The sequence below is a fragment of the Actinophytocola sp. genome, assembly GCF_036402745.1.
Lineage (GTDB): Bacteria > Actinomycetota > Actinomycetes > Mycobacteriales > Pseudonocardiaceae > Actinophytocola.
Genome location: NZ_DASWSJ010000043.1, coordinates 1 through 99,254, shown reverse-complemented (window position 1 = coordinate 99,254; position 99,254 = coordinate 1). Strand labels below are relative to the sequence as shown.

95 protein-coding genes and 3 pseudogenes are annotated in these 99,254 nt (G+C 71.7%); 51 read left to right on the top strand and 47 right to left on the bottom strand.

Going from position 1 to position 99,254, the window contains the following annotated elements; all coding sequences use genetic code 11:
• Positions 1-140 precede the first annotated feature (140 nt).
• On the bottom strand, positions 141-695 hold the full coding sequence (locus tag VGD70_RS04850) for a GNAT family N-acetyltransferase (protein WP_331078521.1): 555 nt from the start codon (positions 693-695) through the stop codon (positions 141-143).
• Between the two features lie 41 nt (positions 696-736).
• Positions 737-1,006, bottom strand: a complete 270-nt coding sequence (locus VGD70_RS04845) for a hypothetical protein (RefSeq protein ID WP_331078519.1) — start codon at positions 1,004-1,006, stop codon at positions 737-739.
• Positions 1,007-1,485: 479 nt separating this feature from the next.
• On the opposite strand from VGD70_RS04845, the gene VGD70_RS04840 reads away from it, so the two are divergent.
• The 3 genes from VGD70_RS04840 (at position 1,486) to VGD70_RS04830 (ending at position 3,595) form a co-directional block, all read left to right on the top strand.
• A complete protein-coding gene (locus VGD70_RS04840; RefSeq protein WP_331078517.1) occupies positions 1,486-1,689 on the top strand; it encodes a DUF397 domain-containing protein in 204 nt (67 codons plus the stop codon).
• 123 nt (positions 1,690-1,812) lie between these two features.
• Positions 1,813-2,661 carry a helix-turn-helix transcriptional regulator gene (locus VGD70_RS04835; RefSeq protein WP_331078515.1) on the top strand — a complete coding sequence of 283 codons (849 nt, stop codon included), beginning with the start codon at positions 1,813-1,815 and terminating at the stop codon, positions 2,659-2,661.
• Between the two features lie 64 nt (positions 2,662-2,725).
• Complete coding sequence (locus VGD70_RS04830) at positions 2,726-3,595, top strand: SAM-dependent methyltransferase (protein ID WP_331078513.1); 870 nt, start codon at positions 2,726-2,728, stop codon at positions 3,593-3,595.
• A 59-nt stretch (positions 3,596-3,654) separates the two neighbouring features.
• Here VGD70_RS04830 and VGD70_RS04825 read toward each other — a convergent pair whose 3' ends face one another.
• On the bottom strand, positions 3,655-6,378 hold the full coding sequence (locus VGD70_RS04825) for a glycosyl hydrolase family 95 catalytic domain-containing protein (protein WP_331078511.1): 2,724 nt from the start codon (positions 6,376-6,378) through the stop codon (positions 3,655-3,657).
• Between the two features lie 166 nt (positions 6,379-6,544).
• Between VGD70_RS04825 and VGD70_RS04820 the strand changes: the two genes are divergently transcribed.
• A complete protein-coding gene (locus tag VGD70_RS04820) occupies positions 6,545-7,075 on the top strand; it encodes a flavin reductase family protein (RefSeq protein WP_331078509.1) in 531 nt (176 codons plus the stop codon).
• 139 nt (positions 7,076-7,214) lie between these two features.
• Positions 7,215-7,718, top strand: a complete 504-nt coding sequence (locus VGD70_RS04815) for a GNAT family N-acetyltransferase (protein ID WP_331078507.1) — start codon at positions 7,215-7,217, stop codon at positions 7,716-7,718.
• On the opposite strand, the gene VGD70_RS04810 is transcribed toward VGD70_RS04815, so the two are convergent.
• Together VGD70_RS04810 and VGD70_RS04805 are read right to left on the bottom strand one after the other, a co-directional pair.
• Entirely contained in the window at positions 7,653-8,873 is a 1,221-nt protein-coding gene (locus VGD70_RS04810; RefSeq protein ID WP_331078505.1) for a hypothetical protein, read from the bottom strand. The genes VGD70_RS04815 and VGD70_RS04810 overlap by 66 nt on opposite strands.
• A complete protein-coding gene (locus tag VGD70_RS04805) occupies positions 8,870-9,943 on the bottom strand; it encodes a helix-turn-helix transcriptional regulator (RefSeq protein ID WP_331078503.1) in 1,074 nt (357 codons plus the stop codon). The genes VGD70_RS04810 and VGD70_RS04805 overlap by 4 nt, the downstream gene beginning before the upstream one ends.
• Positions 9,944-10,410: 467 nt before the next feature.
• Here VGD70_RS04805 and VGD70_RS04800 point away from each other — a divergent pair, with 467 nt between their 5' ends.
• The gene (locus tag VGD70_RS04800) at positions 10,411-11,169 is read left to right on the top strand and encodes a hypothetical protein (RefSeq protein WP_331078501.1); all 759 of its coding nucleotides are present in this window, start codon (positions 10,411-10,413) and stop codon (positions 11,167-11,169) included.
• Between the two features lie 248 nt (positions 11,170-11,417).
• Here VGD70_RS04800 and VGD70_RS04795 read toward each other — a convergent pair whose 3' ends face one another.
• The 13 genes from VGD70_RS04795 to VGD70_RS04735 form a co-directional block, all read right to left on the bottom strand.
• Positions 11,418-12,653, bottom strand: coding sequence for a cytochrome P450 (locus tag VGD70_RS04795; protein WP_331078499.1), 1,236 nt, complete (start codon positions 12,651-12,653; stop codon positions 11,418-11,420).
• A 26-nt stretch (positions 12,654-12,679) separates the two neighbouring features.
• A complete protein-coding gene (locus VGD70_RS04790) occupies positions 12,680-13,891 on the bottom strand; it encodes a cytochrome P450 (protein ID WP_331078497.1) in 1,212 nt (403 codons plus the stop codon).
• Positions 13,892-13,923: 32 nt separating this feature from the next.
• Entirely contained in the window at positions 13,924-14,541 is a 618-nt protein-coding gene (locus tag VGD70_RS04785; protein ID WP_331078495.1) for an ATP/GTP-binding protein, read from the bottom strand.
• Positions 14,522-14,878, bottom strand: coding sequence for a DUF742 domain-containing protein (locus tag VGD70_RS04780; RefSeq protein ID WP_331078493.1), 357 nt, complete (start codon positions 14,876-14,878; stop codon positions 14,522-14,524). Before VGD70_RS04780 ends, VGD70_RS04785 begins: the two co-directional genes overlap by 20 nt.
• Before the next feature lie 5 nt (positions 14,879-14,883).
• Positions 14,884-15,279 carry a roadblock/LC7 domain-containing protein gene (locus VGD70_RS04775; protein ID WP_331078491.1) on the bottom strand — a complete coding sequence of 132 codons (396 nt, stop codon included), beginning with the start codon at positions 15,277-15,279 and terminating at the stop codon, positions 14,884-14,886.
• On the bottom strand, positions 15,276-16,913 hold the full coding sequence (locus VGD70_RS04770; protein ID WP_331078489.1) for an ATP-binding protein: 1,638 nt from the start codon (positions 16,911-16,913) through the stop codon (positions 15,276-15,278). The genes VGD70_RS04775 and VGD70_RS04770 overlap by 4 nt, the downstream gene beginning before the upstream one ends.
• Before the next feature lie 382 nt (positions 16,914-17,295).
• Positions 17,296-18,156 (bottom strand): DNA-formamidopyrimidine glycosylase family protein, encoded by an 861-nt coding sequence (locus VGD70_RS04765; protein WP_331078487.1) that lies wholly within the window; start codon positions 18,154-18,156, stop codon positions 17,296-17,298.
• Positions 18,157-18,481: 325 nt separating this feature from the next.
• Entirely contained in the window at positions 18,482-19,756 is a 1,275-nt protein-coding gene (locus VGD70_RS04760) for a pyroglutamyl peptidase (RefSeq protein ID WP_331078485.1), read from the bottom strand.
• A gap of 78 nt (positions 19,757-19,834) precedes the next feature.
• A complete protein-coding gene (locus VGD70_RS04755) occupies positions 19,835-20,626 on the bottom strand; it encodes a pentapeptide repeat-containing protein (RefSeq protein WP_331078483.1) in 792 nt (263 codons plus the stop codon).
• 37 nt (positions 20,627-20,663) lie between these two features.
• The gene (locus VGD70_RS04750) at positions 20,664-21,641 is read right to left on the bottom strand and encodes a hypothetical protein (RefSeq protein WP_331078481.1); all 978 of its coding nucleotides are present in this window, start codon (positions 21,639-21,641) and stop codon (positions 20,664-20,666) included.
• On the bottom strand, positions 21,631-22,143 hold the full coding sequence (locus VGD70_RS04745) for a SigE family RNA polymerase sigma factor (RefSeq protein ID WP_331078479.1): 513 nt from the start codon (positions 22,141-22,143) through the stop codon (positions 21,631-21,633). Before VGD70_RS04745 ends, VGD70_RS04750 begins: the two co-directional genes overlap by 11 nt.
• 199 nt (positions 22,144-22,342) lie before the next feature.
• Positions 22,343-24,094 (bottom strand): glycoside hydrolase family 18 protein, encoded by a 1,752-nt coding sequence (locus VGD70_RS04740; protein WP_331078477.1) that lies wholly within the window; start codon positions 24,092-24,094, stop codon positions 22,343-22,345.
• Complete coding sequence (locus VGD70_RS04735; RefSeq protein ID WP_331078475.1) at positions 24,091-25,659, bottom strand: chitinase; 1,569 nt, start codon at positions 25,657-25,659, stop codon at positions 24,091-24,093. Before VGD70_RS04735 ends, VGD70_RS04740 begins: the two co-directional genes overlap by 4 nt.
• A gap of 209 nt (positions 25,660-25,868) precedes the next feature.
• Between VGD70_RS04735 and VGD70_RS04730 the strand changes: the two genes are divergently transcribed.
• Together VGD70_RS04730 and VGD70_RS04725 are read left to right on the top strand one after the other, a co-directional pair.
• Entirely contained in the window at positions 25,869-26,954 is a 1,086-nt protein-coding gene (locus tag VGD70_RS04730; protein WP_331078473.1) for an LLM class flavin-dependent oxidoreductase, read from the top strand.
• A complete protein-coding gene (locus VGD70_RS04725) occupies positions 26,954-27,562 on the top strand; it encodes an FMN reductase (RefSeq protein WP_331078471.1) in 609 nt (202 codons plus the stop codon). Before VGD70_RS04730 ends, VGD70_RS04725 begins: the two co-directional genes overlap by 1 nt.
• A gap of 61 nt (positions 27,563-27,623) precedes the next feature.
• On the opposite strand, the gene VGD70_RS04720 is transcribed toward VGD70_RS04725, so the two are convergent.
• From VGD70_RS04720 to VGD70_RS04705, 4 genes are all read right to left on the bottom strand, one after another.
• Positions 27,624-29,669, bottom strand: a complete 2,046-nt coding sequence (locus tag VGD70_RS04720) for an N-acetylmuramoyl-L-alanine amidase (RefSeq protein ID WP_331078470.1) — start codon at positions 29,667-29,669, stop codon at positions 27,624-27,626.
• 11 nt (positions 29,670-29,680) lie between these two features.
• Positions 29,681-31,180, bottom strand: a complete 1,500-nt coding sequence (locus VGD70_RS04715) for a VCBS repeat-containing protein (RefSeq protein ID WP_331078468.1) — start codon at positions 31,178-31,180, stop codon at positions 29,681-29,683.
• 80 nt (positions 31,181-31,260) lie between these two features.
• Positions 31,261-34,524 carry a DUF2961 domain-containing protein gene (locus tag VGD70_RS04710; protein WP_331078467.1) on the bottom strand — a complete coding sequence of 1,088 codons (3,264 nt, stop codon included), beginning with the start codon at positions 34,522-34,524 and terminating at the stop codon, positions 31,261-31,263.
• 235 nt (positions 34,525-34,759) lie between these two features.
• Entirely contained in the window at positions 34,760-35,167 is a 408-nt protein-coding gene (locus tag VGD70_RS04705; protein ID WP_331078465.1) for a helix-turn-helix domain-containing protein, read from the bottom strand.
• 194 nt (positions 35,168-35,361) lie between these two features.
• Here VGD70_RS04705 and VGD70_RS04700 point away from each other — a divergent pair, with 194 nt between their 5' ends.
• The 4 genes and pseudogenes from VGD70_RS04700 (at position 35,362) to VGD70_RS04685 (ending at position 38,962) form a co-directional block, all read left to right on the top strand.
• Positions 35,362-36,681 carry an MFS transporter gene (locus VGD70_RS04700; RefSeq protein ID WP_331078463.1) on the top strand — a complete coding sequence of 440 codons (1,320 nt, stop codon included), beginning with the start codon at positions 35,362-35,364 and terminating at the stop codon, positions 36,679-36,681.
• Entirely contained in the window at positions 36,678-37,436 is a 759-nt protein-coding gene (locus VGD70_RS04695; protein WP_331078461.1) for a 5-oxoprolinase subunit PxpA, read from the top strand. The genes VGD70_RS04700 and VGD70_RS04695 overlap by 4 nt, the downstream gene beginning before the upstream one ends.
• A pseudogene (locus VGD70_RS04690) lies at positions 37,340-37,990 on the top strand (5-oxoprolinase subunit B family protein); the annotation flags it as partial. The gene VGD70_RS04695 and the pseudogene VGD70_RS04690, both read left to right, overlap by 97 nt.
• Positions 37,991-38,041: 51 nt before the next feature.
• A complete protein-coding gene (locus VGD70_RS04685; RefSeq protein WP_331078523.1) occupies positions 38,042-38,962 on the top strand; it encodes a biotin-dependent carboxyltransferase family protein in 921 nt (306 codons plus the stop codon).
• On the opposite strand, the gene VGD70_RS04680 is transcribed toward VGD70_RS04685, so the two are convergent.
• Entirely contained in the window at positions 38,941-39,624 is a 684-nt protein-coding gene (locus VGD70_RS04680; RefSeq protein ID WP_331078459.1) for a GntR family transcriptional regulator, read from the bottom strand. The genes VGD70_RS04685 and VGD70_RS04680 overlap by 22 nt on opposite strands.
• A gap of 289 nt (positions 39,625-39,913) precedes the next feature.
• Here VGD70_RS04680 and VGD70_RS04675 point away from each other — a divergent pair, with 289 nt between their 5' ends.
• The 10 genes from VGD70_RS04675 (at position 39,914) to VGD70_RS04630 (ending at position 46,215) form a co-directional block, all read left to right on the top strand.
• Positions 39,914-40,639, top strand: a complete 726-nt coding sequence (locus VGD70_RS04675; protein ID WP_331078457.1) for a GntR family transcriptional regulator — start codon at positions 39,914-39,916, stop codon at positions 40,637-40,639.
• Between the two features lie 71 nt (positions 40,640-40,710).
• Entirely contained in the window at positions 40,711-41,064 is a 354-nt protein-coding gene (locus tag VGD70_RS04670; protein WP_331078455.1) for a BlaI/MecI/CopY family transcriptional regulator, read from the top strand.
• 85 nt (positions 41,065-41,149) lie between these two features.
• Entirely contained in the window at positions 41,150-42,016 is an 867-nt protein-coding gene (locus VGD70_RS04665) for a M56 family metallopeptidase (RefSeq protein WP_331078453.1), read from the top strand.
• Positions 42,017-42,057: 41 nt separating this feature from the next.
• The gene (locus VGD70_RS04660) at positions 42,058-42,438 is read left to right on the top strand and encodes a hypothetical protein (protein ID WP_331078451.1); all 381 of its coding nucleotides are present in this window, start codon (positions 42,058-42,060) and stop codon (positions 42,436-42,438) included.
• Positions 42,431-42,838, top strand: a complete 408-nt coding sequence (locus VGD70_RS04655; RefSeq protein WP_331078450.1) for a hypothetical protein — start codon at positions 42,431-42,433, stop codon at positions 42,836-42,838. Before VGD70_RS04660 ends, VGD70_RS04655 begins: the two co-directional genes overlap by 8 nt.
• Positions 42,838-43,788, top strand: a complete 951-nt coding sequence (gene ccsB / locus VGD70_RS04650) for a c-type cytochrome biogenesis protein CcsB (protein WP_331078448.1) — start codon at positions 42,838-42,840, stop codon at positions 43,786-43,788. Before VGD70_RS04655 ends, ccsB begins: the two co-directional genes overlap by 1 nt.
• A gap of 17 nt (positions 43,789-43,805) precedes the next feature.
• Positions 43,806-44,396 carry a DUF402 domain-containing protein gene (locus tag VGD70_RS04645; RefSeq protein WP_331078446.1) on the top strand — a complete coding sequence of 197 codons (591 nt, stop codon included), beginning with the start codon at positions 43,806-43,808 and terminating at the stop codon, positions 44,394-44,396.
• Between the two features lie 80 nt (positions 44,397-44,476).
• The gene (locus tag VGD70_RS04640) at positions 44,477-44,863 is read left to right on the top strand and encodes a DUF4180 domain-containing protein (RefSeq protein WP_331078444.1); all 387 of its coding nucleotides are present in this window, start codon (positions 44,477-44,479) and stop codon (positions 44,861-44,863) included.
• Between the two features lie 20 nt (positions 44,864-44,883).
• Positions 44,884-45,213, top strand: a complete 330-nt coding sequence (locus VGD70_RS04635; protein WP_331078442.1) for a GNAT family N-acetyltransferase — start codon at positions 44,884-44,886, stop codon at positions 45,211-45,213.
• Between the two features lie 36 nt (positions 45,214-45,249).
• Entirely contained in the window at positions 45,250-46,215 is a 966-nt protein-coding gene (locus tag VGD70_RS04630; RefSeq protein ID WP_331078440.1) for a pirin family protein, read from the top strand.
• 37 nt (positions 46,216-46,252) lie between these two features.
• Here the strand turns inward: VGD70_RS04630 and VGD70_RS04625 are convergent, their stop codons facing one another.
• Genes VGD70_RS04625 through VGD70_RS04590 form a run of 8 tightly spaced genes read right to left on the bottom strand, consistent with a single transcriptional unit; the run spans position 46,253 to position 55,461 of the window.
• Positions 46,253-47,212, bottom strand: a complete 960-nt coding sequence (locus VGD70_RS04625; RefSeq protein WP_331078438.1) for a D-2-hydroxyacid dehydrogenase family protein — start codon at positions 47,210-47,212, stop codon at positions 46,253-46,255.
• Positions 47,209-47,814 carry a helix-turn-helix domain-containing protein gene (locus tag VGD70_RS04620; protein WP_331078436.1) on the bottom strand — a complete coding sequence of 202 codons (606 nt, stop codon included), beginning with the start codon at positions 47,812-47,814 and terminating at the stop codon, positions 47,209-47,211. Before VGD70_RS04620 ends, VGD70_RS04625 begins: the two co-directional genes overlap by 4 nt.
• Before the next feature lie 50 nt (positions 47,815-47,864).
• A complete protein-coding gene (locus VGD70_RS04615; RefSeq protein ID WP_331078434.1) occupies positions 47,865-48,626 on the bottom strand; it encodes an enoyl-CoA hydratase/isomerase family protein in 762 nt (253 codons plus the stop codon).
• Positions 48,619-50,379 (bottom strand): acyclic terpene utilization AtuA family protein, encoded by a 1,761-nt coding sequence (locus tag VGD70_RS04610; RefSeq protein WP_331078432.1) that lies wholly within the window; start codon positions 50,377-50,379, stop codon positions 48,619-48,621. The genes VGD70_RS04615 and VGD70_RS04610 overlap by 8 nt, the downstream gene beginning before the upstream one ends.
• Positions 50,376-51,155 carry a TIGR03084 family metal-binding protein gene (locus VGD70_RS04605; RefSeq protein WP_331078430.1) on the bottom strand — a complete coding sequence of 260 codons (780 nt, stop codon included), beginning with the start codon at positions 51,153-51,155 and terminating at the stop codon, positions 50,376-50,378. The genes VGD70_RS04610 and VGD70_RS04605 overlap by 4 nt, the downstream gene beginning before the upstream one ends.
• Entirely contained in the window at positions 51,155-51,913 is a 759-nt protein-coding gene (locus VGD70_RS04600) for an enoyl-CoA hydratase/isomerase family protein (RefSeq protein ID WP_331078428.1), read from the bottom strand. Before VGD70_RS04600 ends, VGD70_RS04605 begins: the two co-directional genes overlap by 1 nt.
• Positions 51,910-53,856: a biotin carboxylase N-terminal domain-containing protein gene (locus tag VGD70_RS04595; RefSeq protein WP_331078426.1), complete on the bottom strand. Its 1,947-nt coding sequence runs from the start codon at positions 53,854-53,856 to the stop codon at positions 51,910-51,912. The genes VGD70_RS04600 and VGD70_RS04595 overlap by 4 nt, the downstream gene beginning before the upstream one ends.
• Positions 53,857-53,862: 6 nt before the next feature.
• Positions 53,863-55,461 carry an acyl-CoA carboxylase subunit beta gene (locus VGD70_RS04590; protein ID WP_331078424.1) on the bottom strand — a complete coding sequence of 533 codons (1,599 nt, stop codon included), beginning with the start codon at positions 55,459-55,461 and terminating at the stop codon, positions 53,863-53,865.
• A 156-nt stretch (positions 55,462-55,617) separates the two neighbouring features.
• On the opposite strand from VGD70_RS04590, the gene VGD70_RS04585 reads away from it, so the two are divergent.
• From VGD70_RS04585 to VGD70_RS04565, 5 genes are all read left to right on the top strand, one after another.
• A complete protein-coding gene (locus tag VGD70_RS04585) occupies positions 55,618-57,723 on the top strand; it encodes a hydantoinase/oxoprolinase family protein (protein WP_331078422.1) in 2,106 nt (701 codons plus the stop codon).
• 145 nt (positions 57,724-57,868) lie between these two features.
• Positions 57,869-60,064 (top strand): hydantoinase B/oxoprolinase family protein, encoded by a 2,196-nt coding sequence (locus VGD70_RS04580; RefSeq protein WP_331078420.1) that lies wholly within the window; start codon positions 57,869-57,871, stop codon positions 60,062-60,064.
• 11 nt (positions 60,065-60,075) lie between these two features.
• On the top strand, positions 60,076-61,065 hold the full coding sequence (locus tag VGD70_RS04575; RefSeq protein WP_331078417.1) for an LLM class flavin-dependent oxidoreductase: 990 nt from the start codon (positions 60,076-60,078) through the stop codon (positions 61,063-61,065).
• A complete protein-coding gene (locus VGD70_RS04570) occupies positions 61,062-62,657 on the top strand; it encodes a class I adenylate-forming enzyme family protein (RefSeq protein WP_331078415.1) in 1,596 nt (531 codons plus the stop codon). Before VGD70_RS04575 ends, VGD70_RS04570 begins: the two co-directional genes overlap by 4 nt.
• Positions 62,658-63,620, top strand: coding sequence for an NADPH:quinone oxidoreductase family protein (locus VGD70_RS04565; protein ID WP_331078413.1), 963 nt, complete (start codon positions 62,658-62,660; stop codon positions 63,618-63,620).
• Here VGD70_RS04565 and VGD70_RS04560 read toward each other — a convergent pair.
• Positions 63,575-64,411, bottom strand: a complete 837-nt coding sequence (locus VGD70_RS04560) for an FAS1-like dehydratase domain-containing protein (RefSeq protein WP_331078411.1) — start codon at positions 64,409-64,411, stop codon at positions 63,575-63,577. The two genes, VGD70_RS04565 and VGD70_RS04560, sit on opposite strands and share 46 nt — an antisense overlap.
• A gap of 45 nt (positions 64,412-64,456) precedes the next feature.
• On the opposite strand from VGD70_RS04560, the gene VGD70_RS04555 reads away from it, so the two are divergent.
• The 3 genes from VGD70_RS04555 to VGD70_RS04545 are packed head-to-tail and all read left to right on the top strand — an operon-like array spanning position 64,457 to position 66,758.
• Positions 64,457-64,816: a hypothetical protein gene (locus VGD70_RS04555; protein WP_331078410.1), complete on the top strand. Its 360-nt coding sequence runs from the start codon at positions 64,457-64,459 to the stop codon at positions 64,814-64,816.
• A complete protein-coding gene (locus tag VGD70_RS04550; protein ID WP_331078408.1) occupies positions 64,813-65,769 on the top strand; it encodes a DUF7065 domain-containing protein in 957 nt (318 codons plus the stop codon). The genes VGD70_RS04555 and VGD70_RS04550 overlap by 4 nt, the downstream gene beginning before the upstream one ends.
• Positions 65,766-66,758: a phosphotransferase family protein gene (locus VGD70_RS04545; protein WP_331078407.1), complete on the top strand. Its 993-nt coding sequence runs from the start codon at positions 65,766-65,768 to the stop codon at positions 66,756-66,758. Before VGD70_RS04550 ends, VGD70_RS04545 begins: the two co-directional genes overlap by 4 nt.
• On the opposite strand, the gene VGD70_RS04540 is transcribed toward VGD70_RS04545, so the two are convergent.
• A complete protein-coding gene (locus VGD70_RS04540) occupies positions 66,745-67,308 on the bottom strand; it encodes a TetR/AcrR family transcriptional regulator (RefSeq protein WP_331078405.1) in 564 nt (187 codons plus the stop codon). The two genes, VGD70_RS04545 and VGD70_RS04540, sit on opposite strands and share 14 nt — an antisense overlap.
• 324 nt (positions 67,309-67,632) lie before the next feature.
• Here VGD70_RS04540 and VGD70_RS04535 point away from each other — a divergent pair, with 324 nt between their 5' ends.
• The 3 genes from VGD70_RS04535 to VGD70_RS04525 all read left to right on the top strand — a co-directional run bounded on the left by VGD70_RS04535 (position 67,633) and on the right by VGD70_RS04525 (position 69,641).
• On the top strand, positions 67,633-68,823 hold the full coding sequence (locus tag VGD70_RS04535) for a cytochrome P450 (protein ID WP_331078403.1): 1,191 nt from the start codon (positions 67,633-67,635) through the stop codon (positions 68,821-68,823).
• A 5-nt stretch (positions 68,824-68,828) separates the two neighbouring features.
• Positions 68,829-69,044, top strand: a complete 216-nt coding sequence (locus VGD70_RS04530; RefSeq protein ID WP_331078401.1) for a ferredoxin — start codon at positions 68,829-68,831, stop codon at positions 69,042-69,044.
• A gap of 90 nt (positions 69,045-69,134) precedes the next feature.
• The gene (locus tag VGD70_RS04525) at positions 69,135-69,641 is read left to right on the top strand and encodes a general stress protein (RefSeq protein ID WP_331078399.1); all 507 of its coding nucleotides are present in this window, start codon (positions 69,135-69,137) and stop codon (positions 69,639-69,641) included.
• A gap of 69 nt (positions 69,642-69,710) precedes the next feature.
• Here the strand turns inward: VGD70_RS04525 and VGD70_RS04520 are convergent, their stop codons facing one another.
• The 6 genes from VGD70_RS04520 to VGD70_RS04495 all read right to left on the bottom strand — a co-directional run bounded on the left by VGD70_RS04520 (position 69,711) and on the right by VGD70_RS04495 (position 76,462).
• Entirely contained in the window at positions 69,711-70,859 is a 1,149-nt protein-coding gene (locus VGD70_RS04520) for a vWA domain-containing protein (protein ID WP_331078397.1), read from the bottom strand.
• A gap of 144 nt (positions 70,860-71,003) precedes the next feature.
• Positions 71,004-71,882: a MoxR family ATPase gene (locus VGD70_RS04515; RefSeq protein ID WP_331078395.1), complete on the bottom strand. Its 879-nt coding sequence runs from the start codon at positions 71,880-71,882 to the stop codon at positions 71,004-71,006.
• Positions 71,879-72,763, bottom strand: coding sequence for an XdhC family protein (locus tag VGD70_RS04510; RefSeq protein WP_331078393.1), 885 nt, complete (start codon positions 72,761-72,763; stop codon positions 71,879-71,881). The genes VGD70_RS04515 and VGD70_RS04510 overlap by 4 nt, the downstream gene beginning before the upstream one ends.
• 11 nt (positions 72,764-72,774) lie before the next feature.
• Entirely contained in the window at positions 72,775-75,138 is a 2,364-nt protein-coding gene (locus VGD70_RS04505; protein ID WP_331078391.1) for an aerobic carbon-monoxide dehydrogenase large subunit, read from the bottom strand.
• A complete protein-coding gene (locus VGD70_RS04500; protein WP_331078389.1) occupies positions 75,135-75,602 on the bottom strand; it encodes a (2Fe-2S)-binding protein in 468 nt (155 codons plus the stop codon). The genes VGD70_RS04505 and VGD70_RS04500 overlap by 4 nt, the downstream gene beginning before the upstream one ends.
• A complete protein-coding gene (locus tag VGD70_RS04495; protein ID WP_331078387.1) occupies positions 75,602-76,462 on the bottom strand; it encodes a xanthine dehydrogenase family protein subunit M in 861 nt (286 codons plus the stop codon). Before VGD70_RS04495 ends, VGD70_RS04500 begins: the two co-directional genes overlap by 1 nt.
• A 94-nt stretch (positions 76,463-76,556) precedes the next feature.
• Here VGD70_RS04495 and VGD70_RS04490 point away from each other — a divergent pair, with 94 nt between their 5' ends.
• The 12 genes from VGD70_RS04490 to VGD70_RS04435 all read left to right on the top strand — a co-directional run bounded on the left by VGD70_RS04490 (position 76,557) and on the right by VGD70_RS04435 (position 84,115).
• Positions 76,557-77,525, top strand: a complete 969-nt coding sequence (locus VGD70_RS04490) for a LysR family transcriptional regulator (protein WP_331078385.1) — start codon at positions 76,557-76,559, stop codon at positions 77,523-77,525.
• Positions 77,526-77,601: 76 nt separating this feature from the next.
• Entirely contained in the window at positions 77,602-77,832 is a 231-nt protein-coding gene (locus VGD70_RS04485; RefSeq protein WP_331078383.1) for a hypothetical protein, read from the top strand.
• A gap of 10 nt (positions 77,833-77,842) precedes the next feature.
• Positions 77,843-78,709: a xanthine dehydrogenase family protein subunit M gene (locus tag VGD70_RS04480; protein WP_331078382.1), complete on the top strand. Its 867-nt coding sequence runs from the start codon at positions 77,843-77,845 to the stop codon at positions 78,707-78,709.
• A gap of 9 nt (positions 78,710-78,718) precedes the next feature.
• Positions 78,719-79,201 carry a (2Fe-2S)-binding protein gene (locus VGD70_RS04475; protein WP_331078380.1) on the top strand — a complete coding sequence of 161 codons (483 nt, stop codon included), beginning with the start codon at positions 78,719-78,721 and terminating at the stop codon, positions 79,199-79,201.
• A 12-nt stretch (positions 79,202-79,213) separates the two neighbouring features.
• Positions 79,214-81,595 (top strand): aerobic carbon-monoxide dehydrogenase large subunit, encoded by a 2,382-nt coding sequence (locus VGD70_RS04470; RefSeq protein ID WP_331078378.1) that lies wholly within the window; start codon positions 79,214-79,216, stop codon positions 81,593-81,595.
• 57 nt (positions 81,596-81,652) lie between these two features.
• Positions 81,653-82,249: an SRPBCC family protein gene (locus tag VGD70_RS04465; protein WP_331078376.1), complete on the top strand. Its 597-nt coding sequence runs from the start codon at positions 81,653-81,655 to the stop codon at positions 82,247-82,249.
• 6 nt (positions 82,250-82,255) lie between these two features.
• Positions 82,256-82,513 (top strand): hypothetical protein, encoded by a 258-nt coding sequence (locus tag VGD70_RS04460; protein WP_331078374.1) that lies wholly within the window; start codon positions 82,256-82,258, stop codon positions 82,511-82,513.
• Positions 82,513-82,740, top strand: coding sequence for a hypothetical protein (locus VGD70_RS04455; RefSeq protein ID WP_331078372.1), 228 nt, complete (start codon positions 82,513-82,515; stop codon positions 82,738-82,740). Before VGD70_RS04460 ends, VGD70_RS04455 begins: the two co-directional genes overlap by 1 nt.
• Positions 82,741-82,754: 14 nt before the next feature.
• Entirely contained in the window at positions 82,755-83,018 is a 264-nt protein-coding gene (locus VGD70_RS04450) for a hypothetical protein (RefSeq protein ID WP_331078370.1), read from the top strand.
• Position 83,019: 1 nt separating this feature from the next.
• Complete coding sequence (locus VGD70_RS04445; protein WP_331078368.1) at positions 83,020-83,331, top strand: hypothetical protein; 312 nt, start codon at positions 83,020-83,022, stop codon at positions 83,329-83,331.
• Positions 83,328-83,687, top strand: a complete 360-nt coding sequence (locus VGD70_RS04440; RefSeq protein WP_331078367.1) for a hypothetical protein — start codon at positions 83,328-83,330, stop codon at positions 83,685-83,687. Before VGD70_RS04445 ends, VGD70_RS04440 begins: the two co-directional genes overlap by 4 nt.
• A complete protein-coding gene (locus VGD70_RS04435; RefSeq protein ID WP_331078365.1) occupies positions 83,684-84,115 on the top strand; it encodes a hypothetical protein in 432 nt (143 codons plus the stop codon). The genes VGD70_RS04440 and VGD70_RS04435 overlap by 4 nt, the downstream gene beginning before the upstream one ends.
• A gap of 164 nt (positions 84,116-84,279) precedes the next feature.
• Here VGD70_RS04435 and VGD70_RS04430 read toward each other — a convergent pair whose 3' ends face one another.
• The 4 genes from VGD70_RS04430 to VGD70_RS04415 are packed head-to-tail and all read right to left on the bottom strand — an operon-like array spanning position 84,280 to position 86,799.
• Positions 84,280-84,564: a hypothetical protein gene (locus VGD70_RS04430; RefSeq protein WP_331078363.1), complete on the bottom strand. Its 285-nt coding sequence runs from the start codon at positions 84,562-84,564 to the stop codon at positions 84,280-84,282.
• A gap of 12 nt (positions 84,565-84,576) precedes the next feature.
• A complete protein-coding gene (locus VGD70_RS04425) occupies positions 84,577-85,683 on the bottom strand; it encodes a vWA domain-containing protein (protein WP_331078362.1) in 1,107 nt (368 codons plus the stop codon).
• On the bottom strand, positions 85,676-86,548 hold the full coding sequence (locus VGD70_RS04420) for a MoxR family ATPase (RefSeq protein ID WP_331078361.1): 873 nt from the start codon (positions 86,546-86,548) through the stop codon (positions 85,676-85,678). Before VGD70_RS04420 ends, VGD70_RS04425 begins: the two co-directional genes overlap by 8 nt.
• Positions 86,545-86,799 carry a hypothetical protein gene (locus tag VGD70_RS04415; protein WP_331078359.1) on the bottom strand — a complete coding sequence of 85 codons (255 nt, stop codon included), beginning with the start codon at positions 86,797-86,799 and terminating at the stop codon, positions 86,545-86,547. The genes VGD70_RS04420 and VGD70_RS04415 overlap by 4 nt, the downstream gene beginning before the upstream one ends.
• 199 nt (positions 86,800-86,998) lie before the next feature.
• Here VGD70_RS04415 and VGD70_RS04410 point away from each other — a divergent pair, with 199 nt between their 5' ends.
• The 6 genes and pseudogenes from VGD70_RS04410 to VGD70_RS04385 all read left to right on the top strand — a co-directional run bounded on the left by VGD70_RS04410 (position 86,999) and on the right by VGD70_RS04385 (position 94,232).
• On the top strand, positions 86,999-88,261 hold the full coding sequence (locus VGD70_RS04410) for an RICIN domain-containing protein (protein ID WP_414637891.1): 1,263 nt from the start codon (positions 86,999-87,001) through the stop codon (positions 88,259-88,261).
• Between the two features lie 95 nt (positions 88,262-88,356).
• Positions 88,357-89,811, top strand: a pseudogene (locus tag VGD70_RS04405) (glycoside hydrolase family 30 protein); the annotation flags it as partial.
• A 30-nt stretch (positions 89,812-89,841) separates the two neighbouring features.
• A pseudogene (locus tag VGD70_RS04400) lies at positions 89,842-90,249 on the top strand (ricin-type beta-trefoil lectin domain protein); the annotation flags it as partial.
• Positions 90,250-90,260: 11 nt separating this feature from the next.
• Positions 90,261-91,628, top strand: a complete 1,368-nt coding sequence (locus tag VGD70_RS04395) for a ricin-type beta-trefoil lectin domain protein (RefSeq protein WP_331078355.1) — start codon at positions 90,261-90,263, stop codon at positions 91,626-91,628.
• Between the two features lie 75 nt (positions 91,629-91,703).
• Positions 91,704-92,963 carry an enolase C-terminal domain-like protein gene (locus tag VGD70_RS04390; protein ID WP_331078353.1) on the top strand — a complete coding sequence of 420 codons (1,260 nt, stop codon included), beginning with the start codon at positions 91,704-91,706 and terminating at the stop codon, positions 92,961-92,963.
• A gap of 30 nt (positions 92,964-92,993) precedes the next feature.
• Positions 92,994-94,232 (top strand): AfsR/SARP family transcriptional regulator, encoded by a 1,239-nt coding sequence (locus VGD70_RS04385; protein ID WP_331078351.1) that lies wholly within the window; start codon positions 92,994-92,996, stop codon positions 94,230-94,232.
• Here VGD70_RS04385 and VGD70_RS04380 read toward each other — a convergent pair whose 3' ends face one another.
• The 4 genes from VGD70_RS04380 to VGD70_RS04365 all read right to left on the bottom strand — a co-directional run bounded on the left by VGD70_RS04380 (position 94,233) and on the right by VGD70_RS04365 (position 99,076).
• Positions 94,233-94,880: an SEFIR domain-containing protein gene (locus VGD70_RS04380; RefSeq protein ID WP_331078349.1), complete on the bottom strand. Its 648-nt coding sequence runs from the start codon at positions 94,878-94,880 to the stop codon at positions 94,233-94,235.
• Between the two features lie 25 nt (positions 94,881-94,905).
• Positions 94,906-95,319, bottom strand: coding sequence for a VOC family protein (locus VGD70_RS04375; protein ID WP_331078347.1), 414 nt, complete (start codon positions 95,317-95,319; stop codon positions 94,906-94,908).
• A 62-nt stretch (positions 95,320-95,381) separates the two neighbouring features.
• Positions 95,382-98,213 (bottom strand): glycoside hydrolase family 2 TIM barrel-domain containing protein, encoded by a 2,832-nt coding sequence (locus VGD70_RS04370; protein ID WP_331078345.1) that lies wholly within the window; start codon positions 98,211-98,213, stop codon positions 95,382-95,384.
• On the bottom strand, positions 98,210-99,076 hold the full coding sequence (locus VGD70_RS04365) for an NAD(P)-dependent oxidoreductase (RefSeq protein ID WP_331078343.1): 867 nt from the start codon (positions 99,074-99,076) through the stop codon (positions 98,210-98,212). Before VGD70_RS04365 ends, VGD70_RS04370 begins: the two co-directional genes overlap by 4 nt.
• Between the last annotated feature and the right edge of the window lie 178 nt (positions 99,077-99,254).

The window sequence follows — 99,254 nt, the reverse complement described above, 5'->3', positions numbered from 1 at the left end:
CCGTGGCTCAACCCGGGAGAAACGCCCCGCGACCCGCGCGAACAGCTCATCCAAGCCAGCGATCCAGGCAACCAAATCCTCATCAGTCAACACAAGATCGACAACCTACACGGCCAAGATCACGAAGTGCTGCTGGAGTACTAATGCGCCCCCGGCCAGGGGCCGGGCGGAACCGGCGGCAGGTCGACGGTCGCGTGTTCGGTTCGGTATCGGCGTAGGCCTCGGGCCTCGTAGTTCGCGAGGGCCGTCGGGCCGTCCATCGAGCAGGTGTGGACCCAGACCCGGCGCGTCGGGGGCAAGGTGGGCCAGCGTTGCGCCAACGCCCAGGCCCGGCGGATTCCTTCGGTCAGCAGGTGCCCGCCGAGGCCCTTGCCCACGAACTCCGGCAGCAGGCCGAAGTACGCGATCTCGACCTCCCCGGCACCGGAGCCGTCCAGCTCCACGTAGCCGGCGGGGGTGCCGCGGACCGTCGCCAGCCAGGTCTCGACGCCGGGGCGGTCCAGCCACTCCTGCCACTGCCGGTACGACCAGGCCAGCCGGTCGAGCCAGTACCAGTCACCACCGACGGCCGTGTACAGGTAGCGGCTCAGCGCCGGGCTCACCACCTCCGCCCGGGTCACCGGGACCGCGACGGCAGTTGCCGGGCGCAGGGCGGAGGGGTCGGTCTGCTCGAGGTACCAGGTCGTGACGTCCACCCCTCGATGATGCATGAGCCGGCCGGTCCGAAGTGGACCCATCAGGTGGCCGGTGGACGGCGCCGGCGCCGGTGGGCCCGAAGCCCGAGCGCGATGAGCAACAACTGCCCGGCCACCCCGAGCGCGGCGGCGACCGCGGCCGTGCCGGTCACCAGCACCAACACCAGCACCGCCATCCGCAGCGTGATCGGCCACGACTGGAGTGCCCGCTCCAGCAGGTCGAACCACGACTCGGCACCGGCCCGGTGCCGGCCCGACCGGCACCGGTCGGCGCAGTCGTCGGTGTGTGCCGGGGTCGGGAGGTGGACCACCAGGACCGTCCTTTCCACCCGGCCATCCGCGGGTGGATTAATCGACGGTTGGGGTTCTATACTGGACATGGTTGATACTCCTAGGATCCCAATTCTCGGGTAGCAGCCGATGCGGCTCCCTGAACCACCAGGGAGCCGCACTTTTTTTCGGTTGTCCGCTGACGCCACCCCCAGGCCGGCGTCGGCCTCGAACGGTTCCATAGTGCCCGACCCCGTGATCAACCACTCACCCCTTTCGGCACGAGCGCCGAGCGGCGCGAAATTCACGGCGAATGGTCTCAAGTGGAACAGGAGCACTGATCAGCCGCGCTGGCGGCGCACAAATCCGATTAATCGCAATCGAGACAACAGGCGGCCGGCATCTATCGGCTGCGGAAAACCGGTGGCAGTCTGCAACAATGTCATCACACGGGGTTGCCTCCCGATTAATCTCGGGGCAAGATTAATCGCGTTCATGACCAACACGATGGGGAGCGCCCATGAACGCGACCACGCGACGACCAACATTTTCCGACGACGGCTGGGTACGGTCCAGCCGGTGCGGACCGTCCGGCAACAACTGCGTCGAACTCAACGGGAACCACGGCGTCGTCGGCGTGCGGGACTCGAAGTCGGCCGGCGCCGGAATCTTGATCTTCGACCGCCGGGAATGGGCCGCCTTCCTCGCCCACACGGGCCACTGAGCTGATCAAGAAAGCACCGGATTAATCCGGAGTTTTGTGTGGTGACCGAGCGTCGCCTACTCTCGGGGAACACGGTCGTTCCTCCGAGTGATAGGTGGAGATCGAGTGGCGAAAAAAGCCACTATGCGTCTGTTCCAACTGGGGCGCGAGCTACGGAAGGCTCGGGTGGGCGCCGGCCTCACCCAGCACGACGTGGCGCGGGCCCTGGGCTGCGGGCAGGGCAAGATCCAGAAGATCGAGGACTCCACCACCGAGTCGGTCGCGACCGGCGACCTCGCCGCGATGCTCGACCTTTACCAGGTCACGGCCGAGGACAGAGCCCGGCTGACCGCGCTGGCGGCCGAGCGCAGGCGCCGCCGCCCCGACGCCGGGCCGAAGCAGCCGGCCGACTTCGAGCGCCTCATCGAGGCCGAGGCCGACGCCGTCGAGATCCTGGCGTGGCACCACGAGCGCATTCCGGGACCGCTGCAGTCCGAGCACTACATGCTCAAGCAGTTCGCGCTCGAGGGAGAGGAGAACGTGGTCCCACTGCTGCGCCGGCGACTTTCCCGCGCGATGGTGTTCACCGTCGAGGACCCGCCCCGCTATCGGGTCGTGCTGAGCGAGTCGTCACTGCACCGCATGCCGGGTGGCCGGGCGCCGGCAGTCGTGGTGGACCAGGCGGAGCACCTTTTACGGCTCAGCGACACCTACGACCGGCTGACCCTGCAGATACTGACTTTCGAGGCCGACATCGCGTTCGTCGAAACCGACTTCACGGTCCTGCACTTCGCCGGGAAACAGGATGACTTCGCCTACCAGGAAAACCTGATCAATACCAGCGCGTCCACCGCCCAGAAGGTCGTGGCGAAATGCCGGGACAACTGGCACAAGCTCCACCGGGCCGCCCTCGACCCGGACGACAGCAAGAAGTTCCTCGAACAGCTCATCGCGGATACCCGGGCCACCTGGACATGGTCGGACAACGAGTAGCGGTTTCTTTGCCCGGCCCGAACCGGATAGCATCGGAGCCAACCGTGGGAAGGACTTGATTTCCGTGCCTGAGCCGAAGTCGGAGCCGGTTCCACCCAAAGGCGTCGATCTCACCCGGCCCAGCGTCGCCAGGGTTTACGACTTCTATCTCGGCGGCACCGCGAACTGGGCGATCGACCGTGAGTTCGGCGAACGCGTCATCGAGAAGTTCCCGCTGGTCAGGAACATCGCGCTGGCCAACCGGCTGTTCCTGAACAGGGTCGTCCGGCATCTGACCAGACGCGGGGTCCGCCAGTTCCTCGATATCGGCGCCGGCGTGCCCACCGCGGGGAGCACCCACCAGGTGGCCGACGAGGTCGCCCCCGACACCCGGGTGGTCTACGTCGACAACGAGCCCGTCGCGGTGGCCCACGGCGAGCTGCTCCTGGACAAGGAGGGCGACCCCGCCCGGCACGCGGTGATCCACGCCGACCTGCGCGACCCGGACGGCCTGTGGCGGGACGCGGTCGCCACCGGGATCCTCGACCCGGACGAACCCGTGGCCCTGCTGCTCATCGCGGTGCTGCACGTGTTCCAGCCCGGCCCGGACGGCACCGACATGAGCCAGCAGGCCCTCGCCCGCTACCGCGAGCTGCTCCCACCCGGCTCCTATCTCGCGATCTCGCATGTCACCGAGGAGGACATCCCCCCGGAGCCCAGGGCGGGCCTCGCGGGCCTCAAGCGCATGTACGACACCTCCAGCAGCAGCAAGGCGATCTGGCGGACCAAGGCCGAGATCGGCGGGATGTTCGGCGACTTCGCCCTGATCGACCCCGGCATGGTCTGGACGCCGCAGTGGCACCCGGAGGAGACCGGGCCGAACGCCAGACCCATCACCTTCGACACACCCAGCCACGCCGTCATCTGGGCCGGCGTAGGGCGCAAGGCGACGTAGGAAAGCCACGTAGCGGCGCCGGGCCGGTGGACGCTCCGCCCCACCGGCCCGGCGGTCCGTTACGGGGTGATCCGGAAGGCGTCGATCATGCCGTTCGAGGTGCTGCGGTTGACGACGCGGATCGTGTGCTGCCCGCGCGGTAGGCCGCCGCGTTGCCAGACCACCTGCTGCACCTGGCGGGCGCCACTCACCCGGAGGTCCACCGTGGCCTGGAACGCGTTGTCCAGGTAGACGTCCACCGTCCCCATGTCGCTGAAGCGTTCGGACAGGTAGTCGATCCCGGTGCCGGTGAACGTGTACGACGCGGCCGCGTTGACCACCGTGCTGTGGTGGGTGTCGTCGTTGTAGTCGCCGTAGCCGCGACTGGTGGTCAGGTACCAGTTGCTGTCGTAGGTGGCCGCCGTGTCGTTGACCATCGGGTTGGCCGTCGACGCGATGCCCAGCGTGGACGCGGTGCCGCTCAACGACTTCGCGCCCTGGTTCTGGGTGCCGGTGAGCCGGGCCGGCGTGTAGTTGGTCAGCGGCTTGGCGGTCCGCTCGACCACGTAGACGGTGTTGGCCGCGGTGGCGAACTCGAACTCGGCGCTGGAGGTGGTCAGCAGGATCGCGTTGTCCGACGCGCGGCGCACCCGCACCTGCTGGGTGCCCCACGGGTTCACGACCCGCGCCGTGGCCCCCCACTGGCTGCGCAGCCCGACGTACTTGGTCTCGCCGGCCTCGCGCTCGGAGCTCACCAGGAACCCGTTCTTGGCCAGCAGGGTGAACTTGCCGACGAACGACGAGTCACCCGGCGCCGCGGGGAACACGCGGATCTTGTCGTCGTAGGACTGCAGCAGCGCCTCGTTCATCGCCGACAGGTGCACGCCGTGGTACTCGAACACGCCGTTCGTGTTGTTGGTGAACCCGTTCGGATAGTTCTGGTACTGGCGCAGCATGGTCTTCATGCCCTGGAACGTCTGGTCTCCCAGCCCCAGCCGGGCGGCCTGGATCGCGTCGTTGGCCCACACGTTGCCGTACGGGAACGGCCGGCGGTTCCACGTGTTCACCGCGGTCTGGTAGTCCGGGTAGCCGATGCCGGTGATGTTGTAGGGCCAGATCAGCTCGGCCGCCACGTTCTCGTTGTTGCGGGTCTGCGAGATCGGCGGCTGGTGCGGCACGTACGCGCTGTTCTCCGTCGGGTACGGCACCAGGTTGTTGAGGATGTTCTGCCACTGCGGGCGCAGGTCGGCGTCGACGCCGAGTTGCTGGGAGACCTGGATCGCGACCGGGAAGATGCTGCGCACCGCGGCGAGGTCGGTGATCGCGTTGCGCACGTTCCAGTAGGTCTCGTGCGAGTTGGAGCTGGCCATGTAGAACTTGCCGGCGCCGTCGACGGACAGCATGCGGGAGTAGAACTTCGCGGTCTCCCGGATGTACGGGTACGCGGTGTCACGCAGGTAGGTGCCGTCATTGGTGTAGCGGTACTGCAGGTACATGTTGTACGCGGCCTCGTAGCCGGTCGACAGGATGTTCTTGGTGTAGTCGCTGCCGACCGTGCCGCGCGCGTTGCCGTCCCAGCCCATCGTCTCCGGCACCCACAGGCCGTCGACGCCGTACCGCGTCTGGGTGTATGCCTTGAGCGCGTTGTAGTTCCGGCTGTACAGGCGGTTGAAGTTGTTCATCAGGTCGACGTGGTTGGATGCCAGGAACGAGTTGTAGACGTCGCGCTGGTTCCAGTACCAGTAGGCGTTGCTCCACTTCGTCGCGTCGCCCGTCGAGCGGAACACGCCGTTGATGAAGTGGTACGGGTAGTTGCCGTAGCCGCCGGCGGCGATCAGGTACGTGCTGAGGTAGTAGACGTTCTCCAGGTAGTCGGCGTCCCCGGACAGGCCCGAGTACTGCACGAACGACCTGCCCCAGAACGAGTGCCACCAGTTGCGGTAGTTGTTCAGCGTGGTGCTGTAGCCGGTGCCCTTCACCGCGTTGAGCGCGTTCCTGGCCTGGTTGACCGAGTTGTTGCCCGGCGCGTTGAGCCGCGTGGCGGCGGTGAACCAGATCGTGTAGCTCGACGTCGGGGTGATCGAGAGCCGCACCCGGCTGCCGTTCACCACCGACGCGGAGTAGTTCGCGCCCTCGACGGTGGCGGCGAGCGTGTAGCCGAAGTTCTGCGGGTCGGCCTGGCCGCGGCTCAGGCCCGCGCCGCCGGCGTCGGCGTAGGTGGACACCGTGCGCCACGTGTCGAGGTTGGGCACGTCGCCGCTGTTGGCGAGGTTCGCGACGTCCCAGAGCGACAGCTCGAGGGTGACGGCGGAGACGCCGCCGCGGGTGTCGTCGACGTGGATGCCCATCACCTCGGAGTTGGGCGAGCCCATCACGGTGACGGTCCGGTTCGAGTCGTACTTCGTCGTCAGCGTGCCGTCGTAGAGGGACAGGCGTTGCTGGTAGGTGCTGTAGCCGGAGTCCATCGCCGGCGTGGTGGCGAGGTTGGCCAGGCCCGCGCCGAACGCGGTCTGCTGTGAAACGTCCACACCGGACACTTGCATCGTGAGACCGTTGGCCTGCCAGGCCATCGCGCCGGTCCGGCCGTTGCCGACGGTGAGCCCGTAGGCCGGGTTGGTGTTGGGCCGGTTGTAGACGATGTCGTGTTTGGACAGATAGCCGGCGTAGTCGACGTCGAGGGCGCCGCTGGAGGTGTTGAACGCGGCGTCGGTCGGGGACGCGGCGGCGGGTGGGGCGGCGGGCAGGCCCGCCAGCGGGGTCGCGAGGACGGCAAGGGCAACGATGACCTTGGACACGGTGCGCACGACTCGGTCCTCTCCGGAGAAAAGCAGCAGGGGCGGAGATGTCACGACCAGTGAACATCCGAGGTATGTGTGTAGTCAAGACCGAAAGTCAGCTTCTTGCACGATCATGCAAGGCTGGAGATCGGATGTCTGGTTCACCCGCACCAGGCTGGGTACCTCCCGCGGCATGGCCACCTCCTCTGCCGCCGACAGGGCCGACGACACTGCCGACGACTCCGTCGCCGCGCGGTTCGACGCGCTTGTCGGCGGGCTCGACTACCCGATGTTCATCGTCACGGCCACCGACGGCGAGCGCCGGGCCGGGTGCCTCGTCGGCTTCGCCACACAGTGCGGCATCGACCCGCCGCGGTTCATGGTGTGGCTGTCGAAGAACAACCACACCCACGACGTCGCCCGGCGCGCCGGCCTGCTGGCCGTGCACGTGCCGACCTCGGCCGACCGGGCGCTGGCCGAGCTGTTCGGCTCGCGGACCGGTCACGAGGTCGACAAGTTCGCCCTGTGCGACTGGCACCCGGGCGCCGGCGGCGTACCGGTCCTCGCCGACTGTCCACAGTGGTTCGTCGGGCGGGTGCTGAGCCGGCACGACACCGGCGACCACGAGGGCTTCCTGCTCGACGTGGTCGACGCCGGCGAGGCGACCGGCGGCCAACTGTCCTTTCAGGATGTGAAGGACCTCGAGCCAGGTCACGAGGCCTGACTGTCGCGAGACAGACCAGGCAAAGTCAATTTTTTTCATGTACAAGTTGTATTCTTGCGAAATTCTGCACGACTGAGCTGGCCGCCTGCCCTCGGTCACGTTTACCGTTTTGCAGGCTGCACGACGGACTTTCGGTACTGTGGGGCACAAGCTCATGGGTGACCTGCAAATACGAGAGGCCCGCTCGACGGACCTGCCGGCGCTGACCCAGGCCATGGGCCAGCAGCCGTTCTTCGCCGACCGCCTGTCGCGCCAACAGCACGGCCTCGGCCGGCTGCTGACGGCATGGCAGGACAACCTGCCGGTCGGCGTCGTCTACCTCTGGTTGGAGCCCGCGGAGGAACCGGAGATCCGCGAGCACCTGCCGGACACCCCGCTGCTCACCCACCTCGAGACCCACGCCGAACACCGCGCCCAGGGCATCGGCACCCGCCTCATCAAGGCCGCCGAGCGGTGGCTGTACGCCAAGGGCTACGACCGGGTGGCCCTCGCCGTGGAGGTCACCAACGTCCGCGCGGCCCGCTTGTACGCCCGCCTCGGCTACCGCGAGTGGCCGCACTCGACGGTGGTCTGCCTGTCACTCACCGACGGCAATGGGCAGCGCAAGGTCGAGATCTGCCACATCATGGTCAAGCCGCTGTGACACGAAGGTGGTCATCGAACCCAGGCCGAGCGCGGAGATCATCGTCCTGGGACTGCGGTCCTCGCGCCCCTTCGCATGGGTGCTGAACAGCATGTCCGAGTGGATCCGCCAGGTCAGCCGGTCGGCCTGCCACGCGTCGAGGTACCGCACGCACAGCTCGGGCGTGATGAGCTGGCACCGGCCACGAGCGGCCTTGACCGAGGCGAGCATCCGCTTCTGCGCCGCGTCCGGGCTCATCGCCTTCACCATCGTGATGACCTTGGAGATGAACGAGATCCGCCGGTCCAGGGCCTGCCGCCAGTAGGCGGCGTCGGCGTCCTTGATCTGCTTCTTGTTGTCGAACAACCAGAACAGCCCCTCGGCCAGGCAGTCACCCAGCTCCTCGAGCCGGGCCCGCATCTCGTCGGCGAAGGGGTCGTACGGCCTCTGGAGCGCGGTCCCGGCGGTCGAGGTGGGCCGCAGGTCCTTCTCCCCGAGCAGGAAGAACCAGTCCTCGTTGTAGATGTTCGGGAAGAACGAGGTCAGCGAGCTGGCGCCGACCGCGAGCGCGCCCCCGCCGACGAACGTCTCCTGCGCGCCGCCCGCCTCCCGGTAGGCGTGGCAGACGACCGAGTTGTCCGGGTACCCGCCGATCGCGAGTCCGACCCCGGCGTAGGTGTCTGTCAGGCCGGCGGCGTCGGCGAGGTCCTTCGGCTCGGACACGATGATGTCGTCGTCCAGGAAGACGATCCGCTCCCAGCCGACCAGCCGGGCGAGGAGGAGGCCGAGGTTGCGCTTGAGGCTGGTGTCGGTCCACCGCTCGAACCGGCCGCCCCGGATCACCTTGTCGGCCTGGAACTCGGGCATCAGCCCGTCGGGCAGCTTGCGCACGTCGATCGCGACGAGGTCGACGTTGCGCCGCCGCGCCAGCGCGGCGATGGCTTCGGTCGAGGACCACTTGCTGCACAGCACGACGAGGGTGGACCGCAGGTCCTCGGCCAGCTTGATCGCGGGCTCGAGCGCGGTCCCGTAGCGCACGGTGGGCACGATGATCGCGTCGACCGGCCTGGGCCGGATCTCGTGCTCCAGCGGTTTGTGCAGCAGCCCCTGGTGCGAGCCGTGGTGGTCGGCCGAAACCGTTGCGGGAGAACGGTCAGCGGGGGCGGTATCGCTCATTTGGTCACCGGCCACTCATGTAGTTTGTACCTGGGTTTCGTCCAGTCCGGAGTGAGCACTCGTCCGGCGACGATCTGGATGCGGCTGATGATGCTGAACTCGTTCATGCCCGCGAACTGGTCACGCAGGTACTTCCCGTTGCGGTCCCGGAACCTCGCGTCGGTCAGCGCGCGGACCAGGCCGTAGGTGCCCCGGCCGAACATGCCGTTGCAGATGGTGACGGTTCGCTTGTCGTTGAACGGGTTCGGGGCCCGGTAGAAGAGCGCGACGTCCTCGAGCAGCACCACGCCGCCGTCGACCCTCCGCAACTTGGGCGCGAACAGCTGGGCCTTGGCGCCCTCGCCGACCTCGAAGCCACCCGGGTCGTCGGCATCCGGCCGGCCCAGCTGGCGCACCGGCAGCTCGACGCGTTCGAGCAGGTCCTTGGTCACGAAGTTCCAGTCGACGCCACCGAGCAGAACCAGGTGGCTGGTGTAGTCGTCGGGCTCGAGCTCGGCCGGGGTGCGGACGTAGACGTTGCTGTTCGGGTTCGCCGCGCGGAGGTGTCCGTGGAGCTCGAGCAGCGCGTCCAGGTCCGCGTACTTGTACAGGTCGACGAAGTCCGGGTCGTCGGGATCGGCGTTGGGCAGCTTGACCTTCAGCCGTTCCGGGAGCTCGGAGCCGACGATCGTGATGTCCTGGTCCGGCGTGAAGTGCCACGGGCTCTCCGCGAACGGCGTGGAGGTGGCGGTGGGCGCCTCGGTGGGGGCGTTGTTCCGGAGGCCGACCAGCTCGCGGAGCAGTTCACCGCGGCGGGTGCGCTCGTCGGCGGTCAGCTCGGTGTAGCTGAGCATCCGGTACGGGGTCTCCGCCACCGAGCGCTCGGTAGCGAAGAACGTAGCGTAGGCCTCCAGCCGTTTGCGGGGCGGCTTCGCCTGGTTGGTGGCGCTTTCCCACGACGAGATCGAGGGCACGCTCGCGCCCAGCGCCTCCGCCAGCTCGGCCTGCGTGATGTGCCTACCCGGCCAGCCGCCACCTTCGCGCAGGTCACGGAGCCGCTGCGCCAGTGCCAGCCCTTCAGGTGAGTTCACGACATCCACGTCCTTCAGCAGAACTTCAGTCTCGATGCCGAAAGGCTGAAGTATACAGATACCAAATACCAGGTGACCATCGAGCATTGCTTGACACGCATGCGACATCCCAGGTTCAGCGAGGGTCGAGCGGAACTGTACTCACCCTCCGTACACTCCCGTCGACCGCTTGCCTAGTCGCCACGCCAGCACCTATTCTTGAAGTTGTCGGTAGTTTGGTTCAGCTTAACTGAAGTTTTCTGAAGTTTGAAGAGCAGCTGACCAAACAGTGTCCGCACCTTCCGCCCACAAGGCGGAGGCTCGAGGTAGGAGCTGTGATGAAGTCCTTGTCGCACGATCTCCGACTAGCCGACTCGTCCCGGTGTGAGCGTTACCGCTTCGCCGCGACGGTCGCCCTCACATGAGCAGCCGGCGGGGTCGTCATGAGAGCCCTGTCGCCAGTGCCACTGCAGCGCACCATGATCGCAGTGGACATCGAAGGTTCCACAACTAGGAACAACTACGACACCGCGATCCTCCGCAACGATCTCTACGACATCTTCGAGGCCGCGCTGGAGGCGTGCGGGATCACCAAGGACCTGCGGGACCAGCCCACCGATCGCGGGGACGGGCTCATCGCCTTCATCCACCCCGTCGACCAGGCGCCGAAGACGCTCGTGGTGAGCACGTTCATCCCGGCGCTGCACAGGTTGCTCGGCAAGCACGCGGCCGACCACCCGAAGCGCGAGTTCCGCCTCCGCGTCGCGATCCACGCGGGGGACGCGCACTTCGACCCGCGCGGGGCGTTCGGTGAGGACGTCAACATCACCGCCCGGCTGGTCGACGCGCCGGAGCTCAAGGAGGCACTCCGGCAGACCTGCGAACCGCTCGTTCTCGTGGTGTCCGACCACATCCACCGCTCGGTGGTCCGGCAGGGCTACGACGGGATCGACGAGGAGACGTTCAAGCCGCTGGTGCAGCTCGACGTGGGCGGCCAGCCCTACCGCGGCTGGGTCCAGCTGTCGACCGAGGCGCAGGCGATCAGCCGGACGATCCCGTTGATCGACCGCGCCTACAGCCGGGCCCGCTCCGCGAGCCGCTCGGCGAGCCTGGCCGCCGGCCGCGCCCAGGTGGCCCGCCTGCGTCGGCGGACCAGCATCACGAGCAAGGTCATCGAGGACCTGACGAAGAAGGACGACCCGGACGACGACTCGACGGAACCGACCCCGACGCTGAGATCGGGTTGACCTACAGGTGGCGCGGCCTTTCCCGGCCGCGCCGAGGGGCGGTCGGCAGGTGCCGGGCGGTCGATCAGCGAGATTCCCGCTGACCGACCGTTTTTTCATGACCGCAGCCGCCCAGCGGCCGATCACGATCGCGGCGCCGCCCATTCCACGACCGCCGCCTATCCCGCTACTGCGGCCAGAAGCCAACGGCAGGCGCCGGCCGGCCGGTCAGCGAGACATCCGCTGACCGACCGTCTTTCGCAAGGGTGTCAGGCCAGGCGGACCGGCAGGCCTGCGGCCGAGTTCGAGAAGAAGGACGGCACCGGGACAAGCTCCGCAGGGTCGACCGCCAAGGACAGGTCCGGGTAGCGGGCGAACAACGCCGGCAGGGCGACCTGGGCCTCCAGCCTGGCGAGGTGGGCGCCCAGGCAGATGTGCGGGCCGCCGCCGAAGGCCAGGTGCTTGGCCGGGGGGCGGGTGATGTCGAACTGGTCCGCGGTGGGGCCGTGGTAGGACGGGTCGCGGCCCACGCCGCTGTACGGGGCCAGGATCGCGTCGCCGCGGGGGATGTCCACGCCCGCTATCGTGAGGTCCTCCAGCGGGTAGCGCGCCGGGAAGTTGCCGATCGGCGAGTCCCAGCGCAGGGTCTCCTCCACCACCCGGGACCACGTCTCCGCGTCGCCGTTCAGTGCCATGGTCAGCTGGTCGGGATGGGTCAGCAGGGCCCGGACACCGTTGACGATCAGGCCCAGCGTGGTCTCGTGGCCGGCGGTCAGCAGGAGCCAGATCGTGTCGATCAGCTCCTCCTGCGTCAGCGCCTCGGCGTCGGCCTCGCCCATCGTGATGAGTGCGCTCGTCAGGTCCTCGCCCGGCTCGGCGCGGCGCAGGTCGACCAGGCGGTTGAGGAGCTCGTGGCGGTCGCGCTGGGTGGCGACCACCTCCTCGGCCGTCGTGTTCGTGCGGAAGATGCTGTCGACGAGCTCCCGGAGCCGGGGGCGCCACTCGACGGGCACCCCGGTGAGCTCGCAGATCATCTGCATCGGCACGGGATAGGCGTAGTGCTGGCGCAGGTCGACGACGCCGTCGGTGGCCAGCGCCGGCAGGTTGTCCAGCAGCGCGTCCACGATCTCGTTGAGGCGCGGGCGAAGCTGCTCGACCCGGCCGCGGGTGAACGTGCGGGTGACGGGCCGGCGCAGCCGCACGTGGACGGCATCGTCGCTGGTGACCATGTTCGTCACCTTGATCATGCCCACCAGCGGCCAGTCGTCGGTGATGGTGCCGTCCTGGACGAGACTCCAGTTGCGCCAGTCCTTGCTGACCGACGGGTTGGTGACGAGCTCGCCGAGCAGAGCGTGGTCGGTGACTGCCCACACCGGCACCTCGCCGGGCAGGATGACGCGGACGACCGGACCTAGAGCACGCATCCGGGCTGCCTCGCCATGGTGGTCCGCACCCATGGGGTCGAGCCGGATGACGGGGACCTGGGCGGTGACCGAGTCGGTCATCGAGATGCCTCCTGCCTTGTCAGTGGTCAGCCAGGATGTGCCTGGCCGGACGGGGTGAAGCGCACTGGCAAGCTGGCGGGGCAGCGGGTCCAGGGAGACGGCAGAAGCATGACCTCGTCAGCGGGTAGTGCCAACGTCACATCATGTAGCCGGTGCAGCGCGGTGTCGACCGCTATCCGTGTGATCATCCGTCCCGCGCGCTGTGCCGGGCAGGCGTGCGGGCCGGCACTCCACGCGAGATGCGAGCGGTTCCCGATCTCCAGCCACGGGTCGTCGGTGTGCACCCGCGGGTCGGCGTTCGCGGCCGCCAGGCCCAGGATCAGCGCGTCCCCGCGCTGGATGGGCATGCCGGCGAGCTCGCAGTCCACCAGCGCGTACCGGGCGGGCATGTTCGACATCGGCGGGTCGCGCCACAGCACCTCGTCCAGCGCGTCGTCCAGGCCGAGCCGGCCACCGCGCAGCCGGCCGCCGAACCGGCGGTCGGCGAGCATCAGCCGCAGCGTCTGGGCGATCCACGTCGTGGTCGTCTCGTAGCCCGCGGAGATCATCAGCACCATCGACTGCTGGATCTCGAAGTCGTCGCGCAGGCCGGGGTGCCGCAGGAACGCGGTCGTCAGGTCGTCGGTGGGCGCCGCGCGCCGGGCGTGCATGACGCCGGTGAGGATCCGCTCGATGACCAGGGCCGGCTCCTGGGAGTTCTCCGCCGAGCTGAACAACGCGATCAGGCCCTGCCGCAGCTGCTCGCCCTGCTCCATGCCGATGCCGAACAGACCCGCGACGGTGAGCATCGGCACGACGGCCGCGTAGTCCGAGACGAGGTCGGCCTTGCCCTGGTCCTCGAACTTGCGGATCAGGTCGGTGCACGTGGACCGGATGAACCGGCTCATCCGGTGCTCGTCAAGGCTCGCGAGCCCGTCGTCGAGCGGCCCGCGCAGCCTGCGGTGCTTGTCGCCGTCGGCGAAGTAGGCGTTGTCGCGCGGGAACATCATCGGCCCGAGGCCGGAGTCCGGCGCGACGACCTGCTCGGTGTAGAGCCGCCAGTTGTTGGGGTCGCGGGAGAACAGCTGCTCGTTGCGCACGACCTGGCAGAGCTCGTGGTGACCCATCACGAGCCAGGCGTGGATGCCGGGCTCGAGCTCGACGGGCGCGACCAGGCCCCACCGATCCTGCAGCGCCTGGTAGGAGGCTTGGGGGTCGTGGGTGACCGTCGTCGCCGAGATCGGCGTCAGGTCGGTCATGTCCGACAGTCGCAGACGATGTGTAGCAGGCATTAGGCGAGCGCTTTCGACGATGCGGGGAAATGGAGGGCGTGTTCCACGAGCGAGATCAGGGCGCCCGCGGCGGAGTCCTTGCTGCGGGCGTCGCAGATGACGATCGGCGTGTCCGACAGCAGGTCCAGCGCGGTGCGCAGCTGCTCCCGGTCGTAGTACGGGGCATCCGGGAACTGGTTGACCGCGACGGCGAACGGCATCGACGTGCGCAGCTCCAGCTGGTCGAAGACCTCGAAGCTGTCCTCGATCCGCCGGGGGTCGACGAGGACGAGCGCGCCGACCGCGCCGTCGGCCAGGCCTTCCCACAGGTCCCAGAACCGCCGCTGCCCGGGCGTGCCGAACAGGTACAGCACGACCTCGGGGCTGACCGTGATGCGGCCGAAGTCCATGGCGACCGTGGTGGTGGTCTTGTCGTCCAGCCCGGCGAGCGAGTCGACGCCGACGCTGGCCGCGGTCATCGTCTCCTCGGTGCGCAGCGGGGTGATCTCGCTGACCGAGCCGATCAGCGTCGTCTTGCCGACCCCGAACGCGCCGACGACGAGGATCTTGACCGACTGGGCCACGGTCGGCGAGACGTACCGCTCAGGCACGGTCGGGTCAGAGCTTGCGGAGACCATTCAGCACCTTCTCCAGAAGATCTCGGTCGGGCAGCGCGAAGCGCGGCTGGGCGGAACGAATCGACAGATGGCCGGTGTCGACCAGGTCCGAGGCGATCACGACCACAAGGCTCACCGGCAGCCGCAGGTGCGCGGCCGCCTCGGCGAGCGACAGGATGCCCCGGCACATGTCCAGCAGTGCCCGGTGCTGGCGTCCGGCGGAGACGGGTGGTGGCGCGTCGGGGTCGACGACCAGCAGCGTCTCCGGCCGGATGGTGTTGCGCGACGGGTGGGCGCGGCCCGAGGTAATGACGTAGGGCCGCACCGGGTGGTCGCTGTAGTCATCGGCGCCGTGCACGGGGATCAGCCGCCGCGGGTGGGCGTGGACAGCGTCCGCTCGCCGATGACGAGCACCTGGGCCTGCATCTGCTGGGCGACCAGCGCCGGGTCGATCACGGGCTCGGTGACGACGGCGAGCCGGGAGCCGTCCCCGGCGCCGCGCACGAACAGGAACCCGCCGTCGAACTCCACCATCACCTGGCGCGGCCCGGCACCGGAGCCGAACTCCTTGCTCACCCCGTGGCCCAGCGAGGTGAGCCCGGCGCACGCGGCGGCGAGCTTGTCGGCGACGTCGACCGGCGTGTGGTCGGTGCGTACCTTGAGCAGGCCGTCCGAGGTCAGCACGACGACGTGCCGCACCCCCCGTACCGTCCTGATCAGCTCCAGCATCCAGCTGTTGTCGCCGGCCTGGGCCGTCATCGCTGTTCCTCCCGGGTGTTCTCGCCGTGCTCGGTGCTGAAGAAGGCGCCCATCCACTGACCGGCCTGCTCGGCGGTCTGCGCGGGCTCGCCGTTGGCCGTGCGCTCCTCCGGCCAGTCCACCGTGGAGGGGGGCACGGTCTCCCCGCGGCGGGACCGCCGTCGCGGCAGCGCGGGCAGCTCGTGGTTGCCGTTCTGGTCCGCCTGACCGGTCGGCTGCGCTGCCGGCTGGGGGGCCGGGGCGATCGGCGGCTCGGGCGCGGCCGGGGGCACCAGCGGCGGCATCGTGGGTGGTATGACGGGCCGCGCGGTGGGCGGGATGGTGGGCTCGTCGGCGTCCACCCCCGCCGGCTCCGCGAACCGCTCGGGCGTCGGCTCGGAGAACCGCTCCGGCATCAGCTGCTCGGGAACCACCGGACCGGCGTGCTCCGGCCGCACCTGCTCGGGCAGCACGGGTTCGCCGTGCCGCTCGGACCTGCGGGCCAGCGCGTGCCCACCGGCGGCGACCATGCCCGCCGGCGCGACGGGCTCGGTCAGCTCGGCGGGCACCAGCACGATGGCCCGCAGCCCGCCGTACACCGACTCGGTGACGTCGACCCGGAAGCCGTGCCGGCGCACGTAGGCGCCGACGACCGGGAGACCCGTCTGCGGGATCTCGCCCAGCTCGGACAGGCCGACCGGACGGCGGCCCGAGGCGATCTCGCGGACCTGCTCGAGCCGGCTGTCGTCCAGGCCGACGCCGCCGTCGTCGATCTCGATGACCGCGCCGCGCTGGACGTGCCGCAGGGACACGAGCACCTGCGTGGTGGGCGGCGAGGACTGGGTGGCGTTGGCCAGCAGCTCGGCGAGCACGTGGATCAGCGGCTCGACCACGCGGGCGGAGACGGCGACCCCGGGGTCGCCGGAGACCTCGACGCGCTGGTAGGCGGTGATCCGGCCGGCGGCGGCGCGCACGACGTCGGCGAGCGGCAGCGGCTGGTGCCACTGCTGGCCGGGCCACTCCCCGCACAGCGCGGCGAGGCTCTGCGCGTTGCGGGCCTGCTGGGCCGCCGCGTGGTCGACGCGCATGCTCGTGTGCAGCACGTCGGCGTCGGTCGGGTGCCGCTGCACCATCCGCGCGGCTTCCTCCTGGATGCGGTGCGCGGAGGCCTGGACCTTGCGACCGAGCGACACGACCGCCGCCTGCACGGCGTCCTGCCCGGCGCGCTGGTCTTCGCGGAGCCGGGCCAGCTGCGCCACCCCGCGGCTCACGAGGGTGGCGGACAGGTCGTCCTCGCCGAGGTCCGGCAGCGGTGGCGGGGCGGCGCCGCGCGCGATCGCCGGCAGCTGCTGGTCGACGAGGCTCTCGAGCGCCGCCCGGCGGGTCTCGGACAGCGTGGCGAGGTCCTGGTTCTCGCCGTCGAGCTGGTTCAGCTCGTCGACGTGCTCACGACCCGCACGGGCGGACAGCACCGCACCGGCGATCACGACGCCGATCGCGATCGTGCCGATGAGGATCCACAGCACCAGCCATAAGGGGTCGTCGGTGTTGCGGAGGAAGAAGGGCGAGCCTAGGACGTAAGCGGTGACGGCGCCGACGCATATCCACGGGCCCACGTGCCGCGGCCCGGCCGACGCGGGCGAAGAAGAAGTCATGATCACCTATGGCCAAGATCGGGGTGGGGACTGGACCGATACCGTTGCTCAACGAAGGCGGGCGCGGTGACGATACGGATGTCCACGCGGGTATCCGACGAATCCCACGGCGGCGACGGTGTCGCGCGGTTCCGTCCAAGCGCGACAGGTGCTATCACCGGGGACTTTCCGCAGGTTCTGGCGGGAACCGCAGGCATCCCGGGCGGGCATCCTTCTCCTCACCGTTCGCACTTCTCCGTAAGCAGCGAGACCCGAGGTTATCCCAGTGGTCAAGCGCGCCGGAACGTGCCGGCACCATCGTGCCACCCGGCGTCCCCGGTGCGAACGGCCGGGGAAAGGGGTGGTATGAAAGGATTTCTGAAACGATCGTGTGCATTGGTCGTCAGCCGCGGCTGGTACGCGGCGAGCCGGCCGGCCCCGGTTGGCAGCGTGGGCAGTAGTGGGCGACCCGCTCGCGGGTGCCGCCGCCCTGGACCGCGCCGACCACCCGGCCGCCGCAACGCAGGCAGCCGGTCCGCTCCCGGCCGTATACCCACAGGTCGCGGCCGCGGCGCGGGTCGCCGGTGGTGTTGCGGATCGGGCGCAGGGCGTTGTGCAGCAGCAGCTTCCTCGACAGCGCCACCGCCTGCGCGGTGTCCACTTCGGACACCGGGGTCCACGGTGATACGCCGAGCAGGAAGCACACCTCGGCCTTGAAGACGTTGCCGACGCCGGCCAGCACGCTCTGGTCGAGCAGCGCCAGGCCCAGCTCGCGGCTCGGGTCGGCGCTCAGCCGGCGGACGGCCTCCTCGGCGTGCGCCGCCGACCAGTCCGGGTCGAGCAGGTCGGGGCCGAGGTGGGCGACGAGCCGGCCCTCCTCACTCGTGGGCACCAGGGCCAGCTCGAGCAGCTTCTGGCCGAGCGCGAGGGTGTCGGTGGTCTCGAGCACGACGCGGGTCCAGTGGCCGAGCGGCGCGCGGCGGCCGGGGTCGCGGATGGCCCAGGAGCCGTCCATGCCGAGGTGGCAGTGCAGGCTGACCTCACCGTTCTTGCCGTCGCTCTTGCCGTCGCTCTTGCCGGCGCTCTTGCCGGCGAAGCGGAGGAACAAATGCTTGCCCACCGGTCGCGCCCGGTCGAGCACCCGGCCCGCGAGGTCCACAGTGGACAGCCGAGGATGGCGCAGCTCACCGCGGCGCAGGGGGGCGCCACCCAGCGCGTCGGTGAGCCGCCGCGCGGTCAGGTAGACGGTGTCACCCTCGGGCACCGCACACCGCCCTCGTACCTCGCACGACGCCAATGTAGGCGCCGCCGACCGCCGAGCACGGCCCAACCGGTTCAAGGCCTGTCTCGTAGATCATCGGGTGAAGTCCTGCGCCAACCACCAGAACCTCAGGGGACCGTGACGACACCCCGCCACCACCCACCCCGACACCCACACCATCCGCCGGGACGCAACGCACACTTTTAATCCCGGGGAGGCGGACTAGGTGAGATCCTGCGCCAACCACCGGAACCTCAGCGGACCGTGACGGCACCCAGCCACCACCCACCTCGACACCCACACCATTCGCTGGAACGCAACGCACACTTTAAATCCCGGGGAGGCGGACTAGCGTCCCGCCGGCCACGACGAGCACGGCCCGCACCTGGTCGATGATGTCGCGCTGGTTCGCCGCGAAGACCGGGTCGGTCAGCTCGGTCGTGTTGCCCGGGCCGAACTGGAGGACGGGCGTGTGCAGGTGCCCGCCGGGGATGCGCAGGCCCAGCGCGTCCCGCAGCAGGGTCACCCGGTAGGCGATCTCGTTGGACAGGTAGTCCCCGCCCCCGCCCTGCCGGGCGGCCGAGCCGGGGGTCGGGCCGTTCGGCTGGGTGACCGGCTGGGTCTGGCCGGCCGGGATCTCGACGACCGACGTGTGGTCGAAGACCGGGAACCGGCCGGTGTCGGCGGCCACGATGTCCTGGTAGGGCAACGTGGTCGGGACGAACTCCGGCGCCGGCAGCACGGTCGGCACGCCTGCGGGGATCGGGATCACGCCGGTGCTGGAGACGTTGTCGTTGTCGGGGTAGCCGCCCCGCCAGCGCCCGTTGTAGCGCTCGACGTCGAACCGGCCGACCCGGCCCTGGCTGATCGTGGTGAACATGTCGACCTTGCCCAGCCGCGGCAGGAACGTGCGCTCGACGACGCCCTGCGCGAACGGGCCCCACAGCACGGGGAACGTGACGGTCTCGATGCGGGCCGGCCCGGCCGCGGTCTCGACCGTGGTGCCGTCGAGGGCGAGCGCGGTCGCGCCGGACGGGTTGCTGCGCCGGATGTCGATGTCGAGCTGGAACGGGTCGAACCCGCTGACCAGGATCCGCTTGACGTCCCGGCCGGGGTAGTCGACGGAGTCCTGGCCGCGGGAGGACCGGTCGAGCGTGTCGAGCAGGCCGGCGCGCTGCGCGGGGCTCAGCGGGAACGCCGGCGTCCACTGCCGGACGGCCTTGGTGAGCTGCAGCCGGGCCCAGTACAGCGGCCGGTCGTCGGTGACCGGGAGGCTGCCGGCGGGCAGCCTGCCCTGGGCGCGGGCGACCGCGGCCGCCCAGAGCCCGCGGCCCTGCGCGCGGAAGGCCTTCGCGGCGAGGTCGGCGTCGGTCAGCAGGCACAGCGCGGGCGTGAAGACCTTCGCGAACGTGTCGAAGCCGCTGCGGCCCAACACCTCCACGGGTGCCGGGCGGGTCAGCCGCTGCTCCTCGACGGTGAGCGGCGCGGACGGATCGGCGCAGGTCGGCACGGCCTTGGGCGCCGCGGCGGCGGTCAGGGCCGGCACCAGCGCGGCCACGAGGCCGAGCACCATCACGATCGACAAGCGGGCCAACGGTTTCACCAGGACTCCCTCGCTCGGTGGACCGGTCGGCACATCCTTGTCGGCGGGCGCGGCCGGCAGCAAGGGGTCACCGGGCGACTACTCGGGCCAGTGCGTGGGCCGGCGCAGCGTCGGCGGCAGCGTGGTGGCGGCGTCGCCGCGGGCGGCGTTCACCTGGAACTGGCTGAGGAACAGGCTCGTCGCCAGCCGCGCGCCGGACACGGTCGCGCCACGCAGGTCGGCGCCGATGACGTCGGCGCGGCTCAGGTCGGCGCCGGTCAGGTCGGCGCCGATGAGGTAGGCCCCGCGCAGGGTGGCCCCGCGCAGGTCCGCGCCGCGGAGGTCGCGGCCCATCAGGTCGGCGCCCCGCAGCTCCCGGCCGCTGTCCCCGGCGCGGACCAGCTCGCTCGTCCGCAGCAGCCAGGCGTTGACCGACGCCCGGTGCGCGCCGACGTCCACCGCCACCAGCTCGGCCGGCGCGAGGCCGGTCAGCCGCTCGGTCTCCGCCAGCGCCTGCCGCAGCTCGCCGTGGACCGGGCGGGCCTCGGCCCGGGCGAGCGCCGAGGTGAGGTACCAGAGCAGCTCGTGCAGGTCCCGCATGACGGCGAACGCGGCGAACATCGGCTCGGCGACCTCGGGCGCGGAGCGCCAGTCCTTGCCGCCGAAGGACGCGACGACGTGCTGGCCGGCGCCGAAGCAGTCGAACACCGTGCAGCCGGGGAAGCCGCGGTCCCGCAGGTCGGCGTGGATGCCGCAGCGGACGTCCGCCAGCAGGTTCACGCAGGGCCGCCCCGCGGGCTTGTCGAGGGCGAAGTCCGCCGACCTCGCGAACGCGGGCGCGACGCAGCACAGGCCGACGCAGCTGGTGCAGTCGGCGCGCAGGTCGGTCACCGGGTCTCCTCGTCGTGGGGGCGACCGTCCACGATAGTCAGCCGGCCACGGCCTGCCCGATCCGCGCCAGCTCCGTCTCGGTCAGCGGCAGCGTGGGCCGCCCGGGACTGAGCCGGTTCGGCGTGTGTGGCCGGTCCGGGTTCGGGGCGAAGTCGGGGCTGCCCCAGCTGGCGGCGACCAGCTCGTACAGCGTTCCGTCCGGCCGGTAGATCCGCAGGGTCTGGGTGAGCGACACGTCCGGGGGGCCGGCCTCGTAGGTGTAGAGCTGGAACACGGTCCCGTCAGGGCGCACCAGCCGCTTCGGCGGGAGGCAGTTGCGCTCGTCGAACGCCTGCGCGTCGGCGGCGGCGAGCGGGTCGCCGTCGAAGGCGCCGACGCTGAGCCTGAGGCTGCCGGTGCTCCCGGACACGGTGACGTCGGCGCTGTAGAACCACGTGGTCGGGCCGCTCTCCGCACCGGCCACGGGCCAGACCGGATACTCGACCAGCTCGCCGACGGACTTGTCGGGGACGACGTCCTTCAGGGCGGACCTCAGCCGCGCCCGTACCTGCCCGGGCGCCAGGGCGACGGCGACCCGGCGGTCGGCCGCCGCCGACGGCGGCTCGCACAGCGAGATCGTGGGCAGGTCGTTCACCGGGGGCGAGCCGGCCGGGCCCGGGAGGAAGACGCTGGTCGGCCGGTGGGCCGGCAGGTCCGCCCGCGGCCACTCCACCTCGCCGGGTCCGGGCGGCGGGGCCGCCACGGACCCCGGTGTGGAGTCCGGCGCCGAGGGGGAAGCCGGTGTGGAAGCCGGCGGTCCGGCCGGGGGCAACGCACCCACCCCGCCGCTGAGCGCGGCGGCCGCGGCCGTGGTGCCGACGAGCAGGGTGGCCACCGCGAGCGCGGTACCGAGCTGGCGGCCCCGGCGCCGGCGCCGGCCCTGGTGCAGGACCGCGGCGAGCCCGTCGGGCACCGGCGGCGGGGTCTGCGCGGCCAGCTCCGCACGCAACGCGGCCGGCAGGTCCTCATCCCACATCGTGCACACTCCGCTCGGGGTTGTCGGCGGTGCGGTACGCCTCGCGCAGCACCACCATGCCTCGGGCCAGCTGGCTCTTCACGGTCCCCGTCGAGCAGCGCAGCGCCTCGGCGACCTGCTCGACGGACAGGTCGTGCACGATCCGCAGCACCAGCGTGGCCCGCTGCCGCGGCGACACCTGCTGCAGCGCGGCCAGCAGCGACTGCCGCTCGTCGACCCGGGCCGTGTCCGCGGGCCCGGCCCGTTCCGGCGGCTCGGCGACCAGCCGCTCGCGGGCCCGGCCGCGCCGGCGGGTGTCGAGGAAGAGCCTGGTCACCACGGTGCGCAGGTAGGCGTCGGCGCTGCCGGTGATGACCCGCGGCCACTTGGCGTAGACCCGGACGAAGCCCTGCTGGGCCAGCTCCTCGGCCTCGAGCCAGTCCCCGCACAGCGCGTAGGCGGTGCGCCGGGCAGCGTCGAACCGGGCGGCGTAGAACTCGGCGAACTCCCCGTCGAAACCCACCCGGCAGCCTCCAGCGGTCGTGGACAGATGAGAAACGCCGCAGGCCGCCGCGAGGTTGCATTCTCGGTGGCTTTTTTCTCCACGGGTGTCGCCATGGTCCCCGCGTGTTCGACTTCCGACGGTGACGTGACCCTGGCGGCCGGCACCCGCTACGCCAGACTGGTCGCCTCGCGAAGAGGGCCGTACGTGGTCGAACGGGTCACGGCAGGGAGTTGAGGAACGGCTCGTGGTTGTTCTGGAACTCCCAGCCGTAGTAGCGGTCCCAGTTGACCGACCACGTCATCAGCCCGCGGATCCCCGGCGACGCGCCACCCCGCAGGGTGTAGCCGCCGCAGCTCTGGTTGCGGGCCAGGCAGTTCAGCGCGTCGTGCACCGGACCCGGTGCGGTGTAGCCGTTGCCGGCGCTCACCGCGGCCGGCAGGCCGAACGCGATCTGGTCCTCGCGCAGGCCCGGGAACGTCTGGCCGGTCGACGCGACCGGGAAGCCCGCCTTCACCATGTCGGTCATCGCGATGTGGAAGTCCGCGCCGCCCATGTTGTGGTACTGGTTGTCCAGCCCCATCACCGGGCCCGAGTTGTAGTCCTGCACGTGCAGCACGGTCAGCGCGTCGCGCAGCGCGTGGATCACCGGCAGGTACGACCCCGTCCGGTTGTCGCCCCCGCCCGCGCCGCCGTAGAACTGGTAGCCCACCTGGACGAAGAACGTCTCCGGCGCCATCGTGAGGACGAAGCCGCTGCCGTAGCGGGACTTCAGCGACCGCAGCGCGGCGATCAGGTTCACGATCACCGGCGTCGTCGGGTTGTGGAAGTCCGTGTCGCCCGGGTTCAGGTACAGCGAGTGGCCCTCGAAGTCGATGTCGAGACCGTCCAGGCCGTACCTGTCGATGATCGCCGACACCGAGCTCACGAACTGGTCCCGGGCGGCGGTCGTGGTCAGCTGCACCTGCCCGTTCGCGCCGCCGATGGAGATCAGGACCTTCTTGCCCTGCGCCTGCTTGGCCCGGATCGCCGCGACGAAGTCCGCCTCGGACTCGACCCCGGGGCACTCGGCGGCGGGACACAGGGTGAACCGGATGTCCCCCGACGTCACCGAGGTCGGCTCGCCGAACGCCAGGTTGATCACGTCCCACGCGGCCGGCACGTCGGCCATCCGCACGTACCCGGACCCGTTCGCGAAGCTCGCGTGCAGGTACCCGATCAACGCGTGCCGCGGCAGGCCCGCCTGCTGGCAGCCGGCCGTCGTCGCGGTCACCGGTGCGCTGCGCGCGGACTCCCCGGCGGCGTTGTACGCGGCCACCGCGTAGGTGTGCGTCGAGCACGCGGCCAGGCCCGTGAGCGTGGCCGACGGCGAGGACACCGTGGTACGCAAGGACGATCCCTCGTACACCCGGTACCCCGACGCGCCGCTCACCGCGGGCCAGGACAGCGCGACCGACGACGCCGTCACCGCGCCGACCGACACCGACCCGGGCGCGGCCGGCGTGCCGGGCGTGCCGCCGCCGGGACCGTCGAGCACCACGTCGTCGGCGTAGTACGTGCCCGCGCCGTACCACCCGTGCAGGTACAGCTGCGCCGACGTCTGCCCCGCGGCCGTCGTGAACGTCAGCGACAGCTGGGCGTAGGACGCGGGGGCGTTCCAGGTGGACGGTCCGCCCGTGATCCCGAGGTACACCGGGTTCCCGCGCACCCACGCCGACACCGTGTACGTCGTGTTCGCCACCACGGACACCGTCTGGGTGCACTGCGCGGTGTCCGACGCGGTCGCCGTGGCGGCCAGCGCGTAGGACCCCGAGTGGACGGGGCTCGTGACCACCGACCCGCCCGAGCACGTCCAGCCGGCCAGCGACCCGCCCTCGAACCCGGCGTTGGTCAGCAGGTTCGCCGCCGACGCGGGGACCGCGCCGAGCAGCAGCAGCGTGAGGGCGGCGACGGCCGCGACCAGGGACCTCACGGCAGCGTGTCCAGGTGCGGCGCGACCGTGCGCGCGAAACCGTTGCCGTTGCTCACGTCCCAGTTGATCGACCACGTCATCGCGCCGCGGATGTCCGGGTACGTGCGCGGTGGCCGGAACGTGCCGCAGTTCGTGCCGCGCGCCAGGCAGTCCAGCGCGTTGGTCACCACCGACGGCGCCACCACCCCGCCGCCGGCCGCGCCGGGGCCCGCCGGCAGGCCGACCGCCACCTGGTCGGGCCGCAGCCCGTTCTCCAGCTGGATGCAGGCGAGCGCGGTGATGAAGTTGACGTTGCCCTGGCCGTAGGCCTGCGCCTGGTCGCAGCCCAGCATCGAGCCGGAGTTGTAGAACTGCGTGTGGACGACCGTGAGGATGTCCTTGATGTTCAGCGCCAGCGCGAAGTACGAGCCGCCGGTGGACTGCATGTCGATCGTCTGCGGGGCCATCGTGATGATCAGGCTCGAGCCCACCTGGTTGCGCAGGTTCCGCAGCGCCTGGCCCATGTACGTCGGGTTGAGGCCGTTCTCCAGGTCGATGTCCACGCCGTCGAAGCCGTACTCGGCCATGATCGCGCGCACGCTGTTGGCGAAGTTGGTCGCGGAGGTCGCGTCGCCGACCGAGACCCGGCCCGCCTCGCCGCCGACCGACAGGATCACCTTCTTGCCGCGGCCGTGCAGCGCCGCGACGTCGGCCTTGAACTGGTCGTTGGTGTACCCGCCGAGCGCGGAGGACAGGCCCGGGTCGACGCCGAACGTGACCGCGCCCGGCGTGCTGGCCGCCTCGGCGAAGGCCACCGCGACGAGGTCGTACTCGTCGGGCACGGCGGACAGGCGCAGCTCGGTGGCCGGGTTGACGAAGTTGTGCCAGTAGCCGGTGAGGAAGTGCTTCGGCAGGTCGGCCTGCTGGCAGCCGGCGGTGGTGCCGGTCACCGCGGTGCTGCGCGCGGACTCGCCGACGGAGTTGTACGCGGCCACCGTGTAGCTGCGGCTGGTGCACGCGGCCAGGCCGGAGAAGGTCGCCGAGGTGCCGGTGACCGTGGCGAGGACGGCGCTGCCCTCGTACACGCGGTAGCCGGTGACCGTGCCCGTGGCCGCGTTCCACCCGATCGTGATGCTCGACGAGGTGGTGCCGGCCACCCGGACGTTGGCCGGCGTGCCCGGGACGCCCGGCTGCGGGTCGGTGCCGCCCGCGCAGTCGGCGCCGTTGACCCGGCAGCTCAGCGGGCTGCCCGGGCCGGCGCCGAGGAAGCCGAAGGTGGTGGAGGCGCCGGGCGCGAGGCTGCCGTTGTAGTCGCGGTTGGTGAACGTGTGGTGGTTGCCGCTGGAGGTGAGCAGGGCGTCCCAGTAGCTGCCGACGGTCGTGCCGGCGGGGAGGTCGAACTCGACCCGCCAGCCGCCGATCGGCGTGCTGCCGCCGTTGGTGACGGTGAACCGGCCCTCCCAGCCCGAGCCCCAGTCGGAGACCTTGACGAACGCGGCCCGCTCGCCGGCGGCGCTGGCAACGGGCGCGACGGTGCCGAGGCAGGCGAGAATCGTCGCGACGAGCAGGACGAGGGGACGCTTCATGACGACCTCCACGAGGGCGCGCGGTGAGCAGGGGGGCACCGCGCGTTACATATTGTCTAGACCAATGCCGCCTCATTGTCTAGTCCAATGTGCCGGCCGTTCACCGGCACCGAAGGGGATGTTCGGCGTCGCCGGCACCGGGAATACCTCGCCGGACACGGTCGTTGAGCGGGGTAGTTGAAGACGCAACTAGTTGAGGATGATAAGTGATGCAGTTCGGGATCTTCACGGTCGGCGACGTGACCACCGACCCGACCAACGCCACCACGCCGAGCGAGTACGAGCGGATCAGGTCGATGGTGACGATCGCGCTCAAGGCCGAGGAGGTCGGGCTCGACGTGTTCGCCACCGGTGAGCACCACAACCCGCCGTTCGTGCCGTCGTCGCCGACGACCCTGCTCGGCTACATCGCGGCGCGCACCGAGCGGCTGGTCCTGTCCACCTCGACCACGCTGATCACCACGAACGACCCGGTGAAGATCGCCGAGGACTTCGCGATGCTCCAGCACCTGGCCGACGGCCGGGTGGACCTCATGATGGGCCGCGGCAACACCGGGCCGGTCTACCCCTGGTTCGGGCAGGACATCCGGCAGGGCATCCCGCTGGCGATCGAGAACTACGCGCTCCTGCACGACCTGTGGCGCAAGGACGTCGTCGACTGGCAGGGCCGGTTCCGCACGCCGCTGCAGGGCTTCACCTCGACGCCGCGCCCGCTGGACGGGGTGCCGCCGTTCGTGTGGCACGGCTCGATTCGCAGCCCGGAGATCGCGGAGCAGGCCGCCTACTACGGCGACGGCTTCTTCGCCAACAACATCTTCTGGCCCAAGGAGCACTACATGCGCCTGATCAGCCTCTACCGCGAGCGCTACGCCCACTACGGGCACGGCACCCCGGAGCAGGCGATCGTCGGCCTGGGCGGGCAGGTGTTCATGCGGAAGAACTCCCAGGACGCGGTCGCCGAGTTCCGGCCGTACTTCGACAACGCGCCGGTGTACGGGCACGGGCCCTCGCTCGAGGAGTTCACCGAGCAGACGCCGCTGACCGTCGGGAGCCCGCAGCAGGTGATCGACCGGACGCTCACGTTCCGCGAGTCCTTCGGCGACTACCAGCGCCAGCTGTTCCTGATGGACCACGCCGGGCTGCCGCTGAAGACCGTCCTGGAGCAGCTGGACATCCTCGGCGAGGAGGTCGTCCCGGTGCTGCGCAAGGAGTTCGCCATCGGGCGGCCGGCCGGGGTGCCGGACGCGCCGACGCACGGGTCGCTGCTGGCGGCCAAGCAGGAGGTGAGTGTCTGATGCGGACTCTCGCGGTGGTGTCGGCCGGCCTGACCGTGCCGTCCTCCACCCGGTTGCTGGCCGACCGCCTCGCGGCGGCGGTCGGCGGCCAGACCGACGTGACGGTCGAGGTGGTGGAGCTGCGCGACCTGGCGGGCGAGATCGCGAACAACCTGGTCACCGGGTTCGCCTCGGCGAAGCTGGCCGCGGCCCTGGAGAAGGTGACGCGGGCGGACGGCCTGGTGGCCACGACGCCGATCTTCACCGCGTCGTACTCGGGCCTGTTCAAGTCGTTCTTCGACGTGCTGGACCACGACGCGCTGACCGGCAAGCCGGTCCTCATCGCCGCCACCGGCGGCACGGCCCGGCACTCGCTGGCCCTGGAGCACGCGCTGCGCCCGCTGTTCACCTACCTGCGGGCCGTCGTCGTGCCGACCGCGGTCTACGCGGCGTCGGAGGACTGGGCCTCGGCCGGCGACGACGACCTGTCGCACCGGATCGCGCGCGCGGCGGGTGAGCTGGCCGAGCTGATGGAGGGCCGGCCGCCGGCGCAGGCGCCGACCCAGGAGACGGTGATCCCGTTCGAGCAGCAGCTCGCGGCCCTGCGCATGCCGCCACCCACGTCCTGACCCACCTGACCCACGCACGCTGCCCCGGCGCCCAACGGACGCCGGGGCAGCGATGTGCGGGTCAGAGCGTGGTCTCCCCCGGCAGGCCGAAGAAGTCGTGCCACTTCTGGCCGCCCAGGAAGCCCGCCCCGGTGGAGATCGCGGTGTAGACGTCGGCCAGCGAGTTGCGGGTGAACGTCACCGCGTCGTCCTTGCCGTCGCCGTTGAAGTCACCGGTGTAGGGGAACTCGCCGGCCAGGCCGAAGAAGTCGTTCCACTTCACCGTCGTCCCGCTGAACCCGTTCGTCTTGTTCGACAGCGCCACGTAGACATCGGCCGCCGCGTTGGTCGTGAACGTCGCGATGTCCGCGGCGCCGTCGCCGTTGAAGTCGCCGATCCGCGGCGACTCGCCCGGCACCGCGAAGAAGTCGTGCCACTTCACGCTGGCGCCGAAGCCGGTCCCGGTGGACAGCGCCACGTACACGTCGGCGAGCGAGCCCTGGGTGAACGTGACGATGTCCGCCTTGCGGTCCCCGTTCACGTCGCCGACGCCCGGGTACTCGCCGGCCAGGCCGAAGTAGTCGTGCCACTTCACGCCCGGCCCGAACGACGTCCCGTTCGACAGCGCCACGAAGACGTCGCCGGCCGCGTTGCGGGTGAACGTGACGATGTCGTCCTTCCCGTCCCCGTTGACGTCGCCGACCGCGGGCACCTCGCCGTTCAGCGCGAAGTAGTCGTGCCACTTGATCCCCGGCCCGAACGACGACCCGTTCGACAACGCCACGTAGACGTCCGCGAGCGCGCCGTGGGTGAACGTCACGATGTCGTCCTTGCCGTCCCCGTCGAAGTCACCGGTCAGCGGCGTCTCGCCGGACAGCGCGAACCGGTCGTGCCACTTCACGGTCGTGCCGTCGAACTGGTTGGTCCCCGCCAGCGCCACGTACACGTCGTCGGCCGGGCCGTGGGTGAAGGTGACGATGTCGTCCTTGGTGTCGCCGTTGAAGTCGGTCGACGAGCCGGTGAACACCCCCGCCGCCGAGGCGCCGCCGTTGACCAGGTCCAGGTAGTAGCCCCAGTTCCAGTTCGGGCCGGGGTCGGTGTGGTCGTTGCCGGGAACCTCGTTGTGCCCCACGATGTACTGCCGCGTCTTCGGCAGCCCGTGCCGGTCCGCGAGCCACCGCGTCAGCGCCGCGGACGAGCGGTACATCGCGTCGGTGAACCAGGACGGGTTGTCCACGAACCCCTCGTGCTCGATGCCCAGCGCCCGCGGGTTGGCCGACCGCACGTGGTAGGCGGTGTCGCCGTCACGCACCATCTGGGTGATCTCGCCGTCGGACGACCGCACCACGTAGTGCGCGCTCACCTGGGCCGACGGGTTCTGGAACCAGTTGATCGTGCCGGCGTAGGAGCCCTGCGTCACGTGGACGACGATCAGGTTGATCGCCGCGGACCGGCCGGGGCTGTAGTTGTTGCCGTTGGCCGGGACCCAGAGCGAGTTCGGGTAGTCCATGCCCTGTGCGGACACGTCGGGCACCCGCGCGTACCTCCCGCGCTCCGGCGCCGACGCGTGCGCGGCGACGTCGACCCGCTCGCCCTCCGGCGTCCGCGTCTGCAGGCCGGTGCGCAGCAGCTCGTACACGTGGTCCGTGTAGGACCTGGCCACCGAGTCGGTCGCGCCGCTGTAGCCGGCCACCACCGGGTACCACGCGGAGATCCGGTCCCGGCCGCTGAGCTTGAGGTCGTCGGCGATCGACCGGAGCACCGCCGCGCCACCCCGGATGTTGGCCGTGCCGTCGGCTTTCAGGTCCGCGACCGGCTCGCCGGTCAGCGACGCGGCCAGCTCCAGCGTGTGCCGCTCCGGGTTGCTCACCAGGTGCATCACGCCGAACCCGTTGTCCTGGCTCGGTTCGCCGCGATGGCCGTCCAGGTGGGTCTCGCCGTAGCCGACCGCCACGACGAGGTCACGGGGCACGCCGAACTCCGCGGCCGCCGCGGCGAAGGCTTCGTTCAGGGTCCCGCCGGGGGCCGGCGCGGCGGTGGCCGCGGGCGAGGGCGAGGGCGCCAGGCCGATCGCCGTGCCGATCGCCGTGCACACGGCGACCCCGAGCGCGAGTAAGCGTCGTCTCATGTCTGCTCCCGTCAGAAGCTGGTCTCGCCAGCGAGGCCGAAGAAGTCGTGCCATTTCTGGCCGCCGGCGAACCCGGTGCCGGTGGATATCGCCGTGTAGACGTCGGCGAGCGAGTTGTGCGTGAACGTGACGACGTCGTCCTTGGCATCGCCGTTGAAGTCGCCGGGGTAGGGGAACTCGCCGGCCAGGCCGAAGAAGTCGTTCCACTTCACCGTCGTGCCGGAGAACCCGTTCGTCTTGTTGGACAGCGCCACGTACACGTCGGCCGCGGCGTTGGTCGTGAACGTGACGATGTCCGCGGCGCCGTCGCCGTTGAAGTCACCGATCCGCGGCAGCTCGCCGCCGACCGCGAAGAAGTCGTGCCACTTCACGCTGCCGCCGAAGCCGGTGCCGGTGGACAGCGCCACGTACACGTCGGCCTGCGAGCCGCGGGTGAACACCACGATGTCCGCCTTGCCGTCCCCGTTCACGTCCCCCACGCCCGGGTACTCGCCGGCGAGCCCGAAGTAGTCGTGCCACTTCACGCCCGGCCCGAACGACGTCCCGTTCGACAGCGCCACGAACACGTCGGCGGCCGCGTTGCGGGTGAACGTCACGATGTCGTCCTTGCCGTCCCCGTTCACGTCTCCCACCGCCGGCACCTCGCCGGACAGCGAGAAGTAGTCGTTCCACTTGATGCCGGGCCCGAACGACGACCCGTTCGACAGCGCCACGTAGACGTCCGCGAGCGACCCGTGGGTGAACGTGACGATGTCGTCCTTGCCGTCCCCGTTGAAGTCACCGGTCAGCGGGGTCTCACCGGCCGGGGAGAAGAAGTCGTGCCACTTCACCGTGGTGCCGTCGAAAGCGGCACCGGTGGACAGTGCGACGTAGACGTCGGCGGACGCGTTCTGGGTGAAGGTGACGATGTCGTCCTTGCCGTCGCCGTTGAAGTCGGCCGGCGAGCCGGTGAACGCGCGCGGGCTGATCATCCCGCGGGCCTCGTCCAGCATCGACCGGGCCCGACCCTCGGCCTGGTCGTAGCGCTCGGGACAGCACGAGCGCTGCACGCTCTGCGCCAGCAGGCCCGCGGTGTACTCCGGGTGCAGCGGCTCGTTGCGTTGCGCCTGCACGTAGAACTGGGTGGCCGCGTAGGCCACGTCCATGATCTGCTCCGGGGTGCCCCAGCCCTGGCTCGGCCGCTGCTGGAACACGCCGAGCGAGTCCTTGTCGCCGCAGTTCAGGTTGTTCATGTGGGACTCGACCCAGCCCGCCTCGAACGCGGCCAGCATGACCTTGTCCGACACGTTCCGGTCGAGCCCGACCTGGTAGACGATCCGGATCACGTTCGGGTCGTGGTTCGCCGGGATGCTGGAGCAGGCCAGCGGCCCGATCGCCGCGGGGATGTGGTCCCCGGGCGCGGCCGGGTCCTTGGGCGGGGCGGCGGAAGCGGGCGGCGCCAGCGCACCCGCCGCGAGGGTCGTCGCGGCCGCCACGAGCAGCAGCCGCCGGATCGGGCCGAACCTGATCATCGACATCGTCCTTTCCCGGACAGCAGGGGGTAATCGATTACAGGCAGATGGACCGGCGCCGCCGGGCCACCCGGAGGAGCTCAGCTCAGGCTGGGGCGGGGGATCTGGCCGGCGGCGCCGAACTGGTCGTGCCACAGCGCGGACGCGCCGAACGCGGACCCGGTCGAGGTCGCCGCCCACACGTCGCCCGTCGTGCCGAGGGTGAACGCGAGGATGTCGGCGCGGCCGTCGCCGTTGACGTCGGCCAGCCCGGGTGCCTCGCCGTCGAGGCCGAAGAAGTCGTGCCACTTCCACGCGTTCTGCACGAACCGGCCGCCGTCGGACAGCGACACGAACACGTCGGCCGCGGCACCCCGGGTGAAGGCGACCACGTCGTCGCGGCCGTCGCCGTCGAAGTCCCCGGTGCCGGCTAGCTCGCTGCCCACCGCGAAGTTGCCGTGCCACAGCCAGCCGTCCTGGACGAACATCGCGCCGCTGGACAGCGCGACGTACACGTCGGCCTGGGCACCGCCGGTGAACGTCGCGATGTCGTCGCGGCCGTCGCCGTCGAAGTCGCCGACCGCCGGGTGCTCGGCGCCGATCGCGAAGTTGTCGTGCCACTTGACCCCCGGCCCGAAGCCGGTCCCGGTGGACAGCGCGACGTAGACGTCGGCCGCGGACCCCCGGGTGAACGTGATGATGTCGGTCAGGCCGTCCCCGTTGACGTCGCCGACCTCGGGGTACTCGGCGTCGACCGCGAAGAAGTCGTGCCACTTGGCCGAGGGGCCGTACCCGGTCCCCGTGGACAGCGCCACGTAGACGTCGGCGGCAGACCCACGGGTGAACGTGATGATGTCCGCCCGCCCGTCGCCGTTGACGTCGCCGGTGCGCGGGATCTCGCCGTTGACGGAGAAGAAGTCGTGGCCCTTGACGGCCGGGCCGAACGCGGCGCCGGTGGACTGCGCGGTGAACACGTCCGCGTCCGGGCCCTGGGTGAACAGCACGGCGTCGTCGCGGCCGTCGCCGTTGACGTCGCTGACGATCCGGGCCTGGGTGCGCGCGTTCACCACCCCCGAGGCCGGGCCGGCATTGCCCGCGCGGTCGACGGCGACCACCCGGTAGTAGCGCGTGGTGTTGGCCGGCAGCGGGCCGTGCCGGTACGTCGTCGCGGTCGTGGTGCCGACGAGGTTGCCGCTCGTCACCGGCACGGCCGGGTCGGTCGAGGCGTAGACCCGGTAGGCGGTGACGCCGACGTTGTCGCTCGCCGGGCTCCAGGTCAGCGGGATCGCGTGCACCCGGCCGGGGGCGACGGCGAGGCCGCCGACCGCGCCCGGCGGGGCCGAGTCGGTGAACGGCGCGACGATGTTCAGCGCCGTGTACCGCGCCGCGGTCCACTGTGGACCACTGGGCGCGAGCCGCACGGTGATCGTCGACTTCCCCGCGGTGAGCGCGGCCGGCAGGGTCAGCTCGTCGTCGAGCCAGCGCTGGACGGTGTTGCCCAGTGGCTGGACCCAGGTGCCGGCGGCGGCGCCGTCGACGGTGACCGTGGCCGACTGGTAGCCGGCGTTCTGGTCGCTCGCCCGCCGCAGCCGCACGCCCTGGTTGCCCGGGTCGACGGCGAGCCGGAAGCTCACCGCGCCGGCGGTCGCGCGCACCTGGCCGGTCACCGACTCGCCGTCGTCGTCGCCCTCGTAGACGCTGGTGAGCCCGTACTGCGACGCCGCGCCGGACTCGGTGTAGCCGTGCGCCGAGCGGCTGGCCGCGTCGCCGGCGACGATCGTGTCGGTGGTGCGGGAGGCGACCGTCGGGCGGGTGTAGAGGAACGCGGTCGAGCTCTCGTCGACCTGGTAGTCGTTCTGCGGCCCGTGCTCGATGCCGAACCGCAGGCCGGAGGTGTAGGGGATGGCGTCGCCGATCTGCAGCCGGTACATCGAGTCGCACTCGACCGCGCACGAGCCGGCGCGCACCCGGTGGCCGGTGTTGCCGGTGAAGACCCCGGTGTACTCGCCGCGGTTGAAGTACCAGCCGGACTCGTAGTAGTCCTCGGTGCCGGTGCCGTGGAAGGCCGGGCTCAGCGCACCGTCCACATAGGATCGCTCGTCGCCCTCGAGGTAGCCGCGCTCGTTGCCGCCCGGGATCTGGTTGTGCACGACCTGGGTGACGCCGACGAACCGGCCGCGGCCGGGCTGGTCGGCCATCAGCCAGTCCCGGGCCGGCGTGGTGGCGCCGCGCCGGGACTGGGTGGTGAAGTGGCCGGCGCCGCCGGTGGCGCCGAGCTCGGTGGCCCACTTGGCGTCCGGCGCGTGGGTGATCTCGGCCTGGATCCCGGCGATGGTCGCGCCGGTGGTGTTGACCAGCGACACGGTCGCCGAGGACGCGTAGGGCATCATCCACCAGGCGCTGTACCAGCCGCCCGCGGCCGGGTCGACGCCGAACATCAGCGACCGCACGTCGCGCTCCCCCAGCGGCGCGCCGAAGAACTCGCCGACCGGGGAGTCCACTGTGGTCCGTCCGTCGAAGGTCAGCCGCAGCCGCAGCCCGTTGAGGTTCGCCTCGGTCGCGGCGCCGTCCGGCACCCGCAGGCGCAGCCCGGTGATCGCGGCCGGGCCGGACAGGCTCGCGAGCGTCGCGGTGGCGCCCGCCCCGGGCGAGACGGTGGCGGTGGTCGTGGTGGCGCCGGGCTGCGCGGGCTTCGGGTCGAGCCGGCCGGCCTGGCGCAGCGTGTTCACCACGTCGGTCGCCGGGTCGGCCGGGTTGAACCGGGTGACCCCGGTGGCATCGGCGAGCTCGCGGTGGCCCACGTGGTAGAAGAGCGGGTTGTTCGTGGTGGTGACGAGCATCGAGTCCCGGTAGGGCATCGGGACCTTGATCGTGACGCCACCGGAGGTCTGGTCGGCGTTGGTGACGAGCGGCCAGGTGAACGGCGCGCCGAGGTCGCCGTTGACCACGCTCTGCAGGTTGGCGTCGAGCACGGTCACGCCGTCGAGCACGACGCGGATGTTGCCGGTGGCGGTGACGGTGCCGTTGTCGCGGGTGAACCAGATCGACTGGATCTCGCCCGGCCCGCGGTCCTCGGCCAGCACGCAGCCGGGACCGTTGGTGCGCAGGCAGGAGTAACGGCCGACGAACCCGTCGTCGTTGCTGCCGTTGCGGCCGAAGCTGGAGAACTGCTTGGTGTGCGAGCCGGATGCGAGGTCCGGCAGGAGATCCAGCCGGCGGTAGGTGTCCCAGCCGATGGGGCCGTTGCTGGCCGCGGCGGTCACGTCGGCACCGGCGCTGGGCGCGGTGCTCGCGACGACCACACCCGCGACGGCGAGGGTGAGGCAGGACAGGGCGGCGAGCAGGGGCCGCCGGAGACTGCGCATCGGGGTTCACCTTCCGGTCGGCCGGGATGAACCCGGCAGGCGCGGGTAAACGATTACCCGAAGGAGTGTCCTTTTGGTTCCTTCCTGACGTCAATAGGCCGTACGGTGGTATCGATTCACGAACGATCGTCGCGGTGGATCTTCCTGAATCGGTCCGATCTGCCGTTATCGGCCCAACTCTCCGCAGCGGCGAACCGGGATGGGAACAACTGACCGGTTCCGGCCACCGGGCTTGTCAGCGCCGCCGGCCCGCGTTGCCCGCCGGGGCACCGCGGCCGCCGATGCGCCGCGACACCGCGTGCGCGAGGTCGGCCACCAGCCGGGTGAGCCGTTCGGACGGCGCGCCGGGCGAGACCTGGCCGCGCAGCCGCAGGGTCAGCCCGGCGACCGGGCGCCCGTCGTGGCTGAGCACCGGCGCGGAGAACTCGGACAGGCGCGGCGGCGACACGATCCGGCGCCAGCTCGAGGTGAGGTGGTAGGCCGCGGAGAACTCGTCGCGGCACACGATGTCGAGCTCCTCGAGCGTGCCCAGGATCCGGTGCACCGACGACTTCGGCAGACCGGTCGCGTCGACGAGCCGGGCGAGCCGCAGGCCGTCCGGACTGCCGGCGAGCAGCTCGAGCAGCCGGAAGGCGTTGCGCACCGAGCGACAGGAGGCCGAACCGTCCTGGCCCGCAAAGGTTTCCGAGTTCATGCTGGGGTCACCTACTCTCGTCCGAACCGGCCGGCGACATTTCCGCGTGCCATATGTAGAACGTGAGTATTGCAGGATCGTTCAACGAAATCTACCCTCAGCGTAGTCACGCACCTCCGGGCTGTAGATGGGATGTGAACACGATGAGCTCTCCCCGCACCACCGTGGATCCACGGTCGCTGCGCCGGGCCTACGCGGCGAGCCTGTCCGGAACCGCGCTGGAGTACTACGACTTCGCCGCCTACTCGGTCGCCGCGGCGACCGTGTTCGGCGACCTGTTCTTCCCCTCCGGCGACGACCTCGTCGGCACGATGGCCGCGTTCTCCACCTACGCCGTCGGCTACCTGGCCCGGCCGCTGGGCGGGTTCGTCTTCGGCCGGCTCGGCGACGTCATCGGGCGCAAGAAGGTCCTCGTCCACACGCTGCTCCTCGCGGGCATCGCGACGTTCCTGATCGGCCTGCTGCCCACGCACGCGGCGATCGGCGGGCTGGCCGCGGTCCTGCTGGTGGTGCTGCGCCTCGCGCAGGGCGTCGCGGTCGGCGGCGAGTGGGGCGGCGCGGTGCTGCTGTCCAGCGAGTACGGCGACCCGCGGCGGCGCGGGTTCTGGGCCTCGGCCGCGCAGATCGGCCCGCCCGCCGGCACCCTGCTCGCCAACGGCGTGCTGGCGCTGCTGTCCGGGATGCTGTCCGAGGACGCGTTCCTCTCCTGGGGCTGGCGGGTCGCGTTCCTGCTGTCGGCCGTGCTGGTCGCGTTCGGCCTGTGGATCCGGCTGCGGCTCGAGGAGACGCCGGTGTTCCGGCAGATCGCCGAGCGCGGCGAGCGGCCGAGCGCCCCGGTGTCCGAAGTGGTCGGTCGGGAGCGGCGGGCGCTGTTCGCCGGCATCCTGGTGCGGGTCTGCCCGGACGTCGTGTACTCGCTGTTCACCGTGTTCATGCTGACCTACATCACCAAGGAGCTGGACATGAGCCGCAGCCAGGGCTCGACCGCGGTGATGATCGGCTCGGCGCTCCAGCTGGTGCTGATGCCCGCGTTCGGCGCGCTGTCGGACCGGGTGAACCGGCGCCGGCTCTACCTGTACGGCACGATCGCGGCCGCGGTGTGGCCGTTCGTGTTCTTCCCGATGATCGGCGGCCGCTCGTTCCTCCTCCTGGTGGTCGGCACGGTGGTGGCGCTGGCGATCCACGCGATGCTGTACGGCCCGCAGGCCGCGCTGATCACCGAGCAGTTCTCGCCCCGGCTGCGCTACACCGGCTCCTCCCTCGCCTACACGCTCGCCGGGGTGATCGGCGGCGCGCCGGCCCCGCTGGTCTGCGCGGCGCTGCTGGTCTGGTTCGACAGCTGGTGGATCCTGGGGGTGTACGTGGTGCTCGCCGCGATCCTGACCGGCATCGGGATCTGGCTGGCGCGTGACCCGGTGGTGGAGCCCGAGGAGGCGACCGTGGTGGAGGCGGTGACGACATGACCGTGCTGGACCTCAACTGCGACGTGGCGGAGGGGTTCGGCGCGTGGCGCATCGCCGACGACGACGCCCTGCTCGCGGTGGTGAGCAGCGCCAACATCGCGTGCGGCTTCCACGCCGGCGACCCGGGCACCATGCGCCGGGCGTGCGACACGGCGGTGCGCCACGGCGTGGCGATCGGCGCGCACGTCGGCTACCGGGACCTGCCGGGCTTCGGCCGGCGGTTCATCGACGTCGACCCGGCCTCGCTGACCGACGACGTGCTCTACCAACTCGGCGCGCTGTCGGCGTTCGCGACGGCGGCCGGCGGGCGGATCGGGTACGTGAAGCCGCACGGCGCGCTGTACGGGGCGATCGGCCACGACGACGCGCAGGCGGGCGCGGTGGTCGAGGCGGTGCGGCAGTTCGACCCCGCGCTGCCGGTGCTGGGGATGCCGGGCTCGCGGTGGCTCGCGCTCGCCGAGAAGGCCGGGCTGCCCACGGTGCACGAGGCGTTCCTCGACCGCGGGTACACCCCGGACGGCCTGCTGGTGTCGCGGCGCGCGCCGGGCGCGCTGCTGTCCGACCCGGCCGCGGTGGCGCGGCGGTGCGAACGGCTGGTGGCGAAGGGGGAGATCGTCGCGGTGGACGGGACCGTGCTGCCGGTGTCGGCGCGGTCGGTGTGCGTGCACAGCGACACGCCCGGCTCGCTGGAGCTGGCCCGGGCCGCGCGGGCGGCGCTGACCGGCGCGGGAGTGGAGTTGCGGAGCTTCGTGTGAGGGTGCTGCCCTGCGGGGACGCCGCGTTGCTGGTGGAGGCCGGCGACGCGGCGCTCGGCGTGTACGCGGCACTGCTCGCCGAACGCCCGGCCGGGGTCGTCGACCTGGTGCCGGCGGCGAACACGGTGCTGGTCCGGCTCGAACCGTCCACATCGTCGGGTCGCGCGGAGCTGACCCGGCTGCTGGCGTCCGTCGAGCCCGCGCCGGTCGCGGCCGGCGCGGACGACCTCGTGACCGTCGAGGTGAAGTACGACGGCGACGATCTCGAGGAGGTCGCCGAGCGCACGGGGCTCGGCGTCGACGGGGTGGTCGAGGCCCACGCCTCGGCCGACTACGTGGTGGCGTTCTCCGGGTTCGCGCCGGGGTTCGGCTACCTCACCGGGCTCGACCCGCGGCTGCGGCTGCCCCGGCGGGAGACGCCACGGACGCGGGTGCCCGCCGGGTCGGTGGGGGTGGCCGGCGAGTTCACCGGGGTGTACCCGCGGTCGTCGCCGGGTGGGTGGCACCTGCTGGGCCGCACGACGGTGCCGCTGTTCGACCCGCGGCGGACCCCGCCGGCGTTGCTGCGCCCGGGCACCCGGGTCCGCTTCGAGCCCGTCGACACGCTGCCGGAGTCCACTTCGGACTCACCGGTCGCGGGGGCGCCGCCGGCCGGGGGGGTCGAGGTGGTGCGGGCCGGCCCGCTGGGCACGGTGCAGGACCGTGGCCGGCCGGGCTTCGCCGCGCTCGGCGTCGGGCACTCGGGGGCGGCGGACGCGCGCTCGGCCACGCTCGCGAACCGGTTGGTGGGCAACGACGAGGGCGCGGCGTGCCTGGAGCTGACGATGGGCTCGGCGACGCTCGTGTTCCGGGAGGCCGCCCGGGTCGCGGTCACCGGCGCGCCGTGCGACCTCGCGCGCGAGGACCGCGGCGAGGCGATGAACGCGCCGTTCACGGTGCGGGCCGGCGGGCGGCTCACGATCGGCGCGCCGGCCGCCGGCCTGCGCACCTACGTCGCGGTGCGCGGCGGCCTCGCGGTCCCCGAGACGCTGGGCTCCCGCTCGACCGACGTCCTGTCCGGCCTCGGCCCCGCGCCGCTGTCCCCCGGCGACGTCCTCCCGATCGGCACCGACCACAGTGGACCGCCGCCGGCCGTCGACGTGGCGCCGGTGAACCCGCCGGCCATCGGCGACCTGCGCGTGCGCGTCGTGCCCGGCCCGCGCGCGGACTGGTGCACCCCGGAGGCGCTGGAGACGCTGCTGACCGCGAGGTTCACCGTGACGGCCGAGAGCAACCGGGTCGGCGTTCGGCTCGAGGGCCCGCGGCTGGCGCGGACCCGGCACGACGAGCTGCCGAGCGAGGGCATGGTCGCGGGCGCGATCCAGGTGCCGCCGTCCGGCCGGCCGGTGGTGTTCCTGGCCGACCACCCGGTGACCGGCGGCTACCCGGTGCTCGCCGTGGTACTGACCAAGGACCTGCCGATCCTGGCCCAGGCGCGGCCCGGCCAGACGATCTCGTTCCGCGCTCAGTCCCCGGCGGCCCGGTAGGCCTCGACCAGCTGGTGCTCGGAGTCGTCGAGGTACTTGCGCAGCAGGCGCTCCGCGGCCTGGCCGTCGCCGGTCTCGATGACCGACAGGATCTCGCGGTTGCGCTCCAGGTAGGGCTCGTGGAACCGGCGCGGGTCGGCCATCGAGTGGAAGTGCAGCCGCAGCTCCGCCAGCACGCCGCGCATCAGCTCGTCGACCCGCGGGCTGCCGGCGAGCGCCGCGATCCCCTGGTGGAAAAGGATGTTCGCGGTGCCGAGCGCGCGCCAGTCGGACGCGCGCATGGCCTCGGCGCCCTGCGCGACGGCCGCGGCCAGGTCGCCGGTCTCGGGCGGGTGGCCGTCGAGGGCGCGCACCGCGCCGCACTCGACGAGCATGCGGACCCGGTACAGGTCGATGAGGTCGTCGACGGTGAGCTTGCAGACGAAGACGCCGCGGTTGAGCTCGTGCACCAGCAGCCGCTCGTGGGTGAGCAGCCGGAACGCCTCACGCAGCGTGTTGCGGGAGACTCCCAGCGCCCGGCCGATCGAGTCCTCCGCCAACCGCTCGCCCGGGGAGAAGTGGCCCTCGGTGATCCGCGCCCGCAGGATGTCGGCCAGCCGCTCGACCGTGCTGGTCCGCCCCAGCAGCCTGCGATCGGCCGCCAGCTCCAGATCCGGGCTCACCGATGCTCCCACCCTTCCTGACCTGCGAGATCCACCTACGATTGTATCGCTCAACAATCCGCAGGGTACCCGCCGGCGAGCCTGGGAGTTTGCTGGGAACGCGGGCGGGCCGGGCCGGGGCGCCACCTTCCGGGTGCGGCTGCCGGTCCACTGAGGAGCCGCCACGACCGCACACCGGGCGCACAGTTCTGATCTTCCATTTCCCGATTAACCGACCCGCGCGATCCGTCATGATTCTCACGCTATTATCTGGCCCATGACGACCACCAAATCCGCGGGAAACTCGAAGGTGCGGCCGATCGGCGCCGAGCCGTCCGCCGGGCATCTCGAGATACTGCGGGTACTGGGCCGGTCGGAGAACGCGGACAGCGTCGTCGACCAGATCCTGGTCTCGGTCGGCACCGCCATTGTCGAGGCGCGGCTGCGCCCCGGCGACGACCTCAACTCGGTCGAGCTCGCCCGCACGTTCCGGAGCAGCCGCACGCCGGTTCGGGAAGCCCTGCTCACGCTGGAGCGGGAGGGCCTGGTCGAGATCGCCGCACATCGCCGGCCGCGGGTGCGCCGGCTCCTGCTCGACGAGGTGCGGGAAATATATGAGCTGCGGGCCACCCTGTATGCATTGGTGAGCCGCCGCATTGTGGGAAATGCAGCTGAATCCGAGATAGCGATACTCCGCGAGTGCCACCGGCAGCTGGAAGTGGCAGCCGAGGCCGGCGATGTCGATCGCTTCTTCTGGCTGAATGTCGGTTTCCGAAACAATGAGGCCGCGATCGCCGGTAACAGCACGGTCCGGCGCGTTCTCGACAGCGTCGGCGTGCGCACGCTGCAATTGCGGCACCTGAGCCTTTCGCTGCCCGGGCGGCTGCGGTCCTCGGTCGCCGACCACGGGCGGCTGCTGCGGGCCTACGAGGAGCGGGAGGCCGACCTGGCCGCGGCGCTCACCCAGTCGATCGTGCGCCGCGGCCTCGAGGCCCTCGAGTCCTCCGGCTGGACCGGCCAGGCCGAGGCGGACTGAGCGCCGGCCGAGCACGTCGCCCTCCGCCATCCGCGCCAGCAGGTCCGGGGCCGCCCTCTAGGCTCGTCCGCGTGGGTGAGCTCGAGCGCGCGGTGATGGAGGTCCTCTGGGACCGCGCCGAACCGGTGGTGGTGCGCGACGTCGCCGCCGCGCTCGCCGGGCGCGACCTCGCCTACACCACGGTCATGACCGTGCTCGACCGGTTGGCCAAGAAGGGCTTCGTGCGCCGGCACCGGGACGGGCGGGCCTGGCGGTACGAGCCGGTCAACAGCCGGGAGGGCTACGTGGCCCAGCTGATGCTCGACGCGCTGGCGCTCACCGGCGACCGGGACGCCGCGCTCACCCGGTTCGCCCAGTCGGTGTCCACTCCGGACGCCGAGACGCTGAGCCAGGCCCTGGCCGACGCCCGGGACCCCGAGCCGTGAACGAGCTTGCGAGTGAACCAATGTCACAGAACGAGCTTGCGAGCGAACCAATGACACACGGCGACCGAGCCCACGAGGGCGTGTCGTGAACGCGACGCTGCACCTCGTGGTGACGGCGGCCGTGTGCATGCTCGCCGTGCCGCCGCTGGCCGGGGCTCGCTGGGTGTGGCGCTCGCCGCGGACCGGGATCCTGCTGTGGCAGCTGGTCGGGCTCACGTTCGTCCTGTGCGCGGTCGGCGCCGCGCTCACCGTCGGCCTCGCGCCCTACCACCGCGACGTGCCGACCGCGGTCCACCGCTGGCTCACCGGCGCCCCCGCGGACCTCACCCCGGTGCACGTGGCCGCCCTCGCCGCGGCGGCCGGGCTCGCCGGGGCACTGCTGGCGATGCTCGGCTGGTCCTGGCTCGCCGTGCTCCGCACCCGGCGCCGGCACCGCGCGACGCTGTCCCTCGTGGCCCGCGAGGACCCGGCCGCGCCGGGTGCGCTGATCCTCGACCACCCGCTCACCGTCGCCTACTGCCTGCCCGGCCGGCGCTCCCGCGTGGTGCTCAGCTCCGGCGCGTTGCGGGCGCTGCGGCCGGCCGAGATCGCGGCGGTCCTCGCGCACGAGCGCACCCACGCCCGCGAGCGCCACGACCTGGTCCTCCTGCCGTTCGCCGCGCTGCGCCGGCTGCCACTGGGCCGGGTCGCGGCCGAGGCGGTGGCGCTGCTCGTGGAGATGCGTGCCGACGAGGGCGCGTGCCGGGCGGGCGGCACGCGCGAGCTCGCCACCGCGCTGCGCCGGTTCGACGGGGGCACGCCCGCCGGCACGATGGCCATCGCCGACCGCGCGATCCAGGCCCGGCTCGACCGGCTGACCAGCACCGAGCCGCTCTCCCGCGCGGCGCGCTGGCTGGTCCTCGCCACCGGCCTGGTGCTGGTGTCGACCCCGCTGAGCTTCCTCGTGATCTGACCCGTACGATCTACTACCGACCGTAGTAGAAGGGCGGCACCGTGATCGATGTCCTCTCGACGACGCTCACCTTCGTCGCGCTCGGCGCCGCGCTGTGGGCCGTCGTGCTGATGATCGCCGGCCGCCCGGTGCGGCCCGACCGCTGGCACGGGGTGGGCCTGCTCGGCGTGCTGGCACTGCTGGAGCTCGGCCTGCTCGGCCAGGCGGTCGTCGGCGTGGTCCAGCTGTTCACCACCGACCGCGACGTCGAGAAGCTCTCGTTCCTCGGCTACCTCGTCGGGCCGCTGGTGATCATCCCGCTGGCCGCGCTCTGGTCACTCGCCGAGCGGACCCGCTGGGGCCCGGGCGTGCTGGTGATCGGCTGCCTCACGATCCCGGTGATGATCCTGCGGCTCGGCCAGGTGTGGGACGCCCATGTCTGACCTCGCCACCCGCACCCGGTCGGGCCCCGGCCGGATCCTGATCACGGTCTACGCCGTGTTCGCGCTGGCCGCCACCGCGCGCTCGGCGGTGCAGCTCGGCACCCGGTTCGGCGAGGCGCCGCTCGCCTACCTGCTGTCCGCGTTCGCCGCGGTGGTCTACCTCGTCGCGACCGTGTGCCTGGCCCGCGGCAACCGCACCTCGCGCCGCGTGGCCACGGTGTCCATTGTGGTCGAGCTGGTCGGCGTGCTGGCCGTCGGCACGCTCAGCCTCGTTGACCCGCAAGCGTTTCCGGACGCCACCGTGTGGTCGGACTACGGCCAGGGCTACGGCTACGTGCCCGCCGTGCTGCCGCTGCTCGGCCTGTGGTGGCTGCGCACCACCGCCCGGCCGGAGTCGTGATGCCGAGCCCCGCCGTGCTGAGCGACTGGCTGTTCACCAGCGCGGTCGGCGGCTACATGCTGGCCGCCCTGCTGTCGGCCACCGAGTACGTGCTGGCCCGCCGGCCGGCCAGCCAGCCCGCCATGGCCGGCGCCGCACCGGCACCCGCGACGGCACCCACGCCGGCACTCGCACCGGCACCCACGACGGCACTGCCCCTCGGCGACCGGCTGGGCCGGGTCGGTGTCTCGGTCACCGTGCTCGGCGCGCTGCTGCACCTGGCGTCGGTGGTGCTGCGCGGGTTCGCGACCGCGCGGGTCCCGTGGGGCAACATGTACGAGTACCTGTCCGCGTTCGGCCTCGTGGCGGTCGGCGCGTGGCTGTCGGTCCTGCGCCGGCATCCCGTGCGGCGCATCGCGGTGTTCGTGCTGCTGCCCGTCGCGCTCGTGCTGTTCCTCGCCGGCAACCTCCTCTACACCGAGGCCGCCGCGGTGCAGCCGGCGCTGCGCTCGTACTGGATCGTCATCCACGTGGCCGCGGCCATCATGGCGAGCGGCGTTTTCCTCGTGTCCGGCGTGACGAGCGGGCTGCACCTCCTCGCGGAGTACCGCGCCGATCATCCTGGCACCCAGCCCGGGCCCAAGGCCTCCCGGCTGCCGGCGCCGGAGTTTCTCGACCGGCTCGCCTACCGCAGCGGGGTGTTCGGCTTCCTCACGGTCACCTTCGCGATCGTCACCGGCGCGATCTGGGCGGAGTCGGCGTGGGGCCGGTACTGGGGCTGGGATCCCAAGGAGACGGTCGCGTTCGTCACCTGGGTCTGCTACGCGGCCTACCTGCACGCCAGGGCCACCGCGGGCTGGCAGCGCCGGCGCGCCGCGTGGCTCAACCTCGCGGGGCTCGTCGTGGTGCTGTTCAACCTGTTCTTCGTCAACCTGGTGGTGGCCGGACTGCACTCCTACGCGGGCGGCTGAGCGTGTAGGAATGATCCATGAAGCACGTCGAGGTCTGGCGGGGCGCCCATGGGGATCCGGTGCCGCCGTTCGGCCCGCTGCCGGGTGTGCGCATCGGCGACACCCTCGCCTACGAGTTCCAGCTACCCGACCGGTTCGTCCCGTGGCCCGGCCGCACGCTGCTCGAGCGGGTGTTCGTGCTGCTGGACCTCGGCGTGAGCATGGCCCGGCCGTGCTGGCGGCGGATGCGCACCCCGGACGGTGGCGAGATCGCCGGCATCGACGCCGACCGCGGCGAGCCGAGCACCTGGTACGTCGACCTCATCCACGTCAGCAGCGCCGAGGGTTCGGTCGTGCTGCGGGACCTCTACGTCGACGTCATGGTGCCCACCGACGGCCGGCACCAGCGGCTGCTCGACCTCCACGAGTACGCCGACGCCCTCGACGAGGGCCGGCTCGACGTCCGCACCGCCATCGACGGGCTCCGCCGCTGGCAGCGCTTCCTCGACCGCCACCTGCACGCCGCCCGCGACCCCGTCGACGACTGGGTCGACTTCCCGCCGCAGCGCCTGCGCGCCCTCGCCGCCCTGCCCTCCCCGCTGGGCCCGGTCATCACCGTGCCGGGCTGACCTCGTGCCGGGCTGACCTCGTTGTGGCCCAACGGAGTTACTCGGTGGCGCGCGCGGTCCGATCCGGAGACACTGCGGGTATGAACACGATCTCGGAGACGCACGGGGTGCGGGTGCTGACCGTCGAGCCGGACGAGCCGGCGCTCGGCAGCGAGAGCGACGCCGTCGAGCTGGTCGGCGCGGCGTTCAACGAGCAGGCGTCGGCCGTCGTCGTGCCGGCCGACCGGGTGGACGCGCGGTTCTTCACGCTCAGCACCGGGGTCGCCGGCGACGTCGTGCGCAAGTTCGGCGCCTACCGCATCCGCCTGGTCGTGCTGGGCGACATCACCACGCACCTGGCGAGCGACTCGTTCCGGGCGTTCGTCCACGAGATCAACAAGGGCACCGACATCTGGTTCCTCGCCGACCACGCGGAGCTCGACGAGCGGCTGCGCACGGCGGCGCGAACTCTGGGACGATCGCGGTAGAGCCCACGAGAAGAGGTGCCATGGCCGAGGAACCGGCGGCGGACACGCAGGACGCCCGGGTCGAGCTGAACGCCGAGAAGTACCGCTACGAGCTCTACGTCGGCGACAAGCTCGCCGGGTTCGCCCAGTACCACGACAGCGGCAACCGGGTGGTGTTCACCCACAGCGAGGTCGACGACGCCTTCGCCGGCCGGGGCCTGGGCAAGGTGCTGGCCTCGGGCGCACTCGACGACGCGGTGGCCCGGGACAAGGTCATCGTGCCGCTGTGCCCGTTCATCTCCGCGTACCTGCGCAAGAACGTCGACAAGTACAAGGGCCACATCGAGGCTCCCCCGGAGAGTCAGTCCTGAGCCGGGACGCGGCACCAGCAACATCCCGGAGGTAGTTTGAGCAACCTGGACTCCCACCCCGACGTGCTCGTCTGCCGGACCGCCGCCGACGACCACGCGGTCGCCCTGGTGTTCGCGCCGCGGGACGTGCCGCTCGGTGGCCTGCGGGGGATCCGCGTGGACCGGCTGCTGCCGCAGCGCACCCTGCCCACCGTCGGCGCGTGGTGCTTCCTCGACCTGTTCGGGCCCAACAGCACGCCGATGAGCGTGCTGCCGCACCCGCACACCGGGCTGCAGACCGTCACCTGGCTGCTCGCGGGGCAGATCCACCACCGGGACAGCGTGGGCAGCGACGTGCTGGTCCGGCCCGGCCAGCTGAACCTGATGACCGGCGGCCACGGCGTCGCCCACTCCGAGATCTCCATCGACGACGGCGCGCCCCTGCACGCGATGCAGCTGTGGGTGGCGCTGCCCGCGGCGAAGGCCGGCATGGCACCCGCGTTCGAGCAGCACGTCGAGCTGCCGACCTACGCCCACGGCGGCGTCACGGCCACCGTGTTCGTCGGCACGGTCGGCGACGTCTCCTCGCCGGCCACCGTCCACACGCCGCTGCTCGGCGCGGACCTGCGGGTGGCCGCGCACGCCGCCACCACCGTCCCGCTGCGCCCGGACTTCGAGCACGCGCTGCTGGCGATCGACGACACGCTCGTCGTCTCGGGCGTCGCGGTGCCCGCCGGGCGCATGCTCTACCTCGGCACCGGACGCGCGGAGCTCGCCCTGGCCACCGATGGCCGGCCGGTGCGCGCGCTGCTGCTCGGCGGCGAGCCGTTCCCGGACGAGCTCGTCATGTGGTGGAACTTCGTGGGCCGCAGCCACGACGAGATCGCCGCCGCGCGCGCCGACTGGGAGGCGCGGGGCCAGACCCGCTTCGGCACCGTCCACGGCCACGGCGGCGCCCGGATCCCCGCCCCCGACCTACCGAACGTCCGGCTCACCCCGCGCCGGCACGGCCATCGGGGGTAACCGGATCCGGTGACCCGACGCCGTCCGGGCCGCTACCTCACGGCGTGACGACCCGGACCGGCGAGCCCGCGTGGAAGGCGGCGATGTCGGCCACGATCTCGCGGTAGAACACGTCGAAGCCCGTGCGGGACACGTAGCCCAGGTGCGGCGTCAGCACGGAGTGGGGCAGGTCCAGCAGCGGGTGGCCGGGTGGCAGCGGCTCGGTGTCGTACACGTCGAGCGCCACGCCGGCGATCTCGCGCCTGGCCATCGCGGCGGCCAGGGCCTGCTCGTCGACCAGCGGGCCGCGCGAGGTGTTCACCAGGTACGCCGTCGGCTTCATCAGGGCCAGCTCCGCCGCGCCGACGATGCCGCGGGTCCGGTCGCTCAGCTTCAGGTGCAGGGTCACGACGTCGGCCGCCGACAGCAGCTCCTCCTTCGAGGAAGCCAGGTCGGCGCCCGCCGACGCCGCGCGCTCGGCGGTGAGGTTCTCGCTCCACGCCAGCACCCGCATGCCGAACGCCTGCCCGATCACGGCCACCCGCGACCCGATGCGGCCCAGCCCGACCACGCCCAGGGTGTTGCCGGCCAGGTCACCGCCCGGGACCGTGCCGGACTGCCACACACCTTGGCGCACCGCGGAGTCCGCCGACGCGATCCCCCGCACCACCGACAGGATCAGCGCCCAGGTCAGCTCCACGGTCGAGGCGCCGGTCGCCGCCGTGCCGCACACGGTGATGCCCAGCGACGCCGCCGCGGCGAGGTCGATCGACGCGTTGACCATGCCGGTGGTGACGATCAGCCTGAGCCGGGGCAGCCGTTCCAGCAGCGCGCCGGGCAGCGCGGTGCGCTCCCGCATCGCGACCACGACGTCGAACGGCTCGAGCCGCGCGGCGAGCTCGTCGAGGTCGGCGACGTGCTCGTGCAACGGCGTCACCTCGACGCCGGCGGGCAGCTCCGTCCAGTACACATAGGACAGTGCGACGCGCTGGTAGTCGTCGAGTACGGCAACCCTCACGCGGTCGAGGTTACGGGCACGCCCAGGGTCGCGTGCGCGGCACCGGTGACCAGCTCGGCGAGCCGGTCGTCGGGCAGGCCGCTGCGGTAGTGCAGCACCGACTGGATCCCGCCGATCGCCGCGTGCACCAGGGCCCGCGCCTCGGTGTCGAGCAGGCCCGGGCGCAGCTCGCCGAGCACGTGCACCCACTCCTCGAGGTAGAGCCGCTGCTTGCGGCGCAGCCGGCGGCGGTCCTCGTCGGGCAGGTTGTTGATCTCCCGCATGTAGACCTGGAGCACCTCGCGGTCATCGATGGCGAACGACACCTGGTCGCGCACCAGCAACGTCAGCGCCGCGCGCTCCTCCGCGGCCTCCTCGACGATCCGGCCGGCGTTGCTCAGCAGCGCGTCGATCACGCGGTCGAACAGGGCCACCAGCACGGCCGACTTGCTCTCGAAGTGCCGGTAGATGGCCGAACCCGTGACCCCGGCCGCCGCGCCGATGTCGGCCATGGCGACCGCGTGGTACCCGCGCCGGGCCACCAGGTCGGCGGCCGCCGACAGGATCCGCTCCTTGCGTGCGGGATCCCGGGTGCGGACCGGCTCCTCGGCCACCTCACTCACCCCGGCCCCTTCCCGCCAAGTGAACCCGCGTTAACTTGGTGCTCACCCTACTACTCGGACTTGCGCAGGAACTTCTCGAAGCCGGCGCGGGCGTCCTTGCCGGTCAGCGCCAGTGCCTGGGTCACCGCCTCCAGCTCCAGCGAGGAGTGCAGGTCGCCGGTCGTGCTGGCGTTGACCAGCTTCTTCGTCAGCGAGGTCGCCAGCCGCGGGCCGGCGGCGAGGCGGGTGGCCAGCTCGGTGGCGTGTGCGAGCGGGTCGTCGGCGACGGCGTTCACGATGCCCCACCGGTGCGCGTCGGCGGCGGACAGCTCGGGGGTGAGCAGCATCAGCTCCTTCGCGCGGTGCAGGCCGACCGCCCGCGGCAGCAGCCACGCGCCGCCGACGTCGGGCACGAGGCCGCGGCGCAGGAACACCTCGCAGAACCGCGCGTCCGGCGCGCACACCACGAGGTCACACACCAGCGCGAGGTTGAACCCGCCGCCGTAGGCCACCCCCGACACGGCCGCCACGACCGGCAGCGCGGAGTTCCACACCTCCTCGATGAGCCGGTGGAACGACCGCATCAGGTCGAGCAGCGCGCGGTCGTCGGTGCTCGCGATCGTGTCGAGGATCGTGTGCGCGTCGCCGCCCGCGGAGAAGTGCTCGCCGACCCCGGTGAGCACGACAGCGCCGACCGTCTCGTCCGCGGCCGCGTCCCGCAGCGCCAGCTCGATGGCCCGCGCGGCGGTGTCGGTCATCGCGTTGAGCCGGTCCGGGCGGTCGATCGCGAGCGTGCGCACGGCGCCCGCGTCGGTGACGGTCAGCTCAGCCATCGGCGCTCCCCAACAAGGTCCGCGGAATGTCCAGGTGCCGTGAGCGTAGGTACTCGCCCAGTCCCTTCGCCTGCGGGTCCGGCCGGGTCGCCGCGGCGACGCCGGCGCCGAGCAGGCCGACGGCGACGAAGTTCAGCGCGTTCAGGTTGGGCAGCGCGTACCGGCGCACCTCGAGGCCGGCCGTCTCGGGCACGAGCGCGCGGAAGAGGGAGACGTCGAGGGTCGCGGCGAGCCAGCGGTACTCCTGCGCCGTGCGGGTCCACACGCCGACGTTGGCGTTGCCGCCCTTGTCGCCGGAGCGGGCCGCGCAGATCCGGCCCAGCGGCACCCGCTGGGTCGGGCCGCTCGGGATCGGACCGTCCACCGGGTCCGGCCGCAGCGGATCGACGACGCCGGCCGGGCTGTGCGGGACCGGGTGCCGGCTGCCGTCGGGCGTCACGACCACCTGCTCGACGGCGTCGCGCGGCACGAGCGCGGGCCAGTACACGCCGTACGCGCTCTCCGGCGTGGGCGGCGTGGTGGTGTGGAAGCCGGCGTACCCGGCGAGCGCGAGCTCCATGGTGGCGTTGGAGAACGCGCGGCCGACCTTGCGCGGGTCGGGGTCCTTCACCGTGATCCGCAGGTGCGCGGTGGCCTGCTCGTTGGTCGGCGCATCGGGCTGGTCGAAGCGCAGCAGCCGCACGTCGACCTCGGCGAAGGCCTCCTTGCCCCCCAGGATCTCGAACAGCTGCTGGTCTGCCCACGCCGCCTTCGCCTCGATGTCGAGCCCGGTGAGCACCAGCGTCATCGTGTTGCGGTAGCCGCCGAGGTAGTTGATCGCGACCTTGAGCGTGTCCGGCGGCGGGCTGCCGCGGGTGCCGGCGATCCGCACCCGGTCGGGCCCGTCCTGGGTGAGCCGCAGCGTGTCGAAGTGCGCCACCACGTCGGGGTTGACGTAGGCGGGCTCGGCGATCTCGTAGAGCAGCTGCGCGGTGACCGTGCCCGGTGAGACGAGCCCGCCGGTGCCGTCGTGCTTGGTGATCACCGCGCTGCCGTCCGCCTCGACCTCGGCGATCGGGAAGCCGGGGTAGCGCCGGTCGGTGATCTCGGGCAGCCACGAGTAGTTGCCGCCGGTGGCCTGCGGGCCGCACTCGATCACGTGCCCGGCCGCCACCGCGCCGGCGAGCTGGTCGAGGTCGGTGCGCTCCCAGCCGTGCCACCACGCGGCCGGCCCGACGACTAGCGACGCGTCGGTGACCCGGGGGCACAGCACGACATCGGCGTCCTCGAGTGCCTCGGCGATGCCCCACCCGCCGAGGTAGGCGTTGGCCGACACGGGCTCGATACCGGCCAGCGGTTCGCCGGTGTCCATGTTGGACAGTGGGTGGCCCGCGGCGCGGAGCTCGTCGAGCCGGCCGAGGAGGTCGTCGCCCTCGAGCCAGGCGATGCGCGGGTGCAGCCCGAGCCGCCCGGCGAGAGCGGTGAGTGCCTCGGCGAGGCCGGCCGGGTTGAGCCCGCCCGCGTTGCTGACGACCTTGATGCCGCGGTCGAGGCAGGTGCCGAGGACCTGCTCCATCTGGGTGAGGAACGTCCTGGCGTACCCCGCGGCGGGGTCCTTCTGCCTGGCCTTCCACAGGATCAGCATCGTCAGCTCGGCGAGGTAGTCGCCGGTGAGCACGTCGATCGGGCCGCCGTCGACCATCTCGCGGGCGGCGGCGAGCCGGTCGCCGTAGAAGCCGGAGCAGTTGCCGATCCGGACCGCGCGACACCTCATGTCACCGGCCTCCCCGGACCGGGCGGTCCCGCAAACGCCTGCGCCACGGCCATCCACTCGGTGGCGACCGGCCCGGCGACGCGCAGGCCCGTGTCGGCGACGTTGCGGCGCTGGGTGACCACGAGGCAGAAGTCGAGCGCGTCGCCGGTCACCGAGTCCGCGCCCGAGCCCCAGGTCCAGGTGTCGCCGTCGGGCGCGGTCAGCTCGACCCGCACGGGCCGGTCCGGCACGGGCAGGCCGCGGACGGTGAAGCTGAACGGGAGCGTCCGCACGCCGAGGTGCGCGATGTGGCGCAGCCGGACGGTCGGCGCGCGGGTGACGCCGAGCGCGTCGGCGATGTCCTGGCCGTGTGCCCAGGTCTCCATGAGCCGTGCGGTGATGGAGGACGCGAGGCTCATCGACGGGCCGTACCAGGGGACCTTCCTGGCGGGGTCGGCCGCGTGGAACGTCGAGAGCATCGCGGCGCGGGCCTTGCGGAACCAGGTGAGCAGCTCGCCGGCGGGCATCGTGCGGTAGTCCTTGGCGATCTCGTTCGCGAAGTCGGTGCCGCGGGCCATCGCCTCGGCGGCGCAGGTGCGGAACGCGGCCTCGTCGGTGACCGCGAGCGCCACGGTCTCGTCGAAGTAGGCGAGGTGGCCGACCTGGTCGCGGATCGCCCACCCGGCGGCGGGGGTCGCGAGCTCCCACTCCCGCGGCGACAGCGGGTCGAGCATCCGGTCGACCACGGCGGTCTCCGCGGTGACGTCGTCGAGCAGCTCGTCGATCGAGACGGCCATCAGCGTCCTTTCCAGACCGGCGGCCGCTTCTCGCGGAACGCGGCCGGCCCCTCCTGCGCGTCGGCGGACCGGTAGACCGGCGCCCAGATCTCCTCGGCCAGCTCGTAGGCCGCGGCCAGCGGGTGCTCGGCCACCAGCCGCACGGTCCGCTTGGCCGCGGCGACCGACAGTGGGGCGTTCGCCGCGATCCGCTCGCCCAGCGTCTGGGCGGCCTGGCGTAGCTCGGCGAGCGGCACCACCTCGTTGACCAGGCCGAGCTGGTGGGCGCGCGCGGCGGAGATCGGGTCGCCGGTGAGCAGGATCTGCATCGCCACGCGCGGGGGAACGAGCCACGGGAGCGGCGCGGCCCACGGCGCGCCCCGGCCGACCTTCGCCTCCGAGATCGCGAACCGGGCGGTGTCGGCGGCCACGCACAGGTCGCAGTTCTGCGCGAGCAGGAACCCGCCGGCGAAGGCGACCCCGTTGACCGCGGCGATGGTCGGCTTCGGCACGTCGATGTTGCGCCCGGGCTGGGGCAGGAAGTCCGGCGGCGGGATCTCCAGCGCGGTCTCGGCCATCTCCTTGAGGTCCCCGCCGGCGCAGAACGCCTTGTCCCCCGCGCCGGTCAGCACCAGCACCTTGGCGTCGTCGTCCGCGACGAACCCGCGAAAGCCGTCCCACAGCCCGTCCCGGACCTCCTTGCTCAACGCGTTGCGCGCCTCGGGCCGGTCGATGGTGAGCCAGGCGACCCCACTGTCTACTTCGTACCGAACGGTCACGCGTCCTCCTCGTCGATGACGGCGAGCACGGCACCCGTGTCGACCTGCTGGCCCACCGCCACCTCGATCGCGCTGACCACGCCGTCGGCCGGCGCGTGCACGGTGTGCTCCATCTTCATCGCCTCCAGCACGACCACCGCCGCCCCCCGCACGACGTGGTCGCCCTCGGCCACCGCCACCGACACGACCGACCCCGGCATGGGCGCCAGCAACGACCCGACGTGCGCGACGGCGTCCGGGTCGGGAAAGCGCGGCCGCTCCACCAGCTCGGACGCCCCGAGTGGACTGTCCACATAGAACACGGTGCCGACCTGGTGGACGTGGCACACGCGCCGCACGCCGGCCACCTCCAGCTCGACCCGGGCCGGCTCCACGCGGACGATCCGGAGCTCGGGCAGCTCCTCGCCGTCCACCCACGCGCGGGTCTGCGTGTAGCGCACCTCGGCCGACTCGAACGTCGTGACCTGCGCCTCGCTGGGGACGTTGCGGAAGCCCGGCGGCAGCGTGGTCAGCACCTCCGCCGCCACGCGCCGGGCCGCCTGCCCGGCCAGCGCCGCCGCCACCGCGTGGACGGCCGGCACGGTGTCCGGTGTGGACAGAGTGGCCGCGTCGTGCCGGGTCAGGTAGCCGGTGTCGATGTCCCCCGCCAGGAACTCCGCCTCGCGCAGGATGCCCACCAGCAGGTCCCGGTTCGTGGTCACGCCGTGCAGCCGCGCGTCGGCGAGCGCGCGGGCCAGCGTGCGGCACGCGTCCTCGCGGGTGGGGCCGTACGCGATCACCTTGGCCAGCATGGGGTCGTAGAACGTGCTGACCACCGAACCGTCCGCGACCCCGGCGTCCACCCGCACGCCCGGCAGCGCCGGCACGGCGAACCGGTGCAGCGTGCCCGACACCGGCAGGAACCCGGCCGCGACGTTCTCCGCGTACAGCCGCGCCTCCACCGCGTGTCCGCGCAGCTCGGCGGTGAGCACCTCGGCCGGCAGCGGCCGCCCCTCGGCCACCAGCAGCTGCAGCCGCACGAGGTCGAGCCCGGTCACCAGCTCGGTCACCGGGTGCTCCACCTGCAGCCGGGTGTTGACCTCCAGGAAGAAGAACCGGCCGTCGGGGGCCAGCACGAACTCCACCGTGCCGGCGCCGACGTAGCCGATCGCCTTGCCCGCGGCCACCGCGGCCGCGGTCAGCTCCGCGCGCAGCGAGTCGTCGACGGCCGGGGACGGCGCCTCCTCGATGATCTTCTGGTACCGCCGCTGGATCGAGCACTCGCGCTCGAACAGGCCCACCACGTTCCCGTGCGCGTCGCCGAAGATCTGCACCTCGACGTGCCGCGGCGCCTCCACGTAGTGCTCGAGGAACACCGTCCCGTCGCCGAACGCCGACGCCGCCTCGCGCCGCGCCCCGGCCACCGCCGCCGCCAGCGAAGCCGGGTCGCGGACCACCCGCATCCCCCGCCCGCCGCCGCCGAACGCGGCCTTCACCAGCACCGGGAAGCCGACCTCGGCGGCGGCCGCGGCGAGGTCGGTCGAGTCGGTGACCGTGACGCCGGGCAGCACCGGCACGCCGGCCCGGGACATCAGGTCCTTGGCCGCGATCTTGGACCCCATCGACTCGATGGCCTCCGGCGACGGCCCGACGAACACCAGCCCCTCGGCGGCGCACGCACGCGCGAACCCCGCGTTCTCCGACAGGAAGCCGTATCCGGGGTGGACCGCGTCCGCGCCGGTGGCCCGCGCCGCCGCGATGATCCTGCCGACGTCGAGGTAGGTCTCGGCGGGCGTCGAGCCGGGCAGCCGCACCGCCTCGTCCGCGTCGGCCACGAACGGCGCGTCCGCGTCGGGGTCGGAATGCACGGCGACGCACGCGATGTCCATCGCCCGCGCGGTGCGCATCACCCGCGAGGCGATCTCACCGCGGTTGGCCACCAGCAGTCTGCGAATACGCGACATCTGCCCTCACATCCGAAAGACGCCGAAGCCACGCCGGCCCTCGACCGGGCCCGAGTGCGCGGCGGACAACGCCATGCCGAGCACGCTGCGGGTGTGCCGGGGGTCGATCACGCCGTCGTCGTAGAGCCGCGCGGTGACGAAGAACGCGTGCGACTCGCGCTCGATCTGCGCCTCGATCGACGCGCGGCGCTCCTCGTCGGCCGCCTCGTCGAACGCGCGGCTGGCCGCGGCCGCGGCCTGTCTGCCCACGATGGACAGCACGCCGGCGAGCTGGGTCGCCCCCATCACCGCGAGCTTGGAGTTGGGCCAGGCGAACATGAACCGCGGATCGTAGGCGCGGCCGGACATGCCGTAGTTGCCGGCGCCGAACGACGCGCCGATGTTGATCGTGATGTGCGGGACCGAGCTGTTGGTCACCGCGTTGATCATCTTGGCGCCGTCCTTGATGATCCCGCCCTGCTCGTAGGCGGTGCCGACCATGAAGCCGGTGGTGTTCTGCAGGAACACGAGCGGGGTGTCGGTCTGGTTGGCCAGCATGATGAACTCGGCGGCCTTCTTCGACTCCTCGCTGAACAGCACGCCCCGCGCGTTGGCCAGCACGCCGACCGGGAACCCGTGCACGGACGCCCACCCGGTGACCAGGCTCGTGCCGTAGCGCGGCTTGTACTCGCCGAACCGCGAGCCGTCCAGCACCCTGGCCAGCACCTCGCGCGGGTCGAACGGCACCCGCAGGTCGCCGGAGGTGACGCCGAGCAGCTCCTCGGGGTCGTAGCAGGGCGGGTCGGCGGGCCGCGACGGCCCGGGCCCGAGCTTGCGCCAGTTCAGCTCCGAGACGATCTGGCGGCCCAGCCGGACGCAGTCCCGCTCGTCGACGGCGAAGTGGTCGGCGAGGCCCGACACCCGCGAGTGCATCTCCGCGCCGCCGAGCTGCTCGTCGTCGGCGTCCTCGCCGGTGGCCATGTTCACCAGCGGCGGGCCGCCGAGGAACACCTTGGCCTGCCCGTCGACGAGCACGGAGTAGTCGCACATGCCGGGCACGTAGGCACCGCCCGCGGTGGAGTTGCCGAACACGAGCGCGATCGTGGGCACGCCCATGGCGGACAGCTCGGTGAGGTCGTGGAAGATCTTGCCCGCCTGCACGAACAGGTCGGACTGGGACGGCAGGTCGGCGCCGCCGGACTCGACCAGGTTGATCACCGGGAGCCGGTTGCGCCGGGCGATCTCCAGCGCCCGCAACGTCTTGCGCAGCGTGTACGGGTTCATCGCGCCGCCGCGCACGGTCGGGTCGTGCGCGATGATCACGCACTCGACGCCGGACACCACGCCGACGCCGGTGACGATGCTCGCGCCGACGGTGAACTCCGTGCCCCACGCGGCGAGGCTGGACAGCTCCAGGAACGGCGCGTCCCGGTCGAGCAGCAGCTCGATCCGTTCCCGGGCGAGCAGCCGGCCGCGCGAGCGGTGCCGCGCCGCGTACCTCTCCCCACCGCCCGCCCGCGCCAGCGCGAGCTGCTCGTCCAGCGCGGCGATCGCGGTGAGCTGCGTGGCCCGGTTGTTCCGGAACAGCTCGCCGCCGGTGTCCAGAGCGGACCGGAGTACCGGCACGTCGGAACCTCCTCCCAGTCGAGCCGATGTTATCGGTCATTCACAGGCGATCGGTAGCGTATCGCAGAAACAACCGCTAGACGCCCCCTTCATCGGTGAGCTATGTTACCCAGCATTCACATACGGCGGCTGGCTTCCCACGAGCTGGAGGAGACGATGACGACCCCGTCCGGAACGAGCCCGCAAGCCTTCATCGGCGTCGACGTCGGCGGCACCCATACCGACGTGGCAGTCGTTTCTGGCGAGCGCCTGGTCAGAGGCAAGGCCCTCACCACCTACGACGACTTCAGCCGGGGCGTGCTGTCCGCCATCGGCGTCGCGGCCGGCGAGCTCGGCATGGAGCTGTCCGAGCTGATGCCCCAGGGGCGCATGCTGATCAACGGCACCACCGTGGTCACCAACATCATCACCCAGCTGCGCGGCTCGAAGGTGGGCGTGCTGGTCACCGCCGGTTTCAAGGACGTGTTCCGGATCGCGGGCGGTCCCCGGCTCAACGTGGCCGACGACCACCTGCAGACCAACGTGCCGGACATCGTGGCCCGCTCGGCCATCTCGGAGATCACCGAACGGGTGAACTACGCCGGCGACGTCGTGGTGCCCCTCGACGAGGAGCAGATCGCCCGCGAGGCCCAGCGGCTGGTCGAGGAGGAGGGTGTCGCGTCGATCGCGGTGTGCTTCCTGTCCAGCCACCTCAACGGCGACCACGAGCTGCGCGCGGAGAAGATCATCCAGCAGCGCTACCCGGACCTGTTCGTCACGCCGTCGCACCGGGTGTTCCCGGTCCGCGGCGAGACCCGCCGGTTCACCACCGCGGTCCTCAACTGCTTCGTGCACGACCAGGCCCGCACCTACATCGACTCGATCGCCGACAAGCTCGCCGGCGCGGGGCTCCCCCAGCCGCCGGTGTTCCTGCAGGGTCTCGGCGGCGGGATCAGCAAGGAACGCGCGAAGGAACACCCGCTCGCCCTGCTCGGCTCCGGCCCGGCCGGCGGCGCGCTCGGCGCGAACGAGCTGGGCAAGCGCCTGGGCTACAAGCGGGTCCTGCTCGGCGACATGGGCGGCACCAGCTTCGACACCGGCATCATCAACGACAACGAGGTCCACACCCAGAAGAACCTCGAGATCGGCCAGCTGCAGACCGGCGTCAACCTCGTCGACGTCGTGTCGGTCGGCGCGGGCGGCGGCAGCATCGCGTGGGTCAGCGAGCGCGGCATCCCGCAGGTCGGCCCGCACAGCGCCGGCTCGACCCCGGGACCGGCGGCCTACGGCAAGGGCGGCGTCGAGCCGACCGTCACCGATGCCATGACCCTGATGGGCTTCATCGACCCGGACAACTACCTCGGCGGCCGGATGCGGCTCAACGTCGACCTGGCCCGCCAGGCGCTGGAGACCAAGTTCGCCAAGCACTTCGACTGGTCCGCCGAGCGTGCCGCGGCCGCCGTGCACGACCTCGTCGTGGTCAACATGGCGCACGCGGTCCGCGAGGTCAGCGTCGGCAAGGGCTATGACCCGCGCAACTTCACCTTCCTGGCCTACGGCGGCACGCTGCCGCTGTTCGCCTCGCAGATCGCCGACCGGCTCAAGATCCCCACCGTCGTCATCCCGCAGAACAGCTCGGTGTTCTGCGCGCTCGGCGCACTGACGTCGGACTTCGTGCTGCGCAAAGACCAGACGGTGGACTGGAAGCTCACCAACCCCGACGACGTGGCCCGGGTCAACGAGGTGGCCGACCGGCTGCTCGCGACCGCGCACGAGGAGATGCGGGCGGAGGGCTTCGCCGCCGAGGAGATCACCACCGCGCGCAGCGCCGACTTCCGGTTCGAGGGCCAGGTCTACGAGCTGACCCTGCCGCTGCCCGACCGCTCGCTCACCCCGGAGGACACCAAGGAGCTGGCCGAGCGGTTCTACGAGCTCTACGAACGGGTCTACGGCATCGGCACCGCGTTCGCCGGCGTGCCCGAGGTGCTGCTCAACTACACCGTCACCGTCACCGGCCCGCAGCCGCGGCCGCCGATGCCCGAGCTGGCGCTGAGCCCGACGCCGCTCGACGAGGTGCGCAAGGGCGAGCGCCGGGTCTACATCCCGATGCTGCAGGAGTGGCAGACGATCCCGACCTACGACGGCGGCAAGTTCACGCCGGGCACCGAGTGCAGCGGGCCGGCGATCATCGACGAGAACGACACCACGATCTTCGCCCCGCCCGGCACCCACGTGACCAGGGACGGCTTCGGCAACTACGTCATGACCCGGGAAGAGGCCTAGACATGACACCCCTTGTGCCAACCCCAGGTGTCTGCCAACCGCACCCAAGGGGAACGGGACGCAACCCAGCCACCGGCACGTGCCCAACCGGACGGCGCCGACCAAAAGTGACCACGAGTGTTAGTTCCGGGGAGGCGGACCAGTCATGACCACCATGCGCGACTACGACGTCGTGACGGCCGAGGTGCACCGCAAGGCCGTCGAGAACCTCACCAACGAGATGGCGCTGGCCATGGTCCGCACCTCCACCTCGCCGGTGGTCTACGAGGCCAAGGACTTCTCCACCTGCTTCTTCGACACCGTCCCCGACCAGCTCGGCTTCTCCGGCTACGTGCTGTTCCACATCGGCTCCTCGCGCGGTGGCGTCCGGTCCATCATGGAGCTGGGCGGCATCGGCGACCTCAAGCCGGGCGACGGGTACATCACCAACGACCCGCGCGCCGGCGGCGCCATGCACCAGGCCGACGTCGGCGTGATCATGCCGATGTTCTACAAGAACGACGAGCTGGTCGGCTGGGGCTTCGCCAACATGCACGTGCTCGACATCGGCGGCGTCGGCGTGTCCGGCTACGCGCCGGGCGCGCGGGACGTGTACCAGGAGGGCCTGCGCTTCCCGCCGGTGAAGATCATCAAGAACGGCAAGATCGACTCCGAGTGGGCCAGGTTCATCGGCGCCAACGTGCGCGCGCCCGCCGCGGTGCTGTCGGACATCCGCTCGATGATCGCGGCCAACAACGTGGTGGCCAACCAGCGGCTCAACTCGATCATCGACGAGTTCGGCCTCGAGGGCTACCGGGAACTGTGCGAGATCAACAAGAACCTGAGCGAGGAGCTGCTGCGGGAGCGCATCTCCCGGCTGCCCGACGGCGTCTACGAGTCGGCGGACTGGAACGAGTTCGACGGCCACGACGGCCCGGACCAGCTGCTCGACATGCGGCTGAAGATGACCGTGTCCGGCAGTGACCTGCGGTTCGAGTTCTCGGGTGTGCAGCAGATCGACGCGTTCGTCAACTCCGCGGCCGACGCGATGGCCGGCCAGACGATGACCGCGATCATGGTGATGATGGTCTACGGCGACTTCCCGGTGAACGCGGGCATGTGGCGGCCGGTCACCATCGACGTCGGCGAGCCGGGCACCATCGTCAACTCGACCGACCCCGCGCCGTGCAGCAACGCGCACTCCGAGGTCGGCATGCGGGCCTGCAAGCTGGCCAAGGAGACGCTGTCCCAGGCGATGGCGCTGTCCGACGACCCGGAGATCCGCGGCCGCCTCGCCGGCCAGTGCCAGGACGGCTTCCCCGCGGTGAACCTGTTCGGCCCCAACCAGTTCGGCGGCACGTCCGTGGTGTTCTACGTGGACAACGCGTGCGGGTCCGGCGGCGGTGCGCAGTCCATCATGGACGGTCAGGACGCGTACGGGCTCACCTGCATGACCGGCTGCGGCATCGCCGACGTGGAGACCCACGAGTCGATGGACCCGGTGCTGTGGCTGTGGCGGCGGCTGGCGCCCAACTCCGGCGGCCCCGGCTACTTCCGCGGTGGCGGCGGCATCGAGCAGGGCTTCACCCTGCACTACACCGACGAGATGGCCGGCCCGGGCTTCAACGCGTGCGCCGAGGTGCCGCCGCGCGGGTTCGGCGGTGGCTACCCGGCCGCGTCGGGCACCTACTACCCCGTGCGCAACACCAACGTCACCGACCTCCTCGCCGCCGGCAGGCTGCCCACCCGGGACGCGCTGACCGGCGACGACATCACCATCCGGTCGAAGGTCGGGCACATGTCGGTGAAGCGGCACGAGGTGCAGGTGTGGCTCTCCGGCGGCGGTGGCGGCGTCGGCGACCCGCTGCTGCGCCCGGCGAAGCGGGTGGCCCAGGACCTCGCCGACGGCTACGTCACCGCGAAGCACATCCGCAACGCCTACGGGGTCGTCCTCGACGACGGCGGCGAGGTGGACGTCGAGGCGACCACCAAGCGCCGCAACGAGATCCGCGAGGAGCGGATCGGCCGCGCGCCGACTGCTGCGCTCCAGCCCCCGGCCAGCGTCGGCGCGGCGGTCATCCTGCGCGGCACCAACGGGTCCCGGCAGTGGGTGTGCGGCTACTGCGGCGAGTCGTTCGGCACGAGCACCGGCAACTGGCGCACCGCCGAGGCCGCGGTCGGCCGCGAGTACCCGATCCACGAGCGCTACGAGCACCTCGACATGTACGTCAAGGAACGGCACGAGGAGCCCGGCGTGGTGCTGCGCGAGTACTACTGCGGCTCGTGTGCCGGCGTGCTCGGCGTCGACGTGGCCACCTCCGACCTGGAGGTACTGCCGGCGCCGGCCCTGGGCCAGCCGTGAGGTTCGGCGTCATGGAGCTGCCGCGCTCCATGGAGGAGACGGCCGGCCTCGCCCGCCACACGGACGAGGCCGGCTACGCCTGGCTCGGCATCGCCGACTCGCCGACCGTGTACCAGGAGTCCTACCTGCACCAGTTCCAGGCGCTGCGCAACAGCACCCGGCTGAAGGTGGGGCCGGTGGTGTCGCATGTGGTCCCGCGGCACCCGGTGATCGTCGCGAACCTCCTCGCCACGCTGCAGGAGGCGAGCGACGGCCGGGCCGTCGGGACGATCGCGACCGGCAACAGCGCGGCTCGCGGGCTGGGCATGAAGCCCGCCACGGTCGGCGAGCTGCGGGAGGCGGTGGCCGCGATCCGCGGCTACTGGGCGGGCACCGGCGGCACCTTCCGGGACACCCGGATCCCGGCCACCGGGCTCGCCCGGCCGGCGCCGCCGCTGGTCGTCAGCGCGGACGGCCCCCGCATCACCGCGCTGGGCGGCGAGTGCGGCGACGGCGTGCTGTACGGCGGCACGATGAAGGCCGAGGTGCTCACCCGGCGGGTCGCGGCCGGGAGGACCCGCCCGGGGCAGGAGTTCTGGGCGGGCCCGGCGGTGTCGGTGGGCGAGACGGTCGACGAGGTGCTCGCGGACATGGGGCCGCTCCTGGTCGCGATCGCCAACCGAGCCTTCCGCGGCGACCTGACCGAGCGCGGCATCCCGACCGAGCTGCACGAGGACGTCCGCACCATGTGGAAGCGCTACGACTACGCCTTCCACGGCGACGCGACCCGGCCGCGCAACATGGCCGAGGACATCGTGTCCCGCCCGCTCGCGGAGTACCTGCTGGACAACTTCGTGGTGTGGGGCGAGGAGGACCGCTGGGCGCGGACGCTCGCCGCGCTCGCCGACCACGGCTGCGACGGCGTGATGCTCATCCTCGGGCAGCGCGACCAGCTCGCCGCCACGCGCAAGATCACCGAGCGGCTGCGTGCGCTCGGCCAGTTACCGGGAGGTGTGACGTGACCGGGCTCGGCGTCGACATGACCGCGCCGCCGCCGTGGGCGGGGCTCAACCTGACCTATCTCGCCGAGCGCACCGGCACCGATCCGGCCCACCCGGCGGTGGTGTGCGAGGACACCGTGCGCACGTACGGCGACCTGCGCGACCGCTACCGGCGGGTGGCGAACGCCCTGCTGGCACACGGGATCGAGCGGATGGACCGGGTGTCGATCAGCACCCGCAACAGGGTCGAGTACTTCGAGGTGGAGCTCGGCATCTCCGGCGCGGCGGCGATCATGGTGGCGTTGAGCTGGCGGCTCGCGCCGGCCGAGCGGGTCGGGCTGCTGGCCCGCTCCGGGGCGCGGGCGGTGTTCGCCGAGGCGTCGTTCGTGCCGCACATCGCCGCGGCGCGCGCGTCCGGCGAGCTGCCGGCGCTCTCGCTCATCGTGTCGTTCGGGACGGCCGAGGGCGCGGACGTCGAGTACGAGGAGCTGTGCGCGGGTGCGCAGGCGCGGCGGCCGCCGATCGAGCCGCCTGCCTTCGCCGACCCGCACGAGATCATCTACACCTCGGGCACCACCGGCGACCCCAAGGGCGTGGTGTGGGCGCACGGCACGGTGCTGTGGAACTCGATCCAGCAGGTGATGGACTACGCGCTGCGGCCCGACCACGCGACCTACGTGGCGCTGGACCTGAACTACATCGGCGGCCGGCACGACTTCACGTTCGCGTTGCTGCACCAGGGCGGCACCGTCCACATCAGACGCTCCGGGGGGTTCGACGCGGCCGAGGCCGTGGCCTACGTGGCCCGGCACCGGATCTCGCACGTGCTGTGGGTGCCGACGATGATCTACGACGTGCTGCGGGCGCCGGGCCTGGCCGACCTCGACACGTCGGCACTGGAGATGATCATGTGCGGGGGCGCGCCGCTGTCCCGGGAGACCATCGTCGAGGCCCAGAAGGCGTTCCCGCACACCAGGTTCGTGCAGGTGTTCGGGCTCACCGAGGGCGGCGGGACGACGACGTTCGTGCCGCCCGCGTTCCTCACGTCGAAGATCGGCTCGGCCGGCAAGGCGTCGATGCACAACGAGATCCGCATCGCCGACGCGCTCGAGGGCACGCCGCTGCCGGCCGGCGAGACGGGCGAGATCCTCGTGCGCGGCCCGGCGGTGACGCTCGGGTACTGGGACAACCCGGCCGCGACCGCCGCCACGGTGCGCGACGGCTGGCTGCACACCGGTGACCTGGGCTATCTCGACGAGGACGGGTTCCTGTTCGTGGCCGGGCGCAAGAAGGACATGATCATCAGCGGCGGCATGAACATCTACCCGAGCGAGGTGGAGGCCGTGCTGCGGGCCCACCCGGCGGTGCACGACGTGGCCGTGATCGGCCTGCCGCACGAGCGCTGGGGCGAGCAGGTGTGCGCGGTGATCGTGCCGGCGCCCGGGGCCACGGTCGTCGAGGCCGACATCGTGGCCTACTGCCGGGAGCGGCTGGCGAGCTTCAAGAAGCCGTCGGTGGTGCGGACGGTCGAGGAGTTCCCGCTGACGATCTCGGGGAAGGTGCAGAAGTTCGTGCTGCGCGAGCGGTTCAGCCACGCGCCGGCGGGTTCCTGAGTGCGCGCCTGGCGCCTGCACACGCTCGGCGACCCGGCCGACGTGCTGCGGCTGGAGGACGACGCGCCGGACCCGGAACCGGGGCCGGGCGAGGTGCTGGTCGAGGTCGACGCGGCGGCCCTGAACTACGCGGACGTCCTGGTGTGCCAGGGGAAGTACCAGGACCGCCCGCCGCTGCCGCTGACCCCGGGCTTCGAGATGGCCGGCCGGGTGGTGGGCACCGGGCAGCGGGTCGCGGCCATGTGCGAGTTCCCGCACGGGGGGCTGGCCCAGCGCACGGTCCTGCCCGCCGCCGCGGCGCTGCCCATCCCCGACTCGCTGTCCGCCACCGCCGCGGCGGCGATGGTCGTCACCTACCTCACCGCGCACGCCGCGCTGCACCGCCGGGCCGGCCTGCGCCCCGGCGAGACCGTGCTCGTGCACGCCGGGGCCGGTGGCGTGGGCAGCGCGGCCATCCAGGTCGCCAAGGCCGCCGGCGCCACCGTCATCGCCACCGCGGGTGGGCCGGCCAAGGTCGAGGTCTGCGAGAAGCTCGGCGCCGACCTCGCGATCGACTACCGGGCCGGGGACTTCGTCGCGGCGGTGCTGGAGGCCACCGGCGGCCGGGGTGCGGACGTGATCGTCGACCCGGTCGGGGGCGCGGTGTTCGACCGGTCCCGCAAGGTCGTCGCGTTCGAGGGGCGGCTCGTGGTCGCCGGGTTCGCGGGCGGCCCGCCCGCCGCGGCGCCGACCAACCATGCGCTGGTCAAGAACTACTCGATCGTCGGCGTGCACTGGGGGCTCTACCGCCGCCGCGCCCCGCACGTGGTCGGCGAGACGCACGCCGCGCTCATGGACCTCCACCGCGCCGGCGCGATCGACCCGCTGGTCTCCGAGATCCTGCCGATGGACCAGGTCCCCGACGGCCTGCGGCGCATCTACGACCGCGGCACGGTCGGCAAGCTCGTGGTGACCGTGCCGTGAACGTGCACCCCGCGCGCCGTGCGCCCCTGCACCGACACCACCGCCCCCGCCCGCCGGCCGGTGAACGTCAGCGTGTCGCCCGGGTACACCGGCGTGCCGAGGCGGAACTCGGTCGCCCGGATGTCCCCGCCGACATACCGGTGCACCAGCCCGCACGTGGTCAGGATGTTCATGAAGATGTCCGCGAACCCCGCCGCCCGCGCGGCCTCGACGTCGTGGTGGATCGGCGTGTAGTCGTTGGTGGCCAACGCACCCGCGACGATCATGGTGGCGGTCACCGGCACCTCGAGCGGGTCGTCCAGTGTGGACTCGTCGGCGGCCCGGGGCGCGGCAGGCGTCGGCCGGTACTTCAGCACCGTCCAGCTCATCCGGCCGACCACGGCGCCGGCCGCGTCGGTGAACTCCGTGTCGGTGGAGAGGAAGTACCCCGGCCCCACCCAGGTCCGCTTCTCCTCGCTCACCGCGGCGATCGTCGCGCGCGCGGTCAGCACGTCCCCCGGCACGAGGTGGCGCAGGTACTCCTGCCGGTAGCCGACCGCGATCAGCCCGGGGTACCCGGCGTCGTCGAGCCGCCGGTACAGCTCCGCGGTGGGTCCGGCCCGTACGGGACCGAGCCCCGGCATCGTCCACGCCTGCAGCAGCGCCGGCGGCGCGATGTGATCCGCGAGATACTTCGGGTCCGGGTCTTCAATGGCCTCCACGAACATTCGCACCCTGGTCAGGCCCACTGGATCACGGGCTACCAGCGGCTCCTCGGAACGGCCGACGAGGTCGCGCAAGACGGCAAGCATGCCTTAAGTTATCAGTCATTCACTAACGACCGGAAGGAGTCCGCGGTGTTCAACCCGCTGCCACCCGCCCGGCTGGTCGGCATCCTGAGCACGGTGCTGCGGGACTCGGCCACGTGGGACCGCCCGCTCGAGCCCTTCCAGGCCGGGCAGCTCAAGTCGGCCAGCAGCATCGGCCGGTTCGCCGCCGCCGAGATCGCGCACGCGGGCCCGGTGCTCGACCGGTTCCGCGCGGCCGTCCCCGGCGCCCCGCCCGACGCCGACCTCGCCACGCTCGGCGAGTTCCTGTGCGAGCGGCTCGCCGTGGCCGACGACACGCTGCGCGCCACGCTCCACACCCTGCTGCGTGACCTGACCAACGCCGAGCTCGAGATCCTGCTCGGCGCGACCAAGGGAGGCACCCCGTGACCCAGCTCGCCGAGGACCGGGTACACCCGCCGGGCGCGGACCGCCGCTGGCGGGAGAGCTACTACTTCTCCTTCTTCGACTCGCGCCACCGCATCGGCGGCTTCTCCTCCATCGGCAAGCGCGCGGCCAGCGGGCACTCCGGCTCGATCAACGTGCTGTGGGGCCCGGACCGGCCGTCGCTCGTGGCGTCGGAGTTCGACAAGTTCGACACGCTCGACGACAACCACGACGTCGCCGGCCTCACCTACAAGGCACACGAGCCGTTCGGCGTGTGGGAGGTCGCGTTCGACGGCCTGCTCAACGTGGGCGGTGACGGCGTGGAGTGCGACCGCGCGGCGCTCGGGCCGGCCGGCGCGAACACCGTGCCGGTGCGCTACGAGCTGACGTTCACCCCGACCGGCCCGCCGTACGTGTACCGGCAGCGTCCGGAGTGGAGCGAGCTGTTCACCGGGCACGTGGACGAGGTCGCCACCGTGCGCGGCACGCTCACCATCGGCGACGAGACCTACGAGATCGACGGCCGGGGCGGCAAGGATCACTCGTGGGGCGTGCGCAACTGGTTCGCCCCCGTCGCCTGGCGCTGGTTCGACCTGGTCTCCGACGACGGCCCGCAGCTGACCCTGTGGCGCGCGGCGTTCCAGCCCGGCGAGTGGACCTCCGACGGCGCCGTGTTCGCCGCCGGGCCGGCCCCGCTCGACGGCTACGTCGAGACGGTGTCCACAGTGGAGGTTCCGGGCCGGCCCAAGCCGCTGCCGAGGACCCTGCGGGCGGAGCTCACCGCGGGCGGCGTGACGCGCGGCCTCACCGGCGAGGTACGCCGGGTGCTGCCGGTGCTGTTCACCAAGCCGGGCCAGGTGTCGTGGAACGACCGGGCGCTGGTCGAGTGCACGTTCGACGACGGTTCGACCGGATGGGCCAACGTGGAGTTCGCCGAGCTGGTCCGGGAGCCATGACCGACGCCCGTGTCCGCGCGGCGCTCGACGTCCTCGGCGAAGGCGAGGACGACGGCGACGGCTGGCAGCTCACCCAGCTGGCCGGCGGCTGGTCCCGGCACACCTACCGGCTGTCCTCGGCCGACCGGTCCTACGTGGTCCGGGTCAAGCCGCCGGGCTCGCTGCTGGACACCGACCTGGTGACCGAGTACCGGACGTACGTGGAGCTGCGCAACGCGAAGGTGCCGGTGCCCGCCGCGTACGGCGTGGACGCCAGCGAGGACAACAGTTTCGGCGGGCCGTTCTTCGTGATGGACTGGGTGCGCGGCGAGGCACCGGTGGTGTGGCGCGGCCGGGACCGGGCGGCGCTGGAGGCCAACTGGCGCGACAGCCGCGGCCTCGGCACCGACCTGGTGGAGACGCTCGCCGCCATCCACGGCGCGCCCGCGGCGGCGTTCGACTTCCTCGGCCCGCCGCGGCCGTTCGCCGACGTCGTCGGGCACTGGCGGGAGACCTACGAGCGGCAGCGGCTGCTGCGCGACCCGGTGGTCGAGGAGGCGTTCGCCTGGGTGCTGTCCCGCGAGCCGGACCCGGCCGAGCCCGGCCTGGTGCACGGCGACTACCGGATCGGCAACACGATGGTGCACGACGAGCGCATCGCCGCGGTGGTGGACTGGGAGCTGTCCTATGTGGGCGATCGCCGGTTCGACCTCGGGTACGCGGCGCTGGACTACCACGCCGGCAAGTTCGTCGCCCCCGGCTCGCCGCTGCTGTGCGCGGTGGCCGACCGCGAGTGGTTCCTCGCCGAGTACGAGCGGCTGACCGGGACCACCGTGGACCGCGAGGTGGTGCGCACGTACTCCGCGCTCGGCGCGCTCGTGCTGATCGCGATCCTGCTGACCGGCATCCGCATGTACGCCGACGGCGCGACCACGGACGTGCGGATGGCGTGGAACCGCTACGCCGTGCCCGGTCTGCGCCAGGACCTCGTGCGCCTCATGGGCTGGTGATCTTCTCCAACAAGGCCCGCGCCGCGGGCAGCACCAGCGCGCGCACGACCGCGGGGTCGGCGTCGGCCAGCGGATGGGTGGCCGCGACCCCGCGCATCAGGCTGATGCCGAACAGCCACGCGAGGATCAGGTCCGCCCGCAGGTCGGCGTCCGGCTGGTCGGTCAGCGTGGCGAGCGCGCCCGCGTAGTCCGCGTTGAGCCGCCGGCGGATCTCCGCCGCCTCGTCGTCGGTGCCCAGAGTGCGCAGCAGCGCCGTCAGCACCTGGTCGCGCCGGGCCGCCGACGACGGGTCGAGCAGGTTGTCCAGCATGTCCTCGAACAGCCGGGCCGGTGGTGTCCCGTCGAGGTGCCTGCCGCGGGTCGCCTCGGCGAACAACGCCTCCTTGGAGCCGAAGTACCGGAACAGCAGCGCCTGGTTGACCCCGGCGCGGGTGGCGATGTCGCGCACGGTCGTCCGGTCGTAGCCACGCTCGGCGAACAGCTCGACCGCCGCGTCCCGCAGCGCCTCGCGCGTCGCGGTCGCGTCGCGACGCCGTGCTCGTTCACCCACGCAGACCTCCGAAGCGGACAGACTAGTCCGCCTCCCCGGGATTCAAAGTGTGCGTTGCGTCCCAGCGAATGGTGCGGGTATCGAGGTGGATGGTGGCTGGGTGCCGTCACTAGTCCGCCTCCCCGGGATTAAAAGTGTGCGTTGCGTCCCGGCGGATGGTGCGGGTATCGAAGTGGACGGTGGCTGGGTGCCGTCACGGTCCCCTGAGGTTCCGGTAGTCGGCACAGGACAGGCCTTCACCCGCTTCGGACGTAACCTTCTTGACACGCTGTGTAGCCGCTCCTAGCGTTGTAAGCAGCTGCTTACAACCAGCGGGGAGATGCCATGACTGCCACGTACCCGGCCCCGGTCGGCTATCCGTTCAACGAAGCGGACAGCCTCGGCCTGCACGACGACTACCGCACCGCGCAGCGGGAGCCCGGCATGATCCGCGTCCAGCTGCCGCACGGCGAGCCGGCCTGGCTCGCCACCCGGTACGCCGACGCGCGCCTGGTGCTCGGCGACAAGCGGTTCAGCCGCGCCGAGTCGCTCGCGCACGACGCGCCACGCATGCGGGCCGGTCAGGCCGACTCCGGCATCCTCACGATGGACCCGCCCGAGCACACCCGGCTGCGCACCCTGGTGGCCAAGGCGTTCACCGTGCGCCGGGTCGAGGAGGTGCGGCCGCGGGCCCGCGAGCTGGCCGAGGGCCTGGTCGACGACCTGGTCGCCGCCGGGCCGCCGGCCGACCTGGTCGACGCCTTCGCGCTGCCGCTGCCGGTCGCGGTGATCTGCGAGCTGCTGGGCGTGCCGGTCGAGGACCGGGGCCGGTTCCGGGTGTGGAGCGACGACGCGCTGTCCACCAGCCGGCTCACCGCCGAGGAGTTCGCCGCGAGCCGGGAGGAGATGCGGGCCTACATGTCCGGGCTCATCGCCCGGCACCGCGCCGAGCCGGCCGACGACCTGATGACCGCGCTGATCGAGGCCCGCGACGCCCACGACCGGCTCAGCGAGCGGGAGCTGGTCGACCTGTGCGTGGGCATCCTGGTGGCCGGCCACGAGACGACCGCGAGCCAGATCCCCAACTTCGTGCTCACCCTGCTCGACCATCCCGACCAGCTGGCCCGGCTGCGCGCGGACGCGGCGCTGCTGGCGGGCGCGGTCGAGGAGCTGATGCGGTTCGTGCCGCTGGGTGCCGGGGCCGGCTTCCCGCGCTACGCCACCGAGGACATGCGGGTCGGCGACGTGCTGGTGCGGGCGGGCGAGCCGGTGATCGTGGCCATCGGCGCGGCCAACCGGGACGCGCTGCGCTTCGACGACGCCGACGAGCTGCGCGTGGACCGGCCGGCCACCCCCCACCTCGGCTTCGGACACGGCGTGCACCACTGCCTCGGCGCCGCACTGGCCCGGATGGAGCTGCAGGAGGCGCTGCGCGTGCTGCTCACCCGGCTGCCCGGCCTGCACCTGGCCGGCGACGTCGAGTGGAAGTCGGAGATGCTGGTGCGCGGCGCGGTCACGATGCCGGTCGGGTGGTGAGCCCCGTGACCTGGCACGTCGAGGTCGACGAGCGCACCTGCATCGGGTCGGGCATGTGCGCCGCGCTCGCGCCCGAGCTGTTCACCCTGGACGACGACCACGCGAGCCCGGTCGCGCCCGACATCGAGCCGGACGAGGTGGCGCTGGACGCCGCCGACTCGTGCCCGGCCCTCGCGATCACGGTCACGGACGGTGCCAAGGCGGTAGCGCCGCGCTCCTGAGAAGTCCCTGTGAACCCGGTCGTATCGGGCACATAGCCGTTTCCGGCCGCGTTGACCCGGGTAGCACGACTTCACCTGGAGGTGACCCTGATGACGGCAGCGTTTGCGACACCCCCGTCGACCACCAGCCTGCCGACCTTGCCCGATGGCTGGCCGATCGGCTCCTACGACACGTACAAGGAAGCCCAGCGGGCTGTCGACCACCTGGCCGACAGTGATTTTCCCGTGCACGACGTCACGATCGTCGGTGTCGAGCCGATGGTCGTCGAGCGCGTCGCGGCCCGGCTCACCTGGAGCCGCGTGCTCGGCGCGGGTGCCGCGTCCGGCGCCTGGCTCGGGCTGTTCGTCGGCTTGCTGTTGAGCCTGTTCACCCCCGGCGCGGGCCTGTTCCCCATCCTCATCGGCCTGGGCTCCGGTGTCGTGTTCGGCCTGGCCTCGGCCGCCGTGCGGTACGGCGCCACCCGCGGGCAGCGGGACTTCGTCTCGCACAGCCAGCTCGTGGCCCGGCGCTACGACGTGCTGTGCAAGCCGCGCAACGCCGAGCAGGGCCGCGACATGCTGGCCTCGCTCTCGATGCGGCCCGGCATGGTCGCCTGACCGAGAATGTGCCCTGGCCTCGTCTTCACGTGACTTGATCACGTGCGGGCGAGGCCACGGACGTCGGTTTCAGAGCGGCCGGGCGAGCACCGAGACCAGCTCGTCGAGAGCGTCGAACCGGTGCCCACTGACAACGGCATCACAGTAAGGCCAGGCAGCGGCCATCCCGCCGGCAAGAGGCCGGTATCCCGGCCGGGCGGTCCGCGGATTGGCCCAGACGACCCGATGAGCAACGGCCGAGATCCGGGCCATCTGCCGGGCGAGTGAGGCCGGATCCCCTGTCTCCCAACCATCAGAGACGATGAGCACGACGGCCCCCCGAACAACCGACCGGTCGAGCGAGGCGAGCGCCGAGGCGATCCGGGTCCCACCGGACCAGTCGGGCGCGACCCGCCCGGCCCGGGCGAGCGCGACCCCCGGCCGCGAGCGCCGCAGGTGCCGGGTGAGGCGGGTGAGGCGCGTGGCGAAGGTGAACACCTCGGCGTCGGCGGCGCCGGCCGCGCAGTAGAGCAGCTGGATCATCGCGCGGGCGTAGGGGGCCATCGAGCCGGAGATGTCGCAGAGGACGACCAGCCGGCGCGGCCGTTCCTTGCGGGCGGCGCGGACCAGGCGCAGCGGGTGCCCGCCGGTGCGGCGGGCGAGGGCGAGCGTGCGGCGCAGGTCGGTGCGGCGGCCGTGCGGGGCCACGCGGAGGCGGCGGCTGCGGCGGCGCGGGATGCGCAGCGAGATGCGCCGCATCACCACGGCGAGCGAGGCCAGCTCGGCGGCGGTCAGGTCGGCGAAGTCCCTGCTGGCGAGCCGTTCCGCCGCACTGGCCGCCGCCGCGACCTCGACCGCACCGCCCGCCCCGGCACTCCGCCCACTGGCGGTGGGCCACCCACCACCGGGCCCCGGCGAGTTCGCGGGTCCGCCATGAACCCCGGCATCCTGCCCGCGCCGGTCGGCGGGATCGACGATGCCCCCGAAGACCCGGTCGAGCACGCTGTCCAGTGTGGACACCTGGTCGGGGTCGCTGACGAGAGTGGCCAGCGCACACCGGCGAAGCTCGGGGAGCGTCCGCGGCTCGAGCAGGGTGATCGCCGTGGCGAACCGCTGCGCCCGGTCGGCGCCGACCGGCAACCCGGCGCGGGTGAGCTCGGCGGCGAACCGCGCGACGAGGTCCGGCAGCTCGGCGATCATCGGCCGCCGGCCCCCGGATTCCAGCGTACCGACCGGCACCGACAGTTCCGGGCGTGTGCGCGGGCGGCTGTGGACAACCGGGCCCGCGCGGATCGGGGGCGTGGGCTCCGCCCCCCGGTTTCCAGCCTACGTGCGGGCACCGACAGTTCCGGGCCAGCGCGCGGGCGGCTGTGGACAACCCGGTCAGGCATCGGCGTCCACCAGGGTCGCCAGGCCCATGGCGCGGACCGTCTCCGCGTCCTCCGGGTACTTCAGTACCGCGCCCAGCGTCGCCTCGACCGCCGTCTCGTCCATTGTGGACACATCCAGGACGTGCAAGGCGGTGGCCCAGCTGATCGCCTCCGCCACGCCGGGGGGCTTCATCAGGTCCACCGCGCGCAGCCGGTCCACCGCCACCGCCACGCGGGAGGCCAGCCAGCCGGCCGACGCCGGGACGCGGCGGCGGATGATCTCGGCCACCCGGTCCGCCGGGGGATGTGCGATCCAGTGGTAGAGGCAGCGCCGTTTCAACGCGTCGTGCAGGTCGCGGGTGCGGTTGGACGTCAGCACCACCACCGGCGGGACCACCGCGCGCCGCGTGCCCAGCTCGGGGATCGTCACCGCGTGGTCGGCCAGCAGCTCCAGCAGGAACGCCTCGAACTCGTCGTCGGCGCGGTCGACCTCGTCGATCAGCAGCACGGCGGGGCGCGGGCCGGGGTGGGTCACGGCGGCCAGGACGGGGCGGGCCAACAGATAGGCATCCGTGAAGAGGTCGTTGTCGCCCAAGGGCTCGCCTCGGGACTCGGCCAGCCGGATGGCCAGCAGCTGGCGCGGGTAGTTCCACTCGTACAGCGCCTCGGCCGAGGACAGGCCCTCGTAGCACTGCAGCCGAATCAGCACCGTGTCCAATGTGGACGCCAAGGCGCGGGCCGCCTCCGTCTTGCCCACGCCGGGCTCGCCCTCGAGGAGGATCGGCTGGCCCATGCGCACCGCGAGCAGCAGCGCCGTGGTCAGCGCGTCGTCGGCCAGGTACCCGGCGGACGCCAGCCCCGACCGCAGCGTCGGCACGTCGAAGGAGGTCATGCGTGGTAGCGCTCCGGGTCGTCGGCGTAGGCCGACCGGCAGCCGGCGCCGCAGAAGTACACCGTCAGCCCGTTGTCCACCAGCGACAGCGCCGTCTCGCTGACCGCCACCGTCATGCCGCACACCGGGTCCACCGCCTCGGCCGCGAGCACCACCGGCTCGACCGGCGCCGGCGTCCGGACCCGCGAGGCGATCAGCTCCGCGTACACCGACAGCGCGACCTCCGGCGGCGTCCGCGCGCCGATGTCCAGCCCCGCCGGCGTGTGCACCCGGGCGCGGTCCTCCGGCGACACGTCCAGCGACTCGAGCACCGCCCGCCCGCGCCGCCTGCTCGCCACCAGCCCGACATACGGCACCCTGGCGCGCAATGCCGCCACCAGCGCCGGCTCCTCGTCCCGCCCGTGCGACGCGACGACCAGCGCCCCCAGGTCGTCGGGCAGCGGGTCCGACGGCGACGGCCGGCGCACGTCGTGCCCCAGCGCGCGGCCGATCTCCAGCAGCGCCCGCGCGACCGGCGCCTCGCCGTGCACGTGGACCAGCATCGGCGGCAGCATCGCCTCGAGGAAGATGTCCAGCGACCCACCGGACAGGCACGGGTTCCCGACCGTCACGAGCCCCTCGGTCACCGTCTCCGACACGGCCGACGGCGTGATCCGCAGCAGCGTCGACTCACCGCTCGCCAGCAGCCGCAACCCCTGCAGCCGCACGGTGGACTCGGCACACGAGCCGCCGACGAAGCCCTCCATCGACCCGTCCGGCAGCACCAGCGCCCGGTCGCCCGGCTTGGCACTCGTCGGCCGCTCCGCCCGCACGACCGTGGCCAGCACGAACGGCGTCCGCCCGGACCGCAGGTCGTCCACCCTGGTCAGCACACCGGACATGACCAATCCTCCTACTCGATCGCCAGGTCGTTGCGCAACGGCCGGCCCTGGATGGCACACCACACCGCGGCCGGCGTCAGCGGCATGTCGGCGTGCCGCACGCCGAACGGCGCCAGCGCGTCCATCACCGCGTTCACCACCGCGGCCGGCGAGCCGACCGTCGCGCACTCCCCGATTCCCTTGGCGCCCAGGGGATGGTGCGGCGACGGCGTGACCGTCTCGCCCAGCTCCCACGACGGGCAGTCCACCGCGGTCGGCAACAGATAGTCCATGAAGGACCCGCCGAGGCAGTTGCCGTCCGTGTCGAACGCCATCAGCTCCATCAACGCCATCCCGACCCCGTCGGCGAGGCCGCCGTGCACCTGACCCTCCACAATGGACGGATTGATCCGCACCCCGCAGTCGTCGACCGCGACGAACCGGCGCACGACGACCTTGCCGGTGCCCGGATCCACGTCCACCACGCAGATGTACGCGCCGAACGGGAACGTCAGGTTCGGCGGGTTGTACACACAGGACGCGTCCAGGTGCCCCTCGATCCCGTCGGGCAGGTCCAGGTCGGAGTGCGCGGCCATCGCGATCTCCCGCATGGACGCGCCCGCGGTCGGGTCGCCGCGCACCGACCACCGCCCGGGCGACCACTCCAGGTCGTCCACGCTCACCTCGAGCATCGCCGAGGCCACGAGCTTGGCCCGCTCCCGCACCTTCCGCGCCGCCACCGACGCGGCCGCGCCGGACACCGGGGTGGACCGCGAGCCGTAGGTGCCCAGGCCGAACGGGGTCAGGTCGGTGTCGCCGTGCACCACGTCCACGTCGTCCGGGCTGATGCCGAGCTCGTGCGCGACGATCTGCGCGAACGTCGTCTCGTGCCCCTGCCCCTGCGTCTGCACCGAGATCCGCAGCACCGCCTTGCCGGTCGGGTGCACCCGCAGCTCCGCGCCGTCGGCCATGCCGAGGCCGACGATGTCCATGTCCTTGCGCGGCCCGGCGCCGACCGCCTCGGTGAAGAAGCTCAGCCCCACGCCCATGTACTCGCCGCGCTCGCGCCGCCGCGCCTGCTCCGCGCGCAGCTCGTCGTAGCCCGCCAGCTCCATCGCCAGCCGCAGCGCCTTCGGGTAGTCGCCCGAGTCGTACTCCCAGCCGGTGGCACACGCGTACGGGAACTGCTCGGGCCGCAGCAGGTTCGCCAGGCGCAGCGCGGCCGGGTCCATCGACAGCTCGCGGGCCAGCAGGTCGACCAGCCGCTCCACCAGGAACGACGCCTCGGCGATGCGGAACGAGCACGCGTAGGCCACCCCGCCGGGTGCCTTGTTGGTGTAGACACCGGTGACCGCGCAGTGCGCGGCCCGCAGGTCGTAGGAGCCGGTGACGATGTGGAAGAAGCCGGCCGGGTACTTCGACGGCTGCGCGGTGCCGTTGAACGCGCCGTGGTCGGCCAGCACCCGCACTCGCAGGCCGAGGATCCGTCCGTCCGAAGTGGACGCGATCTCGCCGTGCATGTGGTAGTCGCGGGCGAACGCGGTGGTCATCAGGTTCTCCGAGCGGTCCTCCGACCACTTCACCGGCACCCCGGTGACCATCGAGCCCACCACGGCACACACGTAGGCCGGGTAGATCGCGACCTTGTTGCCGAACCCGCCGCCGATGTCCGGCGAGATGATCCGGATGCGGTGCTCGGGGATGCCGGACACGGTCGCGAGCACCGTCCGGTGCGCGTGCGGCGCCTGGGTGGTCGACCACACGGTGAGCTTGCCGGTCACCGGGTCGAGGTCGGCGATGACCCCGCAGGTCTCCAGCGGCGCCGGGTGCACCCTCGGGTACAGCACGTCCTGCGCCACCACCACGTCCGCGGCGGCGAACACGGCGTCGGTGGCGCCGCGGTCGCCGGCCTCCCAGTCGAAGATGTGGTTGTCCCGCTTGCCGTCGAGGTCGTCGCGGATCACCGGGGCGTCGGCGTCCAGCGCGGTCCGCGCGTCGACGACCGGGTCCAGCGGCTCGTACTCGACGTCGATCAGCGCGAGCGCGTCGCGGGCGGAGTAGCGGTCCTCGGCGACGACGAACGCCACCTCCTGGCCCTGGAACCGGACCTTGTCGGTGGCGAGCACCGCCTGCCGGTCGGCCGACAGCGTCGGCATCCACGCGAGCCCGCGCTCGGCCAGGTCGGCGCCGGTGAGCACGGCCCGGACCTTCGGGTGCGCCTCGGCCGCGGACGTGTCGATCGAGACGATCCGCGCGTGCGCGAGCGGGCTGCGCAGCACCGCGGAGTGCAGCATGCCGCGCAGCCGCACGTCGTCCACATAGGTCCCCCGGCCGCGGACGAACCGGGCGTCCTCCTTGCGTAGCATCCGGCCGAAGCCCATCGGGGTGGTGGTCATGACACGGCCTCGTGCTCGGCCGCCCACCGGACCGAGCGGACGATGTTCTCGTAGCCGGTGCACCGGCACAGCTGCCCGGACAGCGCCTCCCGGATGTCCTCTTCGGACGGGTCGGGCTCCTGGTCGAGCAGCCAGCGCGCGGTCATCATCATCCCCGGCGTGCAGAACCCGCACTGCAGCCCGTGGCACTCGATGAACCCGCGCTGCACCGGGTCGAGCTCCGGGCCGCGGGACAGGCCCTCGACCGTGCGCACCTCGCGCCCGTCGGCCATCACCGCGAGCACCGTGCAGGACTTCACCGGCACGCCGTCCAGGTGCACCACGCACACTCCGCAGTTGGAGGTGTCGCAGCCCCAGTGGGTACCGGTGAGCTCCAGGTCGTCGCGCAGGAAGTGGACGAGCAGCAGCCGGGGCTCGACGTCGCGGACGTGCTCGGTGCCGTTGACGGTGACCACGATCTGCATCAGGCCACCCGCCCGACCGCGTGGCGCAGGGCCCGGGTGACGAGTTCGCCGGCCAGGTGGCGCTTGTAGTCGACGGGCCCCCGCTGGTCGGCGGCGGGCCGGCAGTGCGCCGCGGCGATCCGGCCGGCCTCGACGAGCCGCTCCTCGGCCGGCGGCCCGCCCCGGAGGAAGTCCTCGGCCTCCTCGGCGACGAACCGCGGGGCGCCGAGTGCGGTGAGCCCGAGGCCGACCTCGGCCACCGCGCCGCCCTCGACCGAGACGACCGCGCCGGCCGCGGCCACCGCCCAGTCCCCCGCCCGCCGGTCGACCTTCAGGTACGCGCTGGCCGACGGCCGCAGCGGCACCCGGATCTCGCCGAGCAGCTCCCCGTCCGCGAGCACCGTCTGGTACGGCCCGACGAAGAAGTCGCGGACGGCGACCGTGCGCGTGCCGTCCATGCCGTGCACGACCAGCGTGGCGCGCAGTGCCGCGAAGACCGCGGACAGGTCCTCGGACGGGTCGGCCTGGCACAGCGACCCGCCGACCGTGCCGCGGTTGCGCACGATCGGGTCGGCGATGACCCGCTCGGCGTCGTGCAGGATCGGGAACAGCCGGCCGGCCTCGGCGTGGCGGAGCAGGTCCGCGTGCCGGGCCAGCGCGCCGATCACCAGGTCGCCGTCCTCGGCCCGGATGCCCGCGAGCTCGCCGACGTCGTTGATGTCGATCAGAGCCTCGGGGTGGGCGAGCCGCAGCTTCATCATGGGCAGCAGGCTGTGCCCGCCGGCGACGACCGCGGCCTCCGGGCCGTACTCGTGCAGCAGCGCCAGCGCGTGCTCGACGCTGGTCGCCTTCCGGTACTGGAACGAGGCGGGTACCTGCATTGGCCCTCCTGTACGGCATGGTCGGCGGCCTTCGATGGCCGAGCAATCCGGGGATAAGTATTCACTTATCGGTGAGCTGGGACACAATGTCGCCATGACGCTCACGCAGTTGAGCACGTTCGTGCTGGTCGCGAAGCTGGGCTCGGTCAAGGCCGCGGCCACCGCACTCGGCGTGAGCGAGCCGGCGGTATCCCAGGCCCTCGCGGCGCTGCGCCAGCAACTCGGCGACCAGCTCGTCGTGCGGTCCGGCACGTCGATGCGGCTCACCACGGCCGGCACCCGGCTCCTGCCGATCGCCTCGCAGATGGTGGCGCTCGGCGCGGACGCCGAGGCCGCGGTCCGCGCCGGCAAGGGCGCGCCCGGCCAGCTGCGCGTGGTCGCGTCCGGCACGGTGATGGAGTTCGTCGCCACCCCGCTGGTCGACAGCTTCGCCGACCGCTCCGGCCGCAAGATCGACACCACGGTCGGCATGGCGGCCACCGACGAGATGCCGGTGCTGCTCGCCAACCGGTTCGCCGACGTGGCGCTGGGCCCCAACCTGGGCCGGACGGTCGGCGACACCGCGGACAGCGAGCGCGGCAACGAGCTGGTGTCCGAGCCGGTGTTCCGCACCCACCTCGTCGTGGTCGCCGGCGCCAAGCCGTTACCCGGCGGCCCGGCGCACTGGTCGTGGCTCGTCGACTCGACGGCCACCGACCCGGCGAGCGACGCCGGCCGGCTGCTGCGCCGGCTGCACGTCGCCGAGTCGCGGATCCGGGTCTTCCCCAGCCTCTCCAGCGCGTGGGCCGCGGCCGCCGACGGCGCCGGGGTCGCCGTCGCTCCCGCGCACCTGGTCACCGCCCGGCTGCGGCGCGGCGAGCTGCGCGTGGTCAACACCGCGGCCACCCCGGCCGACGCCACCTGGTACCTCACCACGCTCACCCCGGAGCGCCGGTCGATCGCGGCCGAGACGTTCCGGCACTACCTGTCCTCGGCGGCCGCGCTGCGCGTGATGCGCGAGCCGGGCGCGGGTGTGCCGCCCTCGAAGTTCCGGCCGCCGGTCTACGTGACGCTGTGGAGCTGAGCACCACCCAGGGCGATTAAGCATTCGGTTACCCGTTGCTTGCGGCCAGGTGACCAGCGTCACGACGATTCGCTGCATGGAGCCTCGCAACGACGCTGGCAACCCTCGCATGTACGAGCTCGTCGAGCACGCACCCAAGACCGGGAAGAGCCCGACCATCTGGGCGTTCCCGGCCGTCATCGGCTGGTTGAAGGTCGCGGGTCAGCCCGTCCAGGGACCGTGGCCGCCGCACCAGGAACCCCGCCCGGACCCGACCGACGAGTCGCTGCCGGTCGCCGTACCCGAGCCCGAACCGCCCACCACCTGAGGAGGATCCGATGTATCCCGCTCGGTTCCGGTACGAGGCACCGCGTTCGCTCGACGAGGCGCTGGACCTGCTGCGGACCTACGGCGACGGGGCCAAGGTGCTGGCCGGGGGCCAGAGCCTGATCCCGATGGTCAAGCTGCGCTTCGCCTCTCCCGAGATGCTCGTCGACATCAACAACATCCCCTCGCTCGACTACCACCGCGAGGAGACCGGCGGCACGCTCGCCGTCGGTGCCCTGTGCCGCCACGTCGACCTGGAGCATTCCGTGTTGCTCGGCGAACGGCGGCCGCTGATGGTCAGCGCCGCGCCGCTGATCGCCGACCCGATCGTGCGCAACCGCGGCACGCTCGTCGGTTCGCTCTGCCACGCGGACCCGCAGGGTGACTGGGCGTCGGTGATGCTCGCGCTGGACGGCGAGATCGTCGCGGTCAGCGCCGCCGGCCGCCGGGTGATCCCGATGTCGGACTTCGTGACCGGGCCGTTCCAGACGGCGCTGCTGCCGGGTGAGCTGGCGATCGAGGCGCGGGTGCCGGCGCCGAAGGGCACCCCGGCCGGCCGCTACCTCAAGCTGGAGCGCCGGGTCGGCGACTTCGCCACGGTCGGCGTCGCGGTCGCCGTCGAGACCTCCGGCGGGAAGGTCACCCGGGCCGGCATCGCGCTGACCGGCGTGGGGCCCAACAACATCAAGGTCGTCGAGGCCGAGCAGGTGCTCGTCGGCAACGCGCTCGACGCGGCGACCGTCGAGGAGGCCGCGCGGCTCGCCGCCGAGGCCGCCAAGCCCAGGACCGACCACCGCGGCAGCGCCGCCTACAAGCGGCACGTGGTGCGGACGTTCGTGGTGCGTGCACTCGAGTCCAGCGTTCTCGTTGCGGCGTAAGGAGATCCCATGGAGAAGCGAAGGGTCACGGTCACCGTCAACGGCGAGGAGCGGGTGGTCGAGGTCGAGCCGCGGGTGCTGCTCGCGCACCTGCTCCGCGAGGGCCTCGGGCTCACCGGCACGCACATCGGCTGCGACACGACGAACTGCGGTGCGTGCACCGTGCTCGTCGACGGCCGGGCGACGAAGTCCTGCACGATGCTCGCCGTCCAGACCGACGGGCACGAGGTGCGCACGGTCGAGGGCATGGCCCAGGCCAGCGAGCTGCACCCGATCCAGGAGGGCTTCAAGGAGGAGCACGGGCTCCAGTGCGGCTACTGCACGCCCGGGATGATGATGAGCGCGATGGCCTTGCTGGAGCGCAATCCCGACCCCACCGAGGAGGACATCCGGTGGGCGCTGTCCGGGAACCTGTGTCGCTGCACCGGATACCAGAACATCGTCAAGGCGGTCCTGTGGGCCGCCGCCAAGATGCAGCCGGCAGCGAGCTGAGGGAGGCACAACGTGACACAGCTCGACGAGATCAAGATCGGTGGCCTCGGCGCGAGCCGCAAGCGGGTCGAGGACGACCGGTTCATCCGCGGCCGCGGCAACTACACCGACGACATCACGCTGCCCGGCATGCTGCACATGGAGATCCTGCGCAGCCCCGTGGCGCACGCGCGGATCAAGTCGATCGACACCAGCAAGGCCTGGGAGATCCCGGGCGTGCGGCTGGTGCTGACCGGGGAGATGGCCGCGCAGCGCAACCTCGCGTGGATGCCGACGCTGTCCTACGACACGCAGGCGGTGCTCGCCACCGACAAGGTCCGCTTCCAGGGCCAGGAGGTCGCGTGCGTCGTGGCCGACGACCCGTACATCGCCAAGGACGGCTGCGAGGCCATCGTGGTGGAGTACGAGCCGCTGCCGGCGATCGTCAACCCGGTGCAGGCGCTCGCCGCGGACGCGCCGCTGATCCGCGACGACAAGGAGGGGCAGACCGACAACGTCGTCTACCAGTGGGAGGTCGGCGACAAGGAGGGCACGGACCGCGCGTTCGCCGAGGCCGACGTGGTGTCCCGGCTCAAGCTCCACTACCCGCGCTCGCACCCGTCGCCGATCGAGTGCTGCGGCTCCATCGCCAACTTCGACCCGGCGACGCAGAAGCTCACCGTCTACATGACGACCCAGGCGCCGCACATCATCCGCGCCGCGGTGGCGCTGGTGGCCGAACTGCCCGAGCACATGATCCGGATCATCTCGCCGGACATCGGCGGCGGGTTCGGCAACAAGGTGCCGATCTACCCCGGGTACGTCTGCTCGATCCTGTGCTCGATCCTGCTGGGCAAGCCGGTCAAGTGGATCGAGGACAAGTCCGGCAACCTCATCTCCACCGGGTTCGCCCGGGACATGTACTTCGACGGCGAGCTGGCGCTGCGCAGCGACGGCAAGATCCTGGCCGCCCGGTTCCACGCGGACACCGACCAGGGCGCGTTCTTCTCCGACGCGCAGCCGAGCAAGTTCAAGATCGGCCTCGTGCACTCCGCGTTCGCCTGCTACGACATCCCGGTCGGGCACATCACCGCGCGCGGCGCGTACACGAACAAGGCGCCCGGCGGGGTCGCCTACCGGTGCTCGTTCCGGGTCACCGAGGCGATGTTCTTCCAGGAGCGCATGATGGCCGCCGCGGCCGTCGACCTCGGCCTGGACCCCGCCGAGTTCCGCCGCAGGAACCTGGTGCGCGACGACCAGTTCCCCTACCGCACGCCTTTCGGCTTCCTCACCGACTCCGGGCAGTACCTCAAGTGCCTGGACATCGGGCTGGACGCGATCGGGTACCAGGACTTCCTGCGGGACAAGGAGGAGGCGGCCAAGCGCGGGCGCCGGCTGGGCATCGGGATTTCGACGATGACCGAGCCGCTGGGCGCGGGCAACAGCCGGGAGTACGACATCCTCGGCATCAAGATGTTCGACTCGGCCGAGCTGCGGGTGCACCCGACCGGCAAGGCGATCCTGCGCACCGGCGCGAAGACCCAGGGCCAGGGCCACGAGACGACGTGGGCCCAGATCGTCAGCCACGAGCTGGGCATCCCGGCGGCGGACGTGCTCGTCGAGGAGGGCGACACGGACACCGCGCCGTTCGGCATGGGCACCTACGCGTCCCGGTCCACCCCGGTGGCCGGTGCCGCGGTGGCCATGGTGTCCCGCAAGATCCGGGCCAAGGCACGGAAGCTCGCCGCGCACCTGCTGGAGGTGTCCGAAGAGGACGTCGAGTGGGAGCTGGGCCGGTTCTACGTGCGCAGCGCACCCAACCGCGGCGTCACGATCCAGGAGTGCGCGATGGCCGCGTACGGCAACATGCCCGACGGCATGGAGCCGGGCCTGGAGAACAACGCCTACTACGACCCGCCGAACCTCACCTGGCCGTTCGCCTGCTACATCGCGACGGTGGAGGTGGACCCGGAGACGGGCGTGTGGGACGTGCTGCGGATGGTCGCGGTGGACGACTGCGGCGTGCGGATCAACCCCATGATCGTCGAAGGGCAGATCATGGGCGGGCTCACCGAGGCGTACGCGATGTCCAACATGCAGTTCATGACGTTCGACGCCGAGGGCAACTGCGTCGGCTCGAACTACATGGACTACCTGCTGCCGACCGCCTGGGAGACACCGGGTTTCGAGCTGCACGAGGTCGTCACGCCGTGCCCGCACCACCCGATCGGCGCCAAGGGCGTCGGCGAGTGCGCCGCGGTCGGCGGGCCGGCGGCGTTCGTCAACGCGGTCCTGGACGCCTTGTCCGACACCGGCGTGCGCAACATCGACATGCCGGTGCTGCCGGACCGGGTGTGGGAGGCCATCAACACGGGCGCGGACGTGTCGGGCGCACCACCCGTGCGGACGGAGTGACGTGAGCGAGAGCGCCGGAGCGAGTTGCGGAGGAGCGAAGCGAACGATGGGCACAGCATGATTATCAACAGTGACTTCGAGGTGCGGGCGCCGGTGGACCAGGTCTGGCGCTACCTGCTCGACGTGCCGCGCATGGCGCCGAACCTGCCCGGCACCGAGCTCACCGAGGTGATCGACGAGGACAACTACAAGGGCCGGGTCACGATCAAGATGGGCCCGGTGTCCATGCGCTTCGCCGGCGACGTGGAGATCGTCGAGCGGGACGAGGCCAACCACCGGGCCGTGATCAACGCGGCCGGCGCGGACGAGCGCGGCCGGGGCCAGGCGTCGATGGTGCTCACCGCGACCCTGGTCCGCATTGGCAGCGGGACCAGGGTGACGGTTGCCCAGGACCTGCAGATCTCCGGCGCGGCCGCGCAGTACGGCCGCGGCATGATCGGCGACGTCACCAACGTCCTGGTGCAGCAGTTCTCCACGAACGCGGCCGAGGACATCCCCCGGTGGGCGCGCGGCGAGGAACGCCAGGCCGGCGCGGCGAAGTCGGCGAGCGCGTTCTCGATCGGGCTCACGGCGGCGATGACCGCGCTGAAGCGGGTGTTCTGGCGGTTCTTCGGATCCAACGCGCGGCGCCGGGCCGCGATGACCGGGAGGTGAGCTGACATGGCACTGTGGTGGATCGGCGCGCTGGTCCTGCTGCTCGTGGTGCTGCCCGTGGTGATCGTGCTGCTCAACCGGATCCTCGCCGCGGTCGAGCGGATCCGGGACGCGGCCGACGACATCCTCACCGACGGGGTCGCGCTCAACGACGGGCTCGAGCCGGTGCCGGGACTGCTGGCCACGACCGACGAGACGATCAAGGAAGTCCAGGTCGGCGCGGTCCGCTACGCCGGCAGCGTGCAGAAACTCTTGGAGGGGTAATGCCTGCCGTCGCTTGGCTGACGCTGGTGGCCGCCACGCTGATCATCGCGCTGACGGCGGTCGCCCTGCTCCGCGTGATCGTCCACTTGAAACACGTGACCGGCACGCTCGACACGCTCATCGGCGGCGTCGAGTCGATCGCCGATCGCACCAGCACCGTGCCGGCGCGGCTCATCTCGGTGAACGCGACGCTGAAGCCGGTGCGTGACTGGACCGAGACGGTCTGAGGGAGGTCCTTGCCATGCCCCTTGCCCAAAACGCAGACCTCACCGGCTGGAACGTCGGCCTGATCATCGGAATCGTCGTGGTGGTCGCCGTGGTGGCGCTGGTGACCCCGATCATCGTGCTCGCGTACCGGATCGGGAAGCAGGCGCCGCTGGTCGACGCGGCGCTGCGGCGGGCGGAGACCAACACCGCGCCACTCGCCGCGCTGACCACCACGATCGACCACGCGGAGACCATCGTCGCCGGGCTCGAGCGCGGCCGGCACAGGTTGGGAGGCTGACATGGTTCTGGCGTTGGCGGACAACGAGGTCACGTACTGGACGGTGGTGCTGGTCCTCGGCCTGGTGGTGATCGTGGCGGTGGTCGCGCTGCTGAGCCTGCTGGTGTACTACGTGAAGCTGATCGACAAGCGGGTGGCCGCGGTGCGCGACACGCTCGAGGCGGTCACCGGCAACACCCAGCACGCGGCGCTGATCCCGCGCACGGCCGACGGGGTGGACGCGGTGCTCGCCGAAGGGTTGCAGCACCACCTGTTCCTGGGCCGGGCCGCGCTGGCCACCGCCCCCTCCACGTCCTCCGGGGAGCCCTCATGAGTACGACGACGCTGGTGGTTCTGACGGTCGTGGAGATCGTGGTGCTGATCGCCGGGCTCGCGTTCTTCCTGTTCTGGATCGGCTCGCTGCTGACCCGGATCGCGACGAACCTGGAGAAGTGCGGCGAGCACGTGCAGACGGTGAACCGGCATGCCGGCGACATCGTGCCCGGCGTGGAGCACATCAACCGGACGGGCAAGGTGGTGGCCAGCGCGCTGCCGCTGCTGTACGGGTTCGCCGAGCGGATCGTGTCGAACGTGACGCCGGCCGCGCCGGCCGCGGCCCGGGTGGCCCGGCCGTCGTCCGGCACCCGCCGGTCCCGGCTGCACGAGACGGTCGGCTTCAAGTCCGGATGATCCGGCTGGGTTCCCTTGCGGGGTACCTGTTCGAGGGTCCGCGGCTGCTCGGCGGGTGGACGCCGCCGAGCAGCGCCGCGGTCTACGTGGTGCTGTACCGGCCGTCGCCCGCGGAGAAGCCGGACCGCTACGCCGTGACGTTCGTCGGCCACAGCGACGACCTGTCCACCGAGCGATTCCCGTTCCACCACCCGCGCGCGGCCTGCTGGGTGAAGCGCGCGGGCTCGAAGTGGAAGGTCCACATCGCGACGTTCGAGGTCCCCGGCGGCACGCGGGCCCACCGCGAGCAGATAACCCAGGAGCTGATCGCGATCTACAAGCCGGGCTGCAACACCCAGCAGTACGACAAGTCCTGGCGCGACCACTGGATCGGCGAGTACGACACCCGCACCACGAAGCCCCTCACGACCCCGAAGGACCCGGCCTAGCTAGTGTCCCGCGCCGGAAATCCGGCAGGTATCTCGGCGGCCCAGCTTCCTGCTGGCGGCGTTGCCGATCCGGCCGAGTACGGTCCAGTACGAGGCCGAATCGGCGCCTTGCCAGCAGAAACCTGGATCCACCGATATACGCGCCGCATTTCCGGCGCGGGACACTAGACCCCGTCCTCGTCCTCGTCCTCGCTCGTGGCCTCCACCCGCACGACCGGCCACTCCGGGAGCTGCGCCGTCCGCGCCGCCGCCACGAAGTCGGCCCGTGCCTTCGCCACGGCCTCGTCCCGGGACGACGCCACGACCACCAGCTGCGCGCCGTACCGCGGGGTCCCGATGCCCGTCGCGATGCCGCCGCTGGCCGCTACGGCGTCCGCCAGGGACAGGATCTCGTCGTGGGTCAGGACTCGGTCGCCCTCGGCCTCCATGCCTACGCTCCAGCGGGTCATCGGCAACACCTCTCAGGACAGGGTCGGCAACAACGCGGCGAACTCCTCCAGGCTCGCCAGGTCGTGCCCGGACAGCAGCTCGTCGATGTAGGGCTCGGCCACCATCATCCCGACCGACGGCCCGGCCTGCCCGCGGTGCGGGTTCAGCCAGACGATCGTGTGGCACAGCCGGGACAGCCGGGCGAGGGAGTTGGCCAGCAGGTCGGGGTCTCCGCGGTCGAGGCCGTCCGAGCAGATCACCACGATCCCGCCCCGGCACACGCCGCGGCGGGCCCAGCCGCGGACGAACGTGTCCAGCGACGCGCCGATCCGCGTCCCACCGTCCCAGTCCACGACGAGGGACGCGGCCTGGCGCAGCGCCTCGTCCGGGGACCGCGAGCGCAGCGGGCGGGTGATGCAGGTCAGCCGCGTGCCGAAGCAGAACACCTCGACCCGCCGCGCGGCCCGGCGTGCCGTGTGCGCGAACTGCAGCAGCGCGCGCGAGTAGTCCGCCATCGACCCCGACACGTCCAGGATCAGGATCAGCGGCCGGGGCCGGCGCCTGCGCTCCCGCCAGTACAGCGACACCAGCTCGCCGTGCGTGCGCAGCGACCGGCGCACGGTCCGCCGCAGGTCCGGGGTGCGCCCGGACGACGCGGCGCGGGTCCGGCGGGTGCGCCGGCGCGGCGGGGTGAGCCGCAGCCGCGCCATGATCCGGCGCAGCAGGGCCAGCTCCTCGTCGGTGCAGCCGGCGAACGACCGGTGCCGCATGACGTCCACTGTGGACGCCATGAGCCCCAGCCGCTCCTGCGACGTCTCCTCGCTGCCCGGCTCCGTGGCCGGCACGACGAACGCCGACTCCGCCACCGCGCCCGCCGGCGTCGCCTTCAGGGCCACCAGGTCCGAGGCGGGGGCGGCCGCGCCGAGGAAGAACTGCCGGAACACCTCGTCGTAGACCGGGAGGTCGTCGCGCCGGCGCACGAGCGTCGCCCGGCCGGCCCAGTACAGGTCCACGAGGTCGGTGGGGTCGAGCGTGGCCAGCGAGCCGCTGAACGTCAGCACGTCGCCGGTCCCCACCGCGAGCCCCGAGGTCCGCAGCGCCCGCCCGAAGTCCACGAGCAGGCGGACGAAGTCAGGCATCGGGCACGATCTCGCTCAGCGACTCCCGCACGAGCGCGAGGTCGTCCCGCTCCTTGACCACCGCCCCCAGCGTGTCCTCGGCCACGGCCGGCGAGAGCGTGGTCTCGCCCAGGAAGTCCAGCGTCCGCGCCCAGTCGATGGTCTCCGCCACCCCCGGCGGCTTGGCGAGATCCAGCTCGCGCAGCCGGGTGACCGCGGCGACCACCTTGCGGGCCAGCGTCTCCGACACCGACGGCTCGCGCAGCAGCACGATCTCCACCTCGCGCTCGGGCGGCGGGTAGTCGATCCAGTGGTACATGCACCGCCGCTTCAGCGCGTCGTGCAGCTCGCGGGTCCGGTTCGACGTGAGGATCACCAGCGGCGGCGACGGGGACACGACCGTGCCGATCTCCGGGATGCTGATCTGGAAGTCCGACAGCACCTCCAGCAGGAACGCCTCGAACTCGTCGTCGGCCCGGTCGACCTCGTCGATGAGCAGCACGCACCGCTCACCCGCGCGCACCGCGGACAGCAGCGGCCGCTCCAGCAGGAACTCCGGCCCGAACAGCTCCGAGACGTCGGCGGCGCCTGGTTCCGACAGCGCGCGGATGTGCAGCAGCTGCCGCGCGTAGTCCCACTCGTAGAGCGCCTGGCTGGTGTCGATCCCCTCGTAGCACTGCAGGCGGATCAGGTCCCGGCCGAGCACGGCGGCGAGCACCTTGGCGATCTCGGTCTTGCCGACGCCGACCTCGCCCTCCAGCAGCAGCGGCCGACGCAGCGACAGCGCCACGTACACGGCCGTCGCGAGCCCGCGGTCGGCCAGGTACGAGCCGCGGCGCAGCGTCTCGGCCAGCTCGGCGACGGACCCGACCGAGGGCGGCGTCACGAGCGGCGCGGGTCGTCCGAGAGCAGGTCACGCACGCTCTGCCCGTCCGGCCGCAGCTTGCCCTCGCGCTCCAGCTTGGTCCGCCAGGCCGACCGCAGGTCGTCGTCCACCGGCTCGGCGTCCCCGCCGAACCCGATGTGCTTCATGGCCTTGCAGGCCTTGCCGTGCCCGATCGTGGCGTCGAGGTCGGCGGCGGACTGCTCGTGCGCATGCCAGATGTCCTGCAGAACCGACAGAGCCTCATCGCTCATCCGTATCACCTCACCCGCCAGCCTACGCGGACCGTGACCAGGGGGAACCTCTCCGTTAAGCGATCGCTTAAACCCGGGCGTCGGAACCGGGTCCGGAACCGGTTTCGAAAGTTGTCGCCCCAACTCTTGTCGACTTGGTCTAGACCATGGCATCCTTTGTTGCTAGGGACAACAAAACTACTCGTCGGTGGAGACAATGATGTCCGCACGCCCCTGCTCACGACGATTCAGATTCACCGCCATCCTGGCGGCGGTTGCCTCAGCACTGCTCGGCACCACGGCGGTGCTGGGCGCCCCGGCCGTCGGCGAACCCAGCGCGGCGGCGGCCCCCGACGTGGGGATCGCCGCCACGACGTTCGCCGACGAGTTCAACGCACCCGCCGGCACCCCGGTCGACGGCTCCAAGTGGAACATGGAGACCGGCGACAACGTCAACAACCACGAACGGCAGTACTACACCAACAGCACCAGCAACGCCGTGCACGACGGCCAGGGCAACCTGGTGATCACCGCGCGGCGCGACAACCCCGGCAACTACAACTGCTGGTACGGCCGCTGCGAGTACACCTCGGCCCGGCTCAACACCTCCGGCAAGTTCACCCAGACCTACGGCCACTTCGAGACCCGCCTCAAGATGTCCCGAGGGCAGGGCATGTGGCCCGCGTTCTGGATGCTCGGCACCGGCGGCGGCTGGCCGGACGCCGGCGAGATCGACATCATGGAGAACGTCGGCTTCGAGCCGTCCACGGTGCACGGAACGATCCACGGCCCCGGCTACTCCGGTGCCGGCGGGATCGGCGGCGGCTACGGGATCAGCGGCGCGTTCGCGGACGCGTTCCACGTGTTCGCCGTCGACTGGGCACCCAACACGATCACCTGGTCGGTCGACGGCAACAGGTACCTCACGCTGACGCCGTCGAACCTCAACGGCAGCCGGTGGGTGTTCGACCACCCGTTCTTCGTCATCCTCAACCTTGCCGTGGGCGGCTACTGGCCAGGCGATCCCAACGCCAGCACGCCGTTCCCGAACACGCTGACCATCGACTACGTCCGCGTCACCAACGACGGCGGCACGCCGCCCAGCGGTGGCCGGATCACCGGCATCGGCGGCAAGTGCGTCGACGTCGCGGGCGCCAGCAACGCCAACGGCACCGCGGTGCAGCTCTACGACTGCAACGCCACCGCGGCCCAGCAGTGGGCGGTCAACGCCGACGGCTCGATCCGCGCGCTCGGCAAGTGCCTCGACGTCACCTCGGCGTCCACGGCTGACGGCGCCAAGATCCAGCTGTGGGACTGCAACGGCACCGGCGCCCAACGCTGGACGGTGACCGGGGCAAGAGACATCGTCAACGTCGCCGCGAACAAGTGCCTCGACGCCACGGGCAACAGCTCGGCCAACGGCACCCGGCTGCAGATCTGGACCTGCAGCGGCGCGGCCAACCAGAAGTGGACAGTGGGCTGAGCCCACTCCCCTGAACACGGTGTCGCCTCCGAAACGGGGGCGGCACCGCACCACTCTCCCCTCGAACAACCCTGCATTCGTTGAGGAGCAACCCGATGCCTGTTTCGGCGCGCCCACGCACAATCCGACGAACCTCCCTCCTGCTCGGCACGGCCCTGCTGACCGCGGCGGCGCTGGCCGTCCCCGCGGTCCCGGCGCTGGCCGCCGGCGAGCAGGTCAACATCTGGCTGACGACCACGAACGACGCCGGCGGCCGGAACGTCACCCGGGGGCTGCAGCAGCAGACCCCGGTCAACTTCACGCCGGGCACCGGTACCGGCCAGGTCACCATCACCGTCGACGAGAACACCCAGTACCAGCCGTTCGAGGGCGCGGGCGCGTCCTTCACGGACTCCGCGGCCTGGCTGCTGAACTCCAGCAACATCGTCCCCGCCGCCACGCGCGAGGACACGATGCGCAAGCTCTTCGACCCGAACAGCGGGATCGGCCTGAGCTTCCTCCGCAACCCGATGGGCGGCTCGGACCTCGCCCGGTTCAGCTACTCCTACGACGACATGCCGGCCGGGCAGAACGACCCGAACCTCACCCGGTTCTCCATCGCGCACGACCTGGCCGACGTCGTCCCGCTGACCAAGCAGGCCCTGCAGCTCAACCCGGCGATCAAGGTGATGGCCACGCCGTGGTCCCCGCCGCCGTGGATGAAGGACAACGACGACTACAAGCTCGGCTGGGTGGAGTCGCAGTTCTACCCCGCGCTGGCCCAGTATTTCGTCAAGTACGTCCAGGCCTATGCGGCGCAAGGGATCCCGATCAGCTTCGTCTCGGTGAACAACGAGCCGACCTGCTGCGCGAGCTACCCGTCGGCGATGTGGAACGGCTCGGGCCTGCAGTTCTTCACCAAGACCAACCTGCTGCCCGCGCTGCAGGGCGCCGGACTGTCCACAAAGGTCCTCGCGCTGGACTGGAACTGGGACCAGTACGCCTCCTTCGCCGCGCCGACGGTGGACGACGCGGCGATCCGCAACCACCCGAACTTCGGTGGCATCGCGTGGCACGGCTACGGCGGCCCCGTCTCGCAGCAGACCACGCTGCAGAACCAGTACCCCGGCATCCCGCAGTACGACACGGAGATGTCCGGCGGCACCTGGGTCGGCAACCAGCAGTCCGACGACATGAACAACATCATCAACTACACCCGCAACTGGGGCCGCACGGTCACCAAGTGGAGCCTGGCGGTCGACCAGAACCACAACCCGCACAACGGCGGCTGCGACGTCTGCACCGGGCTGGTGACCGTCCACAACGGAGACGGCCGGCACGGCCAGGTCGACCTCACCGTCGAGTACTACACGCTGGGCCACCTGACCAAGTTCGTGAAGCCGGGCGCACGCCGCATCGCGTCCGACGACAACGGCTCGGTGAAGAACGTCGCGTGGCGCAACCCCGACGGCTCCAAGGCGCTCATCGCCTACAACACCACGGGATCGACCCAGAGCGTGCGGGTCAACTGGGGCAACCAGTCGTTCACCTACAACCTGCCGGCGCAGACCTCGGCGACGTTCACCTGGAGCGGCACCCAGGGCAGCGGGCCGGGTGCCGGCAGGACCGGGCCGATCACGGGCCTCGCCGGCAAGTGCGCCGACGTCGCGGGCGCCAGCAGCGCCAACGGCACGGCCGTGCAGCTCTACACGTGCAACGGCTCCGCCGCGCAGCAGTGGACGGTCGGCGCCGACGGCACGATCCGCTCGCTCGGCAAGTGCCTCGACGTCACGTCCGGGTCGACCGCGGACGGCGCGAAGGTCCAGCTCTACGACTGCAACGGATCCGGCGCGCAGAGCTGGACGGTCACCGCCTCGCGGGACATCACCAACGTCGCGGCGAACAAGTGCCTCGACGTCACCGGCAACAGCTCGGCCGACGGCACCCGGCTGCAGATCTGGACCTGCACCGGTGCCGCCAACCAGAAGTGGACCGCCCCCGCGGCGTGAAGGGACATCCGATGAGGAAGAGACTCGCCGGCCTGCTGGCCGGCACGCTGTTCGCCATGACCCTCACGGCGGTCGTGGCGACCCCCGACGCCGTGGCGGCGACCGGGCAGATCACCGGGCTCGCCGGCAAGTGCGTCGACGTCGCCGCCGCGAGCAGCGCCAACGGCACGGCCGTGCAGCTCTACTCGTGCAACGGGTCCGGCGCCCAGCAGTGGTCGGCGAACGCCGACGGCACGATCCGCGCGCTCGGCAAGTGCCTGGACGTCACCTCGGCGTCCACCGCGGACGGCGCCAAGATCCAGCTGTGGGACTGCAACGGGACCGGCGCGCAGAACTGGCGGATCACCGCGGCCGGCGACATCGTGAACGTGGCGGCGAACAAGTGCCTCGACGTCACCGGCAACAGCTCGGCCGACGGCACCCGGCTGCAGATCTGGACGTGCACGGGTGCCGCGAACCAGAAGTGGACCGCGCCCGCGGTCGGCGGCGGCGACCCGCCACCCGGCCCCGGCGTGATGGCCGTGGCGCCGTACCTCTACAACGGGTGGGGCAGCCCGCCCAACCCGGTGACCGTGATGCAGCAGACCGGTGTCAAGTGGTTCACGCTCGCGTTCGTGCTGAGCAACGGGTACTGCAACCCGATGTGGGACGGCCAGCGGGCGCTCACCGGTGGCGTCGACCAGAACACGATCAACTCGGTGCGCGGCGCGGGCGGCAACATCATCCCGTCGTTCGGCGGCTGGAGCGGCAACAAGCTCGAGGAGTCGTGCGGCAGCGCGGGTGAGCTCGCGAACGCCTACCAGCGGGTGATCAGCGCGTACGGGCTGGCCGCGATCGACATCGACATCGAGGCGTCGGCGTACAACAGCCCGACCGTGCAGCAGCGCACGATCGACGCGCTGAAGACGGTCAAGGCCAACAACGCCGGCCTCAAGGTGTACGTCACGATCGGCACCGGGCAGAACGGACCGGACGCGGGGATGATCAACCGGGCGGCGGCCTCCGGGCTCACCGTCGACTCGTGGACGATCATGCCGTTCAACTTCGGCGGCAACGGCCAGGACATGGGCGCGCTGTCGACCAGGGCGGCCGAGGGCCTGAAGAACACCGTCCGCAACGCCTACGGCTACACCGACGACCAGGCCTACCGGCGCAGCGGCATCTCGTCGATGAACGGCAACACCGACGTCGGCGAGGTCGTGAACCAGAACCACTTCCGGACGATGCTGGCCTACGCGCAGCAGCATCACCTGGCGCGGCTGACGTTCTGGTCGCTCAACCGGGACCGGCCGTGCACCGGCGGTCCCGCGGACAGCTGCAGCGGCATCAGCCAGTCGAACTGGGAGTTCACCCGGATCTTCGCCGCCTATACCGGCTGAGTGATCCGGTTGCGGAGGGCGGCCCCCGGGGAGTCTGGACCCCGGCGGCCGCCCTCACCCATTACGTTGTCCCCCATGACCGTGATGCCCGAGACCCAGGCGCCGTGGCCGGCGCGCGACGCGCTGCGGATCACCGGGGTGCGCGCGATAGTGACCGCCCCCGAGGGCATCCCACTGGTGGTGGTCCGCGTCGACACCTCCGACGACGGGCTCTACGGGCTCGGCTGCGCCACGTTCACCCAGCGGTTCCACGCCGTCGTCGCCGCGGTGGCGTCCCATGTGGCGCCGCTGCTGGTCGGCCGGCATCCGGCCGACATCGAGGACATCAACCGGCTGGTACACCTGTCCTCGTACTGGCGCAACGGCCCGGTGCTGAACAACGCGCTGTCCGGAGTGGACCAGGCGCTGTGGGACATCGCCGGCAAGCGGGCCGGGATGCCGGTGTACGAGCTGCTGGGCGGCCGGGTGCGGGCGGCGGCGGACACGTACCTGCACGCCGAGGGGGAGTCCATTGAGGACACCCTGGAGCACGCGGCGTCGATCGTCGCCGAGGGGTACCGGCACGTGCGGCTGCAGACCGGCGGGCCGGGGCTCGGCACCTACGGCGCGCCGGGGACGCCGGGCGGCTACCCGCGGGCCCCGTACCCGGACGGCTGGGACGTGAACCGCTACCTGGCGGTGACGCCGGCGTTGTTCGAGCAGGCCCGCGCGGTCCTCGGCGACGGCGTCGAGCTGCTGCACGACGTCCACTCCCGGCTGACCCCGAAGCAGGCCGTCGTGCTGGCCCGGTCGCTGGAGCCGTACCGGCTGTTCTTCCTGGAGGACCCGGTGGCGCCGGAGCACTACGACCGGCTGCCGTCGGTCACGGCCGCGTCCCCGGTCCCGATCGCGGTGGGCGAGCAGCTCTCGTCCCTCACCGACGCGGCCCGCATGGTGTCCACGGGGGCGGTCGACCTGCTGCGCGTCCACGTGTCGACGGTCGGCGGGCTGTCCGCGTGCCGCAAGCTGGTGGCGCTGTGCGAGCTCACCGGGGTGCGCACCGCCTGGCACGGCCCGGGGGACGTGTCGCCGGTCGGTGTGGCGGCGAACATCGCCCTGGACGTGACCACGTCGGCGTTCGGCATCCAGGAGGGCCACGCCTACAACGAGGCGACGCTGGAGGTGTTCCCCGGCACCCCGGTCGCGCGGGAGGGCTACCTGTACCCGTCCCCCCAGCCGGGCTGGGGCGTGGACCTGGACGAGGGCGAGGCGGCGAAGTATCCCCCGGTCACCGGCCTGCACGAACGCTGGGCCGCGACGGTCCGCCGCCCGGACGGCGGCCTAGAGTCACCCTGACAGCGAACGGCGACTGGTCTGGGGGCCGGCGTGAGTACCGAAGCGGATACCGGGCAGGACGGCCTGCGGTTCTACCTGCTCGGCCCCCTCGAGGTGCGCGCCGGCGGCCGCCCGGTGCCGCTCGGCTCGTCGGGCATGCGCGGCGTGCTCGCGCTGCTGCTCCTCGAACCCAACCGGACCGTGCCGCTCGACCGGATCATCGACGTCCTCTGGGCGCACGAACCGCCGGCCACCGCGCGGAGGGTCGTGCACGGCTACGTCTCCCGCCTCCGCCGGCGCCTCGGCGAGGTCGACGACTCCGGGAACGTGCGGATCGAGACGGTGCCCCCGGGTTACCGGCTGACCCTCGACGAGTCCCTGATCGACGTCACGATCGTGCGCAACCTGCTCGCAGAGGCGACGGTCCTGCCCGCGAGTCAGCGCCCGTCCCGACTCCGCGCCGCACTGGACGTGTGGCGTGGGCGAGAGTTCGCCGACCTCGGCGGCGGGTTCCTCGCGCCTCAGCTGTCCGAGCTGCGGCTCGCCGTCCTGGAGGCGTGGTTCGACACGGAGCTCGAGCACGGCCGGCACGACGAGATCATCGGCGAGCTGGCCCGGCTGGTCGACGAGTACCCGCTGCGCGAGCGGCTCGTCGCGCAGCTCGTGCTCGCGCGGTACCGGTCCGGCCAGGAGTCCGCCGCGCTCGCCACCTACCAGCGGTTCGCCCAGCACCTGGCCGACGACCTGGGGATCGAGCCCGGGCCGGGATTGCTCGAGCTGTACCAGCGCATACTGCGCGCCGACCCGACGCTGTGGGCGGCGGAGCACCCGACGTTTCCGGTCTCCATCTACCTGTCGGACGAGGCGGGCCACGAGCAGGTGGAGGCCGCCGTCGTCGGTGTCCTCGAGGTGGCCGGGGCACCGGTGGTCCAGCGGGACGACGCGATCATCGGCTCGTGGTTCCGGCGTCTGCGGGCCGATCCCGGCGTGCGCGAGCTGGGTGCCATGGCGGCACACGCCGCCGACGCGCGCCTGGTTCTCGCGCAGGACGCGCAGATCACGGCGACCATGCTGCAGCATCTCGGCCCCCTCATCACCTCGCTGCAGAAGACGAAGGAGGCGGTCGTCAGGCTCGGCGCCGTCCTCGTCGTGAAGCTCGACGACCAGCTCGTCGTGCACCAGCTCACCGCGCGGCAGCAGCTGCGGCTCGACCACCAGCCGCACCTCGCCCTGTCGCCGCGGGACATTCTCGCGGTGCTGGAGATCGGGACCGGCGGCACGGCGCCGTGATCAGAAGTGCACGCCGCCCTGGATGTCGCGGGCCTGGACCACCTTGCCGGTGACGGTGCCGGTGATCGTGTTGGTGACCGCGCCGTCCTCGGCCGGCACCTCGCCAGGAGCGGGAGCGGCGGCGGCCGGGTCGCCCGAGTGCGGCGGCAGGTCCGGCGGGGACCCCACCGGGGGCGCGACGTGGCCTGGCCTGCGGTGGATCACCCGCAGCAGGTCCTCCGCGCCCTCGGTGGTGTAGGACGTCACCTCGTAGCGGCTGGCCGTGTTGGGCTGCAGGAACAGCGGGATCTCGTCGGCCCCGTGGCCCGGCAGCAGCACCGGCAGCACCTTGGGGAGCCAGCCCGGCCGGTCGCCGTAGACCAGGTCACGCAGTACGGCGGCCTCGGACTGGACCCCGCGGTGCTCGTCGGCCGGCGCGCTGCCGTCGCCCGTTCGCCTGTAGTTCGGCGACGCCACGACCAGGACGTAGTCGGCCGCGGTGAGCTCGCGGATCGCCCAGGCGTACCAGTCGTGCCGGTCGTGGGCCGACCACAGGTCGAGGACCGCGTGCACCCCCTGACCGCGCAGGAACGTGGCGAACGCCAGCACGTCGCCCTGGTGCCGCTGGGACTCGTGGGCGTACGACACGAACACCTTGGGCGTCAGCACGCCACCCAGAATACGCCGGCGAAGGTCAGCTTTGTGGCTGCCCGATGTTGACCATCCAGGGGATCCCGAACTGGTCTACGCACAGGCCGAACTCGTCGCCCCACACCTGCTTTTCGAGCGGGACCGAAATTGCGCCACCCTCGCTGAGCTTGTCCCAGTAGTCGTGCAGTTCCGGACCGTCGTCGCCGCTGAGGCTGATCGAGATGTTGTCGCCCGGGTTGTGAGCCACGCCGGGCGGGGTGTCGGACGCCATGAGCGTGAAGCCGTTGGGGGCCTCCAAACTGGCGTGCATGATCTTGTCGGCCTCCGGGGTGTCCGCGGCACCCAGCTGGCCGAAGGTGTTCAACGTCAGATTGCCGCCGAATACCCGCGCGTAGAATTCCATCGCCTGCCGCGCATTTCCGGCAAAGCTGAGGTACGGGTTGAGTCGAGACGCCATCACATACTCCCTTGCACGAAGGACAGCATCCTTGCACGACGACGCGGCGCCGACAACGCGAGTTACGGAGTCACCGGCTCCAGCAACAGGACGAAACTCGTCTCCCGGAGGAACAGCTCGTACTCGGGCAACGTGCCCGGCCCGCACGACGCGGTGCCGATGCCGTGCTGTCCGATGTCGACGGTCAGCTCCACGGTGCCGCCCGGCACCAGCGCGTTGCGGTGCGTGGCCGCGGCCAGCGCGGCGTCGGTCCAGCGGCGGGCCGTCAGGCCGAACGTCGGCGTGCCCGTGATCCGCAGCCCGCGCCCGGCCGCGTCGGCGAGCGTCGCCCACCGGACGTCGGCGCGGCGGCCGTTCTCCTGCGGCCGGAGGTAGGGCGTCTGCAGCTCGTCGACCGTCGCGTGGAAGGTGTCCAGCCGGGCCGCGATGCCGGTGTCCGGATAGGACTCCCCGGGGCCGCGGCCGCGCCAGCGTACGTGGTCGAGCGTGCCGGGCAGCGACATCGCCAGCGCCAGCTTCGCGATCGGCTCGGGCCACTCGCCCTCCGGCGCCACGTGCACGGCCAGCGCCACGCCCGCACCCAGCGGCGTCCACCGGTACTCGACCCGCACGCCCCGGTCGGTCCCGGCCGGCGCCACCCTCGTGCGGACCGTGATCCCGTCGCCGACGTCGACCTCGTCCACCCGGTGGGTCAGCCGGTGCAGGCCCATCGCGTGCCAGGTGTCGTGCAACCGCGCGCCGCGGTCGTTGTCCGTCGGCGCGCGCCACAACGACAGCCGCGGCGTGGTCACCGGCACGCCGGCGAACTCCACGAGCCGGCCGGTCCGGTCGAACGACGCCGGCCCCAGGGCGAGCCCGCCGTCGATCCGTTGTGGACGGACGGCGGTGGCGGGCGGGCGCGGGCCGGGTGCCTCGGCGACGCGGTGCTGGGCCCAGGCGACCTCGTGCCCGGCCTCCGCCCACGGCTGGTCGGCCGCGAGCACGGCCCGCACGGTCAGCCAGGTCTCGCCGTCCACCGGCACGTCCGGCAGCGGCACGGTCCCGCCGTCGGCGGGTACGTCCAGGAGCCCGGCGCCACCCGACGACGCGGTCCACCCGAACCGGAGCCCGGACAGGTCGCCGCGCAACGGCTCGATGGTCACGGTGTCCGCGCCGTCCGCGCCGTCGTCGCCGTCGTCGCCGAAGGAGAACCGCACCGGCTCGTAGGCCTTCTTCAGGTCCAGCAGCCCCGGCGACGGCGTGCGGTCCGGGAACACCACGCCGTCGATCACGAAGTTGCCGTCGTGCACCGGCTCGCCGTAGTCGCCGCCGTAGGCGTACTCGAGGTCTGGGTGCCGCAGCCCGTGGTCGATCCACTCCCATACGAACCCGCCGGCACAGCGCGGGTAGGCGTCGAACAACGCGACGTACTCCGCGAGCCCGCCCGGCCCGTTGCCCATCGCGTGCGCGTACTCGCACTGCACGAACGGCATCGCGCGCCGCCGCGCGTCCTGCTCGGGGTCGGCCAGCGGCTCCTCGGCCCGCTCCCCGATGGCCCTGGTCTCCTCGTGCGAGGCGTACATCCGGCTGTAGATGTCCACATAGGCACAGTCGAAGTCGCCCTCGTAGTGGATCGGCCGGGACGGGTCCCGCTGCCGGGTCCACTCGGCCATCGCGGCCAGGTTCGCGCCGGTGTGGCTCTCGTTGCCCAGCGACCACAGGACGATGCTCGGGTGGTTCTTGTCCCGCTCCACCGTCCGCCGCATCCGGTCCAGATAGGACTCACGCCACGCGGGGACGTCGGACGGGTTGTCGCGCCAGCCGGCGAAGAAGAACCCGTGGGTCTCCAGGTCGCACTCGTCGACCACCCACAGCCCGTACTCGTCGCACAGGTCGAGGAACGCCGGGTGTGGCGGGTAGTGGCTGGTGCGCACCGCGTTGACGTTGTGCTGCTTCATCAGCACCACGTCGGCACGCATCGTCTCGTACGGCACCGCGCGGCCGAAGTCCGGATGGAACTCGTGCCGGTTGACCCCGCGCAGCGCGACCGGCGCGCCGTTCACCAGCAGCACACCGTCCACTATGGACACCGTGCGGAACCCGGCGCGCAGCCGCACGGTCTCCCCGGCCGTCGCGACGGTGACGTCGTAGAGCCGCGGCGACTCGGCCGACCACGGCCGCACCGCGACGGTCACCGCGGAACCCGCCGGCACGTCGACGAGGTCCAGCTCGGGCACCGACACGAGCGCCGGCGCGGAGGTGTCCACCCGCAGCGTGCCCAGGCCGGTCGTGTGGTCGTAGTCGGCGTGCACGAACACGTCGTCGAGCCGCTCGGCGGGCCGGCGCCGCAGCGTCACGCCGCGGAAGATCCCCGGCAGCCACCACATGTCCTGGTCCTCGAGGTAGCTCGCCGCCGACCACTGGTGCACCCGCACCGCCAGCACGTTGTGCCCCGGCCGCAGCAGCGGGCCGACGTCGAACTCGGTGGGCAGCCGGCTGCCGGTGAAGAAGCCCAGCTCGGTGCCGTTGAGCCACACCCGCGCGCACGACTCGACGCCGTCGAACCGCAGCACCACCTCCGCCCCGGCCCAGTCCGCCGGCAGGTCGAACGCGCGCCGGTGGTCACCGGTCGGGTTCTCCTCCGGCGGGTGCGGCGGGTCGACGGGGAACGGGTAGACCACGTTCGTGTACGCGGGCGCGCCGTACCCGTAGAGCGGCCAGTGCGACGGCACCGGCAGCACGGCCCACTCGGAGTCGTCGAAGTCCGGTTGGGCGAAGTCGTCCGGTTTGTCCGCGGTGGCCGACAGGTGGAAGCGCCAGGTGCCGGCGAGGTCGATGCACGCGGCGTCGGAGTCCAGCGCGGCCCGCGGCTCGAGGCGCCCCGACCCAGGCGAGTAGTCGGCGTAGTAGGTCATGTGTCCCTCTGCGGAAACAGGCGTTCGGCGGTGAAGCCCAGCAGCGTGCGCGCGGCGGTCAGGTCGACCGGCACCGTCCGGCCCGGCAGCGGCGCGCGGCGCGGCACACCGGGCATGCAGCGGTCGAGCAGCTCCTCGGTCGGGTACGGCGCGAGCGTGTCCGGCGCGGTGACGAAGATCGGGTGGAAGCCCGACAGCGGCACGGTGGCCGCGAGCCAGCAGGCACGCGCCGCGTCCCGGCTGTCCAGGTAGGTCCACAGGTGCGAGACGCCGGCCGCCGGGTTCTGGCGGTAGAACTCGGCCTGCTCGGCGAGCTGCCCGTCGTCGGGCCAGCCGAGCAGCGGGAACCGCAGCGCGCTGATGGTCATGCCGTCGCGCCGGGCCACCATCGCCGCGGTGGCCTCATCGGCCTGTTTGGACAGTGCGTACGGGTCGGCGACCAGCAGCGGCGACGCCTCGTCGATCGGCACGTGGGCCGGGCGCAGCTCCGGCGGGCCGAACGGGAGACCGGTGATCGAGAAGCTGCTGGCGATCACCGCCCGGTCGATCCCGGCGCGGGCCGCCCCGTCCAGCACGACGAACGTGGCGGCCGCGTTGCCGACGAACACCTCGTCGCCCGGCAGGAACTCCGGGGTGGGCGTCGCGGCCAGGTGGATCACCGTGTCCACGCCGGCGAGCGCGGCCTTGACCAGGCCCGGGTCGGCGGCGTTGCCGGTGAAGAACTGCTCGGTCTCGGTGTCGCCCGGATCCTGACGGTCGAGGCCGACGGCGGTCGCACCGCGCGCGACCAGCTCGCGCAGCACGATCCGGCCGAGCCGGCCCGCCGCCCCGGTGACCAGGACACGGCTCGGTAAGTGGCTCATCGGGGGCAAGCATAGTTCGAGGAGTGTGAAACGGTGTTGCATGTCATCCAACGGACGAAACAAGTTGGGCCAACGCTGGGGAGTGGTTCACCGGGTGACCAGGCCGGCGCCGTCTCCCACGTCGGCACGTCGTCGGAGAGTGGCCGGTAGACCACGGTGTGCTCATGGGTGGCCGGCG

Coding starts and splice junctions, on each gene's coding strand:
- VGD70_RS04580 (WP_331078420.1), top strand. CDS start 57,869: ATGACCACCATGCGCGACTACGACGTCGTGACGGCCGAGGTGCACCGC.
- VGD70_RS04425 (WP_331078362.1), bottom strand. CDS start 85,683: ATGCCTGACTTCGTCCGCCTGCTCGTGGACTTCGGGCGGGCGCTGCGG.
- VGD70_RS04450 (WP_331078370.1), top strand. CDS start 82,755: ATGCCCCTTGCCCAAAACGCAGACCTCACCGGCTGGAACGTCGGCCTG.
- VGD70_RS04495 (WP_331078387.1), bottom strand. CDS start 76,462: ATGCAGGTACCCGCCTCGTTCCAGTACCGGAAGGCGACCAGCGTCGAG.
- VGD70_RS04460 (WP_331078374.1), top strand. CDS start 82,256: ATGGCACTGTGGTGGATCGGCGCGCTGGTCCTGCTGCTCGTGGTGCTG.
- VGD70_RS04790 (WP_331078497.1), bottom strand. CDS start 13,891: ATGACCGACCTGACGCCGATCTCGGCGACGACGGTCACCCACGACCCC.
- VGD70_RS04730 (WP_331078473.1), top strand. CDS start 25,869: ATGCAGTTCGGGATCTTCACGGTCGGCGACGTGACCACCGACCCGACC.
- VGD70_RS04585 (WP_331078422.1), top strand. CDS start 55,618: ATGACGACCCCGTCCGGAACGAGCCCGCAAGCCTTCATCGGCGTCGAC.
- VGD70_RS04810 (WP_331078505.1), bottom strand. CDS start 8,873: ATGAGCGATACCGCCCCCGCTGACCGTTCTCCCGCAACGGTTTCGGCC.
- VGD70_RS04370 (WP_331078345.1), bottom strand. CDS start 98,213: ATGACCTACTACGCCGACTACTCGCCTGGGTCGGGGCGCCTCGAGCCG.
- VGD70_RS04795 (WP_331078499.1), bottom strand. CDS start 12,653: ATGACCGACTCGGTCACCGCCCAGGTCCCCGTCATCCGGCTCGACCCC.
- VGD70_RS04720 (WP_331078470.1), bottom strand. CDS start 29,669: ATGAGACGACGCTTACTCGCGCTCGGGGTCGCCGTGTGCACGGCGATC.
- VGD70_RS04785 (WP_331078495.1), bottom strand. CDS start 14,541: ATGGTCTCCGCAAGCTCTGACCCGACCGTGCCTGAGCGGTACGTCTCG.
- VGD70_RS04635 (WP_331078442.1), top strand. CDS start 44,884: ATGGCCGAGGAACCGGCGGCGGACACGCAGGACGCCCGGGTCGAGCTG.
- VGD70_RS04610 (WP_331078432.1), bottom strand. CDS start 50,379: ATGAGGTGTCGCGCGGTCCGGATCGGCAACTGCTCCGGCTTCTACGGC.
- ccsB (WP_331078448.1), top strand. CDS start 42,838: ATGCCGAGCCCCGCCGTGCTGAGCGACTGGCTGTTCACCAGCGCGGTC.
- VGD70_RS04605 (WP_331078430.1), bottom strand. CDS start 51,155: ATGGCCGTCTCGATCGACGAGCTGCTCGACGACGTCACCGCGGAGACC.
- VGD70_RS04375 (WP_331078347.1), bottom strand. CDS start 95,319: ATGGCGTCTCGACTCAACCCGTACCTCAGCTTTGCCGGAAATGCGCGG.
- VGD70_RS04490 (WP_331078385.1), top strand. CDS start 76,557: ATGACGCTCACGCAGTTGAGCACGTTCGTGCTGGTCGCGAAGCTGGGC.
- VGD70_RS04510 (WP_331078393.1), bottom strand. CDS start 72,763: ATGTCCGGTGTGCTGACCAGGGTGGACGACCTGCGGTCCGGGCGGACG.
- VGD70_RS04750 (WP_331078481.1), bottom strand. CDS start 21,641: ATGTGGGATGAGGACCTGCCGGCCGCGTTGCGTGCGGAGCTGGCCGCG.
- VGD70_RS04390 (WP_331078353.1), top strand. CDS start 91,704: ATGACCGTGATGCCCGAGACCCAGGCGCCGTGGCCGGCGCGCGACGCG.
- VGD70_RS04835 (WP_331078515.1), top strand. CDS start 1,813: ATGCGTCTGTTCCAACTGGGGCGCGAGCTACGGAAGGCTCGGGTGGGC.
- VGD70_RS04480 (WP_331078382.1), top strand. CDS start 77,843: ATGTATCCCGCTCGGTTCCGGTACGAGGCACCGCGTTCGCTCGACGAG.
- VGD70_RS04725 (WP_331078471.1), top strand. CDS start 26,954: ATGCGGACTCTCGCGGTGGTGTCGGCCGGCCTGACCGTGCCGTCCTCC.
- VGD70_RS04500 (WP_331078389.1), bottom strand. CDS start 75,602: ATGCAGATCGTGGTCACCGTCAACGGCACCGAGCACGTCCGCGACGTC.
- VGD70_RS04475 (WP_331078380.1), top strand. CDS start 78,719: ATGGAGAAGCGAAGGGTCACGGTCACCGTCAACGGCGAGGAGCGGGTG.
- VGD70_RS04445 (WP_331078368.1), top strand. CDS start 83,020: ATGGTTCTGGCGTTGGCGGACAACGAGGTCACGTACTGGACGGTGGTG.
- VGD70_RS04545 (WP_331078407.1), top strand. CDS start 65,766: ATGACCGACGCCCGTGTCCGCGCGGCGCTCGACGTCCTCGGCGAAGGC.
- VGD70_RS04700 (WP_331078463.1), top strand. CDS start 35,362: ATGAGCTCTCCCCGCACCACCGTGGATCCACGGTCGCTGCGCCGGGCC.
- VGD70_RS04415 (WP_331078359.1), bottom strand. CDS start 86,799: ATGAGCGATGAGGCTCTGTCGGTTCTGCAGGACATCTGGCATGCGCAC.
- VGD70_RS04645 (WP_331078446.1), top strand. CDS start 43,806: ATGAAGCACGTCGAGGTCTGGCGGGGCGCCCATGGGGATCCGGTGCCG.
- VGD70_RS04715 (WP_331078468.1), bottom strand. CDS start 31,180: ATGATCAGGTTCGGCCCGATCCGGCGGCTGCTGCTCGTGGCGGCCGCG.
- VGD70_RS04710 (WP_331078467.1), bottom strand. CDS start 34,524: ATGCGCAGTCTCCGGCGGCCCCTGCTCGCCGCCCTGTCCTGCCTCACC.
- VGD70_RS04410 (WP_414637891.1), top strand. CDS start 86,999: ATGTCCGCACGCCCCTGCTCACGACGATTCAGATTCACCGCCATCCTG.
- VGD70_RS04395 (WP_331078355.1), top strand. CDS start 90,261: ATGAGGAAGAGACTCGCCGGCCTGCTGGCCGGCACGCTGTTCGCCATG.
- VGD70_RS04840 (WP_331078517.1), top strand. CDS start 1,486: ATGAACGCGACCACGCGACGACCAACATTTTCCGACGACGGCTGGGTA.
- VGD70_RS04485 (WP_331078383.1), top strand. CDS start 77,602: ATGGAGCCTCGCAACGACGCTGGCAACCCTCGCATGTACGAGCTCGTC.
- VGD70_RS04505 (WP_331078391.1), bottom strand. CDS start 75,138: ATGACCACCACCCCGATGGGCTTCGGCCGGATGCTACGCAAGGAGGAC.
- VGD70_RS04455 (WP_331078372.1), top strand. CDS start 82,513: ATGCCTGCCGTCGCTTGGCTGACGCTGGTGGCCGCCACGCTGATCATC.
- VGD70_RS04525 (WP_331078399.1), top strand. CDS start 69,135: ATGACGGCAGCGTTTGCGACACCCCCGTCGACCACCAGCCTGCCGACC.
- VGD70_RS04770 (WP_331078489.1), bottom strand. CDS start 16,913: ATGACTTCTTCTTCGCCCGCGTCGGCCGGGCCGCGGCACGTGGGCCCG.
- VGD70_RS04560 (WP_331078411.1), bottom strand. CDS start 64,411: ATGCTTGCCGTCTTGCGCGACCTCGTCGGCCGTTCCGAGGAGCCGCTG.
- VGD70_RS04820 (WP_331078509.1), top strand. CDS start 6,545: ATGGCCACCTCCTCTGCCGCCGACAGGGCCGACGACACTGCCGACGAC.
- VGD70_RS04735 (WP_331078475.1), bottom strand. CDS start 25,659: ATGAAGCGTCCCCTCGTCCTGCTCGTCGCGACGATTCTCGCCTGCCTC.
- VGD70_RS04430 (WP_331078363.1), bottom strand. CDS start 84,564: ATGACCCGCTGGAGCGTAGGCATGGAGGCCGAGGGCGACCGAGTCCTG.
- VGD70_RS04775 (WP_331078491.1), bottom strand. CDS start 15,279: ATGACGGCCCAGGCCGGCGACAACAGCTGGATGCTGGAGCTGATCAGG.
- VGD70_RS04615 (WP_331078434.1), bottom strand. CDS start 48,626: ATGGCTGAGCTGACCGTCACCGACGCGGGCGCCGTGCGCACGCTCGCG.
- VGD70_RS04535 (WP_331078403.1), top strand. CDS start 67,633: ATGACTGCCACGTACCCGGCCCCGGTCGGCTATCCGTTCAACGAAGCG.
- VGD70_RS04465 (WP_331078376.1), top strand. CDS start 81,653: ATGATTATCAACAGTGACTTCGAGGTGCGGGCGCCGGTGGACCAGGTC.
- VGD70_RS04695 (WP_331078461.1), top strand. CDS start 36,678: ATGACCGTGCTGGACCTCAACTGCGACGTGGCGGAGGGGTTCGGCGCG.
- VGD70_RS04435 (WP_331078365.1), top strand. CDS start 83,684: ATGATCCGGCTGGGTTCCCTTGCGGGGTACCTGTTCGAGGGTCCGCGG.
- VGD70_RS04365 (WP_331078343.1), bottom strand. CDS start 99,076: ATGAGCCACTTACCGAGCCGTGTCCTGGTCACCGGGGCGGCGGGCCGG.
- VGD70_RS04440 (WP_331078367.1), top strand. CDS start 83,328: ATGAGTACGACGACGCTGGTGGTTCTGACGGTCGTGGAGATCGTGGTG.
- VGD70_RS04640 (WP_331078444.1), top strand. CDS start 44,477: ATGAACACGATCTCGGAGACGCACGGGGTGCGGGTGCTGACCGTCGAG.
- VGD70_RS04595 (WP_331078426.1), bottom strand. CDS start 53,856: ATGTCGCGTATTCGCAGACTGCTGGTGGCCAACCGCGGTGAGATCGCC.
- VGD70_RS04655 (WP_331078450.1), top strand. CDS start 42,431: ATGTCTGACCTCGCCACCCGCACCCGGTCGGGCCCCGGCCGGATCCTG.
- VGD70_RS04515 (WP_331078395.1), bottom strand. CDS start 71,882: ATGACCTCCTTCGACGTGCCGACGCTGCGGTCGGGGCTGGCGTCCGCC.
- VGD70_RS04575 (WP_331078417.1), top strand. CDS start 60,076: ATGGAGCTGCCGCGCTCCATGGAGGAGACGGCCGGCCTCGCCCGCCAC.